The following is a 115343-nucleotide window of genomic DNA, read 5'->3' as shown; positions in this document are numbered from 1 at the left end:
CTCGTGATGTTTTCCATCAAGATCTGCTGTTCTTAGGGCATCAAACTGGAGTGAAACGAGAGCTTACCGCACTAGAAAACTTACGTTTTTACCAATCTATTCAAAATAACCGCTCTTCTGACGAAGAAATCTTCACTGCTTTAACTCAAGTTGGTTTAGCCGGTCGAGAAGATGTGCCTGTAGCACAGCTTTCCGCAGGTCAGCAACGACGAGTGGCACTAGCAAGGTTATGGCTCAGTAAGCAAATTTTATGGATTTTAGATGAACCGTTGACCGCCATCGATAAGCAAGGCGTCAAAGTGCTTGAATCTTTGTTCGCAAGTCACGCTGATAATGGCGGTATTGTCGTGTTGACGACGCATCAAGATATGTTTTCGGACAGCCCGAAACTTAGAAAAATAAAGTTGGGTGATTGATATGATTCCATCTATGACCACCATCATTCGCCGCGAGCTATTGATAGCATTTCGCCGTCAGGCAGACATTCTGAACCCGCTTTGGTTCTTTATTATTGTTATTACTCTGTTTCCTCTTAGTATCGGGCCTGAACCAAATTTGTTAGCACGTATTGCAGCAGGCATTGTTTGGGTTGCCGCATTGCTATCCGCCTTATTATCATTAGAGCGTCTATTTCGTGATGATTTTCAAGACGGTGCATTGGAACAAATGATGCTAATGCCGATTCCATTGCAACTTGTAGTGGTTTCAAAGGTCATAGCACATTGGTTGTTAACAGGGTTACCTCTGATCCTAATTAGCCCATTATTGGCGGTTTTACTTTCGCTCGATTTCAATACTTGGCTATCTGTTGTACTAACCTTGATGATCGGTACACCGACACTAAGTTTTATTGGAGCTATTGGTGTGGCTTTGACGGTTGGGTTGCAAAAGGGTGGCGTTCTTTTGAGTTTGCTTATTCTTCCGCTCTACATCCCAATTTTGATTTTCGCAACATCAGCAATTGATGCCGCCGCGCTTGGTATGGCGTATAACGGTCAACTAGCAATTTTAGGTGCGATGCTAATGGGAGCGATGACGTTAACGCCTTTTGCCATTAGTGCCGCATTGAGAGTTAGTGTTAACTAACTCAATAAAGTGCCAATGAAGCGGCGCTTGATCAAAGAATTATTATTAAAGCACTGCTACGGTCTCAACCCTTTAGACAGTGTCCCTGAAGTAAGAGTGAGAACAAAACATGTGGAAATGGCTACATCCTTATGCCAAGCCAGAAACCGCTTACCGTTTGAGTGGTAAGTTTCTGCCTTGGTTTTCTGTATTGGCCCTCGTATGCTTATCGGTTGGTACGGTTTGGGGGCTTGCATTTGCGCCTTCAGATTACCAACAAGGTGACAGTTTCCGAATCATCTACATTCACGTCCCATCAGCTATTTGGTCTATGGGCGTTTATATGTCGATGGCGATTGCGGCATTTATTGGCTTAGTATGGCAAGTACGTCTATCTGATATGGCGGCACTTGCGATGGCGCCGATTGGTGCGGTATTTACCTTTATTGCTCTACTTACTGGTGCCGTTTGGGGTAAGCCAATGTGGGGCACTTGGTGGGTATGGGACGCCCGTCTTACTTCAGAATTGATTCTTCTATTTCTCTACCTTGGTGTTATTGCGCTTTATCACGCGTTTGACGATCAGAAAACAGCCGCAAAAGCGGCGGGTATTTTAGCGATCGTAGGCGTCGTGAACCTACCTATCATTCACTTTTCCGTAGAATGGTGGAACACGCTTCACCAAGGCGCGACGATCACGAAATTTGAACAACCTTCTATTTCATCCGACATGCTTTGGCCGTTATTGCTAAACATCTTTGGCTTTGCGTTCTTCTTTGGTGCAGTGACGATGGTCCGTTTCCGTAACGAAATCATCAGTAAAGAAAGTCACCGCCCTTGGGTGCGCAAACTCGCAACAGAACAAACTCAGTGAGGTAATTTATTATGCATTTTGAATCTCTGAGCGACTTTTTTGCCATGGGTGGCTACGCATCATACGTATGGAGTGCGTTTGGTATTACTTTCTTATCCATGCTGATTCTTCTGATCACTAGCCTTCGCCGCGGTGATGCATTATTGAAAGAAGTGAAAGCAAAAATTGACCGTCAAGCTCGTATCGACGCAGCGAAGAACATGGAGAACACCTTATGAACCCGAGACGTAAAAAGAGGCTAGGTATCGTACTAGCGATCTTTATCGGTATTAGTGCCACCATTGGTTTGATACTTTATGCGCTTAACCAAAATATGGACCTTTTCTACACTCCAACGGAGTTGGTTAATGGTAAGCCAGATGGCACCAAGCCAGAAGTAGGCCAGCGTCTGCGTATTGGTGGTATGGTGGTTGTGGGCTCGGTTCGTCGAGATCCTAATTCTTTGAAAGTGAGTTTTGACCTGCACGATGTCGGTCCTAAAGTGACGATTACTTATGATGGTATTCTTCCTGACTTGTTCCGTGAAGGGCAGGGTATTGTGGCTCAAGGTGTACTGAAAGATGCCACGACAGTTGAGGCATTTGAGGTCCTAGCGAAGCACGATGAAGAATACATGCCACCAGAAATTGCGGAAGCGATGAAGAAAACGCATGAACCGCTTCAATACAGCACCGAACAGAAACAAGGAAGCGGCCAATGATTGCTGAAATCGGTCACTTTGCTCTCATTCTTTCGCTTGCAATGGCAGTGCTGCTGAGCGTATTGCCATTGTGGGGAGCATCGAATAATAACACAATGCTCATGAACACAGCGCGACCGCTATCTTGGTCTATGTTCCTGATGCTGTTGTTCTCTTTCGCCATTTTATGTTGGGGATTTTATACCAACGACTTCACGTTACAGTATGTAGCGAGCAACTCGAATAGTCAGCTTCCTTGGTACTACCGTTTAACCGCAGTATGGGGTGCACACGAAGGTTCACTGTTGCTATGGGTTTTAATCCAAGCTGCTTGGACTGTCGCTGTAGCGACGTTTAGTCGTGGTATGCCGCAAGAGTCGGTTGCACGTGTACTTGCCGTAATGGGCATGATCTCAGTGGGTTTCCTACTGTTTATCATCTTAACGTCAAACCCATTCTTACGTACGTTGCCTTTCTTCCCGGTTGACGGGCGTGACTTGAACCCTCTGCTTCAAGACCCCGGTTTGATTGTTCACCCGCCAATGCTTTACATGGGCTACGTTGGTTTCTCGGTTGCCTTCTCTTTTGCGATCGCATCCCTAATGACCGGACGCCTTGATACGGCTTGGGCTCGTTGGTCTCGTCCTTGGACAACCGCTGCATGGGTATTTTTAACACTCGGTATCGCACTAGGCTCTTGGTGGGCTTACTACGAACTTGGCTGGGGTGGCTGGTGGTTCTGGGACCCAGTAGAAAACGCATCATTCATGCCTTGGTTAGCGGGTACCGCATTAATGCACTCTCTTGCCGTGACAGAAAAACGCGGCACATTTAAAGCGTGGACGGTACTATTGGCAATCTCTGCATTTTCGTTGAGTTTGTTGGGCACATTCTTAGTCCGTTCCGGTATTTTAGTATCGGTGCACGCGTTCGCGTCTGACCCGTCGCGCGGTATGTTTATTCTAGGCTTCCTCGTTTTCGTTATCGGCGGCTCTTTATTGCTGTTTGCTGTAAAAGGGGCAGCAGTACGTGTACGTGGTAACTTCGACTTAGTCTCTCGTGAAAACGCGCTCTTAGCCAACAACGTATTACTTATCGCAGCACTTGTTGTGGTGTTAGTGGGGACACTGTTGCCGCTCGTACACAAGCAGCTTGGTTTGGGGTCGGTTTCTATCGGTGCGCCATTCTTCGACATGCTGTTTGCTTGGTTGATGATGCCATTTGCTTTCCTACTTGGTATTGGTCCACTTATCCGTTGGAAGCGAGACAATTTATCTAAACTTGTGAAACCAATGCTCATTTCAGGTGTGCTTGCTTTCGCCTTGGCTGCGGTATGCGTGTTCCTGTTTGCCGACTTCTTCTCAACCATGGCTTACATTGGCTGGGTAATGGCGATTTGGATTATTGCAATGCATGGCTTTGAACTATATGAGCGTGCAACGCACCGTCATAGCTTTAGTGAAGGCGTTCGCAAGCTGCAACGTAGCCACTGGGCAATGATGTTGGGTCATGTTGGTCTGGCGGTATCTGTTATCGGTATTGCGATGGTACAGAACTACAGCATCGAGCGTGATGTGCGTTTAGCACCTGGCGAACACTTCCAAATTCAAGGTTATGATTTCTACTTCTCAGGCCTGCGTGATAAAGATGGTCCAAACTACGATGGCTACATCGCGGATTTTGAGATCACACATGATGGCAAATACGTGAATACGCTTCACGCTGAGAAGCGCTTCTACCGTACGGCTAAGTCTATGATGACCGAAGCTGCCATTGACCGTGGAATTAGTCGTGACTTATACATTGCAATGGGTGAACGTTTAGACGACAACCGATCTTGGGCTGTTCGTATTTACTATAAACCGTTCGTTCGTTGGATTTGGGCTGGCTCTTTGATTATGGCGTTAGGCGGTGCACTAGCGATTTCAGATAAGCGTTATCGCTTCCGTAAATCTTCAAAGAAAAACGCGAAGTCAAAAGAGCAGGAGGCATAACATGAATAAGAAAGTCTTATTTATTCCGCTCGTCGCTTTCATGATTTTGGCGGGCATTTTCGCAACCCAGTTAATGCGCAACCAAGAGGGCGATGATCCAACGAAATTGGAGTCGGTTTTGGTTGGTAAGCCAGTTCCTGAGTTTCACTTAGAAGACTTAGCTGAACCTGGAAAACAATACGACCAGTCAATTTTTAAAGGTGAGCCGTTGCTCTTGAACGTTTGGGCAACGTGGTGTCCAACATGTTATGCAGAGCATAAATACCTAAACGAATTGGCGGGTAAGGGCGTTAAGATCATCGGTATGAATTACAAAGATGATCGTAACAAAGCGGTAGGCTGGTTGAATGATCTCGGCAACCCGTACTTAATTAGCCTATTTGATGGTAGTGGTATGCTTGGTCTTGACCTTGGCGTTTATGGAGCACCAGAAACATTCATTATTGATGCAAATGGTGTGATTCGCTATCGCCATGTGGGGGATGTAAACCCACGTAATTGGTCAGAAACACTGGAGCCGCTTTACAACAAATTGGTTGAGGAGGCGAAGCAATGAGAAAGCTGATCCTTGCAGTTTTTGCTGCCATGACATTATCTCTTGCTGCTCACGCTGCCATTGAAGTGTACGAGTTCGATAACTTGGAACAAGAACAGCAGTTCAAAGAGTTAAGCCATACGCTCCGTTGCCCTAAATGTCAGAACAACACGATCTCGGATTCTAACGCTGAACTTGCTCAAGACTTACGCCATAAGGTGTACGAAATGACCAAAGAAGGTAAGTCCAAAGATGAGATTGTTGATTACATGATCGCCCGTTACGGTAACTTCGTGACTTACAACCCACCATTTACGGTTGCGACTGCGATTTTGTGGCTAGGGCCACTCGCTGTAGTACTGGGTGGTTTTGGTTTGATTGTGCTGCGTAGCCGTAAATCTAAAGTTAAGGCAAAAGCGAGCAGTGACGAGCAATGGGATGAGCAAAAAGAGGCTCGTTTAAAAGCATTGCTTGAAGAAGAGAACAACGGAGATAAGAAGTAATGACACTATTTTGGATTTCCACCGTTGCTCTTACGCTTATTGCTTGTGCGCTGGTGGCTTTGCCGCTGCTTAAACAAAAAGCGAACAATGATGATGTGTTACGCGATGAGCTCAACAAGGCATTTTATAAAGACCGTCTATCTGAGCTTGCAGAAGAAACCGACGAAGGGCTGGTTGAAAGCGAAGACGAACTGATTTCTGATCTAAAGCAGTCTCTCCTTGACGATATTCCGGGTGATAAAGCGCAAAAAGAAACCAAGGTTTCACCAATCGCGGTTTTAGTTCCATCGGTAATTCTGACGGTGGCGTTGAGCTATGGCTTGTATTACAAATTTGGCGCGTCAGACGATATTGTTCAATGGCAAGAAGTGTCTGCAAATCTACCTGAGTTATCGAAAAAGCTGATGTCGGCTTCTTCTGAGCCGTTGAGTGACGATGAAATGGCGGATTTGACCCTTGCCCTCCGAACTCGCTTACATTACCAGCCGGAAGACTCGACAGGTTGGTTACTGCTAGGTCGTATTGCGTTAGCAAATCGTGATGTCACGACTGCTATCGATGCGATGGAAAAGTCATATCGCCTAGAGCCCAAAGATCCTGATGTGATGTTGGGTTATGCACAAGCTCTGATGCTGTCTCAAGAGGAAATGGATCAAGCGACGGCTCGCTCATTACTTGGCAAGCTGATGCAGCAAGACTATGTCGATCTGCGTGTGTTTTCTTTGTTAGCGTTCGATGCGTTTGAGCGTCAAGACTTTCCGGCAGCGATCAAGTACTGGGGAATCATGCAGCAAATGATTGGTCCAGAAGATAGCCGCTACGAGATGTTGTCACGCAGTATTGAGAGTGCTCGTAAGCAAATGGGCGAAGCGGTTTCACCGGATAAGAGTGTAGCTGTGACAATTAATGTGGCACCAAATGCTCAGTTGGATCCAAACGCAGTTCTGATTGTATCGGTACATCGTGCAGATGGCTCACCAATGCCTGTTGCGGCAGCTCGCTATCCGCTGGGTACTTTCCCTCGTACAGTCGTATTAGATGATGGTAATGCCATGATGCAGGGGCAAAAACTATCTTCACTCGACAAGTTAATCGTCCGTGTGCGTGTGGACTCTGACGGTAACGTAGCAACGCGTGACCAAGATTGGCACGGAGAGAGTGACGTCGTTGAATTTGGCACGCCGGTTGAAGTGACCATTGACCAGCAATATTAATCGTTAGCGTCTGTCTCTGAAATATGACAACGGGGTAGAGTCTGTTGCCTTTAGTGGTATGACTCTAAACGATCGAGTAGAATACCGAAGGCCAGCGACTGCTGGCCTTTATTTATTCCCATATCTGAGTCATCTTTACTACGTATACTGCTCAACATACGTACAACTGTTCATTGGATGACTTAGGTACATTAATAGTCGTTATGGAAAATAAAATGTATAACAAGGGTAAATCTACCTTCTTGTTACTGCTTGCAGTTGGACTGGTTGGCTGTTCAAGTGCGCCTGATGAAGCAGTAACAGGACAAGAAACAAATCAAACGACTTCTGATGTGTATGACCCGTTGGAAGGCTTTAACCGAACCATGTGGGAAATCAACTACGAATATTTAGATCCGTATTTGGTTCGTCCTGTATCACTTGCGTATGTGGAATACACGCCAGTTCCTATTCGTTCCGGTATCGCTAACTTCTTGTCGAACTTAGATGAGCCAGCCAGCATGGTTAATAACTTAGTCATGGGTAACGGCACGAAAGCCGTAGACCACTTTAACCGTTTTTGGATTAACTCGACGTTTGGTATTTTCGGTTTATTCGATATTGCAAGTGCCGCGGGTATTACGAAATACGACGAGAAAGCGTTCAGTGATGCAGTAGGCCACTATGGTGTTGGAAATGGCCCTTACTTCATGATTCCAGGTTATGGCCCGTATACCTTACGTGAAGTGACAGATACCGTAGATAGTACGTATTTACCCCTCTCTTACCTCAACTTCTGGGCGAGTTTGGGTAAGTGGGCGTTTGAAGGCATGGAGAAGCGTGCTTTATTAGTACCGCAAGAAGCACAGTTAGACTCGTCGCCGGATCCATATATTCTTACTCGCGATGTTTATATTCAGCGTCAAAACTTTAAAGCAGAAGTTGAAACCGTTGAAGAAGTGAACATCGAAGAAGAAGAGTATTTAGACGAATACCTAGAAGACTTTTAAGCGCTGTTCTTTACAATATACAAATAAAAAAGGCTTAGCTGATGCTAAGCCTTTTTTGTATTTTTGCTGTTTGGTTAGAAACGGTAGTTTGCTTGAACACCGATTAGCCAAACATTACCCGTAGTTTCGCCTACGAATTGGCCGCCGACTTGTTCTGCAGCGTCGTCTGACTTGTAACCACGAGACTCAACGATTGGTGCGTCTTTCGCGAAAATATAGGTGAAGCCAGCGTCTAGGCTGAAGTCTTTCGTCCAATCGTACGTTGCGCCAATACTTAGCCAAGTACGGTCAGTTTCTGGAATAGTGATCGTACGGTTTTTGTCGCTTACCGCTGAAGTATCGTATGCAATACCAGTACGTAGCGCTAGCTTAGGATCAAGCTGGTAAGTGGCACCAACAGCAAAGCGGTAGTTATCTTCCCAGCTTTCTACTTTAACCATATGCGTGCCAGCGGTATCTAGGCGTGCTTCCAATTTCTCGAAAGAGCTCCAATCCGTCCAGTTAAAGCTTGCGTGTAACGCAAGTTGGTCTGTTACTTGGTGGAAACTTGCCAGCTCAGCTGTTGCAGGCAGGTTTAGGTACATATAGCCGTTGTCACGTAGTTGTGGAAGCTCAGAAGTACCGAAGCCAAAACCTAGACCTTCAGCATGGCCTTCAAGCTTCAGTTCAACTTCAGATTTGTACGCGAAGCCGATACGGTTATTTTCATTGATCTGCCATGCAGTACCAACTTGCCAGCCCCAAGCGGTATCGTCACCTTCCATGTATTTTAGAGCGGTACCTTGAGGAACACTGATAGGATCGCCAGTTAAAGGGTGCTTTCCTACAACGTTATTCTTAGGAGCTGCTGCGCCAAAGCTGCCTTCGCCGATGATGTAACGGATACCACCACCAACGCTGATTGATTCATTGACTTTGTAAGCTGCGTTTAAGTTCGCTTCCATTGTCGTTACGCTTGCTTCGTTACCGAAGTGTGATGCACCAAAGCCTTTACCTAAATCGGTTTCCATACCGTAGTTGGTGCCAAATGCCAAACCAATCGCGAATTTCTCATTGTATTGGTGTGATAGGTAGAAGTTTGGAATGATTGCATCATGTGCGAAATCATCTGAAGATGCAGAAGAAGTACTACCGTGGAAGTTTACATCACCTTCAATATCAATATTTGGGTTCACATAGATTGCACCAACGGACACTTGAGTGCCTTCCAAATAAGTTAGCATTGCTGGGTTACGCCATTGTGCACTTGCGTTGTCAGCCATTGCTGCTTCACCAGCATATGCTCGACCTAGGCCTGTTGCAGAATATTCAGCAAGTTGGAAACCTGCTGCGTTAGCCATGCCCGTTGTGCCAAGTAGGCTTAATGCCACTGCTGTTGATAGAAGAGTCTTGTTGGTTTTCATTCGAATGTTCGCTGATTTGTTTATAACGTGGGACGAAAGTTTAAAGGTAGAGTTTTTACTTTAGAAATGAAAATCCAGCACAAGCAGTCATTTGGAATATTATGCTTTCAAGTGTTGTTTGGCTGGTTTAATAATCTAACTGTGAAGGGCTTGTAAATGGAATTCAGCGAACAGCTGTGCGTCCTAATTGTGAGATTTAGATACACGTGTTCACTCAAATTGAGTGGGCAATAAATCGCAGATATGAAAAAAGGCTGGAAATCCAGCCTTTTATATAAAGTATTTTTCTACTAACTAACAGCGAAGCGCTTAGAAGCTACGGCTGTATTGTAAGCCGAATAGAATTGCGTCAGCATGAGTTGTTGCTGTTACACCGGTAGAAAGACCAGGAGCTAATTGAGTATTCTCATTAACTTTTACATCTTCACCTAACAAGTATGTGAAGCCAAAATCGATGTTTGAGCTATTATCAATATGGTAAGAGAAACCTGTTGAGAACCACTGGCGATCTGAATCTGGTACCGAGATAGACGTTACTTTATCTTGAGCGCTTGTGTCGTACATGTAACCAGCACGAAGTGTCCAGTTGTTGTTTAGGTAGTAAGTACCACCAATTGCGTAGTGCCAGCCATCTTGCCATTGATAGTCTTTCGAGTAACCACCTTTAAGTAAACCCTGATTTAGGTTCTCAAAATCAATTTGGTCGAAATCTTTCCAACCGATGTATTGGATGCTGTAGTGTACAGCAAACTTAGTGTCTTGGATTTTGTGGAAACCAGAAAACTCGGCCATATCTGGTAGAGGTAGCGTGATTTCCTGACCTTTGTCGTCTTTTGCTGTAAATTCAGGGCTGTAACGATACGCTAGACCAAAACGGTTGTTTTCATCTAGTTCGTACACAGTACCAACGTTGAAACCAACAGCCCAACCATCAGCTTTATCTACGTCCAGAATTTTTTGACCGCCAACCCGTGGGACTGAAGAGCTAGTTGTACGCTTCATTGTGCCTTGGCCGTAGATTAAATCTAAACCAGCACCAAAGCTCCATTGTTCGTTTAAACGGTAAGAACCCGCAAAGCCAAAGTTGAAGCTTTTTACATCCGTAAGACCACCGTACTCGGTTGCGGTATAGTTATCTGAAAATTCAGTTTTAGTGCCGAAATTAGAGTATGCGTTTACGCCCCATGCAAACTTGTCATTTACTGGAACGATTAGGTGAATGTTTGGAGCTATTGACGTATCACCCACATCATCAGTGTCAGCAACATTTACAGTACTAGAACCCAAAGGAGTATTAACGTTATATTTCGCATCTTTCACTTCAATCATTGAAGTAATGCTTTCGAAACCTAGCGAAAGCTCCATTTTATCAAATAGAGCCATTGCTGCTGGGTTACGAGCCATTACTGCGGCGTTATCTGCGATTACTGCATCACCAGCAAATGCACGGCCGATGCCAGTTGCTGATTGAGCGTTGATTTGGAAACCCGCTGCCATCGATTGACCTGAGGCAAAAGCTACCGTTACTGCTAGGAGAGTCTTTTTAAACAGACGCGTGTTCTGAGTCATTTGTTTTTCCTTATTAGATTCGTCTCTTTGGACGATAAATTGAGCTTTTGCTCAGTGGCGCAGATAGTAGTATCAATAGTTGCTTGGACAAATCCGACCATTGGATAAAATTGAATAAAAATTGCAGAAATGATATCTAAAAGACGGGAAATTGCACTTAAAATGCATAATTTAGAGTTTAAGCTCTAAATGCTATAGCAAGGGTGAATGTTTTGTGTTCTATTTATACAAAAATGCCGCTAAATAAGATCATTTAGCGGCATTTAACCTTTTGAAGGCTGGAAATCGTCGAAGTTATTACATCGGTTTAATCATTGATGCAAGAGTCGTAGCGATAGCATCAATATTTTCACCTTCTTCTCCGACTAAAATCAAGCTTGAACTCCCGACGGGCTGAACGATTCCGGTCATGCCATCCTTATTAAAGTCGGTACTTTGTTCGCTAGGAATACCAGTAATAAATAACGTTACTTTACCTTTTGGACCTTGGAATACCATATGCACCGCATTGGATTCGCCAAAACCGCAGTGGTTTAGGTAGTAAACGTGATATGGAAAGCTTTCACTAAACTGGTAATGAAATGGCGACATTTTCGCATTAATTTGCGAGCTCGGTACATCCTCATCAAGATGACGAACAAAAGGTTCTTCATGAATAACGTGTTTCATCGCGGTATCAGCTAAACTGGCTTGTGCTGGAGAAACCAAAACATTTCCCCAGTTTACTTGACCAACTAATAATCCTGCGGTGAACGCAATAGAAGCGGCAAGTGCCATTGCTTTGCGCACAAAGTTTGGTCTGACGACCTTCTCTTCATCAAGTGCACTCGACGTCTGACTAAATAAAATCTTATCAGCGAGATCTTCAGGTACATCCACATTCATGGCTTGTTTAATTTTTACGTCGAGATCCAAAACGTCATCAACAAACTTATTGTTGGCGTCGCTACCAGCTAAAGCTTGCAGAATCTCTTCATCCTTTTGTTTTGGATCCGACAAAATACGACGACGAAATTCTAAATCATCCATTCTTTTGTCCTCTCTTAGTATCTTGAGAATCCAACATCTCTTTGAGTTGATTACGAGCGCGAAATAATCGAGTCATCACTGTATTTTTATTTAAATCAAGAATGTCGCCAATCTCTTCTCCGCTGAAACCACCGACAACTTGGAGAAATAAAGGTTCGCGGTATTCAACATCGAGTTTCATGATCTGCGCTTGCAGCCATTCTTGCTGATGATGTGGGTCATCGCTGACTTTAGCATCATTGCCGTAATCATCGATATCAACTAAATCAAATTGTTTACGTTCGAAGCGGCGCGCATTTTCTCGTCTCAATATGGTGATGAGCCAAGACTTGGCTGCTTTTTCATCCTGGAGACTATCGAGTGACTTCCAAGCTCTAAGGCAGGTTTCCTGAACTAGATCTTCCGCTATCGCTTTATCTTTGCACAACCAGTATGCGTAGCGATATAAGTCACGATGGTACCCTCGGACGAGCGCTTCGTATTTTCTTTGCTTGTCCATATCAGAGTTGACCGGACTGTTGGAATTTTTCTTTCCAAACATTTTTAATATGGCCACAGGAGCCTCCATCCTCGCTCTGTGAGTTTCTTATTTGTTCTGAGCATGACTTTACTTTTCAATAGCCTCGCGGTTTCGGTTGAGCGTGTGTCGTAGATAACTTCTGACACAATAAGCTATGTGGTTACTTAAAAGTGTATACGCAAATGCCAAATATCATCGAACATGAATTGGTAAAGATTGTTAACAATATCATCATTAGTAATCAATGGTTTGGATAAGTTCATTCGATGGGACATAAAAAGAGACTGCTAGCGGTGAATTTTTGAATCGGTTTGCATCGCTGAGCCTTTTAGATGTGCTTAAAGCTCGTAAAATCACTATAAAATTGATCTATTTCAAAATATCAAGCAGTGAAGGGGTTATAGTACATCTTGTCATCTCGTTAGTCATTGCGACTAACATGTTGAGCAAGATGACACTTCCTTTTGAAGGCTGACTTTACTTTCTCCTAATCAGGAAACTGATTAATTTTCAATTGGCGTAAGTTAATTGTTTTATAGATATTCCGACCACACAGTTATGTGTGGTTTTTTTTTGCTTCGATTTTACCTTCCATATACCTCTTACCGTTTTAACTCTCTATAGTTAATCATTATTAATCGCATAAGAATCAAAGAAGTAGAGTAATTGATCTACTTGCTTCACGTTTATTTAAACGCACGTTTGATAAATTTAACAAATTCATTACAATGCGTCAGGTCAGACCTCTTGTATTTAAGGAGAAACAATGGGCAAGCAGGAAGTAAAAACACGCAATGGTGAGCGTGTCGCTATTGTCGCGGGGCTTCGAACTCCCTTTGCTCGTCAAAGCACGGAATTTAGCCAAGTGCCAGCGGTCGATTTAGGGAAAATGGTAGTAAGCGAAATGCTTGCTCGAACAGATATTGATCCGAAGTTAATCGAACAAGTGGTATTTGGACAAGTAGTACAAATGCCTGAAGCGCCAAACATCGCACGAGAAATCGTGTTAGGCACCGGTATGAACATCCATACTGATGCTTACAGTGTGACTCGTGCGTGCGCAACGAGTTTTCAAGCGGCGGTCAATGTCGCAGAAAGCATCATGGCGGGAACCATCGATATTGGTATTGCTGGCGGTGCAGATTCTTCTTCCGTCCTGCCTATTGGCGTATCAAAGAAACTGGCTGCTAATCTGCTTGCTCTTAGTAAGACAAAAACAATGGGTCAGAAGCTTAGCATCCTCAAAAACTTGAGCTTTAAAGACCTGATGCCAGTGCCACCAGCAGTAGCCGAGTACTCTACGGGTTTATCCATGGGACAAACTGCGGAGCAAATGGCAAAGACGCATGGTATTTCTCGTGCAGAGCAGGATGCGCTAGCACATCGCTCTCATACGCTGGCTTCCCAAGCTTGGAAAGAAGGCAAGATCCAAGGTGAAGTGATGACGGCTTTTCCCGAACCATACAAAAAATGGATTTCGGAAGACAACAATGTCCGTCACGACTCAACCGTAGAAGGGTACGCGAAACTTCGACCTGCCTTTGATCGCCAGTATGGCAGTGTTACGGCAGCTAACAGTACGCCACTGACTGATGGTGGTGCGGCAGTGATGTTGATGCGCGAAGGTAAAGCGAAAGAGCTTGGCATGGAGATTCTTGGCTACATCCGCGGCTACGCATTTTCAGCGATCGGTGTGGAAAAGGACATGCTGATGGGACCGACTTATGCCACAGCGAAAGTGCTAGAAAATACAGGCTTGGAACTGTCTGATCTGACGTTGATCGACATGCACGAAGCGTTTGCTGCGCAAGCATTGGCGAATGTGAAGATGTTTGCTTCAGATAAGTTTGCTCAAGAAAATCTAGGTCGTTCGAAAGCGATCGGTGAAATCGACATGGATAAGTTTAACGTGCTTGGTGGCTCAATCGCTTACGGTCACCCATTCGCGGCGACAGGTGCACGAATGATGACGCAAACTCTACGTGAACTGAAACGCCGTGGCGGCGGTATTGCGTTGAATACCGCATGTGCAGCTGGCGGTCTTGGCGCAGCAATGATTCTGGAGGTTGAGTAATGAGCGAGCAAAAAGCATTTAGTCTAAAAGTTGATGAGCAGAATATTGCTTGGTTAGCGATTGACGTACCTAATGAAAAAATGAATACGCTACAGGCGGCTTTTGCTGATGAAATGAAAGAAATCTTTGCTCAGCTAAAAGACGCCAGTGGCATCAAAGGGATGATCATTCATTCCCTAAAACCGGACAACTTTGTCGCGGGGGCCGATGTGCGCATGCTAGAAGCGTGCACGACCGCAAGTGAAGCAGAAGCATTAGCGAGGCAAGGTCAAGAGCTATTCCAGCAGCTATCGGACTTACCATATCCTGTGGTTGCCGCTATTCACGGTCCATGTTTGGGCGGTGGCTTAGAGCTTGCTCTTGCATGTGATTATCGTGTTTGTACGGATTCAGATAAAACGCGTTTAGGCCTGCCAGAAGTACAACTTGGTTTATTGCCAGGTTCTGGTGGTACTCAGCGTCTGCCACGTTTGATTGGCCTATTACCGTCGTTGGACTTGATCCTGACGGGTAAACAGCTTCGCGCAAAGAAAGCTAAAAAGCTGGGTGTGGTTGACGCCTGTGTCCCTGACACCATTTTGCTCGACGTAGCAAAACAGTTTATCGACAAAGGTAAAAACAAGGGTACGAAAAAGCTATCGACGAAAGAAAAAGTGATGTCGGGTAGCGGGTTAGGGCGCAAGTTTGTGTTTGAACAGGCAGCGAAGAAAACCAATCAGAAAACCCGTGGTAACTATCCTGCAACGGTCGCGATTTTAGACGTTATTCAGCATGGTTTAGAGAAAGGTTTCGCCCAAGGACAAGAGCTTGAAGCGAAACGCTTCGGTGAGCTTGTGATGAGCTCAGAGTCAAAAGCGCTTCGTTCTATCTTCTTTGCGACAACGGAAATGAAGAAAGAAAATGGTACGGATGCGAAACCCGCGCCAGTTCATAAAGTTGGCGTGCTTGGCGGTGGCTTGATGGGCGCAGGAATCAGCCATGTGTCTGTTGCAAAAGCGAAGGTGCCTGTCCGCATCAAAGACGTCAGCAACGATGGCGTTCTAAACGCACTCAACTATAACTACAAGTTATTTGAGAAACAGCGTAAACGTCGCATTCTATCAAAAGCCGATCTGCAAGCGAAAATGTTGCAACTGTCTGGCGGTGTCGACTTTACCAGCTTTAATCATATTGATGTCGTAATTGAAGCCGTTTTTGAAGACTTAGATCTTAAACAAAAAATGGTGGCGGATATCGAAGCGAATGCCAAGCCGGAAACCATCTTTGCGACCAATACTTCTTCGTTACCAATCCACAAAATTGCAGAAAAAGCGGAGCGTCCAGAAAACGTAGTGGGTTTGCATTACTTCAGCCCGGTAGAAAAAATGCCGTTGGTGGAAGTGATTCCGCATGAAACGACATCAGATGAAACCATTTCAACAGTCGTTGCACTTGCTAAAAAGCAAGGTAAAACCCCGATCGTAGTGAAAGACAAAGCGGGCTTTTACGTGAACCGCATTCTTGCGCCATACATGAACGAAGCGGCGCATATTCTGCTGGCTAACGAACCGATCGAAAAGATTGATACGGCGTTGCTTGATTTTGGTTTCCCTGTCGGCCCGATTACCTTACTGGATGAAGTCGGTGTCGACATTGGCGCGAAGATCATGCCGATTCTAGTCAACGAGTTAGGTGAGCGATTCAAAGGCCCTGACGTGTTCGATATCTTATTGAATGACGGTCGCAAAGGACGTAAGAGCGGGAAAGGTTTCTACACTTACAAAGGTAAGAAGAAAGAAGTCGATAAATCTATCTACAAGCTGCTTAAGCTCGATCCTGAATCTAAGCTGAGCGATAACGATATTGCGTTGCGCTGTGTACTACCAATGCTGAATGAAGCGGTACGTTGTTTGGATGACGGCATCATTCGCTCGCCACGTGATGGTGATATTGGTGCAATATTTGGCATTGGTTTCCCTCCATTCTTGGGCGGTCCATTCCGTTATATGGATCAGTTTGGCATTAAAGAACTGGTTGAGAAAATGAATGAGTTTGCATCGAAGTATGGCGATCGTTACGCACCGTGTGATGGTTTGCTTACTCGAGCTGGAGAAGGAACCACATTCTATTAAACGTTGCTTCGGTAAAGAAAAAGGCTTGCCAGTGGCAAGCCTTTTTCATAAATAAGAAATAGTTACTTCTTCTTGTCTTTCTTATCTTTATTGTGGCCTTTACCTGGGTTGTCGTCCCCGTGAACGCTGCTGTTGCCTTTGTTGTCTTTATCTTTCCACTGTTTTGAAGAGCAATCATCTGATTTGATAGAAACATTGTCTCCGCTTAGGCGGACACAGTCGTTACTTAGCTCAAAGCCATCACCTTTCACCGAGATTTCAGCGTGTGCAGATGCCAGTGGCAGTAAAATAGCCGCAAGTAGTAGTGCTTTTTTCATGATTACCTCATTAATTTATTTTTAGTGTGGTAATTAGAGCATAAGCCGCAATGGCGTAATTTCAATTTTCTGCCAATTATGGTGTCGATTCTATTTATGAGACCCACAACCTCATTGGTTTGTAGGTATATACTTACTAATCGATAATTTTATTACTGCGCAATTAGATCATCCTAAGCCGCAATCTTTTGGCCTAAGTTGGAACTCTTCAATCGATCCAATTTCTTGCCCTAAGTGGATGCGCGGAGCGTCCGAATGCGATTGTCCTTGAGAGTGCATGACCAATCGGTTTGCCGTGCGAGGTTTCAACTCATTAACGACAAAGCGAATCATGTCTGCTCGGGTCAATTTCTTCAGTTCAGAAAGTACCTTGTCACGTTGGTTAAACTCGGTGTCTTTGTTTCCTATTGCAACCCAAAGACGCTGAGCACGACCTCGCAGTGTGGTGTCCGGCGTCGCTATTTGATTCCACAAGCCGCGCTTACTGCTATGCCACTGGTAATCGTTCAGTTCTAACAGCACCATATAAAAGGCATTTAAGAACTCATCGATTGAGGTAACCAGCTCGGCAGGTGCTGCATTGGGTGACTGCACATAAAGCACAATACCCGGATGACGATTAAGTGGCATATTGCCAGTGCCCACCATGTAACCTAATTGCTGTTTTGTGCGGATCTCGTGGAAAAATGTTGCCGACATGAGATGGTTCGCCAATGAGTATAGAGCAATGCTACGAGGCTCAATATCCTCACACTGGTGGTAAATAACGACCGCCGAATCTTGCTGGTTGCAATGTACTTCACGTTGAAAACTGCCGTTTTTTCCCAGCATGATGAGTGGGCGGAGCGCCTCTTCATAACGCTGCTCTTTTACTCTTAGGGCATCCTTTAAGGTTGTCGCCATGTCATGCGCTTGTTGACGCTGCCAATCTCCGTAAACAAACATTTCAACGTGCAGCTCTGCAAGAATTGATTCTACGAATACTGAGAGTTCATCGACTTCGATTTCTTCTAGCGCTTCGACTAAGGTTGCGAAAGGCGGGTTATTGGGTTGAAGTAGCCCTGTAAGTGCGTTAAACAGCTGCGAAATAGGACGATCTTGTGAAGCATTTCTCCAGTTACGTAACAGTTGCTGCTTGATGGTTTCAAAGCGTGCAGGGCTGAAATCTCGAGAAGCAAAACGGTGCAGGATCATTTCCAACAATTGAGGCAGTTTTTGGCTGAACCCTGAGAGGGTTAAGGTAACCCCGCCTTGGTGAGCGTACATGTTGTAACCCATCCCTGCGATTTCAGCTTGATAGGTTTCTTTTGCTAGCGAGTCGAGGAACATCTCGACACATAGGCGAGTTTTGACAATGTTCTTCGGCGATGCAACAGCATGAGAGCTGTCGATAGCGACATATACAACGCCTTTTGGCACGCGAAATTCATCATCTTGTAAATGCCAAAGTCGGAAGCCTTCGAGATCTTCAATTAACTCTGGTAGTGAACCACCATTTTCGAACGGCATGGGATCGAGATCGTAGCAAATATAAGGGTTCTTTTCTGGTAAGACGAACTGCCAGCTTGGATCGATTTGTTGATAGAAGCGGCGTTGCTCATCACTAAAAGGCGTGACGGAATACGGAGTAAAGTACCATTCGGCAGTACGATTGTATTCCAGTCCTTTTGCAATCAGGGTTACGCGGACATTATCGATGGTTAAGTATTGCAGCAACGAACGCTGCAGTTGTTCATCATAGCCCGCCATTTTGTAGTCGCCATAAATGGTATCGTCTGGCTGATAATGCTGCATATTGATAACAAGATGGCTAACCAAATCCATTGGTCGAGATGGTTCCTGGAAACGAAACGCCGACTCAAGCACCGCTTGTTTTTCGAGATAGCGCCATTCATCTAGCCCGTCTTGTTTGATCATCGAGAGGTATTGAAAAACCGCTTGGATGATGTCGTCAACGTGGTTGAGACCCAGCGGGGTGAGTGTGCAGCTAACCGTAAAATCTCGATAGTTGCTACCACTAGCGCCGCCTCCCGCAGAAAGCGACGTAATCCAGCCTTCATTTTTTAGCTGGAGCATTAAGCTGCCTTCGCCTTCATAGCCGAGTAAATGCGCGAAGTAAGAGAGTGGTTTCAAGCCGTAGTGCTTATCCATCCCTGGCATTGGGAAGGTGAGAATGAGTTTTCGAAATTCTTTGATTGGTTCAACTTGAACTAAAATCCCGGTACTTTCTTTGGTGCTAATGGGGACATCAATCGATTTTCCACGAAGGTGGTGATTTGGGATATTGGCAAACATGGCTTCTACCCACGCTTGCTGATCATCGAGCGACTGTGGCCCAAAGAGCGTCAACGTCATGAGATCGGCAGAGTATTGAGAGTGGTGAAACTCGACAATTTCGTCGCGGATGGACTTACCCTCTCGGTCACCTAATGTATCTAGGTTGCCGACTGAGAACTTAGAGAAAGGGTGCTCTGGATTGATGACTTCTTTATTGACTTGATACAGGCGGCGAGAATCGTCATTAAGTTTGAGTTTGTATTCGGAGTCGACAGCCTGGCGTTCTTTGTCTAAAGCTTCTTCGTTAAACAATGGTGCGGTAAAGAATTGGCTAAATCGATCTAAGGCATTTTCAAAGGCATTCGGAGTAACATCAAAAAAGAAACAAGTGTGTTCAGTACCCGTCCAAGCGTTATTTGTTCCTCCATGCTGGCTAATATAACTTTGAAACTCGCCCACTTTAGGGTATTTTTCCGTACCCAAAAAAAGCATATGTTCTAAATAGTGTGCCAGACCTTGGCGATCTTTTGGGTCGTCGAAGTGTCCAACGTTCACTGCTAGAGCTGCTGCTGACTGTTGAGCTGTCTCGGAATGAATCAGCAGTACACGCAGATCATTGCTCAAGGTAATGTAGCGGTATTGATTTGAATCGTTAGGACTTAGATGCACGATGCGTCTCCAGATTTCGCATTACAGTAATTATGAACCCCTAGCTAGGGGGCGCAAAGTTTGCGTTTCGACAAATACTGCTTGCCGTATTTTTGTTATTCGTAGACTTCTGCACAGGCCCATCGCGTTTGCGTATGGGGAAGAACTGTTTGAATGAATGCTCTGAACTCATAGCACAGTTAAATACTGTGATGAACTGAGTACATTCTTTTTAATAGATTGTTAAGAAAGTCGCTATCTTTAGCAAGCGAATTGGTATAATGAACAGATAATTATATCAGTATTTTTGTTTCGTCATTATTAAAGTTAGCCCCGTCTATCTAATAAAGATAGCAGTCAACCTTTTGGTAGCGTTAGCTATCCCTAGGAAATAACATGAAAATATTCATCATGCGTCACGGCGAAGCCGAGCATTTTGCAGATTCAGACGCAGCCCGACAATTGACCCCAAGAGGCCGAGTCGAATCAGAAGCGGTTGCGAGAGCCTGTAAAGAACAAGGTTTTGCGCAATTCGATAAAGTGTTGGTGAGTCCGTACATTAGAGCTCAACAAACTTGGCAAGAGGTCAGCGAGTATTTTGCTGCAAAAAGCATCGAAACTTGTGAAGATATTACACCTTACGGTCAATCTGAGCATGTATTTGATTTTGCAAGTGCATTGATTGAAGTGGAAAAACTAGACTCGCTTCTGCTTGTCTCTCACTTGCCTTTGGTTGGCTATCTCACTTCAGAGTTTGTAAAAGACATGGCACCACCGATGTTTCCTACATCAGGTCTAGTGTGTATTGAATACGATCTACAAACGCAAAACGGTGAAGTGCTGTGGCATATTACGCCATAAGCATCGAAACCAAATAAGCATTTAAACATTAGATATCCAGAGTTAAGAAAGGCAGGAAATTTCCTGCCTTTTTGTTTAATTGCTTCTACAGTGAGCTAGTTACTTTTCTGGAATCGAGAGCAAAACTAACAACGCACCATCACCGCCGAATTCTAGTGGCGCTTGGTGGAAAGCCATTACGTCTGGGTGTTGTGCTAACCAAAGTGGCGCTTTCTGTTTCAGGATGTGTTTACCAATGCCATGTTGCACACACGCACAGTGAATCTCGTTTTTGACGCAGTAGGCGATCATCGCACCAAGTTCGCGTTTAGCTTCTTGTTGTGTCATGCCGTGCATATCGAGGAATACGTCCGGTACATACACGCCGCGACGCAGACGTTTAACTTCATAAGTGGAGACGTCGTCACGTGCATAACGAGTTGGGCCATCTTCATTTAAGAGAGGGACAAACTCGTCGGAGAAGTAAAACTCAGAATCACTCGCTTCACGGTTGGAGCGCTTGATTTCTTTTTGCTTAGTATTTTTTTTTGGTTGCTGGATTATGGTATCCTGTCGCAACTTTTTTACGCCCTGTACTGCTTCCTGAAACAAGGCGAAATCGTCATCGTGTTCGGTGTCTTTTTTGCTCATTAGGTAAACAATTTCATTAATAAACTTTTATTGGCAGTATTGTAGCGCTTTTCGGAGGCAATTTTGGATAAGATTTTTGTAGAAGAAGCGGTATCGGAGCTGCATACCCTTCAAGATATGATTCGTTGGACGGTAAGCCGCTTTAACGCAGCGAACCTGTTTTACGGTCATGGTACTGATAATGCGTGGGATGAAGCGGTTCAGCTTATCCTGCCAACCTTATACTTGCCGATTGATGTGCCTCCGCACGTATTAAACTCTCGCCTAACGACCAGCGAGCGTCTGCGTATTGTTGAGCGTGTAGTAAAACGTATCAATGAACGTACACCAACTGCATACCTAACCAACAAAGCTTGGTTCTGCGGTCTTGAATTCTTCGTTGATGAGCGCGTACTTGTGCCACGTTCTCCAATCGGTGAGTTGATTCAAGCAGAATTCCAACCTTGGTTGGTGGAAGAGCCTGCGCGCATCATGGACCTATGCACAGGCAGCGGCTGTATCGCAATTGCATGTGCTCACGCGTTCCCTGAAGCTGAAGTGGATGCGATCGACATCTCTACAGATGCTCTACAAGTGGCTGAGCAAAACGTACAAGATCATGGCATGGAGCAACAAGTGTTCCCAATTCGCTCTGACTTGTTCCGCGATCTACCAAAAGAGAAGTACAACCTGATCGTGTCTAACCCCCCATATGTGGATGAAGAAGACATGAACAGCCTGCCAGACGAGTTCACACACGAACCTGAGCTTGGTTTAGCCGCCGGTACGGATGGCCTAAAACTTGTGCGTCGTATTCTTGCAAACGCACCAGACTACCTAACAGATAACGGCATTCTTATCTGTGAAGTTGGCAACTCAATGATTCATATGATGGAACAGTACCCACAGATTCCGTTCACTTGGATTGAGTTTGAGAACGGTGGTCACGGCGTATTCATGCTAACGCGTGACCAGCTGGTTGAGTGTGCCGAAGAGTTCAAACTGTACAAAGACTAATAGGGTCTTGCACTAAACGTCAAAACACCGAGCTTTATGCTCGGTGTTTTTTTATGCATAACTCGCCGATATTAACTCTTTACATCAAAACGTAATAAAGCCACTATGAATCCACGAAGAATTGGAAAGCAGTTGCGCTCTGGTTTGAGAGGGCGTAGCGATAAAAACTTGAGGAAGTAATGGCAGGAAACAGTATCGGACAACATTTCCGAGTGACGACATTCGGGGAAAGTCACGGTATCGCACTGGGATGTATCGTAGACGGATGTCCTCCGGGGTTAGAAATTACAGAAGCAGATCTGCAAATCGATCTCGACCGCCGTCGTCCAGGCACATCACGTTACACCACACAACGTCGTGAACCGGATGAAGTTAAAATTCTTTCTGGTGTTTTTGAAGGCAAAACCACAGGCACATCGATCGGTTTGCTAATTGAAAACACCGATCAGCGCTCAAAAGATTACTCGGACATCAAAGATAAATTCCGTCCGGGTCATGCTGATTATACTTACCACCAAAAGTATGGCATCCGTGACTATCGAGGTGGCGGCCGTTCGTCTGCTCGTGAAACCGCAATGCGTGTGGCGGCGGGTGCAATCGCGAAGAAATACTTGAAAGATGAGTTTGGTGTTGAGATTCGCGCGTATTTGTCACAAATGGGTGATGTCTCTATCGACAAGGTAGATTGGAACGAAATCGAAAACAATGCGTTCTTTTGCCCAGATGTGGACAAAGTAGAAGCGTTTGACCAACTTATCCGTGACCTGAAAAAAGAAGGTGACTCTATTGGCGCGAAAATTCAGGTTGTGGCAACTAACGTGCCTGTTGGTCTTGGTGAGCCTGTATTTGATCGTCTTGATGCCGACATTGCACACGCGCTAATGAGCATTAATGCGGTGAAAGGCGTTGAGATTGGTGATGGCTTTGATGTGGTAAACCAAAAAGGCAGTCAACACCGTGATACGCTTGCTCCTGAAGGTTTTGGCAGTAATCACGCGGGCGGTATTCTTGGCGGTATCTCAACTGGTCAAGACATTGTGGCTAACATTGCGCTTAAGCCAACATCAAGCATCACAGTTCCGGGTGAGACCATCACAAAAGAAGGTGAGCCAACTCAGTTGATCACCAAAGGCCGTCATGATCCTTGTGTGGGTATTCGTGCCGTACCAATAGCTGAAGCGATGCTAGCGATTGTGGTGATGGATCATTTGCTGCGTCATCGTGGTCAGAACCATGGCGTAACAACTGAAACACCGAAGATTTAAGCTTAAAAATAAGCTTGATAAAGAGACAAAAGGCTGCTCAATGGGCAGCCTTTTTAATGTGTTTTCATTACGCGTTTAGATAAGTTAATGGAGTGAGCCTTCCGTTTCCAAATTGAAAGAAGGGAGACGCCACTTAAAACGTACCGCAGCCATACGCAGCATATAACCGGTGATCAGCGTAATGATAGTGGCTGTTACATCGGGAATATTAAATTCTAATAGCGCTAAGTACATTCCTGATGCGATAAGAGCGACAGAAGCGTAAAGTTCTTCATGCAGTACCAACGGTGTTTGGCGACAGATTAAGTCGCGGAGTAGACCACCGAATACACCCGTTACTAGCGCTGAAACCATACAAATTCCAGGGTGTAAGCCCATGCCCATCGCAATCTTAGTTCCGATGATGCTGAACACGATCAAACCTAACGCATCAAGGCGGATGAATAGACCTTTTAGCTTAATCACCCATTTAGCTAAGCCTGTGGTAAGTACACCCGCAACACACGTGATTGCTAGGAACTCTGGGTTTTTTACCCAACCAAGAGGGTAGTGCCCCAGTAAAATGTCACGTACGGTGCCACCACCAATGGCCGTTGCACTGGCCACCAACATAACACCAAACCAGTCCATTTTTCTTCTACCAGCACTCAACGCACCTGTCATGGCTTCAGCCGTGATACCAATGATATACAACACACTTAGCAACATAGAGAGACACTCAACGTAAAAAGTTACTACGTTCTACATGAATCATCGTAGGCGCAGCAACAATACTTACAAAAGGTTTTATCATTCTTAAAAAGTGATTAAAACCAGCAACATGCCTGTAATCAAACCGCTTAAAAAACAGCAGTTTGAGCAGCATCAAAATAAGGCGAGAGTGTAGTAGCAAATGAGTACGCTGACGAATGAGAAATTATATGGAGAAAGCGATGTTCAGATAAATTCAACTAATAACCAAAACTGTGGGAGCATCTTTACCTTATAGATAAAAACAGCGACAATACGCAGCGCATGTCAAACTGAAGTACAAACTCGACGATGACCCACGAATACCAAGACCTTATCACCATTTTCAATGACACCTTTTTAGACCAATTTAATACGAAATTGGAGTTAGGTGGTGATGAGCCTATTTATCTTCCTGCTGATGATGAGCATCCTCATCATCGGATTATTTTTGCTCGGGGTTTTTATGCCTCCGCATTACACGAAATCTCGCATTGGTGTGTGGCAGGGCCTGAGCGTCGTTTGCTGGAAGATTTTGGCTATTGGTATGAACCCGATGGGCGCACGGAAGAAGTTCAAGCGGAGTTTGAGAAAGTTGAAGTGCGTCCGCAAGCTTATGAATGGATTCTGGCACAAAGTGCTGGCTTCCCTTTTACGGTGAGTTGTGACAATCTACACGGCGATTTTGAACCAGATAGGCTCGGCTTTATGCAGAAAGTGCATAAAGAAGTGTTGGGTATTTTGGAAGCTGGCTTGCCTTTGCGAGTGAGAATGCTTTCGGATGCTCTGCGTGCGTTTTACCAAACCAAGCCGCTGGAAGCGTCAGACTTTTGCGTTAAATAACCTCAAATAACCTCAGAGATACACCATGATTATTGAATTTGAAGAAAAACTACTGGAACTGATTGATGCTCGAATTGAAACAGCATCTGACGATGAATTGTTTGCTGGTGGTTATCTACGTGGTCACATCTCTTTGTCTGCGGCATCTTGTGAAGAAGAAGGCATTAGCGATATTACTGAACTGAAGTCACGCATTGAGAGCAGTTTGGAAGACGCTCGTACCGAATTAAGCCCAGCTGATCGCGCGATCGTCAGTGACTTGTGGCAAGAACTGCAGGCTCAGGCTTAATCTCCGAACGTCGTTCTCCGTTTATTAGTCCAAGTCATTTACTACTTCGAAAAATTCGAACCTCTCCATAAAATTTTTGTGGTTGTAGCGAAACTGTTCAACTTTTATTCTGGTTAGCATAAAACGTGAACAAAGGATTACAACCATGAAAATTGTCGCATTTGGTGCTTCTACCAGCTCTACCTCAATCAATAAACTACTTGCTACTTACGCAGCAAACCAAGTCGAAGACGCTCAAGTGAACGTTTTAGACTTAAACAATTATCAAGTACCGATGTTTAGCGAAGACAAAGAGAAAGAAATTGGTCAAGCTGAAGGTGCTGTCGCATTTTTACGTGATTTGGCTGAGGCTGACGCTATTGTTGTTTCCTTCGCAGAGCATAACGGCTCATACCCAGCAGCGTATAAAAACCTGTTTGATTGGGCGACGCGCATTGAGCGCAACGTATTTCAAAACAAGCCGGTCGTTTACTTAGCAACTTCTCCTGGCCCGGGTGGCGCACAGAGCGTTCTTGCGGCGGCAACAGGTTCCGCGCAATTTTTCGGAGCAGATGTGAAAGCATCGCTATCTGTGCCGAGCTTCTACGAGAACTTTGATGTGGAGTCTGGTGAGGCGGTAAATCCGGAAGTAGCAGAGCAAGTGAAACAGGCAATTGCACAGCTGAAGTAATTTCAACACGAGTGACTTAATGAGTTAGCGATTCCCGACACATACCTGCGTCGGGAATGTAAACGAGAGAATACTCTTACAGCTCAGTAATGGCTTTGCCTTTTTTTAGTTTACGAACCCACATTCGACTTGGATGAAGTTCGGTCAATACATCAACAGGTAATGGCAGCGGGTCTCCACAGATTTGCGAGGCCAACACTTCAGCTAACAATGGTGCAGAGCTCAGCCCACGAGATCCTAAACCTAAGAAGCAGAATAGGTTAGTGAACTGATGAACGGTTTCTACCTCTTCTGCTTTTTGATTTTGTAAGTTGGCGTATTGCGTTTTGATCGTCTCAAAGTCACCCACATTTCCGACAAATGGTAAGTGATCTCGGCTCACGCAGCGAATACCTTGACGAGATCGATTGCCACTGATATCTACCTCTTTTGGCCATTCTTGGTTCGGTACGCACTTAACTAACTTTTCTGCGTTATCCTTCTGAGCGTTTTCATCAAATTCGTAGTCTAGGTGACTGCGATCGTAGCTTGCGCCTATGCACAGGTGCTGATTGTTTGGGTTAACAGGCGTCATGTAGCCGTCGTAACACAATACCGTTTTCAATTGACTCAGCGTTTCGGTTGCTGGAGCATGACTGACTTGCCCTTTCACCTGTCCCATCGGCAGGGAAGCGGTTTGGCTCAATGTCTGGAACTCATGACCATTCGCAATCACAACGGTTGAGTGCTCAAATGTTTGACCATTGACCGTTAGTGTCCAAAGCTGATGCTCTTCATCCCAGTTTAATGCTTCAACGTGATGTTCAAACTTCGTTGAGAGTAACGATGTCTGTTCTAATTGTTTGATTAACCCACGCGTTAGCTCGGCAGGGCACAACCACCCTCCCATTGGGTAGTACACAGACGACATATCGATAGGTAATCCGATAGTATTCGCAGTTTCCTCGGCGGACAGTTTTTGAATCAATTCAGAAGGAAAATTACCCGCAAGCATCTTTTCCAGCTTATCAGCAGATTTTTCATCCCACATTAGCTGAGTTACACCACACCAATCGTGATCGAATGTAACCGACTCCGCAGCTTGTTCAATAAATTGTCTTGCAAACAAAAATGCAGGAGCAAACACACGCGAAACGCCAGTATGGGGACCGTTCAACAATGGATACACGGCCCCTTGACGATTACCCGACGCTCCTTCGGCTGGTTGAGTGTCTTTGCAGTAAAGCGTGACGTTTTGGCCACGACGAACTAACGTTTTCGCTAACGCCGCGCTGGCTATACCACCACCAATGATAGCAATCGAATCAAGATTGCTGGACGCCGTGCGATTGAACCAAGGGAGATGGTTCGACTGCTTTTCACGTTGTTCCATCGAACCTGCGATCATTTCTCGCTTGGTGCCAAAGCCTTTGACCTTTTTCATTGCAAAGCCTGCTTCGTTCAACCCTCGACGCACAAAGCCCGCTGCGGTAAAAGTGGCGACTGTACAGTCTTGCTTGGCTAACTTAGCCATGTTGTTGAACAGATTTTGGTTCCACATTTCTGGGTTTTTACTTGGCGCGAATCCATCTAAAAACCAAGCGTCAATCAAACCTTGTTCGTTGTATGGGACTTGCGGCATGCAGTCTTTGATGTCGCCAAACCAAAGGTCGAGTGTAATTGCGCCATCTTCAAGCACAATGCGGTGACACTCAGGTACGGCGACAGGGTAGTGCTTTTGTAACTTTTCCGCGTACTCAGCTAGCTCAGGCCAAGCTTCATGCGCCTTCTTTAAATCCGCTTGGCTTAGCGGGTATTTTTCAAAGCTAATAAAATGCAGCTCTTTCAATACTGCGTTTGGATGCTGACGACGAAACTCACTAAACCACTGGCATACTGCTAAGAAGTTTAATCCCGTGCCAAATCCTGTTTCACCAATGACAAAACGTCTTTGGTCAAATTCCTGCCATCTTTCTGGGAGATGATTTTGTTTTAAGAAAACGTAGCGTGTCTCTTCAAGACCGTTTACGTTAGAGAAGTAAACATCATCAAATTGGTCTGAAACCGGAGTACCAGCTTCGTTCCAACCAAGTTCTGCGTTTTTTATTGAAGTCATAATGGTGCAAATTTGTGATTTGGCGCGGTAAGAATGGGGCGATTGTACGAATTTATGGGAAAGCTGACCACTTTTGTTGACTATCTTAGTTATCATCTAGCGGATTTTTGAATTATAGGAATGTCATAATGAAACGAGTCGTAATCACCGGTATGGGTATTGTTTCAAGTATCGGTAACAACGTCGAAGAAGTTCTAGCGTCTCTTAAAGCGGGCAAATCTGGCATCACTGCATCTGAGCAGTTCAAAGAACACGGTCTTCGTTCGCAAGTATGGGGTGACCTAAAAATCAACCCGGCGGAACACATCGACCGTAAGCAGATGCGCTTTATGGGTGATGCGGCTGCTTATGCATACCTATCAATGGAGCAGGCAATCGCAGACGCTGGTCTTACAGAGGATCAGGTTTCAAACGATCGTACCGGTATCGTTGCGGGTTCTGGCGGTGCTTCTGCATATAACCAAACGGTAGCGACAGACACGATGCGCGCAAAAGGCGTAAAACGAGTTGGCCCTTACATGGTTCCTCGTACTATGTCTTCTACGGTTTCCGCTTGTCTTGCTACGCCATTTAAGATTCGTGGTGTGAACTACTCAATGAGCTCTGCATGTGCTACTTCTGCACACTGTATCGGTCACGCGATGGAGCTTATTCAACTTGGTAAACAAGACATTGTTTTTGCTGGTGGCGGTGAAGAGCTTGATTGGTCTCAAACCATGATGTTTGACGCTATGGGTGCGCTGTCAACGAAATACAACGACACTCCAGACAAAGCATCTCGTACATATGATGCGGACCGTGATGGTTTCGTTATCTCTGGCGGTGGCGGCATGCTGGTTATCGAAGAACTTGAGCACGCTCTAGCACGTGGCGCGAAAATCTACGGTGAGATCGTAGGTTACGGTGCGACTTCAGATGGCTATGACATGGTAGCACCATCAGGTGAAGGCGCGATCCGTTGTATGAAGATGGCGATGCAAGACGTTGACTGTGTGGATTACATCAACACGCACGGCACGTCGACACCAGTTGGTGACGTGAAAGAGCTTGGTGCGATCCAACAATTGTTTGGTGAGAACAGCCCAGCAATCTCTGCAACAAAAGCAATGACTGGTCACGCACTAGGCGCCGCTGGTGTGCACGAAGCGATTTACTCAACACTTATGCTAGACAAAAACTTCATTGCTCCAAGCATCAATATTGAAAACTTGGACGAAGCAGCTCAAGGTCTAGACATCGTGACAGAAGCACGTGATGCAGAGTTAACAACCGTAATGTCAAACAGCTTTGGCTTTGGCGGCACAAACGCAACTTTGGTTATTAAAAAGTACCAAGGTTAACTGAATTTGTTGGCGCGCCACGTGAGTGAGAACAGCGTCAACAATCCAGTTTCCAGAGCTTGATCAGTCATACTGATCGAACAGACGCAGACTCTATCCCATGGAGAGCGGGATAGGATCCTTTTGTTCTGGAACTTTGCCCGGCTATTTAGCCGGGCTTTTTCTTTTCTCAATTTCTGCTTTTTACGTTGCTTCCCGTTAAACGATTTCTTTGGAGCCAATCTCCTTGAGGTTTATTAGGGTTATTTCTTGAGATTTTTCGGGAAAAGGGCACAATCGTTTTAGTTTCGCATCTTGCGAATAAACGAACTCATACAAATGGATGTTAAAACGCTGGCGCTATGAAAATTATTGTTGATGAAAATATGCCGTACGCTGAAGAGCTATTCAGCCAACTCGGTGAAGTGATTCTAAAACCAGGTCGTACACTGACGGCTGATGATTTAGTGGATGTTGATGCCCTAATGATTCGCTCGGTAACCAAAGTGAATGCCGAGCTAATCAGCAAAGCAAACAAGCTAAAGTTTGTTGGTACCGCAACAGCAGGTATGGATCATGTCGACCAAGCGCTTTTAAAAGAGAAAGGTATATTCTTCACCGCTGCGCCGGGTTGTAACAAAGTGGGTGTGGCGGAGTATGCGTTCAGCGTAATGATGGTGCTCGCTCAGCAACAAGGCTTCTCGGTATTTGACAAGACGGTAGGTATTATTGGTGCAGGCCAAGTAGGTAGCTACCTAGAGAAATGTTTGAAAGGCATGGGGATTAAAGTTCTCATCAATGACCCATTCAAACAAGAGGCTGGTGATCCTCGTAGCTTTACTCCGTTGACAGAACTGATTGAAAGCTCAGACATCATTACACTACATACGCCAATCACCAAAGATGGCCCATATCCAACTCATCATTTAATTGATGAAACGGTTTTAAACTCGCTTCGTAGTGATCAGATTTTGATTAACGCCGCGCGAGGTCCAATCGTTGATAACGAGGCATTGAAGCAACGTCTTTTGAAAAACGACGGTTTTACCGCAGCGCTTGACGTATTTGAATTTGAACCAGAGGTTGATATGGAGCTTCTGCCTCTGCTAGCATTCGCAACCCCTCACGTTGCAGGCTATGGCTTGGAAGGGAAAGCTCGCGGTACGACGATGATTTTCAACAGCTACTGTGAGTTCTTAAATAACGAATTACGTGCGCATGCCAGCGATTTACTGCCAACCGCGCCTGTTCCTACTATGGTATTGGACAGAGCTTGGGATGAAGCAACACTGCATAACATCACGCAGTTAATCTATGATGTGCGTAGAGATGACGCTCTTTTCCGTCGTGAGATCAGTAAGCCAGGTGCTTTTGACCTGATGCGTAAAAACTACTGGGATCGCCGTGAATACAGCGCTGTCACGCTAGTGGGTAACAAAACATGTAACCTTGCTCCATTAGCAGAACTAGGTTTTCAGATTGAGGTAAGTCAATGAGCCAGCAATATAATGTTGCCATTTTAGGTGCGACCGGTGCGGTCGGTGAAACAATTTTAGAAGTGCTTCAAGAACGTAAATTCCCAGTGGGTGACATTCACTTATTGGCAAGTGAGCGTAGCGAAGGCAAGACTTATCGCTTTAATGGCAAAACGGTTCGTGTACAGAACGTTGAAGAGTTTGATTGGTCTCAAGCTCATATTGCGTTGTTCTCTGCTGGTGGTGAGCTATCTGAAAAATGGGCGCCAATCGCGGCAGATGAAGGTGTTATCGTTATCGACAACACTTCACACTTCCGTTACGAGTACGACATTCCTCTTGTTGTGCCAGAAGTAAACCCAGAAGCGATTGCAGAGTTTCGTAACCGTAACATTATTGCGAACCCAAACTGTTCGACCATTCAAATGCTGGTGGCACTAAAACCAATTCACGATGCAGTGGGTATTGAGCGTATTAACGTATCTACATACCAATCCGTATCTGGTGCGGGTAAAGCGGGCATTGACGAACTAGCAGGTCAAACGGCTAAGCTTCTAAACGGTCTGCCTGCGGATAAGAAGCAATTCTCTCAACAGATTGCGTTTAACTGTATTCCGCAAATCGATCAGATGATGGAAAATGGCTACACCAAAGAAGAAATGAAAATGGTGTGGGAAACACAGAAGATCTTTAACGATCCATCAATCACAGTAAACCCAACGTGTGTGCGTGTGCCGGTATTCTATGGTCATGCTGAAGCGCTTCACATTGAGACTCGCTCTCCAATCGATGCACAAGAAGTTGTTAACTTGCTTGAGCAAACAGAAGGCATTGAAGTCTTCCACGGTGATGACTTCCCGACACAAGTGCGTGATGCGGGCGGTAAAGATCATGTTATGGTTGGTCGAATCCGCAACGATATCAGCCACCACAGTGGTGTAAACTTGTGGGTTGTGGCGGATAACGTGCGTAAAGGCGCAGCAACTAACGCGGTACAAATCGCTGAAGTTCTGATCCGCGATTACTACTAAGTCACTTACCAGTTCATTTCAAAGCCTCGCACTGTGCGAGGCTTTTTTGTACGAACGGAACAAAATAGTGTGAGATTAGTACGAATATGGCGAGAGCCACACATTTTTTATTCTCAACGCTATAGTTTTGCATGTGATATCCGATATATTTAACCGATCACCATTTCAAATTGTATTTAGCACAAAACTGAGCCTTCTATGCGTCAAAATTATAAGCGTTTGTTAGCAGCCCTTGTGTTGATGAGCGCGACTCAGACATTATCAGTGGTTCAAGCCGAAGGAATTCGTCTTGTTGGACCGTCTGGTGAAGTGCAATCATCTCCGAGCTATGCTGAAGATATTGAGCGAGCATTACCTGCTCCTCCTGCAAATACTCAGCCGTCACGTTTCTTTGGTCCGACTGGTGAAAATCAAACACTATGGTCGATCGCTTCAGAGTTACGACCTTCACGCGGTGTTACCGTTCAACAAACGCTTCTTGCCATTTATCGAATTAACCCTCAAGCGTTTGAGAACCAAAACATTCATGAGTTGATCCCAGGGAGTCGACTACGAGTACCGTCTCTAGAGCAAGTGCAAAGCGCGACTACAGAGCAAGCTGTTGCGATTATGAAGGCGCACGAGGCTAAGTTAAAACAGCCGAAGCCGACAAATAGAGCCACGCCAGCGCAACGCGTCACCGAGCAACCAAAGCCACAAATAAAAGTAGAACCCAAGCCTGTTGCTCCTAAACCAGAAACCACTGTAGCTGCGGAACCAAAACCGGTTCAAAAAACAATACCAGTTATTCCTGCGCCACCTGTGAACACCTCTCCGCAGGGTGAAAAGCAGGTCAGTGCGTTAAAAGACAAACTTCAAGGCTCACAAAGTGAATTAGAGTCATTGGAAGAGAAGAACCATCGTCTTCGCTTAATGTTGTCAGAAGTGCAAAGCGAAGTTGAAACCTTGAAAAATGAGCTGAATGACGAAGAACGCATTCGCTCGGAAGTCGAGAAACTGCTTGCTGAAGAGCGCCAGCGCCTTGCTGAGCAACAACGCATGCAGCCAAGTACGATTGACAAGATTTTGTCTAATGGTTGGCTTGTCGGCTTAGCGGCGCTTATTCCAGGTGCATTGCTGGCACTGTTGGTTGTGATGTTGCTTGGTCGCCGTTCTAAAAACAAAGAGGAAGAGCCTGCTGCGCAATCGCCGCAGGAAACCGATCCATTAGCTGCGCCAATTGGTTTAGCGGCGACGGACGAGCTGGATGAAGAACTCACGCTTGATGATGAGTTGTTCGCAGATGAAGATATAAATACTCAGGCTACACAAGAAGAGAAGCCAGATTTAGAAGAAGACGTCTTTGCCAACCTTGACGATGAAGAACTTGATTTCAACCTAGAAGGGGACGATGACCCATTTGCGGGTATCGGTGATGACGGCGACCTGGATGTTGGTCTGGATGAGTTTGAGTCATCGAACAATGGTATCCAAGTTAACGGCGAAGAAAAAGCGCTTGGTTTAGAAGAGATGGAGCGAGCCTTAGATGAGGTTGCTCCAGAACTAGAAGTGCTCGATGACGATGAGGCTGGCTTCGATCTTTCAGATGATACGAACGAGAAAGCAGACTCGCTTTCAGACGACGCGTTTGCGGAACTACTTGCAGCAGATGAGCCGTCAGAAGAGTTACCAAGTGACACTGTCGATCAGGATATGCTTGATGACTTGTTTGCGGAACTTGGCAATGACGACTTCGACCTAGATACCGATGAACCTGAACTAAAACAGCCCGTATCGGATGATGATTTCAGCGCAGGAGAGGCATCTGATGACGATATCGATAAGCTATTAGCTCAATACGAGCAGCCTGTTACTGAGCCGACAGAAGTTGAAGGTGACGCCAGCGAAGACGCCGTTCTAGATGAAAACAGTACGGACTTACTCGATGAACTGATCGATTTTGACGAAGATGAAACAGACGACGAGTTTGACCCACTGAATGAGCTAGAAGCACTCTCTGGTTTTGAAGGTGATGACTCGATTGAAGAGTTAGATGCAGATAGCACAGATTTACTGGATGAACTCATTGATGACGTCACATCCGAACTTGATGAAGAGACAGAAACTGAGACTGAGTTAGATCCGTTTGATGATCTGATTCGAGAGGACGAAAGCCCTGCACAGAATAAATCGGAGGAGGAAGAGTTACTCGCTTCACTTGGTTTTGGCGAACCAGACGGCGACGAAAAACCATCTTCAATAGCCGAGTCAGAGCCCGCTCATGAAGAGCCGGAAATTGAGTCTGGTTTGGACATCGACGCTTTATTAAGTGACAGTCAACCAGACCCACAACAAACAGCGCCAGAGCAACCATTAACCGAGCCAGAAACTGCTTCAGAGCCATTTAGCAGCGATGAGTTTCTTGGTGATTTAGAGGACCTCTCACCAGAGAACGATCCTTTAATGAGCGAGCTAGACGACTTGTTTGAGTCAGACAGTGAAGAGCTTCAGCCTACAGAGCAAGAAAAAGCGGACTTTTCTGCTGAACTGGATGCGCTATTTGATACTGAAGATGATTTAGCGCAACAACAAGTTGAAGAGTCGCAAGCTGAGATAGAGGAACCTTCGCCACAACAAGAAGAGGATGCCAATTCTAAGTCAACGCAAGATGCATCCGTAGAGCCTGATGCTAAAGTGCCGCCTCAAGTTGAGACAGAAGAAGACGCTCCAGCGTTCACTCCGACACCAAATACAGTAGAAAATGAATTTGGTGTTCCACAAGAAGAAGATTGGCTACTGGATGAGCCTGAACTAGAAAGTGAAACTCAACCAGAACAAGAACAAAACTCGGGTAACAAAAGTGAGCCAGAAAGTTCAGAACTAGCATCAGAAACTGATTCGGCCACCAATGCAGAAGAAGAGTTCAATTTTGATGAACTCGAACTACCAGAGTTCAGTGAAGAAGATGCACTGGCATCCATGGCCGACGAACCTGCGTTTGATGAACCAGAGCCTGTCGAGCCTGAGCGCTCTGAAGTTGAGTTGGCGACTGAAGCAGAAGATGAATTCAATTTTGATGAACTCGAACTACCAGAGTTCAGCGAAGAAGACGCACTGGCGTCCATGGCAGGCGAACCTACGTTAGATGAATCAGAATCTATCGAGCCTGAGCGCTCTGAAGCTGAGTCTGCTACTGAAGCAGAAGAGTTCGATTTCGATGAACTCGAACTGCCAGAGTTTAGTGAAGAGGATGCATTGGCGTCCATGGCGGGCAAACCTGCGTTTGATGACCCAGAGTCTATCGAGCCTGAGCGCTCTGAAGCTGAGTCGGCTACTGAAGCAGAAGAAGAGTTCGATTTCGATGAACTCGAACTGCCAGAGTTCAGTGAAGAGGATGCATTGGCTTCCATGGCCGGCGAACCTACGTTAGATGAACCAGAATCTATCGAGCCTGAGCGCTCTGAAGTTGAGTCGGCGACTGAAGCAGAAGAAGAGTTCGATTTCGATGAACTCGATCTACCAGAGTTCAGCGAAGAGGACGCATTGGCGTCTATGGCGGGCGAACCTACGTTAGATGAACCAGAATTTATCGAGCCTGAGCGCTCTGAAGCTGAGTCTGCTACTGAAGCAGAAGAGTTCGATTTTGATGAACTCGAACTGCCAGAATTCAGTGAAGAAGACGCATTGGCGTCTATGGAAGAAGAGCCAGAATTACCGAGTTCTGAAACCGTAGATATAGAACCAATCTCCGGTGAGGGTGAAGAGCTAAGTTTTGACGACCAAGATCTTCCTGAGTTCAATGAGGAAGATGTTCTCGCATCAATGAATGAGAGTGCGCCAGAGACTCCTAATGTTGAAGCTGAGACATCGAGACCAAGTCTTCAAGCCGATAACGATCATGATGCTTTGTTTGAAGTCTTTGCGCAGCAAAACGGTTTTGATACTGAACCAGAAGTGCAGCCAACGGCGACAGAGGGTGAGCCGCTAAGTGACTTAGATGATGAATCTTCAATGGCTAACCTTCTTGCTGAAGACGCAAGTTCAGAGGTATTTGAAGGTCAGTTAGACAGTGACACCATCGCAAGCGCAGGTATGGATTTTGAAACCATGCTTGATGTTGGAGATGATTGGGATGGCTTTAAACCAGTTGCCGATAGCGTAAGTTCTGCGGACGAAGTGCCCGAGGACCAGCGTGATGTCTGGAATTCAAGTGATGCACTAAGTCAGCCAGAGATCGCGCAAGAAAACTGGGCAGAGCAAAGCGACTTGGATGACTTCGACCCGAAGAAAAATCAATTTATGACGATTGATGAATTGATGGCTCAGGTCGATAAAGAAGGTGGTGAGTTCGAAGAGGAAGATCTGAAGCTTGATGTCGGATTGAACGAGTTTCCAGATGTTATCGGTGAGATCGGCGATGTTGACGTAGATAGCAACGCTGAAGCTGCTGGAAAACTGGACCTTGCTAAAATCTATCTCGAGATGAACGATTCTCAAGGGGCGATAAAATTACTAGAAGAGGCGATTGTTTACGGTGAAGATGATATTCGCCGCGAAGCAAAGAGCCTGATTGATGCCATTAATGGCCGATAAATCGAAAAGGGTAGCGTTGGCTACCCTTTTTGTGTCTCGCTAGTATGATGCTACCTCTACGTCATCCTTGTTGAAACTGGCAACTTGAGGTGACTTGAGTATATACTTCCCGCCCCATTTTAGAGTTCGAAGGTTAAGATGAGAATCGCATTAGGTATCGAGTACAACGGTACAAACTACTTTGGTTGGCAGCGCCAAAGAGAAGTGAAAAGTGTCCAAGAAGAGCTAGAGAAAGCATTGTCCGTTGTTGCTAATCACCCAGTTGAAGTGCAGTGTGCTGGTCGGACAGACGCTGGCGTGCATGGCACAGGACAAGTTGTGCACTTTGATACCAACGTTACTCGAAAAATGGTAGCTTGGACTATGGGCGCAAACGCGAACATGCCGAGTGATATAGCGGTTCGTTGGGCTAAGGAAGTCCCAGATGATTTCCATGCACGATTCTCAGCGACAGCGCGCCGTTATCGCTACATTATTTTCAATCATGCTTTACGACCTGGTATCTTAAACTCTGGTGTGAGCCACTATCATGGTGAGCTCGACGAGAAAAAAATGCATGAGGCAGGGCAGTATCTGCTTGGTGAAAATGATTTTACGTCGTTTCGTGCGGCGCATTGTCAGTCTCGTAGCCCATTTCGAAACTTGATGCATCTGAACGTTACGCGCCATGGGAACTATGTGGTTATTGATATTAAAGCTAATGCGTTCGTGCATCATATGGTTCGTAACATCACGGGTAGCTTGATAAAGGTTGGACGTGGTGAAGAGAGCCCTGAATGGATCAAATGGTTGCTAGAGGCTAAAGATCGCAAACTAGCGGGTGCGACAGCGAAAGCGGAAGGTCTGTACCTGGTAGATGTAGACTATCCAGAAGAATTTGGGTTACCTGAAGTGCCGATCGGTCCACTGTTTTTGCCAGATAATTTGAACTAATTTTACAAACTTATTTCAAAATATCGGTAGTGTTTACATTGAACGTGAGCGGAAAACATACGCTATTTATGATATCAAAAATAGGTACAACCAGTTTTTTATCTACAGTAGCTGCAAGATATGGTTTAATCCGTCGGTATTATGTCGAATTTATATCTTTCGCAATGAAGCGGAAGAGTTGAGAGAAAAGGTCTTCCATGAGTTGGCTTGAAAAGATTTTAGAGAAAAGCAACCTAGTAAGTTCACGCAAAGCTTCTATCCCAGAAGGTGTGTGGACTAAATGTACCTCTTGTGAACAGGTTTTATACCATGCTGAACTAGAGCGTAACCTAGAAGTTTGTCCAAAGTGTAACCATCACATGCGCATGAAAGCGCGTCGTCGTTTGGAAACGTTTTTAGATGAAGGCAATCGAGTTGAATTAGGTACCGAACTTGAGCCACAGGATAAACTGAAATTTAAAGATTCTAAGCGATACAAAGAGCGTATCTCTGCAGCACAAAAAAATAGCGGAGAGAAAGATGCGCTAGTTGTGATGCAGGGTGAACTGCTTGGTCTACCGCTTGTGGCGTGTGCGTTTGAATTCTCCTTTATGGGCGGTTCAATGGGTTCAGTTGTTGGTGCTCGCTTTGTAAAAGCGGTGGATGCAGCAATTGAAAACAACTGTGCACTTGTTTGTTTCTCAGCAAGTGGTGGCGCTCGTATGCAAGAGGCATTGATGTCTCTTATGCAAATGGCAAAAACCAGTGCTGCGCTTGAGCGTCTATCAGAAAAAGGTCTGCCGTTTATTTCAGTTCTAACTGACCCTACAATGGGTGGTGTATCAGCAAGTTTGGCTATGTTGGGTGATATCAACATCGGTGAACCTAAGGCGCTGATTGGCTTTGCTGGTCGTCGTGTTATCGAGCAAACAGTGCGTGAAGATCTTCCTGAAGGTTTCCAGCGTAGTGAGTTCCTGCTTGATCACGGTGCGATTGATATGATCGTTGACCGTCGTGAAATGCGTCAGCGTGTGGGTGGTCTAATCGCTAAGATGACTAACCACAAGTCTCCTTTGGTGGTTTCGGTTAACGAATCTCCAAATGAAGAACCATATTCTGTACCAGAAGTGGACGAAAAAGGGTAAAGTATCAACTAACATAAAAACCAAAGAATTTAATGGTTAAAGTTAGATGACCCAAAACCCAATTCCTCAAGCCACATCTTCATTAGAGATGTGGCTTGATTATTTAGCAAATATTCATTCCTCAGCAATTGATCTAGGCTTAGACCGTGTCCAAGCGGTAGCAAACAAAGCCAATCTTACCAAACCAGCTCCAACCGTAATCACCGTTGCCGGCACCAATGGCAAAGGCTCAACGTGTGCGTTAATGGAAGCCATTTTACTCGATGCTGGCTATTCAGTCGGTGTTTACAGCTCTCCGCACCTGATTCGTTACAACGAGCGTGTACGCATTAATGGCGTCGACGTTGTAGATGCAAAGCACTGTGAAGCATTCGACTATGTAGAAAAGCAGCGTGGTGATATCAGCCTTAGCCTCTTTGAATTCGGTACGCTTGCTGCGCTACGTATTTTCCAAGCAGAGAAAGTCGACGTTGTGTTGCTTGAAGTAGGACTTGGCGGCCGTCTAGACGCCACCAACGTTGTTGACCATGATGTTTCTGTTATTACGAGCTTAGCGATCGATCATGTGGATTGGCTTGGTGATGACATCAATGTCATTGGTTTTGAAAAGGCAGGCATTTACCGTCCAGGGAAGCCAGCAATTTGTGGTCAACCAACGCCACCGGCGACCGTGGCAGCTCATGCTGACGATATTGGCTCTGAGTTCTTCCAAGTTGGTATTCAGTATGATTACCAACTAACTAATAATGGTTGGAAGTGGAGCAGTGGCGCATTTGCGTTAGAGGATTTACCTGTCCCATCGTTACCGCTACAAAACGCGGCAACAGCATTGATGGCGTTGGGAGCATCGGAATTGCAAATCACTGACATAAACATTGTCAATGGCTTGAATAATGCTCGCCTGGCAGGGCGTATGCAGGTACTGCATCACGAACCTGAAATAGTCCTTGATGTCGCTCATAACCCGCACTCTGCTGAGTATTTGGTAGAGAGAGTGAAGCAACAATATCTGGGTAAGAATATCCATATTGTGGTTGCAATGCTGCATGACAAAGACATTAAAGCAACCATTGAAGCGCTAACTCCAGTTGCAACACAATGGTATCCAGCGTCGCTTACTGGACCGAGAGCGGCGACAGCTGATGAATTGTGCCAATACTTACCTGATGGGCAAGTTCATTTTGAAAACCCTGTTGACGCCTTCGAGAGTGCGAGAAGCCACGCAAAGACAGGAGACGTTATTCTGGTGGTTGGCTCATTCCATACCGTCGGAGAGGTATTGGAACATTGGCAATCAAATAATAAATAAGTAAAGGTATTTTGATGGCAAGTAAATTCCAAAGTCGTTTAGTCGGCACCATCATTCTAGTCGCAGTCGGAGTGATTGTTCTTCCCGATGTGCTAGATGGTAAGAAACTGCACTACAAAGAAGAATTTGCCAGTATTCCTATCAAACCTGAACTTGATAGTGATGTGGAAAACTTCGAAATATTAGAGCCAGTGGAAGACGACATAGCGTTACCGGACTCTCCAGTTGAAGCGGTGGTGCAGGAGCAAGAGGGCGCCCAAGTGCCTGCTTCTGAGCCTGACCCAACGCCTAAACCAGAGGTCATCAAACAGCCAGAGCAAGTTGAGGTGGCCGCTCGTCCTGTGCAAGAAAAAAATCAATATGAAGATTCTGCTTGGATCATTCAGTTGATGGCGCTTAAGAATCACGAAAATGCGGTCGCGCTTGTCGCTGATTTGCAAAAGCGTGGCTATCAAGCTCATACAAAGAAAGAAAACGAGTTTACGAGAGTGATTGTTGGTCCTGATGTGTCAAAAAGTAAACTTGAACGACAAGTCAAGGAATTACAAAAAATTACAGGCTCAAAAGGTCAATTGCTTAAATTTAAGCCATTAAATCCATAAGAAAACGTTTGCGTCAGCATTTTTTCTGTTAAAATGCGCGCCAACTTAAGATGAAGAAAACATGAATTGGATAGATTTTATCATTTTAGGTGTGATCGGATTTTCAGCTCTGATCAGTTTAGTTCGCGGTTTTGCTAAAGAAGCTTTGTCTTTGGTGATTTGGTTTGGAGCGTTTTTTATCTCCAGCAACTACTACGCCAAATTGGCGGTGTACTTCACCAACATCGAAGATGACATGTTTCGTAACGGAGCGGCGATTGCGGCTTTATTTGTCGCGACCTTGGTAGTTGGTGCAGTGGTGAATTACGTCATTGGTCAACTGGTACAAAAAACAGGGCTATCAGGTACGGATCGAATTCTTGGGATTGTATTTGGTGGTCTACGCGGAGTCTTAATTGTTTCTGCGGTGCTGTTTTTTATGGATGCGTTTACTGCATTCCCAAGCTCGGATTGGTGGAAAGATTCACAGTTGATCCCTGAGTTCAGCCGTATCATCGCCCCATTCTTCGAGCATTTACAAGCAACATCAAGTTTTCTGTCTGGCACTATCTAGTAGTGCCAGCTACTGTCGCAAATCGAGGATTAGGACATGTGTGGTATTGTTGGAATCGTGGGCACAACGCCTGTAAACCAGTCTATTTATGACGCGTTAACGGTGTTACAGCATCGTGGCCAAGATGCCGCTGGTATTTGTACCATAGAAAGCAATCGTTTTCGTCTGCGCAAGGCGAACGGTTTAGTCAAGGATGTATTTGAAGCAAGACATATGCAGCGCCTGCAAGGCGAGGTCGGAATTGGTCATGTTCGTTACCCAACAGCAGGCAGCTCAAGCGCTTCAGAAGCTCAACCTTTCTACGTAAACTCTCCTTTCGGTATTACACTTGCCCACAATGGCAACTTGACCAACGCTAACGAAGTTCGTCAAAAGCTGTTTGAAAAAGATCGCCGTCATATCAATACCACTTCAGACTCCGAAGTATTACTAAATGTACTGGCACACGAAATTGACTCAGTAAAAGGAAATGTCACGACAGAAGACGTATTCCGCGCAGTCACCAATGTGCATCGCACAATTCGTGGTGCTTACGCTGTGACTGCCATGATTATCGGTCATGGTATGATTGCGTTTCGTGACCCACACGGTATTCGCCCCCTATGTTTAGGTAAGCGTGAAGTTAATGGCAGAGCGGAGTACATGGTTGCGTCTGAATCGGTAGCATTGGATGCCGTCGGTTTTGATTTTGTTCGTGATGTTGCACCTGGTGAGGCGATCTACGCAACGTTTGACGGTGAACTGTACACGAAACAGTGTGCAGACAATCCTAAGCTGAACCCTTGTATTTTTGAGTTCGTGTATTTTGCTCGTCCAGACTCGTTCATCGATAAAATTTCGGTATACAGTGCTCGCGTTGAAATGGGTAAAAAGCTAGGCGAACGTATTCGTGAAGACTACGCAAATCTTGATATTGATGTCGTTATTCCTATCCCTGAAACGTCGTGCGATATCGCACTTCAAATCGCTCAAGCGATCGATATCCCTTACCGCCAAGGCTTCGTGAAAAACCGTTACGTGGGACGTACGTTTATCATGCCTGGTCAGCAACAACGTAAGAAATCTGTACGTCGCAAGTTGAATGCAATTCGTTCGGAGTTCAAAGATAAGAATGTGTTGCTGGTGGACGACTCTATCGTTCGCGGTACTACGTCAGAACAAATCATCGAAATGGCACGTGATTCTGGTGCGAAGAAAGTGTACATGGTATCAGCAGCACCAGAAGTTCGATTCCCGAACGTGTACGGCATTGATATGCCAAGTGCTACCGAGCTTATTGCTCATGGCCGCGACAACGATACAATTTGTAAGCAGATTGGTGCTGATGCATTGATTTATCAACGTCTAGAAGACTTGGTTGAGGCTGTCGGCCTTGGAAACCAAGATATTACTCAGTTCGATACATCCGTGTTTAACGGCGAATACGTAACGGGTGATATTGACCAACAATACCTAGACTTCTTAGATGGTCTTCGTAACGATGATGCGAAAACACAACTTGAAATCCAACAGGATTTAGCAAACCTAGAGCTGCATAACGAAGGCGCATAATAGGCGTTTCTTGAGGCGTAAAAAAACCAGAGCTCCGGCTCTGGTTTTTTGTATTCGCTATCGAATTAGTGAATGTTGTAAGCGATCACAAAGTCGATAAAGAGACGAACTTTCTCTGGCAGGTGATCTTTGTGGTTGTAAAGCATATAAATGTCGCGCGGGTTTGCACTCCAATCTGGCAGTATGCGTACCAAATCGCCGCTTTCGATGTATTCTTTGATCATGACATCTGGCATTAGCGTGATGCCTAAACCTTCGGAACAAGCACTGCGTACTACATTTAGTGCATTCGCCTGAAAGCGACCACGATCAACGTTTACTACAGACTCGCCTTTGCTATTAATTAAGGTCCACTTGATAAGAGGGTAGCCTTTTAGCAATGAATGGTTAGAGAGCTCTTCTGCGTGGTTTGGTGCCGGATTCGAGGCAAGGTAGTCAGGACTTGCGACAAGAATATCCTTCACTTCGCCAATCTTACGTGCGATCAGGCTAGAATCACGTTGGGGCCCCACTCGAAAAATGACATCCCATTCAGTTGGGTCAAGCTTGTCTGCATTATTTTCTGTCGTTAGTTCGATATTGATGTCCGGATACTGCTTCATAAAGCTGTTGAACATCGGCATCATCATGCGCTTAGTTAAGTTATAAGGCGCCGATATCTTAATCTTGCCTGATGCTCCTCGGCAGTCGTCAGTGATTTCCTCTGCTGCCGTGGTTAGCCTTTGTAGCAAAGGAGAGCACTCATGGTAAAAACGTTCCCCGGCTTCTGTAAGCGAGAGTTTGCGAGCGTGACGGTTCAACAGTCGAAGATTGACAGAGTCTTCTAGCGCTTGAATGCGTCGGGTGATGGTCGCAACCGGGATCATGGTTTTTCGCGAAGTTGCGGTGTAGCTCCCATTTTCGACAACCAGTCGAAACAGGTTTAAGTCATCTAATTTCATATTTCCAGACACATTAAATTACCGATTACGGCTAATTTATAATTAACTTTGTGATCAAAGCTTGCTTTAAGTCAACATGTTGCATCATTTGAACACAGCAACCCTGTTTGAGTAAATACTGTTATACCCCGTAATATTTGTATAAACGCCGTTTTCAAGCTACGTTTTATAACAAGGTGGAACGGCCTCAAGTCTTGCTGCGCAACGTTTCGCCGGATGTAAACACAACAAAAATAATGACTTAATAATAAATCTGTTTTTTGACTTAGCTTTGTGAGGTGTAAAGGTATGTTTAAGACTCACAGTCAAACGGCAATGGTCTCGGCACAGGAAGTGGTTAATCAAAAACTAATTATGTTGGTGGATGATGATCCAATATTTCGTAAAGTAACCAATGCTTATTTAGAAAGTCAGGGTTTTAAAGTAGTAGAAGCTGAAAACGGCCTAGAGGCGCTTCAACAACTCAGGGAATGCCAACCCGATCTTATCTTGTGTGATTTATCGATGCCGGTGTTAGATGGCATTGAATTCGTCGAAGAAGTCAGTCTTGAATATCCATACTTGCCGCTTATCGTGGTATCCGGCACGGATGAAATGTCCGATGTCGCGAAAGCGTTGCGATTTGGTATTAAAGATTTTCTTCCTAAACCGATAGGTAATTATGAGCACCTATCTCAGGCGATAGACAATACGCTCGAAGATACCGATAGCCATTTCTCCGAACAGCGAGACTTTTCAAGTCAGTGGTTCCGAGTCGATGACGGTGGCGAAATCCCAGATGAGCAAGAGCTTCACTGGCATCTAGAGTATTTGCAGCAGAACCCGAGTGCTGCAAGAGATTTACTGCATGCTTTATTGCCAGAGAAAGATGCTTCTCAAGGTGATTGGCGCTGCTCATACCGTTTATTGCAATCGACGGACGTTATGCCACTGGTGTTCGATTATCGTTGGTTAATGAACGGGCAATTTGCGTTCTATCTCGTTGACTCTGCTTCCCAGAGTAATGATGGTGTCGCGACGACATTGCTTGTTAGGGCTTTGTTTGACGATTACCTGCGTAATTTGAAGAGTTTCAGTGCTGATCTGAAGGATATGGTAGGGATCATTGAAAAAGGAATCGAGTGTTCAGAGTGCGCTGGTGCGGTTAATGCTGTATTTGGTGTCGCTGATCTGGCTTCGTCCTCCGTTTCTATCCTGCCTGCGGGTTTAGATAGCCATTGGTCTGACGGAAATACTAATCAACATATCGCGGCAGGTAATTGTTTAGGGGCAGGAAGTATGAAAAACTTCATAACCCGAGATTTACCGCTAGGTGTTGCTGGTCAGTTATCCATCGGTTGTTTAGGCTCTTCAAGTTTTAGCTTAAATATTGCCCGGAAATCAAGACTGGTATAATTCTGACTTCATAACACAATAAGCAGCGTCTCGGCGCTGCTTATTGTCTTTTTAGAACCACAAAAAACAACAAATGCCCGAACAATAACCTTACTTTTTGCTGGTATTTAGATTTGGCTGTTTAAGGTATAGTCAACGCCTAAAACAATAATGACCCATTTGTGCAACGATAATTTAACGCTGTGCCTTGGGAGAAGCAAAGTCAACTAGTGAGAAGATACATCATGGCAGACAAAGATTTTAAAGAGCCTTATAATATTTTTTACTTTTTAGGTTTCATTGCAGTACTTTTAATTCCAACACTACCTGCAACGCTAACCTGGCTTCGTGTAATGAATGGTTACGCAGGCTTTTAATCTAGCTATTTTGTACCGGAGTTCACCATTCGTATTAAGCGTTACTTTTTCAATACCGTTGGTGGACTCTGTATTGTGCTCGGCATTGCCGGCATAGCCCTTCCGCTTTTACCCACCACTCCTTTCATTCTACTTGCTAGTGCATGTTTTATGCGTGGTAGCCCCGCATTTCATCATTGGCTACATAACCACAAAACGTTTGGGCCGATTCTCGATAATTGGCATAAGCACCGGGCTGTTACTTCAAAAGTAAAACAGCGCGGCGTCATTTTTATTGCACTTAGTTTCATGGTTTCAATCGTTGTTGTTCCCCTTGTTTGGGTGAAAACTGGTCTTTTAGTGATGCTAATCGTTTTACTCGGCTGGTTTATGCGTCTGCCTGTGATTGAGTTGGTTGCTGACAGAGAAGAAAATCACTAAGATTGTAGAGAATAGTGTGCCCGCTCTTCGAGTGGGCGTTTGTATTTTCAGCGCCTGTGACTCTTACGAAAATAAGCACATAGTGGTGAAAACCTATTGTTCGTTGCCCTCGTGATACTGCGATTAGAGAGGGCGATGAGCCAATCTAAGTAAATCGGTATTATGACTACAGAAACAATTTCACTGATCAAATCTAGCATCAAAAGCATCCAAGACTACCCAAAGCCAGGCATTCTATTTCGTGATGTGACGAGCCTTCTTGAAGACGCAAAAGCATACCAAGCAACGATCAACTTACTTGTTGAACGTTACAAAGATATGGGCTTTACCAAGGTTGTGGGTACGGAAGCTCGTGGCTTTTTATTTGGTGCGCCTTTAGCGCTTGAGCTAGGTGTTGGTTTTGTACCAGTGCGTAAACCAGGCAAGCTACCACGTCCTACTGTTGCTCAATCTTATGAGCTTGAATACGGCGTTGATACACTAGAAATCCATACAGATGCCATCGTTGAAGGTGACAAAGTACTGGTTGTCGACGATTTATTGGCAACGGGCGGTACTATTGAAGCGACGACTAAGCTGATTCGCCAACTGGGCGGTGAAGTTGAGCACGCTGCGTTCGTTATCAACCTACCAGAAATCGGTGGTGATAAACGTTTAGAAGCACTAGGTCTAAACGTATACAGCATTTGCGATTTTGAAGGACATTAATACATTCAATGAGTTATTTAGCTTTAGCGCGAAAATGGCGTCCTAATCAGTTTGACCAAGTTGTCGGACAAAAACATGTCCTGACGGCGTTGGAAAACGCACTGGCGCAAAACCGTTTACACCATGCTTATCTGTTCAGCGGGACTCGTGGTGTGGGTAAAACGAGTATCGGTAGGTTGTTTGCCAAAGGCTTGAACTGCGAAACCGGTATTACCGCGACACCTTGTGGTAAGTGCGATACTTGTCGTGAAATTGATGAAGGTCGCTTTGTCGATCTTCTTGAAATCGATGCGGCATCACGTACTAAAGTTGAAGACACTCGCGAACTGTTAGACAACGTTCAATACAAACCTGCTCGTGGACGTTTTAAAGTGTACCTCATCGATGAGGTACACATGCTATCGCGTCACTCTTTCAATGCGTTGTTGAAAACCCTGGAAGAGCCGCCAGAGTATGTGAAGTTCTTACTCGCGACAACCGATCCACAAAAGCTGCCAGTTACTATATTGTCGCGTTGTCTACAGTTCCATCTCAAACCGATCAGCGTTGATGATGTTCATCAGCAACTTGACTACATTTTGGGTCAAGAGCAAGTATCGGCAGAACCAAAAGCACTGGGTATGATTTCACATGCTGCAGATGGCAGTATGCGTGATGCTCTCAGCTTGACCGATCAAGCAATTGCGTTAGGTAACGGTGCGGTGCAAACCGATATTGTCAGCCACATGTTGGGGACGATTGATACCGACCAAGCGATTCACTTACTGGAGTCAATCAGCAGCAAGCAACCTCAACAAGCCATGGATAAAATCCAGCAATTAGCAGCAAATGGTGTTGAGTGGGATGGTTTGTTGCAGCAAGTCGCAACACAGCTTCATCGAATTGCGATGTATCAAGCGCTGCCAGCGTCGCTAGACCGAGCGCAGCCAGATGCAGAAAAAATAGAGTTGTTGAGTAAAGCACTAAGTCCGCAAGACGTTCAGCTTTACTACCAAATTGCATTGAAAGGTCGTGAAGATTTGACTCTCTCGCCAAATGGGCGAGTCGGTCTGGAAATGATTGTGCTGCGTATGATGGCGTTCCGCCCATCAAATAACAGTGGGGCAAATGTTGTTTCTAGTAACTGCGAACCAGCTTCAGCCCCAGCTCAAAGTGCCAGTCAGCCAAAGACTGCACCAGCTCAGACAGTAGCTGCTCCTCGAACTCAGCAGCCGAGTCCAGCGCAAAGCACACCACAAGTGGCGCCTCAACCTTCATCCAATTCACAACCTGAGTATCACGCGAGTGGATATGAGACGGTTCCGCCACAGTATGATATGGCGCCGCCGATGAGCGAAAACCCAGCGCCGCAGCATGAAACGCCACCTCAACAAGTGCAAGAGAGCGTTTCAACACCGGCGCGCGGTGGTCTAAGCGGTTTACGTCACCAATTACGTTCTCAGCGTCAAGGCCTACAACAGAACACTCCTCAAAATGGTGGCTCAAAAAAGCCTAAAGCGGCATCTGCACAACCAGAATCGGTTATCGACCGAGTAGCGCAATTGCATGGCAATTCCGCGCAGGTGTCGCCAAACTCAGCTCCGAAGTCGACGGAGCCACAAGTTGAGGAAGCGTATCGCTGGCGTCCAAGCAAGCCTGTTGAGACAAAAGTGAATACAAAACTGACACCTACGCAGCTCAAGCAGGCACTTGAGCATGAGAAAACGCCTGAAATGGCACAAAAGCTCATCGATGAATCGTTAGAACATAATGAATGGGCGAAGCTAATCAGCTTAATGGAGATCCCTAAGCTGGTAGAGCAACTTGCGCTAAACTCTCATTATAGTAAGGAAGGAACAACCGTTTCGTTACTATTGAGAAGCAGCCAAGCTCATTTGAATACTGATAGAGCTCAAGCCGAATTGCTTAAAGCACTTAATACCGTGTTAGGTGAAGAGTGCCACATGAGCATCGAAATAGGGGAGAGTGGAGAAACACCACTTGAACTTAGAGATAGGCTCTATCAAGAGAAATTACAGCAAGCTCTGAATAGTTTAGAAAACGATCCAAATGTTCAATTTATTGAACGTCGTTTTGCTGCAGAGCTTGATAAAGATAGTGTGCGCCCTATCTAATAATCGAATGGAATGGGGTTGAAAACCCAAAGGTATAACCCCATTAATTGATGCAACACCTCATTAAACCAGAGAGATAAACATGTTTGGTAAAGGCGGTATGGGCAACCTAATGAAGCAAGCCCAGCAAATGCAAGATCGCATGCAAAAGCTTCAAGAAGAAATCGCGAATATGGAAGTAACTGGCGAGTCTGGTGCTGGCCTAGTTAAAGTTACTATCACTGGTAGTCACAGCGTACGTCGTGTTGACATCGATGAAAGTTTGATGGAAGACGACAAAGAAATGCTTGAAGATTTGATCGCTGCGGCGTTCAACGATGCGGCTCGTCGTGTTGAAGAAACTCAAAAAGAGAAAATGGCTTCTGTAACTGGCGGTATGCAACTACCACCAGGTATGAAAATGCCATTCTAATCTGCTGATATTTAATTAAGCGGACTTTTAATGCGTACCAGTCATATGCTGGAGCAATTGATGGAGGCCTTACGTTGTCTACCTGGGGTTGGCCCCAAGTCGGCGCAGCGTATGGCCTTTCATTTGTTACAGCGCGATAGAAAAGGCGGTTTGCAACTTGCAGATGCGCTTAGCCAGGCAATGACAGAAATCGGTCATTGTACTGAGTGTCGAACCTTCACCGAAGAAGAAGTCTGTCATATTTGTACTAACCCAAAACGCCAAGAAAATGGTCAAATTTGTGTGGTAGAAAGCCCGGCAGACATTGCTGCAGTCGAAGCAACGGGCCAGTATTCTGGTCGATACTTTGTTCTTATGGGACATTTGTCACCACTAGACGGTATTGGTCCAAGTGATATTGGACTGGATGTGCTTGATTACCGCTTACGTCGCGGTGATATAGCCGAAGTGATTTTAGCAACAAACCCGACGGTTGAAGGCGAAGCCACTGCACATTACATCGCAGAGCTATGTAAAGAACACCAAGTTGATGCCAGCCGCATCGCGCATGGTGTGCCTGTCGGTGGAGAACTTGAGCTTGTCGATGGCACGACGTTGTCACACTCGCTGTTAGGTCGACACAGAATTTAATAAATAGCCGCTGAATTCAGCGGCTTTTTTGATTTTGGGAGTTTGGGGTAAGTTAGTTGCTTAGTATTTCTACACCATGAACGTTCAGTCCCAAAACATTATGACAACTTTTATCAATAAGAAGCATAACCTTTTTGTTTTGAGCTTGAGCAGTTGCTACAGCTGAGAATAAGTCCATAGAGGTCGGTTGGCTATCTGGTAGATAAGTAAACTTCTTCTCGCTATTCGACACTTCACAGGGAGTCTCTGGTGTTTCATTAACATGAACTGACATCTTGTGTCCACCATCCCAGTAACGAGCTACCTTATCAATCGTGAATGGTCCATACCACTTCTGCCCTGAGCCAGCATTAGTTTCAGCAAGTGAGCTAAACGATAATAGAATAGTGAGTATGCCAATTAGTTTTTTTTTCATCTTTCTAGCCATGTTGATATTAGATTTTAGCTATAATATTCACTGAATATTATTAATAAACTTAAATATTAAGATATTAATTTGTTTGTGATGTCTATCACGCATTTTTGTTTTTGATATATGAAGTTTGGTTTTTTTTATTATATTGCCTGGTTTTGTCAATTTAGTGTCATATACATGCCTGTTAAAACCAAGTTATCCTTGTGTGCATTTTTGTTGGTCATAATTATTGCGACTGTTGGCTACGTTTTTAGGCTCAACTTCTCATATAAGAATAATGATGAAAATCTAAAGGAAAATAAGAAGATGGATACTTTGAATGTAACTAGCTTTTCAAAGTATGATAACTCTATAAAAATGCTGAGAACTGAACTGTTAAAGAGTCGGATTTTGGAAGGTGATTCAGAAGAACAGTCCGAAAATATAAATAAAAGAATTACTAATTTAGAAAATCAAATATCAGAACTATCTAATTGAAAGGCAGTTAAATGAAAAATTGGCTAGGTGTAATCTTTGCGGGGTTGTCTATTCCTGCAATAGCACAAACGATCGGTACTTTGCCCGGAGAGCTATCGATCGACAAGGGTGTCGCATATTATCAAATACCGATAACACTACCAGCTGGGAAAGGGGGTATAGCTCCTAATCTAGCGCTAAGCTACTCAAGCTCTGGGCCCGTAAGGTCTGAACTAGGGGGCGGCTTCTCGCTTAGCGGCCTGTCTGCCATAAAAAGGTGTGGTGACCATCAAGCGATTGAAGGGCAAGTAAGCTCAGTGACTTATAGTTTTACTGATAATTTTTGCTTAAATGGCACGCGTTTAATTGGTGAAAAAGGTGTAACTGGCAAAGATGGCTCTGAATACCGTTTACACGTAGATAACCAGTCAAAAATTATTCTGAATGGTGATTCAAATGCAGCATCAAGTTACTTCATTAAGCATGATAAAAGCGGTGCTGTTGAAGAATATCATTATAATAACCTTTCGAAGAGTTGGTTGTTGAGCTCCTATAAAAGCAACCCAAGTTCAGAGAGTATCTCTTATAACTATGATAATTTAGGCCAGATATCATCGATACATTACGATTCTTTCAGTGTTGTCTTTAATTATCTTCCTATCAATAGTGGTATTCCTACAAAACATTATAAGATAGACGGAAATGTTCATAGGTATGAATCAAAGCTGACAAGAATTGATATAAGTATAAACAATAAAATAAAAAATTATTACCGACTGGGTTATAAGGAGGTAATCGAAGGTCTTGGTGCCTCCTTTATTGATAGTATTACATATTGCGATGCGAAGGATGATTGTTTACCTGCCACTCAATTTGATTGGAAGGAACATAAAAGCCCAATGAAAGGCCAGATATTCTTTGATGAGAAAATCGCTAATATTGACTTAGGTCATTGGGGGAAAAACACTATCCCTAGTGATTGGGGAAATGCTAATAGAAGTTGGTGGGTTGATATTGATGGGAATAGCGTAGGTGACTTCTGTAAGACTGATGCCCATGGATTTACTTGCCACATGGATGTGTCTCAATCTAGTGTCGCTCGCACCTACAATATAAGTCAGTGGGGAGACGCTCATAGCCATTGGTGGTTAGATATAAATGGTGATAGTAAAACAGAGTTTTGTCGTATAGATGATGGCAAATTACTTTGTGATGCTTTTCATTCAAATAATACAACGACACAACTTTCTTGGATTGTGTTGAACTCCGGGATGAAGGACTTCCGTTGGTGGAGGGACATGGATGGTAATGGCGTACCAGAGTACTGTCGTCGTATAGGTGATGAACTTTTATGCAGTGAACCCAAAGAAGATGGCGAGTGGTCTGATTCAGTACACGTTCGTGGCATAGAATGGGGGCAAATTAAAGACACTTATTGGACCGATATAAATGGCGATGGTGGTAGTGAACTTTGTTCTGTCGAAGGGCAAACGATTAAGTGCACGTCTTTTTCGGGTAAATATCTAGTTCAAAAAAATATTAGTTTTCCAATTAGTTCTGTAGGTCAGCCAGATTCCCGTTGGTGGGTGGATTTGAATGGCGATAATGCCATCGACTTTTGTCGCATGACGGATAACGATGCTAGCAAAACAGTTAATCTAACTTGTTCTCTTGGCTCTCTTGGTTCGTTGCATAAATTCGAAGACGATATAGAGTTTGTTAAAAGTGATGATTGGACAGGCGAGCTCGGGAGCGTAGATAAACGTTGGTGGCTCGATTTGGATCAGGATGGTGTTATAGATTTCTGCCGTGGCGTCGGTAACAAGGTCCAATGTGTCAACGCTTATAAGTACCAATATGAATTTGATGTTGATAATTGGGGGACTGGTTTTAACTCATTCATTGATTTGAACCAAGATGGTAAGTTTGAGCTCTGTAAGAAGAGATCTAACCGTCTAGAATGTCAAACCACTGCTCAGAGCAACCATTCTCCATTATTGCTTGAAAAAGTGACAAATGGTCTAGGACATATTTCTTCAGTATGGTTTGGCCCATACGGTAATCACACGCCTTCTGACTCTTTTAAGTCTGATGATTCTGGTCTTTTTAACTTACCAGGCTCTTTCCCTGTAGCTTATCGTCTTGAGACCGACAACGGACATGGAAAAAATAACTACTTATTCCAATATGGTCCTGCAAAGCGCTCTAAAGATGGTCTAAAACACAATGGTTTCGAATGGATTCGACAGCGAAGCTTTGTTAATGAAAAAAACACTCTCAACCAAGAGTTTCAATTTAATACAGAATTTCCTTACTCAGGCACATTGAAAAAGCAAACCGACTATTTTGCGAATGGACAAAAGTGGTTAAATGGTTGCGGTGATTGTAGATCGAATGACTTTTGGAACTTTAGAGAGCTTAGTAAAAGTTCCGAATCTGAATTTGAATTTAAGACGCTAAAAAAAGAGTTCAGTGCTACGCAAATCGTTAAAAGTTTCCAACAGCTGTCTTCTGCAGCAGATAAGCATTTAAAGGGTTATAAGCTTATCGAATACAAAGATCAAAAATACGCAGCAAGCGCTGACAAATTTGTTCCTGTTGGCGGTTCAACACTGATGCCAATCATGATTCCTGCCACAGAGTTTTCTTTGGTTGAGGAGCGAACAACGGTACTAGAAGATCAAATACCAGTGTGGCTCATGACGCCAGTATCGGATGATTTGAATCGCGAGCTATCTGCATTATCTGGTCAAGCTCGATTCGTGAAGGCGATCACAGCTACAGAATACGATGAAATCGTCGAATGGGTTGAAACTCCAACAGTCGGTAACACCTTTGCATTTTATACCTCAGAACGAAAGGACTACCAATACTCTGAAAGTGGTGAACTTCTTAGTACAGTTACCGTAGAGCAGAGTGATGTCGATACATTTCTGAATGTTGGTAAAATTACAACGACAACAACCGGACTTAATCCGGTCACCGGTTATAGTGACACGTTTGTTGAAATTACCCAAAACGCGTATGTAAATAAGGTAGATTCTTGGTTAATCGGGTTGCTCGATTCGACTAAAACAACTTACATTCACAGCGATGGTAGCAGGATCTCTCAAGAGGCTACTTTTAAATATGACAATGAAACCGGTTTGTTGCGTGAGCACACGACGCTACCAAATACGCCATATTCCATGGTTACCATCAAAGAGCGAGATGGAAACGGTATTGTTACTAAAGAAAGCGTTACTGCGACTAACGGGGGGAGATTAGAAACTCGCTCTACTTCCTTTAAACATTCCTACGTAGGGAATAGTGTTGTAACCGAGGTGACAAACCCTGCAGGACACGTCTCGTCTCAAACTGTTGATCTATTGTCAGGGCTAATTGTAAAAGTTGATGAAAACGGTCTTTCTACTTCGACAAAACTCGATGGTTTTGGTAGAGAAGCCGAGGTGTCTGTTGTAAACACTTCTGTAAAATCTGAGATCAGTCGCTTTCCTGCGGGAGACAGTCGTTGCTTATTCAATGTTAACAATGCGAGTTACTGTGTTATCAATCAATCGAAAAACTCAGGCAAGAAGATCAGCTTTTTTGACTTTTTAGAAAGAGAAGTGAGAAGAGCCTCTTTATCGGTAAACGGTAAGTGGGTTTTCGTTGATTCTGGCTATGATGCATTTGGCAATTTAGTCTCTGCTTCAAAACCTTATTACCAAGGTGATATTCCTCAGTATATTGTCACTCAGTACGACAAATTAGGAAGAGTCATTTCGATAAAAGAACCTGGTCCTGCAGGTAAAGAAGACAGCTGGATTTCTTATTCTTACGGTCCTTTCACAGTAACCAAAACGGACGCCAAAGGTCGAGTTTCTAAAACTTTTACCAACGTATTAGGTTGGGAGATTGAGAAACAGGAGCCGAATGGTGGCAAAGTTATCTACGACTTCTATGCCAATGGAATGTTGAAATCTGCTATTGCGTCAGAAGGAGAAACAGTTCGTACCGAGTACAATATTCAAGGCAATAAATCTTTAGTAGATGATCCAGATCTAGGTTTGTGGACTTATGAATATGACGGTTTTGGTCAACTCGTTAATCAAACTGATGCTAAAGGTCAAAGTACTCATTTCGCTTACGACAACTTAGGTCGCAAAGTCGCTGAGAAAGTAGAATCCAAAGTTAAGCAAAGTGAGAAAGAAGTAACACACATCACCACAAAGGCATGGTTTTACGACAAAGTGGATGGACGCGTCTGGTTAGGAGGGCTACTAAAAGCAACTGTAGATGGAGAACTGGTTAAGAACTACTTCTACAACGGTCTGGGTTTACTGAGACGCGAAGAGACGATTACTCCAGAGCACACATTCGCACGAGATTTAGAGTATGACTCTAACGGGCAACTAATTCGAGAACATAGACCTAACAAGTTTACTCTAAACTACACCCGAGATGCTTTAACGGGTATTAATACGGAAGTCTGGGGAGATATTTCTCAAGCTCAAGTTAATTACACTGCAGCTGAATATCGCAACGTGATTGAGCCTCTAATCAATGAAGCCCTAAATAAAGCGAAAGATTATTTAGTTAAAGTAAAAGATTTACAAGAGCAGCAATTCTTCTACAAGCGACGCAAGGAAGAGTATCAGAAGCTTAAAGATCAGCTTATCTCATTTGACGGAGTGGCTGAAAATGAGGCATTTGCGCGCCAAATGAGGGCGGAGCTACATACTAGACCATTACATATGTACACAAATGAATATGGCGAGCGTTATTTCAAAGTTTCCCCAAGGACAGTGGTGGTCTCTGGAAATGGTTTGATACCTGTAGTTCAGCAACCTAACTTCCATCTTAAGATTGAAGGTAACTTACTAAGAGAGGTAAGCCTTGATGAATGGGCTGCTTTTGAAGCAGGTTTGATCAATCAAAACCAAACTGCGTACTACGGCAACTATTCTGATGGCGGAAGTATAAGTTTAGCGACATTTGATTTGGAAAGGGACGATCCGCTATATGATCAAAGAATGCGTCAAATGTTTGATGAACTCAATTCACTCTCAAAAGAAGTAGATAGGCTTGAATATGTGCAAGATACAACGGAATTACGTGTAAATAGCTATCTTTTAGCTGCAGAACAACTAGTAAAATTAGTTAAGCAAGTCAAGCTTGTTTCACAGAAGTACAATAACCTAGCTGTGGAATCTGAAAATGAGTCAGATGCACTACGTTCCCTCAAAGATGATAACCCAGCTGATGGACGGATTTCGTACTGGAAGCTCAACGATATGGACGCCGAAGGTCGAATTACATCAGAGGTTTTAGGAAATGGCTTAGTTAATAGTTTCGATTATCATGAGAGTAATGGTCAACTACTCAATATATACACTAGGCAAGGTTCCAAGCTGCTGCGTGGCGTTCATTACACCTACGACAGAATGGATAATGTGCAGAGTCGCCGAGATCTTGTTAATGATATACAAGAAAATTTCTACTACGACGATCAAGACCGACTAACAGACTACCATTTGTCTGGTATTGGTGCAGCACATGCTGAGAATCCGTTATTTAACAAAAAGTATTCCATGTCTTATGCTGCGAATGGCAATATCAAATATAAGTCTGACGTTGGTCATTATATCTACGCAGATCCGTTACACAAGCATGCGGTAACTCAAGCTGGGGATAATACATATCGCTACGATGAAAACGGAAATATGCTATCTGGCGGAGGGAGAACAATTGAATGGACAGGCTTCAACAAGCCTTCACGTATTCAGCAAGAACAAGGCTGGGTTGACTTTAAATATGATGAGTCGAATCAGCGAGTCAGCAAGCGTAGTAGCGATGGAAGCAGAACTTGGTACCTCGGTAAGTCCTACGAGTTAAAAGAGCTAGCATCCGGGGACATTCAACAAACTCAGTACATTTATGCTGGGAATGGTCTGGTCGCTATAAATGTGAACTCATTGAAGACTGATGGACAAGGAAGCTATGCATCTGTAGATCGCCAAATTCGTTATAGCCATACAGATGCGCTTAAATCGGTTGATATGGTAAGTGATATGTGGGGGAATATTGTTGACCGTAAGCTATATGACCCTTGGGGCAAAGAGAGAGCGTTTACTTGGAAAGCTGACAATGTGTTGTTGCCTCAACCTGTATTGTTGAATCGTGCATTTACAGGGCATGAGATGCTTAATGAAGTTGACTTAATCCATATGAACGGTCGTTTATATGATGCAACATTAGCACGATTTATCAGCGCTGACGTTTACATACAAGCTCCTGATAATAGTCAATCATTCAATCGATACAGCTACGTTCTCAATAATCCTCTTAAATACAACGATCCTTCTGGCCATTTCTTTAAGAGAATTAAAAAAGAACTTAAACGTCAATGGAACGACGTACGAGAGTTCACCTCTCGTTACTCGAGAGAAATCGTCGGTATCGTTGTGGGGATCGTCGTCACTGTCGCCAGTGGTGGTACGTACAGTGTGTTGCTAGCCGATGCTGGTGCAAGTTTCTTCTCTGCAGGGTCTCTTACTAATGCCATTGCTGCCGGTGCACTTGGTGGCGCCACTGGTGGGGCTGTAACCGGTGGGATCATTAGTGAAAGCTGGAACGGAGTTGGCAAAGGGGCTGCGATTGGTGCAATTACAGGCGCTATCGGAGGTTACAATAGCTTTAAGCCAACGAGAGGATTTGCACATGCAGCCACGAAAGTAAGTGTCGCAGCAGCTGGTGGTTGTGCTACAGGTGAGATCGCGGGTGGTTCATGTGAAAAAGGTGCAAAATTTGCCGCATTATCACAAGTTGTTGTGCTTAGCTTTGAGTACATGAAAAATGTTACAGATCGCTATAAGATTAGGTCTTGTGAAGTTGCTAACTCAGGCTCAGTCTGTAAGAACAATGTTGATGGTGAGCTATTGACTGACGGTACTCGTGGTAGCAAGCCTATGTGGAACGAGAAACCGACGCAAACTTTGTTCACGGAAGGAGGTATGGCGCGAGAGGCTTCTGGCGCACATCTTTACAATGAGAATGGGCTCATAGGACGTTTCGTTAACAAAGTATCTAAAGTTCATGATTACTTTAACTCTGATGTTTCGAGATTGTTTGGCTTCCATGGATATGACCAGATAACTGGATTTTGGTTAGAAGGAGGGACAATGTATAACCACTTGTTTCAAGCTTATAGTTTCTCTGGGATGCTGCCTGCTGCAATATATACAGGTGGTGCACTAGTCGCACCATATCCTATTTATCCTTATTCGCAGTTAGGGGATTAGGTAAAAGACAAAAGCCGCTGAATTCAGCGGCTTTTTTGATTTTGGGAGTTGAGAACGATTAATCGTTCGATTCTTTACCAAGAAGGTTTTTGTAGATGACTGCACCAAGTACACCACCCAAAATAGGTGCAACCCAGAACAGCCATAATTGAGAAACTGCCCAGTCACCCACATACATTGCGACTGCTGTACTACGAGCCGGGTTTACTGAGGTATTTGTGACAGGAATGCTTATCAGGTGAATAAGAGTCAGACACAAACCAATCGCTATAGGTGCAAAACCTTGAGGTGCACGTTTGTCTGTCGCCCCCATGATTACGATAAGGAACATCATCGTCATTATAACTTCAGAAACTAGCGCAGCGAGCATGGAGTACTGACCCGGCGAGTGTTCACCATAACCATTGGCGGCAAAACCAGAACCCACAACATCGAATCCAGCTTGTCCTGTCGCGATGACATAAAGAATGCCACCAGCGATCAGCCCGCCGAGCACTTGTGCGATGATGTAAGGCGCAACGTCTTTTGTCTCAAAACGACCGCCAGCCCAAAGACCAACCGTCACTGCCGGGTTCAAGTGACAACCTGAAATATGACCGATTGCAAATGCCATGGTTAAAACGGTTAAACCAAAGGCCAGAGCAACGCCCAGCAGACCAATACCCACATCTGGGAAACCTGCGGCCAACACTGCGCTACCGCAACCGCCTAATACTAGCCAGAACGTACCAAAAGCCTCTGCTAAATACTTGTTCATGTTATTTCCTAATTTCTACTTAAATGACCCGCTGAACATAGTTGAGAATTGTCAATTAAGTGTGAGGGAGATCGCGTAAAGACTGCAAATGGGACGGTATGTGGCAAGAGTTCTCAAGGATGAGAGAAAAGCAGGGAGAGGAGAGGTTGAATCTTAAGGTTGCCTTGGCCATCACTACCTGAGTAACAGCCAAGGCAAAGTAGGTTTTAGCTAAATGCGACGAAAGGTGATACGCACAACAAAATACCAGTCGCAATAATCAAGTAAAGCGACGCGCCTTTGTATTTGTGTAAAGAAGGCACTTGGTAGACAAGGTAAGCTGGAATCAAACAGCCAATCAAACCAAAGATAGGGCTACATACTGATGTGAAGCTCAGAACTGGTAGATTCAATACAATTGCACCCCACGCCATGAGAATCGCAAAGAGAATGATTCCCTTGGTGACTAAGTCTTTATTGATCTTATCTTCAGGCATGACCTTTTTTAGAGCCAGCATCGCTAGACCTTGGCAAGAATCGCGGAAACCTAAGTACACGCCAAAAAACGCAGTCATTACTGAGAAAATATTCAGCATCAAACTCATTAGTTTTAGCGTCGTGCCGTCCATGCCTTGCGCAACCATCGCAAGAGCAGAGATGTTCTCTTCTGCTGCTTTAACCGCTTGTTCATGTGACATCGCAAGCGTAAAGGAAATCGCGTAGAAGAAGACGGTCACAAACAAGATACCGAAAGCAATTTTCATTGCGCGCATGGCTTTAAAGCGAGCAACCTCAATCGATTTTTCTTTTGATCGGTACGAGATCACCATTGGGCTCAAGCTTTGAATGAAGAGAATAGACGTTAGAGTAAACGGCAGTAGCTCAATTGCATCTTTCAAACCAGCGCCTGTTTCTGGAATTGCACCGACATTCGCTACATCCCATTTTTCGATCATCATGACGCCAAGTAATGCAACGGTACAAAGTTTAATCAGTACAAGACCAGTACTGACCTTAAACAAAATCTTTTCACCACGAGATGCAATAGCGACCAGCGCGCACACTAAAGCCAGACCATATAGCGGGTTTTCAGACAATAAACCTTCCGTGATGCCAAAACTATGTAGGAAAGATGCCGAGTCATTGTTGATAGCTGTTGAGTAAACAAAGACCCAAATCACCAACATGATGAAGTAGAGCACACCTAATAACGCCCCCCATTTGTTACCAAGGTAGCCGGAAATGACGCCAGCGTAATCTTGGCACTTTGGTGAACTTGAGAGAGTGTTGATGAAAAGGCGTTGGAACAAGTACATCGCTGGGTAGCCGATTACGGCAGAGGCCAAGAATACCCAAAGGCCCAATACGCCAACTTTTACTGGTAAAAAAACAATACCGGCGCCGATTGCCATGCCGATACTCATGATCACCCATCCCCAGTCTGTGCTATCAAACTTGATCGCGGCTTTCCACTCATCTAGGGCCATGCCTGCTTTTACGTGCGGTGGCTCTTTACCGATGGGTAAGGTTTGTGTAGGTGCTGTCACGCTCATTTTATTGTTTCTCTTGTTAGTATGAATTTTTCTCAAATTTAATTGAGAAAATGTATATCACCAATTTTTTTGTGGAAAATTCAGATAAATTTGAGATCTTGGCGAGGAAGTTCAAATAAATTGGAGTTTTTAACGAGTTTTGTGATCTAATCTAGTTGTTTGATTCATATTTAATTGAAAAAATAACGCTAATACGGAAGTTGAATTAGAAACTTCTTAATAAAAAAATAAAATTTATGTGAGGATTTAAAAATGAAAAAATTGATTTCATCTGAACACGCGCCTGCTGCTATCGGACCTTATTCACATGGCACTAGCTATGGTGATTTGATTTTTACTTCTGGCCAATTACCCGTTGATAAGGCAACAGGAAAAGTCGTTGAAGGCGGCATCAGTGCACAAAGTCATCAATCTCTTACTAACTTGAAGCACGTTTTAGAGGCTGGTGGTGGCAGTATCGATACTGTTTTAAAAACAACGTGTTACCTATCGAATATTAATGACTTTGCCGAGTTTAACAAGGTCTACGCAGAGTTTTTCCAACAAGATTGTCCAGCACGCAGTTGCTTCGCAGTGAAAGATTTACCTCTTGGCGTGTTAATTGAAGTCGAAGCGATTGCTCATAAAAAGTAATACGGAGAACAGAGCATGAACCAGCAATGGACACAATATATCCAAATCATTAAGCAAGTCGTGAAACCTGCATTAGGATGTACAGAACCCATTGCTGCTGCGTACGCGGCAGCAGTTGCTAGAAAAGAGTTGGGCGCATCCGATATTGATGCGATAGAGGTGCGTGTTTCAGACAACCTATTTAAAAACTCGATGGGTGTTTTCGTACCCGGAACGGGCAAGATAGGCCTCAAAATTGCCGCCTCAGTTGGTGCATTAGCCGGTGACCCAACAGCAGAACTGGAAGTGTTGGCTCGGATTAATAAGCAGGATGTTGCTGCTGCGCAACAATTGATAGATGAAGAGCGGGTAACTGTAGCGCGCATGGATACGCAAGAATTCATTTATTGCAGCGTAACGCTCACCTCTGGTGACGATGTTGTTTCGGTCACGATCAGTGGCGGTCACACCAACATTATCCAGATCATGCGCAATGGCGACGTGATTTTTGATGCTCCACCGCAGCAACGCGTTGCAACCGCTTCTGTTTGTGAAGGTGTGGATATTTCGATCAAACAAATCTATGAGTTTGCCACTCAGGCGCCTTTTGAAGAGATCAAATTTATTCTCCAAGCTGCAGAGCTTAATACCTTGCTGGCTCAAGAGGGTATCGACCGAGGTTACGGCCTAGAAATTGGACGCACGCTAAAAGGCAACATCGAGCAAGGCTTATTGGGCAATGACTTAATGAGTCGTATACAGATGATGACATCCGCGGCGTCTGATGCTCGCATGGGAGGGGCGACGTTGCCAGCCATGAGCAATTTCGGCAGTGGGAACCAAGGTATTGCCGCTACAATGCCAGTTGTAGTTGCCGCAGAAGCATTTCAAAACGACGAAGAACAGCTGGCTCGCGCGTTGATCATGAGTCATTTAGGGGCTATTTACATCAAATCTTATTACCCACCGTTATCCGCATTTTGTGGCAACACTGTTACCAGTGCGGCGGCATCTATGGCGCTGGTGTATTTAGCTGGTGGTACATTCGAGCAATCATGCTACGCCATTCAAAACGTCATCAGCGATAGTTCAGGCATGGTGTGCGATGGTGCGAAGTCCTCTTGTGCGATGAAAGTGTGTACTTCGTCGACAACGGCGGTGCGCTCATATTTGATGGCGATGGGTAACCACAGTGTTAAGAATCAAGGTATAGTAGGCGAAGAAGTTGAGCAAACGATAAGAAATGTTGGCTCAATGGTTCGTTTCGGTATGCCGTATACTGACAAATCTATTATCGATATTATGTCGGCCTAACCTCCAGTTTTTGCTAAGGGAAGTAACATTGCTACTAAAGAAAATCACCAAGAGTGATCTCGATATTTTGAACTCTATGAAAAACGTCGTGGATGGCATTGCACGTATGTATGGTGAACACACTGAAGTGGTTCTCCACAGCTTAGATGCCGAAGCGCCGGAAATCATCAAAATCGCAAATGGGCACGTGACGGAACGCAGTGAAGGTGCCCCAATTACCAACTTAGCGAGAATGAAGTTAAGAGAGGGCAAGGACGTTTCTGATTCGTACCTGACGAAAACGTCGAACGGAAAGACCTTGCACTCCATTACGACAATTGTCAGAAATCCAAAAAACAAACCGATTGGTTTGCTGTGTATCAACGTGGATATGGATGCACCGATGCAGGCGTTTTTAAAGGCAATGCTGCCTCAGCAACACACCGAGTGTTGTGTTGGTGGCGCTCGATCACCAGAAACGTTTGCGCGTAATATCGATGAAACCATCATCAGTACGATAGAAACCGTGCAAACAGAAGTGTGGGAAAATGAAGCCATTGCGCCTTCTAAACGTAACCGTGAACTGGTGACGCGACTGCACGGCTTAGGCATTTTTAAATACAAAGATGCTGTTTTAATGGTTGCAAACCATCTCGGCATTTCGCGCGATACCATCTACTTGTATTTGCGAGAGCTTGGTAACGACTAAACGGGGGCTCTGAATAGATTAAGTAAGTTGCTCTAGCTCAGTGATGTTGTCGAGCGCTTCTTGGTTGGTTTTGCCACACACAACCGGACACGGTTTAAAATCGTGACAAACGTTAGGGCGCTCAGGCTTACCAAACAGCTTACACAAATTATCATCGTTGAGTTGTACGCAACGAACACCTGCTGGTTTGCCCTTGGGCATTCCAGGTATCGGTGAAGAGATACTTGGCGCAATACAGCAAGCTCCGCATCCTAGTCGACAATCCATAATGTAAACCTCTTAAAAATTGAGGGGCAATTATGGTCATTTTGACGTGGATTGGAAGAGTCGCCTAAGAAAAAATAAAAAGGAGCACTCAATAGAGTGCTCCTTTTGGCTTCTAAACCGTTGTGATCATCTCAAGAAGCGGTTGTAAACAAACAGCAGAATAAATGCGCCTAGCGTTGCGGTGATGATGCTACCGATATTTACGCCAGTTGCCCCGCCGAAACCCAGAATACCGCCAAGAAAGCCGCCGACAAACGCCCCAGCAATACCGAGTAGCATTGTCGCAATCCAGCCACCCCCATCTTTTCCTGGCATGAGCCATTTTGCGAGTGCACCGGCGATTAAGCCCAAAATAATCCAAGAAATAATACCCATGAAAACTCCTTAATGCCTTCTTGATCAATTGAGTAATGGAAACTCGTTTAAGGATAGAACAGTAAAGCGAAAGTAGTTGAATATCTCTACTGTTATGTGTGAATGATTCGAGATCTTCTCAAAACTTGAACTTTTGCGTCGAGAGGGGTATAAATCGCCCCCTAAATTCCCTTGGTGAGACCTGAAGTATGAGCACTCCATTTTGGCAAAGTAAATCGTTAGAGCAGATGACAGAAGAGGAATGGGAATCTCTCTGTGATGGTTGTGGTAAATGTTGCCTGCATAAGCTAATGGACGAAGATACCGATGAAATCTATTACACCAATGTGGCCTGTAGCTGGCTAAATAGCAAAACGTGTTCTTGTAAGGATTACCCAAATCGTTTTACTTCGGGTGAAGAGTGCACCAAGCTGACGCGCGAAGACATCGACGATTTTACTTGGCTGCCGCATACGTGCGCTTACCGCCTGTTGGCTGAAAAGCAGCCTTTACCAGAATGGCATCCGTTGATTACGGGCTCGAAATCTGCGATGCACGCGGCGGGCGAAAGTGTCCGCAATAAAGTGGTATACGAGATTGATGTGGTGGATTGGGAAGACCATATTCTGAATCACCCCAATCGCCCGTAGTTAAATTTACACAAGCCTTTCATCTAATAATGAAAGGCTTGTTTGTTATTGGGTTTCTCAACTTTGACGCCCAACTAACGAAATGCTGCTCAGTTTATTATTTAGTGTTGTAAACTTAGGTATATAATTTCAAGGCTTTACACTTCTATTCTTGGTCGTTTTGATCAGAACTGTTCCCTAAGAGGTAAACATGACGTTTCATTTCCCCCAGAAAATACGCCTGACATCTTGGGTGGCATTATTCACGCTCATCCTCGGTATGATGGCCCCTATGGTCATCAATGCGAAAGATATTCAGGATACGCCAGAGCCCTCTGCTGCCGAAACTTCTATTGATAACTTGAATCGAGAAATTGTGGATTTATCCCAAGGTCTCTCGCAAGCGAGTGGTGATGAGCGCGACGCGCTTCAACTACAGCTGTTCCAAAAAAATGAAGAGTTAAGAAGTCAGTTAGCATCAGCGATTGAACGTGAAACTATCCCTCGTGACAAATTGATCTCCTTGGTTAAAAAGCAGGAAAAATACTCTGAGGACGCCACAAACTATCTGTCGGAAAAAATAAAGAAAGTCGTTGAAGATTTAAATAAAGCCAAGGATGAAGAGAAACTTGCTCTTGTTAATGATTACCGAGAGTTACAGCATTACCTCGATGTCAGCTTCGATTCAAGCTGGCAAAACCTTGCTTGGCTGAAAGAGTTAGGGGCTCAAAATGAGCGCGCAGAAGCGGAACTAAAGGATAAAGTTGATAAACGCATGCGTTTGCTGTCTGCCTCAATTGAGTACTTGAGTCAGCAAAGTGAGATCATCGGCTCTCAACTTTCGTCAAGCCCTGAATCGGAAAAAGCGTCACTGCAGTTAAGTCAGCTTATTACTAAGCAAAGACTGAATATTGCGACAGAAAGCCTACGCAATTTAATTTCGATTGGCGATAAAGTCGGTTTAGAAACGTCCGAATACAAACGCCAAATTTTCGAAGTGACAGGAAATATCACCCACGATTTACTGAATACTAAAGTAGTGTGGTCAATACTGAGCCATTGGTCCAACTCGGCACTAGACTGGTTTGCCGAAAATGCGCCACAGCACATTTTCCAGTTGTTTGTATTTGCGCTGATTTTATTGATAGCTCGTGGGCTTGCGAAGTTAACGCGCAAAGTGGTCAGCAAGGCGGTTTCATCGAAAAACTTAAAACTCTCACACTTGATGCAGGATTTCTTTATCTCAATGTCCGGCAAGTTCGTGTGGGTGATTGGTATCATGGTGGGCCTATCTCAGATCGGATTGAACCTAGCACCGATCCTAACCGGTTTTGGTATTGCTGGTGTGATTATCGGCTTCGCTTTGCAAGACACCTTGTCCAACTTCGCGGCGGGTATGATGTTGCTTATTTACCGCCCATTTGATGTTGGTGACTTTGTGTATGCTGGTGGCGTGGATGGTAAGGTAAGCCATATGAGTTTGGTGAACACCACAATCCGTACGTTTGATAACCAAATTATTATTGTACCTAACAGTAAAATTTGGGGAGATGTCATTAAGAACGTCACACACGAGCGCATTCGCCGTGTGGATATGGTGTTTGGCATTGGCTATGCGGATGACTTGCTGAAAGCCGAGTCAGTGCTGTCTGATATCATTACTTCTCACCCTGCAGTACTTCGTACACCCGAGCCGATGATCAAAGTGCATACGTTAAACACATCATCTGTAGACTTTATTGTTCGTCCTTGGGTAAAAACTGATGATTATTGGGACGTGTATTGGGATGTGACAAAAGAAGTGAAACTGCGCTTTGACCGAGAAGGCATTTCGATTCCTTTCCCACAACAAGATGTGCATTTGCACATGGTAGAGAAGCAAGACGCGTAATCACAGCCACAACAGTACGAAAAGGCACTCTAGTAAAGAGTGCCTTTTTATTTGCATTAAGCGGTGTTTTTACAGTTCGTTAAAGAACGCCAATTTCGGTTCGCATTCTAACAAGTTGTCGATTTGGCTAATCAAAAGAGAAAAGTGTTCTGTTTTACCATGAAGATCGAACGCTTGTTGGTCTTTAAATTGCTCTTGAAAAACGAAGTGGCACGCATTGTCTTTATCTTGGAATAACTGATAACGAACACAACCTTCTTCATTGCGAGTGGGTTCAAGTGCTCGGGTGAGCACTGCTTTCAGTTCTTGTTCTTTTCCCGGTTGTGCGTGAAAGGTAGCAGTCAAGTGAATCATGATGTTTACTCTTTTTGTTATAGGTAACGCCCTTGGCGTTGTAAGAACTCAATTTTGTAACCATCAGGATCAGTCACAAAAAAGAACGTTGCCAAATGCTTTTGTTGGTGATCAAAAGCTTTGATGTCACCCGCTTCAATACCGAGAGATTTAATGCGTTTGTGAGTTTGTTCGATGTCCTCTACGCTGACAGCAAGGTGACCGTAGCCTGAGCCGTGAGTGTAAGGCTCAGTTTGAGCGTGATTGTGTGTTAGCTCTAATTCAAAGCCAGTTTCTTCGTTGGCTAGATAGGTCAGAGAAAAACCATCAAAGATGTATTGGTCTTTGATTTCTAGCTCAAGTACGTCGCGGTAAAATTGTAGAGAACGGTCCAGATCGCAGACTCGGATCATGGTGTGAATCATTTTTGTCATGGGTACTCCTTGATAGTCCGCATAGGTTAGCGAGTTCAAAAGGAGTCTGGGTAGTACTCTAGTACGACAAATTAGAACATGCTCAATGGCTTACAACTCTGTTGCATAGCCTATGAGGGTTATTGGTAGGTTGGTCAGAGGTTGGTTGTTATTAAGTGTTTAGTTGTGTCAGTGCTTGACGAATCGTCTCTTTAGGCTGGCGAGCGTAAGTGAGACAGGCGCAGCGGAGTAGGGAGGCAAAGTTGTTTACTTCACCATTGTATTCGAGCGCTTCTTGATAGACCGTACTAATAAACTTAGGAACAGTCATGTTTTGAGCGTTAGCAATTTCCTCAAGAATCGTCCAAAAGCTCGCTTCAAGTTTTACACTTGTGGCGTGACCATCAATACGGATAGAGCGGGTGATGAACTGATAGTTGTCTTGGGGCTGCTTAGCAAATATTTCGCACATTTTCTTCATTCATATAATCAAAGACCTATAATTATTGAGGTTTATTGTTTAAAACGTCAACTATTTTCATGCATAAAAAAACGCTCCCTTACGAGAGCGTTTGAACATCACGAGTCGTGAAGTAAGTGCAAGCCGATTATTTGATTTGTTGCTTTAAGTACTCACCTAACTGAGAGTGGTGCATGATTTTTGATACCGGAAGGATAGTTTCTGCCGGCCCCCAAGCAAATACGTTGACTGGGGTATGCGTATGAGTACCCGTTCCCCATACTGTGTTTTGCTTTGTTGCATGCTCACGCGCTAGCAAGTTGCCACGGTCGTTGTAAGGAAAGAACGCATCAAAGTCATTGATTGTAGGAACGTTCTCTTCGCTTAAGTATTTGTGTCCAGCGAGTCGGTATGGATTTGGTTTACTTGCTAATACGCGTTCTGCTTGCTCAGGCGTAATCGAAAAAGCGCTATTTGCATTCACAATTTCTGCAAACTTCTCTGGTGTTTGAGCTTTCTTATCAAGCGCTTGGAATTCGCTGATCATACCGTAGTAGCTTTTCTTCTGGTTGTATAAACCATCGAGGATTTCGAACTGACCAAAGTTGAAGTTTGGCGCGTAATCTTGATTTTTGAATGCTTCGCCGTCGCGTTTTTGCGGTTTAGGCAAGTTTGCTGATGAGTAACTAAAGCCGAAAGAACCGGTCTCGTGGTCAGCGGTAACAATGATCAGTGTGTCATCACGGCCTTTTGCCCACTCATAAACCGAGTCTACCGCTTCGTCGAACTTGATCATTTCATGCAGCATCGTACCCGCATCGTTACTGTGGCCAGCCCAGTCAATTTGACCGCCTTCAACCATTAAGAAAAAGCCGTCTTTGTCTTTTGAAAGAATGTCGATTGCTTTGGTGGTCATTTCTTCCAGTGATGGCTGCGTACGTTTTGGATCGTTTTTGCTTTGACTGTAGGCAATACCATCGTTCATGCCAGAGTAAGCAAAAAGTCCAAGTAATTTGTCACCTTTAGCTTGTGTGAGCATATCGCGGCTGAAAGCCAGGTTGTAACCTTGGTCTTGCGCCTCAGTAAGCAAGTTGCGCTCATCTTTACGTTTCGACTTTAGGTAGACATTACCTTCAGTGAGCTTTTCAAGTTGCTCGTATGTCTCTCCCTTGTCGTTTGTCGACTTTGGAATCCAATGACGAAGTCCGCCAGACATCATCACGTCAACGCCAGTTTCTAGCATGTCCGCCGCAATACTGTTTTCTAGAGAACGGTGTGGTTGATGAGCGGCAAATGCGGCTGGCGTTGCATGAGTCATACGTGTATCAGAGACGAGACCCGTAGCCTTACCTTTGCTTTTGGCTTTTTCCAAAATGGTTTCAACGTGGTTGCCTTGGCTATCAATGCCAATGACTTCAGAAGCGGTAGGTATTCCTGTTGCTAGCATCGTTGCGGAGCACGCAGAGTCGACGACAATCGCGTCTTCTGGATTAGTCAGTGATGATCCAATCACACCTTCTTGAGCGAGTTTATACAAAGCGGTAGTTTCGCCTTTGTAAATCGAGTTAGGTGCGTGTTTGGCGTAGGTCTCTAGTAGACCAACTTGTTGAGGCCCCATGCCATCGCCGATCATCAAAATAACGTTTTTGATTTCGGCCGAGAGTGCATTAAAAGAGAGGGTTGATGCTGCCACTGCGGTAACGATTGGAGATACTAAGCGCTTCATTATATTTTCCTTGTTTATTGAAAGCGCTGGCATTAAAACAATGATTTATGACGATTTTGTGTCGGTAATAAAAGTTTAACTAAATTGTCGTCTTTGCTTGGGTTTGTAGAAAAAGTGAATCAACCTTTAACGTTTGTGAATTTAGAAAGAAGAAAGCCCACAAACGTGGGCTTGGATTACGCTTAGGAGTTGAAAGCATGGACTAAAGTTATCCATTCAGTGCCTTCACAAGAAACCTAGTTTAGGGAGCAATAAACGAGTATGCGTTCTAAGGTCATAAGAGCGGTCGAATTGAGGAGTATATAACCTACGTTTACGACATATCGTTCTTTGACGTATCAAATTATGGGCTGCAGTTAGTGATTTATTCAAATAGGATTTATTGTCGTAACGATTATTAGACCAACGCTAATATGATGCCACCGACAGTGAGGGCCGCAGAAAGGTATTGACCCGCAGAGTATGAGCCGTCTTCTTCTTCCTCGATTTTGTCAGGGTGATCCATGCCAAGTGCGCCATGTGTAAAGGACTCCACTTTTTCACCAACAGATTTATCTTCTGCTTCTACTCTCTTACTGTCGTGTTCGATTTGCTGCAGAGCGGCGAGGAGTGCTTTGCCCTCCGTAGACAGTGTCACCTTATTGTGTTCGACTTTTAGCGGCGAAGCGTTGCCTTCCTCTTGTGCAATACTTGTTTGCTTAGAGGCGACAGATTGTTTGGCATAGCTATTAACAGAAGTGCTTCCTACTGGATTCATCGAATACTCCTTGGAACATCGACACTCGGTCACTGAGTGCGGGTAAAAAGCAGTTATATTACTATCGGCGGCAAAGTCTATTTCTGAAGCTATTTGGATAAAAACAGGTCTGCTTTTGCCGCTTCTGGTTTCTATTCGTGATCATTAGCAAAAAATAGACCAGCAGGAAGCAGACCGTTGTCACTCTATGAACTCGGAGCAGTGTGATGATGCAACGCAACGACAAGGTAGTAACTTAAATTGGAGACCAGCTACTTACATTGAAGATCGCTATTGCGCTTAGTGAGGTGTTGATATGCCGCCATGCGGTGAGCATCTTGTACATACCGTACTGGTGGTGCAAGAACCTCTAACTGATAGTCAGTATTATCAGCAAGCACATTATCTGTTGGGCTAATTACAACCACTCTTAAGCTCGGGTTGCGGCTTAAGATGGATGCAGCTGTACCTAGTCCTTGTTCGATATGAAACTTGCCTGCAACATGAACAACCTGGGCACCTGGTGTGGCGGTTAGGTAGTTAACGATAGACTCTGCCATGGTTTCATCCCAAGTTACTTGAGCTGCAAACTGTTTCTCGGTTTGTTCTGGCTTCCCATGATGCATGGATGCCATAAACTTCTCTTTGTATGGACTACTGGCCGTGTTGATGGATTCTGCAATAAACGTTCGCTGCTCATCATCGAGCTTGTTAACGTAGTCTATCCCCTGACGACCAATACATCGGACAATGCCCTTTGGTGCATTCGCAGCAATCACCGGGAGATTTTTCTGCTTAGCAAACTCAACGAGAGGGCGATAGTCGCTCTCATAATTGGGCCAAGCATTGGCTTGTTTCATCAAGTACTGTTCACCGATTTCCCCACGCAGGTAAGCGTCAACAACAGGTTGTTTGTCGCGGGTAAATTGTTCCATTGATAACGCGAGTGGGCGGTCATAAGATGAAAGTTGTTTGAGCATATCGGTTTGAAAGCGATGAACGCCGGCATGTGTGTGCCATTCGCCAATAAGAATAACATCTGCTTGTCGCAGCTCTTTTGGTAGTTCGCTTAGAGCGATGTGCTCACCAGAAGGAGTGTAAAGTTGGTAGTCGTAAAAAGTAGTGACTTCCGCAGAGGTAGGGTGAGAGTTGATTGATGGAACAGAAGAACAACCAGTAAGTAAGCCAGCAAAGAGCAAGCTTAAAATAGAAAAGCGCATTGAAAAGCCTCCAAAAATGTCCGGATGATATTAATGGAGGCTGAGCAATGAATCAATATAAATGATAACTATTTGCGTTTGTTGGTTGCCACTATTATTACTGAGTGGACTTTTTGCGATATACGCGCAGCATAAAATCAGCCTCACACTGATAGAGTGTAGCGGACTTCAACTCTTCACGAAGTGCATCGGTTGCTTTCCATGCGAATGGCGTCATTTGCAATAAATCGAATGCGGCCCCGTCCTTCAAATTCATAACATAGTTAAGATGTTGTTGATGCTCTAATTCATATCCTTCAATATGTTCTGGCTCTTCACTGTGAAGACGAACATCTTGATAAATGCGTTCACGTAGTTGGTATAAGTGACGGCTTGCAGGTGTCACCGTGATGACCACACCGTTCTCTTTTACAACGCGCTGAAGCTCTTCTGCCTTGCAAGGGGCATAAATGCGCAAAATAGTATCTAAGGATTCATTCGCGAAAGGAAGCCGATGGCTAGAAGCGACGCTAAAGTGACACTGTGTGTAGCGCTTCGCCGCATAACGAATCGCAACTTTTGAAATGTCCAATCCATATATCGTCGCATCGTCCGTTTGCGTTTGTATCGTCTTCTGCACTTGATCCGTGTAGTAACCCTCGCCGCAACCAATATCTAATAATTGATGATCGGTTCCCTCTGTGTATTTCGCACACAGCTGCGCAACCTCTTGGCGCATTGGGTTGTAGTAATTCCCCTCAAGGAATCGACGACGAGCTTGCATCATCTCTTTATTGTCACCAGGATCTTTAGAGCGTTTGTGGTGCGCTGGCATCAAGTTAACGTAGCCTTCTTTTGCTAAGTCAAACTGATGATTGTTTTCGCACTTAAACGTTTTTTCATTTAATGCTAGAGCTTGATGGCATAAAGGGCATTGATAGTTCATGACGATCTCGAACAGAAAGTAGGGCGGCAAATTCTATCAAAAAGCGTGGTCTCAAGTGAAACAAAAAGAGCCGATGGAATCGGCTCTTATTAAGTATTAGTGAAAGAAGTCGACTTGCTCTTTCAAGTTCCGCGCTTGTTGTTGCAGTTCAATGGCACTTTGCGAGGTTTTCGCGCTGGTGTCGCGGCTTTCTCGGTTTAGCTCACTGATAGAATGGGCATTTGCAGCAATTTCTTGGGATACTTGCGCTTGCTCTTCTGAGGTCGCAGCAATGGCGTCGGCTTGAGATGCTATCGACTGGACTTGTACTGCGATGGCTTCTAATGCTGTACCCGCGTCTTGTGCTTTGTCTAAGACCTGATTGGCACTGCGTTGGCTGTCGGTCATCATATTAACTGCATTATGAGTAGAGCCTTTTAGCTTCTCAATAATTTCAACTACATCCTGAACTGAGCTTTGTGTACGGTGCGCAAGTGTACGCACTTCATCTGCTACAACTGCGAAGCCACGACCTTGCTCACCTGCTCGTGCGGCTTCAATGGCTGCATTCAACGCAAGTAGGTTGGTTTGCTCTGCAATCTCATCAATCATCTTCGTGACGGTTTGAATACTCTCACTATCGCGATTGACTTGCTCGATAGCCGCTGCTGATTGATCCAATTGATCGTTAAGTTGAGCAACATCGATACATACGCCTTCAACAATCGCGAGACCAGATTGACTATCGGTATTCGCTGAGCGTACGTTTTCCGCAATACTCTCGACTTGTTGGGCAACCGATTGAGCAGAAGAGGCCATCTCTTCGATTGCTGTTACCACTTGTTCTACTTCTTCTTGTTGGCGGTCAGCTTGGGTTAAATTGCTATGGGCATCATTGGCAACGCTGGTGGAGTTGCTCTCTACTAAGTCGCTTGTGGAACGGATCTTACCAACAAGTTCATTGAGTTGACTTGCCATACTGGCGACACCCGTATTCAGGTTCGTAATTTCATTTTTTGATGCCTTACGAGACGATGGGACGTTCAAGCTGACCTCGCCGCCCGCCAAGCGAGTCATATAGGAGTTTAGAACGGTCAGAGGTTGTAAGCTGCGATTCAAGAAAAGTGTCAGTACAACAAAAGTAATGATTGCCGCTACCGAAGAAATGATGGCGATAAGTTTGAGTAGTGTATCACTGCCTTTGGTCACTTCTTTGATGAACGTACCACCCAGTAGTTTCCAGTTCCAGCCTGGTACTTCGGTAAACACTAAGTACTTTTCGCCGACTGTTGAGCCGAATTGGTAAGGGTAGAGAATTAATCCGCTCTTTTGTTCAAAAATTTTATGGAAAGGCTTATTACCCTCGTAGTCACGAACTTCCGTGATTGAAGGGTCGGTTGCACTTTTGGTCGGATGGAGTAGGTACTTACCAAGATTGTTGTCGTCGTTGTCGACAATGATGGTATAGCCAGTATCGCCCCATTTAATCTCTTCTAGCGCATCGAATAGCGTTTGTGTTGCTTGATCTACGGGTAAACCAATAAACGATAACCCTGCAACTTTTCCTGTTGCATCTTTAATTGGAGAGTAATAGGTAATGTAGCGTTCGCCGTACAACTTTATTTGAGCGTAATATGGCTGACCAGCTTTTAGTTGCTGATAACCTGGGTGGTCGAGACCTAGTGTGGTTCCCACTGCTCGTTGACCTTGAGGATCTTTTAGTGAGGTAGATACACGGATAAAGTCATCTCCCAAAGGCGCGAATAAAGTCGCGATAGCACCGGTATCACGTGTGAAGCTATCGACCAGCTTTGTGTCGTTAATTAAGCTTTCACTGTATTGAGTGATGTTTGGTATTTCATGACCCATGAAATCAACGGTATAGTTTTCGACATAAACACCGGCAAGGTAACCATTACGAAAAGTGGACTCGAGCACTTTAGCGGTATGCAGATAAGCATCGAATTGGCCAGCAATGGTTTTAGCCATCGACTCTACTTTAGATTGGTGCTCTTTAAGGGTGCTTTCCAATAGAACATCGGAAGCGTTACGGTAAACAAGCGCAGCAATACTGCTGAAAGCAATGAATAGACACAAAGTGATAACCAGCTTTAACTGGAATCCGACACTTTGATTTCGGTATCTCTCTAACATAGATTAGTTCCTGATATTTTTATTATTTATGAGTTTTGTATCGGCATGCTATCGGTTTATATGATCGAATTTTTTGATATTTATTAATGAAATAGTCAAAAGTGACTAATAACCAATAAGTTAGTTGAGAGAGGACCATCTAAGTGGGGCTTTGATTACAAAAAAGGCCGGGTATTCCCGACCTTTGAGCTGGTTACAACTACTGCACTGAAATTACAGTGACAAGTTCATGAGTCTCACCTGGCTGGAGCGTTTTACCTTGCTCGATACTTGGAGCGTGAACAGTAGACTCAACACACAGCATGGTTTGGTAACCATCGTCAGCCATATCTGCCATACCTTGTGCACCTTCTGCCCAAGGGTTCCAAAGTACCGCGGAGTTATGACCATGGTTTTCCACGCTTAATGTACGATTCAGTTCCGGATCTTTTACCAAAATTTTCGCTTCTGGTTGCGTGTAAACGCGATCAATGGTGTCAGTGAGTTGCAGAACATCACCACCTTGGCATACCGCATCAGCTTTCAAGCTATCAATGTACTCGGCACCCATGCCTGTCGTTTGTGTTTGCTTAATGTCTCCAACGTTTAGGTAAGTATGTAACGCGCCAGAGAAGGTCCAAGCTTCGTCATCGATGTTCATGACTTTGAGTGTCACTTTTAGCTCATCGCCAACTTCAACCACCAAACGAACGTCAAACATATGTGGCCAAATATCGTGGATTTCTTCTGTCGGGAACAGAGCAAGTTCAACAATCACGCCGTTATCGTTCTCGCGATGTTCAACCAGCTCCCATTCAGCAGTACGTGCGAAACCATGAGCCGGTGCTGCAATACGGCCAAACCATGGCCAGCAAACGGGAATGCCGCCTCGCAGGGCTTTTTTCCCGTCGAAAATCGCCTTCTCGCTCATCCAAATCAAATCTTCATGACCAGCAGGAGTGAACGAAACAACGTGACCACCATGTAAGGAGATGCCTGCTGTCGCTTTCTCATGAATAACACGTACTACTTTGACCTGATCAATTTCAACGACAGTAACGTTATCAGATAACACGGTTAGAGCTGGGAGAGTTTTTAAATCCATGTGCTGTTTCCTATCATTGGGGAAAGTAGGGTTTCGACATCCGTCGCAAATACAATGCAACAGCGCCGAGGTATTCTCTCAAATTCCAGATACAAAAAAGGCGACTCTAGAGCCGCCTTTTCTTTAACGAAGTTATTCGCTAATTGCTAACTATCTAATTACTTAGAGATGTGAGCGATTAGGTCTAGAACTTTGTTTGAGTAACCGATTTCGTTGTCGTACCAAGATACAACTTTAACGAAGTTATCAGTTAGAGCGATACCAGCTTTAGCATCGAATACAGAAGTTTGAACTTCACCGATGAAGTCTTGAGATACTACTGCATCTTCAGTGTAACCTAGAACACCTTTTAGCTCGCCTTCAGAAGCTTCTTTCATTGCTGCACAGATAGCTTCGTAAGATGCGCCTTCTTTTAGGTTAACTGTTAGGTCAACTACAGAAACGTTAGCTGTTGGAACGCGGAAAGCCATACCAGTTAGTTTGCCGTTTAGTTCTGGAAGAACAACGCCTACAGCTTTAGCAGCACCAGTTGAAGATGGGATGATGTTTTGAGAAGCACCACGACCACCGCGCCAGTCTTTAGCAGAAGGACCGTCTACAGTTTTTTGAGTTGCTGTAGTAGCGTGAACTGTAGTCATAAGACCAGATTCGATACCGAACTTGTCGTTAAGAACTTTAGCGATAGGCGCTAGACAGTTAGTAGTACAAGAAGCGTTAGAAACGATGTCTTGACCAGTGTAAGTCGCGTGGTTAACGCCCATTACGAACATTGGAGTAGCGTCTTTTGAAGGACCAGTTAGAACAACTTTCTTCGCGCCAGCTTCGATGTGCTTACGTGCAGTCTCGTCAGTTAGGAAAAGACCAGTTGCTTCTGCAACAACGTCAACACCGATTTCGTCCCACTTAAGGTCCGCTGGGTTGCGCTCTGCAGTAACACGTACAGTTTTACCGTTAACGATTAGGTTACCGCCTTCAACTTCAACAGTACCGTTGAAACGGCCGTGAGTTGAGTCGTACTTAAGCATGTATGCCATGTAATCTACGTCGATAAGGTCGTTGATACCTACAACTTCGATGTCAGCACGCTCTTGCGCTGCACGGAATACGAAACGACCGATACGGCCAAAACCGTTAATACCTACTTTGATAGTCATTATAGTTGCTCCACAACTTAATTTCTGATTAAAGATAACTGGTAGTAAAATTACAGAATCCAGTAAACATCTGCAAGTGATAATCGGACTTAACTTGTTTAAAGTCAAAAAAAAGCGACGCTTTTTTTAACAATTCTTCGCAAATGTTCGTTTTTTAAACTTTTAACTGATTCTTCTGTAGTCCAGTTGGCGTAATATAACTGGTGAGATAAGTGCTCTTATCAAATTAATTACGCATGGTGTCCTGGTGAGAAAGTATGTGCTACAACTGTTAAGAGAAGCAAGTTTTTTGCTAAAAAAGTCAATACCAAAAACAGTAAAGAAGGAGCAGAAAGTCGTGGAACAAAACGGGAAAAAAGTGGCGAAGTCAGATGAGCAGTGGCGTGAGCAACTTTCTGAAGAAGAGTTTCGTGTCTGCCGAGAGCAAGGTACAGAACCGCCTTTCAGCGGTAAACTACTGCATAATAAAGAGACGGGTGTTTATGCTTGTACCTGTTGCAATACCCCTCTCTTTGTCTCTGATAACAAGTATGACTCTGGCTGTGGTTGGCCAAGTTTTGATGCGCCCATCAATGATCAAGCGGTGCGCTATTTAGAAGATCTGAGTCACGGAATGGTACGTACAGAGATTCGTTGTGCCACATGTGATAGCCATCTAGGGCACGTTTTTGAAGATGGCCCACAGACCACGGGTGAGCGTTTTTGTGTTAATTCAGTGTCGTTAATTTTCAACAAATCAGAACAATAACGACAAAATTGTGCTCGATAGTGTTTTATCCTTTCAACACGATTTGTTGTAAGTAGAAAACAGAGTGTAGTTTGACCCAAAGAAAAACTCCCGCCAATTGCGGGAGTTCTTTCGTTTATATCTCTTTGGGTATCATTGCTGGAGAGTAGTTCCCTCTCTCTATGGCTTTTGCCACCGATTTAGCTAATTCATCTAGCTGCTGATATTGCTCTACATGACTAAAATTAAACATACGCTTGAGCTGCTTTTCATCAGCAAGCGGGACGTCGAATCTTTTTGCAACCATTGCCCACAGATATGCGCGCTCTTTTTCTCCAAGCCCTTGATGAATGCTTGCCATTGATTTGAGAATGATCGGATTAAGGTTGTCTTCATCCGATAAAGACAACGCTTTATTCAGCAGTATTAACGTTTTCTTGGCATCTCGATTAGTATAGAAAGTAGCTAATGCATATTGCATCTCAGCAGTATTTAACTTGGGTGAGCCTTCCATTTGTAAAAATGCGCGACGAGCTTGGATGTCACCCGTTTGAGACCACAAAAAATACAAAGTAGCGGGGTCTTCTGAGCCTTTTAACTCGTTTACGATGCGTTCTAGCTCATCAATACTGTGTACCAAAGCGTTAAAACGCTGTCTCTTGAGAGCACTTTGATCAATAGGTGTGATCTGAGAGGCGAGTTCTAAGCATTTCCTATATTCAGCGACCAGACCGTATTCGATAATTTGACTGGCTTCTGATGGATGTTTCAGTTGCTCAAACCGATGCCATACTAAGTTTGTTCTGGGAACTCGACATTGCCCGTCATCCATATTGAGCTGTTCGCAGCGCAGCTCTGGTGTTTTTTGGCACAACTCTTCGGTTGTCACGTTACCTTCGAAACAGCCCGTTAGTGCGAGACTTGTGAGGCCGAGAAGTAACCAGTGTGTTCTTTTCATGGCTTTGCTTGTGATCCGTTACACCAATTCATTTTCGTATTCTTGACTCAGTTTCTTAACCCGTTATGTTCTGTAAATAGAATGTAATAAGAAGGTACATTATGGACGCAGAACAACTATTACAAGCGATGACTCCAGAAGTTTATGATCGCTTAGTCTATGCAGTAGAAACGGGAAGATGGCCTGAGGGTACAACACTTTCTAAAGAGCAGCGAGATTCGTGTATGCAAGCTGTGATGTTGTATCAATCAAAACATAATACTGATGCGCAGCATATGACGGTTGCAGCCGGCGGTGAAATCAGCTTTAAATCGAAGCAAGAACTTAAAAAACAATTTAGCGGAGAAGAGAGCGACATTGTTCGTGTCAATCCAAACATTGATTAAGTGAACCTTTGATTTTTACAGGGTGTCGTTTACCGCTACTACTTTGACTTTAAAAGAAAAAAGCCCAATCTCTATTGGGCTTTTTAGATCGTAGTAAGCTTGAATTTACAGGCTCATCTCACCACGCAGTACTTGCTGCATTCTCTCTTTCACTTCTTCGTAAGAAAGGTTTTGGCTTAGAAGGTAATGCAGTTTTGCTAGTGCCGCTTCTGGCGTCATGTCAAAGCCGCTGATAACTCCAGAGTCTGCCAGTGCACAACCCGTGGCGTAGCCGCCCATATTCACCTTACCTGCCAAACATTGAGTTAGGTTCACGACAATAACGCCGCGCTCAGAGGCTTCTTTTAGGTGGCCCAGTAGCTCAGGGTTTTGAGGCGCGTTGCCCACACCAAAAGTCAGAAGAATCATCGCATTCACGGGCTGACGAAGCGTGTTTCGGATAACTTCGTGTGAAATGCCTGGGTACATGGTGATCACACCGATTGGTTGTGGTGTGATGTTGTGAACCTTAAATTCACCTTCTGGTTGTGCACCAACGGTTACGCTGTTGCTTACTTGAATATTGATCCCGGCTTCCAGTAGTGGAGGAAGGTTTGGTGAAGTAAAGGCATTAAAACCGTCCGCATGAGATTTTGTGCTGCGGTTACCACGCATCAACTGATTATTGAAGAACAAAGTAACTTCGTTGATCGGGTAGTTTGCGGCAATATGCAGAGCATTCAATAGGTTTGCTTGACCGTCAGAACGCAGCTCTGCGAGAGGGATCTGTGAACCCGTAACAATCACTGGCTTGCCAAGGTTTTCAAGCATGAAAGACAATGCAGATGCTGTGTATGCCATGGTGTCAGTACCATGTAGGATGACGAAACCATCGTATTTGTCATAGTTGTCACGAATATCATCCGCAATCTGCTGCCAGTCGGCAGGCGTCATATCTGATGAGTCAATCAGAGGATCGTATTCGTGGATAGTGTAATCCGGCATTTCAGGACGGTGAAACTCTGGCATGCTTGCTAGTTGCTTTTCCATAAAGCCAGCAACAGGCACATAGCCGTGATCCGATTTTTGCATTCCGATGGTGCCACCGGTGTAAGCGATGTAGATGTGTTTTCTAGTCATCGTTTTTTCTTTCATGTAGGGGAACAGAGGCGGGGATTATATACCTAAATAACCTTGAGATGCGAGGCTATGCGCACAGCATCAGAAAGTCATCTGAGGAGATGTTGAGCGTAATAAAAAGGGCACCTCAAGTAGAGATACCCTTTGTAATATTAATGAAAAAGCTACTGCACTTGGCAGTTCAAACAAAATGCGTATTGACCTTTAGGATCGTTAAAGCTTTGTAGCAAGCTTGCGTCTTGTTCGAACTGTTGAGCTACGGGTTGAAGACTTTTTGGTAGCAAGCTGGTTGCATCGATACCTAGAGAGACTTTCACCTGTTTCATGAACTCTTGTAAAAATAGTTCAGTAGGAGAAAGAGGTTCTTCTACCCAGTAAATGCCGTAATCGGTCACGTTCGCAAGTTTCGCCGCTAGCTCTACAGCATCATCAAAGTCACCCATCTGGTCGACAAGACCAAAGGATAGTGCATCTTGACCAGTCCAAACTCGACCTTGAGCGACGTTGTCAACTTCCTCTAGAGACATATCTCGATTCTCGCCAACCAAAGAAATAAAGCGCTTATAACCGTGCTCGATACCTAATTGGAATACTTGAGACGCGCCGTCAGAAAGGCCAGTGGTAATACCGTCACCAGAGAACGGCGATGTGCCAACGCCATCAGTATTAATGCCTAACTTACTAAAGCCTTTTTCAAACGTGGTGATGACGCTAAAGATACCAATGGAACCCGTCAGGGTTGTTGGCTGAGCAACGATCTTGTCTGCGCTCATTGAAATCCAATAACCACCAGAGGCAGCCAAACTCGACATGGATACAACAACTGGCTTGCCTGCTTGTTTTAGTGCTTCTACTTCGTTGCGAATCACCTCAGAGGCAAAGGCACTACCCCCAGGGCTATCTACTCGCAACACGACCGCTTTCACCTTTTCATCATTGCGTGCTTGACGCAACAAGCTTGCGACGGTATCACCACCGACAGTACCACGAGGTTGTTGACCATCCATAATCGCGCCACTTGCTAGAACAACGGCGATATCGTGCTGAGGTAGTGTGTAATCAGGGCGAATCGTGGCGAGGTAGTCGTAGTAACCAATCGCGTTGTAGCTGTCTTTGCCGTCACTACCAAACTGCTTTGCAAATAGAGTGCGAATGTCTTGGCGTGTCGCGAGTTCATCAACCAAGCCCAGTTTAACCGCTAGCTGAGCAAGATCACCGTCCACTGACTTCATTTCGTCAATCAGCTCATCCATGGTTGGGTTAAGCACTTTCGCATCAATATTTCGGTTTGTCGTTACGTCATCAACAAAAGCACTCCACAATTGAGTAACCCAGCGTGTTGCAGACTCTTTCGCCGCATCGGACATGTCATCACGAATAAACGGTTCGATAGCGGATTTATAAGTACCTACGCGAAAAACATGAGTAGAAACGTCAAGCTTTTCAAGTAACGTTTTGTAGTACATTGAATAGGCACTATAACCTTTAATCAATACACCACCATCAGGTGCCAGGTAAACTTTATCAGCGTAACTTGCCAAGTAATATTGGCTTTGGTTGTAGAAATCACCTACGGCGTAAACGGGTTTACCTGACGCTTTAAATTCGTTCAACGCTTTCGCGATGTAACGTAATTTCGTGAGATTTGTTTCTGGCATGTCTCGCAGTGCTAGCACTAATCCAGACACTTTAGGATCGTCTTTCGCGTAGCGAATAGTATCAACGATATCGAAAAGAACGTTTTCTTTCGGTAACTCATTGCCCAAAAGGGAACCAGCAAAAGAGTCCATTGGATTTACATAGCGTCTTTGTTCGACAATCGGACCTGAAAGGTTCATCACCAATGCCGACTCTTTTTCGACGACGGGTTGACCGTCTCCGGTATAAGTAAAAGCAAAGTAGAAAACGGCAATCATCAGCAAGAAGATCAGGTTTGCCAGTGCGAGTCTGATAAAGGTGATGCTCTTCCATATCCCTTTAAATATCAAACCAATAAATTTGAAGAGTTTTTTCATCTTGTCTCCATAACGAGATAGTTACGCCGAGTCTAACAAAGTATGGGTTCTTATCTCTAAGATCTCAAAAGATAACATTTTTTTAGCTTATCACGACCACTCAACAATTGGCATATTTTCACGCGAGATTGATCGGTGTTACAAAAATGTAAACGCTTGTTTGATTTTTTGGTTGAGCGGGCTTAATCTGGTCAGACCATGATAATAACAATGGATGTTAAGTGATGTCTGCCATGTACCCAAACCTATTAAAGCCACTGGATCTCGGTTTTACACAATTACGAAACCGAGTCCTGATGGGATCAATGCACACGGGCTTAGAAGAGCACAAAGAAGGATTACAGAAGCTCGCCGCTTTCTATGAAGAACGCGTGAAAGGCGGTGTTGGACTGATTGTAACCGGAGGTTTTTCTCCTAACTTACGCGGTCGTTTGCACCCGTTGAGTGCTGAGTTCAGCAAGCCAAAGCATGCCAAGGCCCACAAAGTTGTGACAGAAGCGGTGCACAAGCACGGTGGCAAAATTGCCCTACAAATTCTCCATGCTGGGCGTTATGCCATGCATCCATTCTCGCAAAGTGCGTCTGGCATTAAAGCGCCAATTGCAAAGTTTGCTCCGAGTGAAATGAGCGACCGCCAGATTAAGAAAACCATTGATGCCTTTGCGAACAGCGCTGAGTTAGCCCAGCTTGCTGGTTATGATGGCGTCGAGTTAATGGGCTCGGAAGGTTACCTGATAAACCAATTCTTATGTAAGCGCACGAACATGCGTTACGACGAATGGGGTGGCAGTTACAAAAAACGTATGCGTTTTCCGCTAGAAATTGTCAAAGCGGTTCGTAAGGCGGTGGGTGACAAGTTCATCATCATTTTCCGTCTCTCTATGCTGGATCTTGTCGAGCAGGGCAGCACATTTGAAGACGTTATCGAATTGGCGAAAGCGCTTGAAGAGGCTGGCGTCACGATTATCAATACGGGTATCGGTTGGCACGAGGCTCGAATTCCTACCATTGCGACTCAAGTACCACGCGGTGCGTTTACGTGGGTTACGGAAAAAGTTAAGCCTCACGTTTCGGTTCCTATCATCACTTGTAACCGAATAAATACGCCAGACGAAGCAGAACGTATTCTATCTTCAGGTCATGCTGACATGGTTTCGATGGCGCGCCCATTCTTGGCCGATCCTTACTTTGTTGCTAAAGCCGAACAGGAAAAAGCGCAGTTTATCAATACGTGTATTGGTTGTAATCAGGCGTGTCTAGATAACGTGTTTAAAGGTAAGCGCGCCAGTTGCTTAGTGAACCCACTTGCGTGCTATGAAACCGAAATTGTTGTTGAACCAGCCTTTAAGAAGAAAAACATTGCCGTTGTCGGAGCTGGTCCTGCGGGCTTGGCTTGTGCGACTACACTGGCTGAACGTGGCCATAAGGTTGATTTGTTCGAAAAGAACGACCGCATCGGCGGTCAGTTCCGTCTTGCGATGCAGATCCCTGGTAAGGAGGAGTTTCGAGAGACGATACGATATTTCGCTAACCGTATTGATGAAACAGGCGTGAATCTGCACTTATCGACGGAAGCGAACTATGACTTACTCACAGAATACGATGAGATAGTGATGGCATCGGGTGTCGAGCCACGTAAAGTCAATATTGATGGAATTGAGAACCCAGAAAAAGTCGTCGACTATCAAACACTCATTCGAGACAAAACGCCAGTCGGTGAGAAAGTGGCTATCGTTGGTGCTGGTGGTATTGGCGTAGATGTCGCGACCATGCTCACAGAGCCAGTTGGACAAACGTTGGATGACTGGTTGCATGAATGGGGAATCGACAAAGAGATGTCCCAACCGGGTGGTTTATACCCTTACCCTGATGCGGTCAGCGATAAAGAAGTCTGGGTGCTTCAGCGTCGTAAAGGTCGTGTAGGTAAAGGTCCGGGTAAAACAACAGGTTGGATCCATAAACGTACCCTTGAAAAACGGGGCGTACATTTAGTCGGTGGCGTGTCTTACGATAAAATTGATGATCAAGGTTTGCACATTCATGTAGATGGAAAAGAACAATTATTGAACGCGGACAAAGTCGTCATTTGTGCGGGGCAAGAGTCTGTTCGTCCATTTGAAGATAAATGGTCTGAACTTGGAGAGAAGATTCATATCATTGGCGGAGCTGACCATGCGGGTGAACTTGATGCTGTGCGTGCGATTCGTCAAGGCGTTAAATTGGCGGTAAAACTCTAGTCTTTCAAGGTGTGTTTACTATGAAAGCTGCGCTTTGAGCGCAGCTTTTTTGTATAGAACTAGTCACTGATTTCTGGCAGTTGTTTGGCCATTACCACGCCAGAAAGAGTAATAAAAGAGAACACTAACACCACAGCTGAAAGGCTCAAAAAGTTCGACATGACACCAAGAGAACTCATTAGAAGCAGCATTATCCCAACCACCGTGTTACTCACGGCTACATAGCTTGTCCGTTTGTCACCTTCTGCGATATCAACTAAGTAGGTTTTTCGTCCGACTCGTATTCCGTCGTGGGCAATGCACACACAAAAGTAGAGCAGAGGAATCACGAATAGGAAGCTTTGGCTAGCGGTGACCCACGTATCGTAAACAAATAAAACAACGCCAAGTAGCGCGCTCATCGTTGCGCCGATGACCATAACACTGCGGCTAGAGCGATCGGACATTCTTCCCCAGAAAGGACCTGACACAAAGGAGGCCAAGCCACTTGCAAACATAAAGAGAGCTAGAACCCAGAGCTGTCCACCGAGAGATTGCTGTGCCAGCACAACGTAGTACGGTGCACTCAGCGCAGAACATAAAAATAGTGTCCGCGTGATAACGAATCGACGAAAGGTCACGTCGGTTTTAAGTAACGCGAGTTGTTTAAATGCCTCAAGGACGCCATTTCGACCACCGTCTACCTCACCGGCATACTCATTAATTCGTGCATAAACTAATGCCGCAATAAGCCATATGGCGCCCGCTAACCCTAAACTCAGACTGTAAAAGCGCTCTGTCGGCTCTACATCCCATAACCAGGCTAGTGCCAGAAGGCTAGCGAAAAGTAGTGTAACAAGGCCAGCAGCGCTTGAAGACCAGCCGTTGACTTGACCTCGTTGGTTTTTAGGGATGGTTTTGCCCAATACATCTTTTGATGCGACGGAATTTAAACCGCGTGAGAGGCTGAAGATCACAAGACATGCAATTACACCATAACCCGCAGCAGCTCCTGTCAGAGTTAATGCGACCACTCCGATTGCAAATATGGAAAGAGCCTGCAAGATGCTGCCAATTACCCAGACCCATTTTCTTACTGGAATGCGTCGGATGTAGTGCGCGATGCTAAGTTGTGGGATAAGGGAACCTGATTCACGAATAGGAACGAGCCAACCAATTAAGTAAACCGGTGCCCCGAGACTTTGTAGTATCCACGGCAACGTGACTTTGGGGTTGATTAACGCATCGCCGACTTTCGTTAAAAACTGAGCAAGAATGATTTTAAGAAAGTTGCCGGGAACTTGATGACAAGCTGATTCAGGAATCGCCTTACAGGCACGGGCATCTTCGTCATTAACGATCTTTTCGTAAATGCTGTTTTGTTTATCCTTGTTCATCAACCTGCCTATGTTCAACTTATTCATTTCGCGAATAAATTAACATTAAATCCAGTTTGATGTTAAGTGAAGCACGTTATCAAGCCCACAGAAAACCGGTTGTTATTCGTAGGAACAGATTGTGCTAAAGTGGCGTAAACAAAATAACAACGATATTCGATAAGGATTCTTTCATGGACGCTCTCGATCTTTTGCTCAATCGCCGATCTATCGCGAAGTTATCTGCGCCTGCACCAGAAGGTAAAGCGCTTGAGAACATCATTCGTGCAGGCCTTCGTGCGCCTGACCATGCGGGATTAACCCCTTGGCGTTTCGTTATCGCACAGGGCGATGGTTTGAAAAAACTGTCAGATATCTTGGTAAAAGCCGCAGAAGCTGAAAATAGTGATGAAGCGGTGGTCGAAAAGGTGAAAAATGCGCCATTTCGTGCGCCAATGGTGATCACGGTGATTGCTAAAGTAACGGAACATGAGAAAGTGCCTGCACTAGAGCAACACTTATCTGCGGGATGTGCCGTACAATCCATGCAGATGGCAGCGGTAGCGCAAGGCTTTCAAGGATTTTGGCGCTCAGGTAAGTGGATGTTCCATCCAGAAGTTCATCAAGCGTTTGGTTTAGAAGGCGACGATGAGATTGTTGGTTTCTTGTACCTAGGTACGCCTGGTTGCACACCGATGAAAGTTCCTGAGCGTGACCTTTCTCAGTTTGTTGAGTTTCTATAACTGAGCATCTAGGTAAATTGACTGTTTATTTATACAGTTTTTCTTGATTTATTAGGGCTACATTCGTTAATGTGGCCCTAATTATATTTATTTCCAAAACGTTATGTCTCGTCTGTTTATTGCTGAAAAACCAAGCTTAGGCCGTGCGATTGCCGCTGCACTGCCAAACCCTCAAAAGAAAGATCAAGGATTTATCCGCTGTGGGAACGGGGATATCGTTACTTGGTGTATCGGCCATTTGCTCGAACAAGTCGAACCTGACGCTTACGATGAGCGTTATAAAAAGTGGAATATGGCAGATTTACCAATTGTTCCGCAGCAATGGCAGCTCAGACCGAGGAAAAGCGCAAGTAAGCAATTAAAAGTGATTCGTAAATTGCTCAAAGAAGCTAACGAAGTCATTCATGCAGGAGACCCAGACCGAGAGGGTCAGCTGTTAGTTGATGAAGTTCTCGACTATTGCAAGTTATCTAAAACCAAGAAGGAATCCACACAGCGTTTGCTGATTTCCGACTTGAACTTACCTGCGGTTAAACGCGCACTCAGTTCTATGCGCAGTAATCGCGAGTTTATCCCACTTTCAGTTTCTGCATTGGCCCGCTCTCGGGCTGATTGGCTGTATGGTATGAACATGTCTCGTGCTTATACCTTGCTTGGTCAAAAAGCAGGGTATCAAGGTGTTCTCTCGGTAGGGCGAGTGCAAACGCCAGTTCTTGGCTTAGTGGTGCGTCGTGATGAAGAAATCGAAAACTTTGTCCCGAAAGACTATTTTACCCTACATGCTCTGATCCCATATCAAGATGCCAATGGTACTTTTGATATTCGTGCTCGTTGGAAGCCAAGTGAGGCATGCAAGCCTTGGCAGGATGAAGAAGGGCGAGTGTTAAACCGTAAGTTAGTGGAAAACGTTGCAAACCGTATTGCAAATCAACCCGCTAAAGTGACGGAGTCGGAACAAAAGCAAACCAAGCAATCAGCACCATTACCTTATTCATTATCTGCTTTACAGATCGATGCAGCGAAGCGCTATGGTATGAGTGCGCAACAAGTACTAGATACTTGTCAGGCATTGTATGAAAAGCACAAGCTGATCACTTACCCGCGTTCAGATTGTCGCTATTTACCGATGGAACACTACTCGCAAGCAGGGACAGTGACAACTGCTATTGCGAATAACGCAAAAGAGCTGCAAGGTGCCGTTCAGGGAGCAGACTTAACATTAAAGTCCAAAGCTTGGAATGATAAAAAAGTGGATGCGCACCATGCGATTATCCCTACACCAAAACAAGCTAATGTGAATGCGCTTTCGGGTAATGAGATGAAAGTGTATCAATTGATTGCGCGCCAGTATCTCATGCAGTTTTATCCGGCGGCGGTTTACGCAGAAGCGAAATTGGTTTTCGATATCGCTGGTGGTACGTTTATCGCGAAAGGTCGTCAGTTAGTTTCGCCGGGTTGGAAAGCGCTAATGGGCAAAACTGACAAGGAAGATGAAGGTATTGATGCCGTTCCACCGTTACCCGAAGGCACCGTGTTAACTTGTCGTGAAGGGGAAATAAAAGACCGAAAAACCGAGCCACCAAAGCACTTTACCGAAGCATCGCTGTTGCAAGCGATGACCGGGATCGCCCGTTACGTTGCGGATAAAGAACTGAAAAAAATCCTTCGTGATACTGATGGGCTAGGTACGGAAGCGACTCGCGCTGGTATTTTGGACACGCTGTTCAAACGCCAACTGCTCACGCGTCAAGGTAAATCAATTCTCAGCTCTCCTGCGGGAAGAGGTCTCATTCATGCCTTGCCACAGGATTCAACGTACCCAGATATGACGGCTCATTGGGAGCACCAGTTACAAGGTATGGCAGAGAGAAATCAGGCATATCAGCCGTTTATGCAAGCACTAGAGCAACGCATTGATGGTTTGATGGCACAAGTAAAAGCAGGGCCGATCCCTGATTCATTACGTCATCTACCCAAGGTGGAACGTCCAGCGTTTAAACGTAAAAAGCGTAGTTATTCAAAGAGTGGTGGCGCGGCTAAATCTCGTGCAACCAAAGGTAAGCGGGCATAGGACAAGCGCGGCGTAATTAAACACCGCGCATGCTTGAAAATAGATTACTCGAACAGGTCACCGTGGTTTTGGATCGCGCCTCTTACTTCTCCTTGAGTTAACACGCGTTTGTCCAGTACCTCTTTCACCTGCTTGCCCAAGTCAACTAATGTATCTCGATTCGCTTGAGTTTGGCGTTTACCAGCACTTCTCAAGCAGTAGTTTAGCTCGTGCTCTTCGCTAAAATTAACCAAATCCCTATCTGCTGCCATCGTGCCTTCTCCTTAATTGTTCTACTTTTTCATAAGTCTGGATTGGATATAGATAAATTCAAGTTAGATTGCGCGAATTATGCTGGTGGATCACCGGTGAACATTATGTTTGCCAACCAAGTCATGATTATGAAGCCTAGCTTAGATGTTATTTGATTTTATTGATGGTTGTTTCTTAACGCCGCTACCAAGGTAGCTCAGTACCATCGTAGTTAATAAATCGACCTGAAAGTTGCGGTGTACTCAGCTCTATCACGTTCGCTAGGCCCTGTGCGGAGGTTTGCGTATCTATCAATGCATTTGGTCCGCCCATTGCCGTTTTTACCCAACCAGGATGAAGCGCTAAAACGGTAAATCCTTCAGGTGTTAAATCATTGCTCAAGCTTTTAACAACCGAGTTTAGCGCCGCTTTCGATGAACGATAAATATAACCGCCACCGGACGTATTTTCGGTCATGCTCCCCACTTTTGATGAGATACAAGCAATCTTTTTCATCTTGCCTTGTTGTAAGCGAGGGTAACAGTGCTCAACCAGTTTTAACGGTGCAATGGTGTTTACTTCGAAGACTTTACGCCATTCTTCTACGTCAGTGTTTCCAAAGCCATATCCCTTGGGGCCGTAATATCCTGCATTATTGATGAGTAAGTCGATGGCAGGGAGTTTATCGGCAAGCTTAGCGACTTGTTCGTAGTGAGTGACATCCAGTTCGTGCAAAACCAGATTGCTGAATTGTGAGGCTAGAGTTTGTAGTTCTGAACTGTTCTCCAAGGAACGACTGGTAGCATGTACTTGGTGGCCTTGCTTCAGGTACAGCTCAGTTAAGCTAAGGCCAATGCCGCGATTTGCTCCGGTAATAAAGACGGTTTGACTCATACAAACACCTATATTTTTTGATTTCAGTTGGAAGTCATTGTGTTAGCTAAGCGCAATAAAATCAACCAGCCACCACGTACCAACAACGAGAGATGAAAATAGGGACAGAGCACAAAGAGAGCCAAACAGTGCGCCGAGAATAGCAAAGAAAGTAGAATTCATATGTATATTAAATTTAATTGATATTGAAAATCATTATCAATTAAATTGCGTTTTATTCAACCCTTGAAGTTGATACTATTTCGTTACCATTGTTATTAAGAATTTCTCATGCTGCCATTTATCTACCACCCGATTTATTCTCAACTTGAGTTGCCAGAGGGGCATCGTTACCCAATTATGAAATACCAGTACCTCTATGAATCGGTATTGGTGCATATGGAGAAAGATGACTGGAAAGAGCATGTGCAGTTTTTCCAGCCAGAAGCACTGACTGTTGAGGAGGTAAAACGTGTTCATGACCAGGAATACGTCGACTTGCTAGTGAATGGAAACATGCAAGCTGCGAAAATGCGCCGAATAGGTTTTCCTTGGAGTGAGTCTCTCATTACCAGAACGTTAACTTCAGCAGCGGGCACGGCTTTGACCGCAAATAAAGCACTTGAGTATGGTGTTGCCATTCATTTGAGTGGCGGGTATCACCACGCACACAAAGAGTTTGGCAGTGGTTTTTGTTTATTTAATGACTTAGTGATCGCGGCCAGGCAAGCGCTCGAAGTCGAGCATGTCGATAAAGTATTGATCATTGATAGTGATGTTCACCATGGGGATGGAACAGCAACTTTGTGTCACGATGAGCCAGATATCATCACGCTTTCTTTCCACTGTGACAAAAACTTCCCGGCTAGAAAGCCTCAGTCTGATCTAGATGTGCCTTTGGTACGAGGGACCGGTGATGAGGATTTTTTAATGGCGTTTAAGGAAGTGGTCGATATGGCGCTTAATCTTCATCGTCCTGATTTGGTTATCTACGATGCTGGTGTTGATATACATCAAGACGATGAGTTGGGATATTTTGATGTTTCGACGCAAGGGATTTTAGAACGTGATAGATTTTTAATGCAAACAATGAAATCGCGAGGTATCCCTGTCGCAGCTGTCGTCGGAGGTGGATATCGAACGAATCATGCAGACCTTGTCCCAATTCATTTGCAGCTCATTAATGCCGCTAAAGAAGTCTTTGTTGGTAAGTAAATACAACTAGACGTGAGTATCAACCTGATTCAAAACGGGACACTGAAACGAAAAGGTCGTTAATTTCTAAGCGTGCTCTTTTTGAATGTGGCGATTGCTGGGCTTGTATTCAAGGAGGGATTTGTACAAATCTTTTCAAATCTGGATATACGAAAAAGCCCGCTAATTTCTTAGCGGGCTTTTTCTAAATGTGGCGGAGAGATAGGGATTTGAACCCTAGATACGCTATTAACGTATGCCGGTTTTCAAGACCGGTGCTTTCAACCACTCAGCCATCTCTCCGTTGTTGAGGCGCATAATATAAGGCTTTGAAAATGTTGTAAACCCCTAGTTGAACTGATTGGATGTTTACTGCGCAAATTTGTGGTTTGTGTTGTTTAAATAAACAAAAACTCCCCAAAAAGGGGAGTTTGAATAGTATATGGATTGCTAGGTATTAATCGTTTTTAGAATAAAAACGCTGTAACTCAGTTAAACCTTGCATCAAAACTGGCAACTTCGGTGCATCATCTCGAAGTCGTTTGTAATTTTTGTCATACAACTTGTAGTTGCCAAACTTATCGATCACTGTGGTTTGTGAGCTAGTAATTAAGGCAAGCTCACGAGTGTCACCCGCTAGGATCCAACGGCGACGACTTTCGTCAAATAGGTTACGACCACTACTGTAATCATATGGGTTGGAAGATACACCGAGCATATCCTGCAACAACGTGACCGAAAGGTCCAAGTGGCTTGTGCTGTGATTAAATTCACCAGCCAACATTCCTGGCCATTGGATTACCATAGGAACTTGTAACTGATAACGGCTGTAGTTGCTGTTTGCGCCCCAGCTGTTCGTGTTTGTTTCATTAAACTCACTACCGTGATTAGAAGTGATAATCACGATGGTATTTGTTAATAGTCCATTTTTGTCAAGCTCAGCAATAATGCTAGCGATGGTTTTATCCGCTGATTTTACCGCATATTCATAAGCTTTTTTGAAGCGATCACTTGCGGACATTTCTTCGTCATTATTGGAAGGGATCGATTCAAAATTATCAACGGTGGTGACTTCGATGTAACTAAACCATGGTTGACTCGCTTTCTCTGTTAACCATGTATTCCAGTTCGCGATAGATTGCTTATCGGTATGAGCTTGTGTGCCATCGAGGTCTTCCGCTAGTTTTAAGTCGCGGAAAATAATCTCTGAGTAGAGATCATCTTCAAACCCGCTGCCACTGAATAAGCCGAAGTTGTAACCCTGATCTTTCAGTACATCGAGTAACACCGGCGAAGCACCTTGCGCCTTGATGCTTGAGGCGTAACTGGTTGGTAAGCCGTAGAACAAACCGAAAGCCCCGTAAGTATCATTACTTGAACTGTAATGATTACGGAAGTTCTGATTGTTTTCGGCAAACTCATAGAGGTTAGGCATCTCTTCTGGATTCAGCGCGTCTGCACGCAGGTTATTTACGCTGATCATCAACACGTTGAGCTTATTGACTCGACGGTTAAACTCTAGCTTTTCTAGAGGGTAATTGACTAACTCTACGTTGCCTTCATTTTCCGCTAAGCGTTTTAGGTATTCCTCACGGTCAAGTAGACCATGTTTTTCCATAAAACTCTTTGCCGTCATCGGGTAAGACAATGGGAAGTTTGAACGCTGACTGGTAATTGGGTTGTAGAAGTATGCATCTGCCCAAATATAAACCAAATGGCTGGTCATAAAACTGAGGAAAAATACAGCTGCTAGAGGACGTCCTACGTGCTTATGAGAAAGTTTGCGCTGTTTTCGCCATACCCATTCGGATAGAGCGAGCTGAATAAGGAAGATCAGCGGCATTACAACAAACAGATGTTGAAGATCAGTGCTGAGTGCACTTTTATCTTCGCTGAATAGTAACTCCCAAACGACAGGAGTTAAGTGCAAATTGATCGACTGATACGCTTGGGTATCAATCAATAATATGGTTTGCCCAACGGTCGCGAAAATCACTGCCACCAAACGGAACAATTTCCGCGATGGCAGGATAAACGTTAACGGGAATAGAACGAGCAAGTAAAGCGCGAAAACTAGAAAGCCAAAGTGACCAACCCAAGAAACCGCCAGATAAAACTGACCAAGTAACGTCTCGGGCCAAGGAGACTGAACAATGTAGCGTGTGCCTATCAACATCGATGCAACGATATTGAAGAATGCAAACCAGTGACCCCAACCAACCAGTCGAGATACACGTTCGCCGTATGAGTTTCCGCTGTCTACCATGTATGTGTTCTATTGTCCGTTATTAGTGTGTTTTTGGTGTTTCTAAAGAAGACATCAGCGCCTGAGCAAATTTTTCAGCAATCGCTTTGCGTTGTGAAGCAGCAACACGTTGATTTAAGACATTGGTTGCGATATTTCCGGCAATCATTAGCGTCAACTCAGGAGAAGCAGCGTGTTTTTCAAGAACTGTTGCTACTTCAGCAAGAATTTTCTCTACTTGCTCGTCAGTATATTTAGATGTAATCGGCATAAAGACTCTAATAATGATAGTAAAAGCGGCTTATGATAACCTACAATGCCCATCAACTAAAACCTTGTAGCAAGATAAAATCACTATGAGCCTTCATCTTTCAAACGTTATTCTGCATCAACTGTGCAAAAACGATCAGGACGAGCTAGTTGTAAACTTACGTCCAGCATCATTAGAGAACGATGCATCTACTGAAAACTTAGTCGCTGAGCTTCACCGAGTATTCCATTCTAAAGCTGGTAAAGGTTTTGGCTCTTTCCAGTCAGACAGCGAATTTCAATTTTGGCTTCAAGAAATGCGCAAAGGAGAGCGAGATTTTTACGACTTCTCACAAATTAGTGCAAATCGCTTGAAAGAAGAGTTGATTAAGTACCCATTTGCGGATGAAGGTATTTTGGTTTTCGCTGAGTATCAGAGTTTAGCAACGGACTATTTGTTCATCGGTATCTTACCAATGAACCAAAGTTTAAAAGTGACCGAAGGTTTGGACATCAGTGCGACGGATTACCTAGATATCACCAAAATGGATATTGCGGCCCGCATTGACTTGTCGAGCTACGACACTGACAAGGAATCTAATCGTTACTTGCAATACATCAAGGGACGCGTCGGCCGTAAAGTGGCGGATTTCTTCCTAGATTTCCTGCAAGCGGACATCGGCTTAGATACTAAACAACAAAACTTAGTGTTGATGCAGGCAGTGGATGATTTTTGTGCTGACTCGAAGCTAGAAAAGCAAGAAGTGAACGAGTACAAGAAACAAGTTTACGATTACTGCAATGAGCAAATTAAATCCGGTGATGAGGTTCAAATCTCAGAGCTTTCTGGAGAGCTTCCTCCAAGCCAAGATGGCACAAGCTTTATGGATTTCACCAAAGAGCAAGGGTACGAACTTGAAGAATCTTTCCCAGGTGACCGTGCGACGGTTCGCAAGCTGACTAAATTTGTTGGCGCTGGCGGTGGCTTGAATATTAGCTTTGATAGCCTATTGCTTGGCGAGCGTATTTTTTATGACCCAGAGACGGATACCTTAACGATTAAAGGTACGCCACCAAATCTAAAAGATCAGTTGAGTCGCAACTAAAACCATATCGTCAAATTAAGAGAGCCAATGGCTCTCTTTTTTTATGTGAATAAGAAACATCCATAGTATATGCTTGTAATTAATGGAGATATGCGAGGGGCGAGTGTTGCTGAAGCTAAAAGAAGGAATGAGGCGGTTTGTTTGGTTCTGGTTCGTTTTATGGTGTGTTTTAGCGCTAGGGATTTGGTTGCAAGCCAAACAAACGATTCAAACCATTTCAACAGTGAATGAGCTAGGAAGCAAAGTCGAAGAAGTCAGACATTTTTTTAACTTCGATCTGCCTTATCGTGTTAAGCACGTCGACCAAGTTTCACTAAAACTTCAGTTAGCCTATGCAGTTCGCTTACAGCTTGAAAGTGAGTTTTCTGAAGGAAAAATCACACCAGATATTACTCAATTGCTTTATGCGACCGATCGATTTTTAGAAAGTGCTCGAGCCTTTGTAGGAAGTGACAGTGAGCTAGTCTCATTAGCCGAGCAGTTGCGAAGAAGCCGCGCCCGAGATGAAAACTCTGAGCAAATTCAATCAATGTACTATCGCTTAGGCGCACTTGTTTTGGAGTCTATTTTTAGTGACTCAGCAACGAATAGCGATACTTATCGTGATTTAGACCGACTCTTTATCGAGTCGGACACGCTTTCTCCTCAAGAGCGAAGTGCTTTTCAGCGTCAACTAGCCCAGACTTCAAGCGCGCTATCTGCCAAGGCGCAAGGCAGCTATCTAGTTAATCAACTGCTTAATCCTGATTTCCCGAACCAGTTAACTTCGATAAATGACCAGTTGGAACAAAAGTTGATGACCTTTGTTACTTGGTCGTCAGTAATCAGTGGTTTATTTCTTTCTCTTATTTCATGGGGGCTTTTCTCCCAAAGAACCGTTCAGCCGCTAATACCATCAAGAGCAGAGGATAAAGAGTCTGAGCAAGTTGGTGGGTCTTACGTTGTTTTTTCTGCTCAGTCCGAAATCTCTCAAAGCAGCCAAGTTAACGAACAGAGCCCTAATGAGCCGAACACATCGCAAGTGGAAGTCGTGGAACGTGAGCCGTATATAGATATCAATAAGATGCTGGACTCGCTATCGGGAGATGAAAGCGCGGTGCGAATGTTACTTGAAGTCTTTATTCAGGATCACTCTGGCGATGGTTCAAAAATGCATCGGCTATTAGAAGAGGATAAAGAGCAAGCGCAAAGAGCGGCTCATAGTCTTAAAGGGGTCTCGGGAAGTTTAGGGGCAATGCCATTGCACTGCATTTCGGGTGATATTGAACTGTTGATTAAACAAGGGCAAAAAGTGCCGGAAGAGAAACTGACACGTTTAGATGATGTCCTAAAGCAAACCATACTTTTCGCTAACCACGTTCTCAATAGTGAAAAGATACAAGAAGCGCTAACAGATTGATATTGCTCTGACTTACAATCATCAGAGTTGGGGTATTAAAGGCCCGAACTATATGACTTAGTTCGCTTTATTCCTGTTCCATACAATTTGTTAAGGGTACTTTCATGTCCGTTCGTCGATTGTCTTCAATGATGTTGATAGGGTTGGTGGTGATGCTTTCAGGGTGCTCCCTGTTAGAAGTGAAAATCGAGAGTCAAACCGTCCCTCTTACCAAACAAGAGCTTAATATGCGTCTCCTGACTCGTGAGTATGCGCAACAGTTTTTTGCTCAGGTAGAGCAAGCTGCTGATGCATTGCACGATCAATATGAGCCGCATGATAAAGTCCATCAATCTTATATTTTGCTTTGGAAGATAAATGCTGAAGAAGGTCTTCAAGCCGCAGCATACCAAGTCTCGCCAATGGCAGCACTGATTGATACTTGGACTTTTACGCTACAGATGGATCAATTCTTTACGACTGGCCCTGGTAATGAACTATTTGCGACAGATGAGGCAAAGTTAGTTTCTGCTCACTTAGCGAAAGAGGTGGATAAACTGGCTCAATCTCTGTTGAAACAAGAAGCGTACATCAAGACACAAGCGTTTGTTGCAGAGTTCGTTAAGCAACATCCATTCGCTGACTTAAGTATGATCAGGACGCCAGCTTACCGTGGGTGGTTAGATGCGAATCAAATTAGCGAGGAAGAGGCAGTGACTACGCTAGGTACAATGCCAGAAGCATTAGGGGATGTCTCGGATCGTCTAAGCCTTGTATCAGAACAGACCCCCAAAATTATGACTTGGAAGGCGCAGTTATTAGCATTAAATAGCTCTGCCAGCATCGAAAAAGTTAATGCTGCGCTAAATAGCCTACAAGTTACGGCTGATTCGATGAAGGACTTTATTGATAACAATCCAGAGTACATGCGCTATTTGGCAGAGCAAATGGCGGTAGAGTTACAACCTTTGGTTGACGATATTGACCAAAAAACGCAAGCGCGTTTATCTCAATTGGGTGAGGAGCGCCAAGCTTTAGAGCTGATGGTAGCCAGAGAGCGTCAAGAAATTGCGCAGATCATTACCCATGAGCGTGAGAAGTTTGCTCAAGATATGGACCGAGTCTCGCAGGAAGTGGTCAGTTTAGCGATGACCAAGCTGATTGATCTCGTTAAAAGTACCATTATCTACTTCATCTTGTTCATTGCCGTTATATTCTTTGCACCACTTGGCTTGGGCTATTGGTTTGGTAAGCGTGCAGCAGTGAAAACGCAAGCCAAACAAAGTTAACGTTTGGTTGAGATATAAAAAAGAGCGCTAATGCGCTCTTTTTCTTTGTCTTTCACTCGGAAGAGAGATTCTTCCTATCTATGCGAACTCAAGCGGTTTGCTGCTTCAGTTCACCTTCTGCTTGTTCAACTGCTTCCGCCGTTGGTTCGCATTTATCAACAAACCAACCCATGTAGGAACTGATGATGGTCACAATGATACATACAAAACTTAGCCACATGAACGGTGCATAAGACAGTGTCGCAACACCCAGAATACTTGCCATGTAGATACCGTTGTCACTCCATGGAACCATACCAGATGTTAATGTGCCGCCGAACTCTGCGTTACGAGACAAGTTCTTACGTTTGTAGCCTAGGCGATCGTAGTTCTTCGCACAGATTTTTGGTGTCAGGATAAGTGAAACGTACATCGCTGAACCAAATACGTTCCCCATAAAGGCTGTACCGATTGTACTTGTTGCCAGTGAACCTGCACTTTGAACGCGTTTTTCAAACAGCTTAGCGATAGTTTCTAACACACCCACTTTATCTAGTAGACCACCAAAGCCAAGGCCGAATACGATGACAGCAACCGAGCCAAGCATTGAAGACATGCCGCCACGGTTAAGAATTGAGTCAATGAAATCTACGCCTGAAGAAATCGCAAACGGAGCCCAAGCGGTGTTGAACGCGGTTAGGAAGTCCACATCTTGAATCATTACTGCCCAAATAATACCGAGCAGAGAACCAAAACTGATCACTGGGAATGAAGGCATACGCATTGCTAGAAGTGACAATACGATGATCACAGGAACAAATGAGTAAGGGGTGATGTAGAATTGCTGCTCCATCGCTTTAATTACAGAGTCTACCTGGCTCATGTCAACTTGACCTGCGTAGTGGAAACCAAATGCAGTAAACATAATGCCTGTAATAATGTAGCTAATGAGTGCGATCGGCAGCATGCCTTTAATATGTTCCATTACTTCAACGTTAGACATAGATGAAGCAAGGATGACGGAATCCGATAGAGGCGACATTTTGTCACCAAAGTAACAACCTGAAAGCACCGCACCAGCTGTAATTGGTGCAGGAACGCCAAGGCCTTGGCCAATACCCATCATCGCAATACCAGCAGTACCAGCAGCGCCCCAAGAGGTGCCAGTCGCTAGCGCAGTCAATGAACAGATGATCATGGTTGCGAGCAAAAAGATAGAAGGGTGAATTGCTTTAAGGCCGTAGTAAATGATGGTTGGAACAATACCACCAGAGATCCACGTACCAACAAGCGCGCCAACGGCAAGAAGAATTAAGACGGCTCCAAGTCCATTGGAAATGCCATTTAGTGCAGCTTTTTCCAGATCTTTGTACTGATGACCAAGCTTAATGCCTAATATCATGATAATGAACCAACCGATGTACAGCGCTAGCTGGATCGGTAGGTCTAGCTTGGCAGTGAACGAAAATGCCAGCAGTAGAAATAAACCGAGCGAGATAAATACCTGTATCAAGCTTGGTAGGCGTGGTGTAACTTGCTTCATATGTGCCTCTGTCAATCTTGGAGCAATAGAGGAAGGCGCTCCTTGTTGTAATCGCGCATAACATACATTAACAAAAATTATATTTCGAATATTTGGTGTTTTATCTTGATGTTCGTCGGCAAAAACGTTTGCTTGTGAAATTAACTGTTAGTTTGTTTTAACTTTTTTGGTTTTAAATGTTGTGCAATGTGAAATTATTGTGCTTCATGTGTTATTTTATCACTGAGTGGTAAGACCAATTTGGAGTAACAGGGCTTTCCCTACTTGAAAAATGGCCGAAATCGCAAACCAAACACTAAAAAATCTCGTTTAACACGAATTTTCATAGGAAAAGGTTAAAAAATAGGCTTATTTACAAAATAGGGGTTGAGATTTTGATGCGAAAAATTAACTATGGGGTAGGTTTTTTAATACATGGAGAGTTAATACGATGAGAGTTGGTTTAGTTGGTTGGCGCGGTATGGTTGGTTCAGTCCTTATGCAGCGTATGGTTGAAGAGAAAGACTTCGACCTAATCGAACCAGTATTCTACAGTACTTCTCAAGTTGGTATTCCTGCTCCTAACTTAGGAAAAGACGCAGGCTTACTGCAAGACGCGTATGATATTGAAAGCTTAAAACAGCTTGATGCGGTAATTACATGTCAAGGTGGTAGCTACACAGAAAAAGTTTACCCAGCACTTCGACAAGCCGGTTGGAAAGGCTACTGGATTGACGCCGCATCTACGTTACGTATGGCGGAAGATTCCATCATCACGCTTGATCCTGTGAACTTAAAGCAAATCCAACAAGGCATCCACGGTGGCACGAACACATTTGTTGGTGGTAACTGTACGGTTAGTTTAATGCTAATGGGTCTAGGTGGCTTATTCGAGAAAGGCCTTGTTGAGTGGACAAGCGCAATGACGTACCAAGCCGCTTCTGGTGCTGGCGCGCAAAACATGCGTGAACTGATCTCGCAAATGGGCGTTATCAATGACTCTGTAAGTTCCGAACTTGCAAACCCATCAAGCTCTATCCTAGATATTGATAAAAAAGTTGCAGACACAATGCGCAGCGGTTCTTTCCCTACCGATAAATTCGGTGTACCACTAGCTGGCTCGCTTATTCCGTGGATCGATGTGAAACGTGATAACGGTCAGAGTAAAGAAGAGTGGAAAGCGGGCGCAGAGGCAAACAAAATCTTGGGCTCACAAAGCTCGCCTGTGCCAATTGATGGTACTTGTGTCCGTATTGGTGCGATGCGCTGTCACTCTCAAGCTCTCACTATCAAGCTTAAGCAAAATGTCCCAATGGATGAAATCGAAGAAATCATCGCCACTCATAACGACTGGGTTAAAGTGATTCCTAACGATCGTGACATTACTGCGCAAGAACTTACACCTGCAAAAGTAACAGGCACTATGTCCGTACCAGTAGGTCGTCTACGTAAGATGGCAATGGGTGATGACTTCCTAAATGCTTTCACTGTTGGTGACCAACTACTTTGGGGCGCAGCAGAACCATTGCGTCGTACGTTACGCATTATTCTTTCTGAGAAAGCATAATCACATCAATCTTTGTTTGATGACAAAATAAAAGAGCTCCCTAGGGAGCTCTTTTTTATGCTTCGTCTTCTCCACGAACAACGCGTTTGTCAGGATCGGCCAGTTCACTACCACAGTGTTTACAGTAAGTCGCATCAGAGTCGTGCCCGGCGTGAGAACAGTTCGGACACTTCACTAATACTTTGTGCGATTGCATTTCTTGGTGAAGCTCTGCTGTGAAAATACCAGTAGGGACCGCCAAAATTGAATAACCCAACAACATAGTGAGTGAGGCAAGCCCTTTTCCGAGATCTGTTTGAGGTACCAAGTCACCATATCCAACCGTTGTGATGGTCACAATAGCCCAATAAATACTTTTCGGAATGCTAGTAAATCCGTTTTCAGGCCCCTCAATGACAAAAATCAGTGACCCAAAGATCGTGACCATAATGGCGACAGAGCTAAAGAAGATAAAAATCTTTCTACGCGCCATCAGTAGAGAGCGTAAGAGGATGTTGGACTCTTGAAGATAGCGGACCAACTTGAGTATGCGGAATATTCGCATGACTCGCAGTGCTCTTATTACGCCCATAAAGGAGGCAGAAGGGAAAAACAGTGCTAAGTAAGTAGGTAAAATCGCGAGTAAATCAACGACGCCATAAAAGCTCTTCGCATAGGCCGCTGGTTTTGGAGAGCAGTAAAGTCGGAGAAAATACTCAATAGTGAATAAACCGGTAAAAGTGTACTCCAAGTATTTTAGCTCTTTTGCCCATTCGGCGCGCACGGATGGTATTGAGTCTAAGACCAGTACGATTAGAGAACTGATAATCGCGATAATGAGTGCAATATCGAAGGTTCGACCAGCTTTGGTATGAGTACCAAAAATGGTGACATATAGAGTATGTTTGAGAGAGTCAGTCGTCATGACAAAGCGATCCATTGTTGAATCGCTCTATCATACAATTTTATAGAAACTCAGGCTAATCCTGGAAATAAGTTGCGTAAACCATTGGCGATAAACTCAATACCCAATGCGCCTAATATCAAACCCATGATACGGGTAATCACGTTGATACCAGTTTGGCCCAAAAATCGCACGATCAGTGGGGCAGAGCGGAACAACAGCCACGAGCATAGACAGAACAAGCCAATTGTAATGCTGATGCCTACCGTATCAAACATGCTTGGGTAGCGTGCACCGTAAACAATAGTCGAACTGATTGCGCCTGGTCCTGCCATTAGCGGCATCGCAAGAGGAACAACACCGATCTGCTCGCGACTCACGTATTCTGATTTTTCCTGTTTGTTTTGTTTATCTTCCCCCAGTTTACCGCTCATCATCGAGAACGCGATGCTAAGCAGCAGTAGCCCACCTGCAACACGAAACGAATCCAGAGAAATGCTGAACATATCTAATAGTAACTGGCCAGCAAAGAGCGAAATGATCAGGATGATCGCAACAGCCACGTTCGCTGTGGTTGCCGTATTGCGCTTTTCGTCTGGTGTCATATGTCCGGTTAGTGACACAAACACAGGCATGATACCAACAGGGTTTACTGCGGCGACCAAACCAAGAAAAAACTGCAAGAAGATAGCAAGTTCAAAAGTTTGCATGTTGCGTACTCATTAAAGTTCACATTAGTGAAAAGGAGAAGGGGTAATTTGGGCGTAATGTAAGGCAAAAGTTGGGTTGGAAGAAATGAAAAAAACTAACGCATTTCCTACTGTTTTAGTGAGAAAAACTAATTCTTTAATAAACTGTATCTAATCTGGAAAAGAATTGTTGCGTATAAAGTTGCTGTCAAAGCGTGCTGTTTTACATAAACGTTAACATTCGCACACTTTTGATAAAAAATAAGGTGGTTTGTAGAGAGATGTATTCGGTTCGATATACTCTCAGTAGCACAAGGAATTGGGCCTACATGTAATTTTGTTGGCTAAAAATGAAACTTTTTTACAGGTTGTTGTAGTTTCTTTTATTTATTTGTCTATTTGCTTCTTTTTTGTTCAATAAAAAGTGAAGATTAATTTATTTGTTTATCAGTGAGTTATGTCGTTTTGGTGTGATGGGGCACCACTTTGGTGGTATTTAGGTCGTGAGAACTGATCCAAGTCAATTTTTTTCACACTCTGAAATATTATACTCAGTCCTGAAAGCAATTTACTAAGACGTTTGTTTTCTAAGTGACTGATAAACAGTAAAAACGATAAGTAATAGCCTTAGTAAAAAGTTTTTAATATTTGTTAATTTTAGGAGATTCCCTATGCCTGTAACTAATATGGCTGAACTAGATGCAATGATTGCTCGCGTTAAGAAAGCGCAAGAAGAGTTCGCTACTTACTCTCAAGAGCAAGTAGACAAAATCTTCCGTGCAGCATCGCTTGCAGCTAACCAAGCCCGTATCCCGCTAGCTCAACAAGCGGTTGAAGAATCTGGTATGGGTATTGTTGAAGATAAAGTAATCAAGAACCACTTCGCTTCTGAGTTTATCTACAACAAATACAAAGACGAACAAACGTGTGGCATCCTAGAAGAGGATGACAACCTAGGTACTATGACTATCGCTGAACCTGTAGGTATCATCTGCGGTATCGTACCAACGACTAACCCTACATCTACAGCGATCTTCAAATCTCTAATCTCTCTGAAGACTCGTAACGGTATCATCTTCTCACCACACCCACGTGCGAAAAACTCGACTAACGACGCAGCGAAACTGGTTCTAGACGCAGCAGTAGCAGCGGGTGCACCAAAAGACATCATCGGTTGGATCGACCAACCTTCTGTTGAGCTTTCTAACGCTCTTATGAAACACGATGACATTGCTCTTATCCTTGCAACTGGTGGCCCAGGCATGGTTAAAGCAGCTTACTCTTCTGGTAAACCAGCAATCGGTGTAGGTGCAGGTAACGTTCCTGTTGTTATCGACGAAACTGCTGACATCAAACGTGCAGTGGCTTCTATCCTGATGTCTAAGACTTTCGACAACGGCGTAGTATGTGCTTCTGAGCAGGCTGCAATCGTCGTTGATGAAGTTTACGATGAAGTGAAAGAGCGTTTTGCTTCTCACAAAGCTTACGTACTAAGCAAAGCAGAAGCTGAAAAAGTTCGTAAAGTTCTTCTTATCGATGGCGCGCTAAACGCGAAAATCGTAGGTCAGCCAGCAGCGGCAATCGCTGAAATGGCAGGCGTTAAAGTTCCAGCAGACACGAAAGTCCTTGTTGGTGAAGGTCTAGGTAAAGTGTCTCACGATGACGCATTCGCTCACGAGAAACTATCTCCAACTCTAGGTCTATTCCGTGCTGACAACTTCGAAGACGCGGTTGCTCAAGCGGTAACTATGGTTGAGATTGGTGGTATCGGCCACACATCTGGTCTTTACACTAACCAAGATACTAACGCTGACCGTATCCGTTACTTCGGTGACAAGATGAAGACAGCTCGTATCCTAATCAACATCCCGACTACTCACGGTGGTATCGGTGACTTGTACAACTTCAACGTTGCGCCTTCTCTAACTCTAGGTTGTGGTTCATGGGGTGGTAACTCTATCTCTGAGAACGTAGGTCCTAAACACCTAATCAACAAGAAAACTGTAGCGAAGCGAGCTGAAAACATGTTGTGGCATAAACTACCTAAGTCAATCTACTTCCGTCGTGGTAGCCTTCCAATTGCTCTAGGCGACCTAGAAGGTAAGAAACGCGCATTCTTAGTAACTGACCGTTTCCTATTCAACAACGGTTACGCAGATGACGTAGTAAGCCTACTGAAAGCTCAAGGCATGGAAGTTCAAACATTCTTCGATGTTGAAGCTGACCCAACGCTTTCTGTAGTAGAGAAAGGTGCGGCTCAAATGGCTAGCTACCAACCAGACGTTATCTTAGCGCTAGGTGGTGGTTCACCAATGGATGCTGCGAAGATCATGTGGGTAATGTACGAGCACCCAGAAACTCACTTCGAAGAACTAGCAATGCGCTTTATGGACATCCGTAAACGTATTTACAAGTTCCCTAAAATGGGTCAAAAAGCTGAGCTTGTATGTATCACTACAACTTCAGGTACTGGTTCAGAAGTTACGCCATTTGCGGTTGTTACTGACGACAAGACTGGCGCTAAATACCCACTAGCTGACTACGAAATCACGCCAAACATGGCTATCGTTGATGCGAACCTAGTGATGAACATGCCTAAGTCTCTAACAGCATTTGGTGGTTACGATGCAGTAACTCACGCTCTAGAAGCTTACGTATCTGTTCTTGCGAATGAATACTCTGACGGTCAGGCTCTACAAGCACTTAAGATGCTAAAAGAATACCTACCTTCAAGCTACGCGAACGGCGCTAACGACCCAATCGCTCGTGAGAAAGTACACAACGCAGCAACTATCGCTGGTGTGGCATTTGCTAACGCATTCCTAGGTGTTTGTCACTCAATGGCGCACAAACTAGGTGCTGAGTTCCACATTCCACATGGCCTAGCAAACGCACTACTTATCTCTAACGTTGTACGTTACAACGCGAACGATAACCCAACTAAACAAACAGCGTTCTCTCAATACGACCGCCCACAAGCACGTCGTCGTTACGCTGAAGTTGCTGACCACTTAGGTCTAAGCCAAGCTGGTGACCGTACTGCTCAGAAAATTGAACGTCTACTAGCATGGTTGGATGAGCTAAAAGTGAACCTAGACATCCCAATGTCTATCCAAGCGGCAGGCGTAGCTGAAGCAGACTTTATCGCGAAACTTGATGAGCTAGCAGTTGAAGCGTTCGATGACCAATGTACTGGTGCGAACCCTCGCTACCCACTAATTAGCGAACTTAAAGATGTGTTAATGGCTTCTTACTACGGTAAAGCATTCGTTGAAGGTGAAACTTTCGAAGGTACAACAGTTATCAAGAAGAAAGCAGACCAAGAAGCAGCGAAAGCGGCGCCTAAAGCAAAGAAAGAAAAAGCTGACGCGTAATCAAGAGTCGTGTGAGTAAGGTTTTCGCTAGCACGAAACCTTAACCGGGAAAAAGTAAAAACCCCAGTCATTTGACTGGGGCTTTTTTGTTGAGAAAGTTGAGTAATAGCGATCCATTGACGCAACAAACACGTTGTCCATTCATACTTCTGTAGCAACCACTCTGCCACTAAAATACTCATTTGATACGATATATGCAGTATTGCGAACCAATTCATCTTGGATCTCGGCCCAGTGTCTTTCGTTAAGTTCTTCTCTTGTATGGTTTACCGAAGGAATGACGCCACCCACCCGAATATTAAATGGAGTGAGCTCTTTTGCCCAACTGTGAGTAAAACCTGACACCAAAGCAGCCATGCTTTCGACTCCCGTTAAATCTTCATGGCTGTCATGGGAAATGACGTTAACTATTACCCCTTTCTTATTTCTAGCGCGAAATCGTTCGGCTCCCACCTGGCCATAGGTGTAGAGGAAGCGTGCAGCAGAAGACAAGTGATCAATGTAAGTACTCATAGGTTCGGGAGCCATCAAGCCTGGCATGGGAGAGCTCGTCCAGCAATTGACTATCACGTCTGGTGTCGCACGCAGCTGCGATTCTATTTGATCAAACAGTAAGTTAATGGACGTTGTGTTATCACTGCACACATTCATCGCATAGACTTTATCTGTGAAGGCACTAATCTGCTCATAGCTCGCTTTTAGAGCGCTAGAGTTTTGGTCACAAAGAATCAACGTCGCTCCAAGGTGAGCAAAGTGACTAGCACAAGTCCTTCCTATAACAGAACCTGCAGACGTGACGAGAATAATTGATTCTTTAATATCCATAACACCTTCACTGTATCCCTGTGTGAAAAAAATACACCAGTGGTTTGTGCTATTAGCATGGTTGAAATTAGAAAGGCTCAGTGTGAAAGACTTCAAACTAACGCTTTTGGATGAGGACTATTGTGCGGTAATTTGTAAGGCGTCACATTTCTGACTGTGGATACTGCAAGCTGTTGGTTGAACAATGATCTCTATACTTGCAGTTGAATTTGATACTGACGTTGAGCCGTCACTAGTTGATTGTATAGCCCTGCATCTGGGATGAGGTTTTTGTTGCGCTCGCCCAATTTGCGTCGCTCATGACCGGATAGGTTGTGATAAACGTCTTCAGGAAGATTAAACGTATCTTCCGGCAAGTAGGTCAGGGCGTCTGGTTTCAAGTAGTGACTCAGTTTCGCTGAGGGTAGACCTGCACCGTGGAATTGTTTTGCTTGCTGTGCTGCTAGCTCATAGCTGCTGCTATCAGAACGAAGAGCTTGAGGCGTTGACAATTCAAGTTGTTGACGGAGTATATCTTCGCTGGTGGCTACTTCTTTGATTTCCTCTACAGGTACAACGTCGCGTACATCGTTAGAAAACATCGACAAAATCAGTGCAAAATCGGCACGACGTCCTTCGTGGACAGCATGGTTTATACCATTGCCGAACTGAAGTTCGTTAATAATTGCCGCTTTGTCTAAAGTATGAATTTGCATGATGTTCCTCGCTCGATGCCATTTTAACGGCGTGTCTGAGAAGAACTTTAGGAAAAAGAAGAGATTAAATTGGAGTTTTTAAGCGAAAAATAAAAAGCTCGCTGGTTCAGCGAGCTTTTAAAATAAGACTAAATTGAACTTAGGGGGAAGTAAAATTACTTCGCTAGGTTCTCAGCTACGAAGTCCCAGTTTACAAGTGCCCAGAAGCCGTTCATGTAATCAGGACGTACGTTGCGGTAATCGATGTAGTATGCGTGTTCCCACAGGTCAACAGTTAGAAGTGGTGTTGTGCCTTCTTCTGTTAGAGGAGTAGCAGCGTTAGAAGTGTTAACGATCTCTAGAGAGCCGTCAGCTTTCTTAACAAGCCAAGTCCATGAAGAACCGAAGTTGTTGATTGCTGAATCAGTAAACTTCGCTTTGAATTCTTCGAAAGAACCGAATGCTGCGTTGATTGCGTCAGCAACTGCGCCTGTTGGTTCGCCGCCCGCGTTTGGAGCAAGACAGTGCCAGTAGAACGTGTGGTTCCAGATTTGCGCTGCGTTGTTGAATACGCCACCAGTAGAAGTCTTGATGATCTCTTCTAGAGTTTTGCCTTCGAACTCAGTGCCAGGGATAAGACCATTTAGCTTAACAACGTAAGTGTTGTGGTGCTTACCGTGGTGGTAGTCTAGAGTCTCTGCTGAGATGTGTGGTTCTAGTGCGTCTTTCGCGTAAGGAAGAGCTGGTAGTTCAAATGCCATTACTCGATTCTCCATTGATTTGAAAGGATGACCTTTCGATTGCTTCCAGTGTTTTTTATAGCTATGTAGCCTTTAAGGCTGACTTGCTAAGTATTTTAGCAAGTTTTTACTTTATTAAAACCCCGATATGAAAATATTTTAAGGGGTTAGCGGCTGTGAAGTGCTCAATTGTTCGCCATCAAGCAACCTGAATTTAAGCCTTATTAATTATATGGTTTTTATTCTGTCGTTATTGAGTAGAATGTGGCAAATAAACAAAGTTCAAACCCATGAATGAGGAAGCGATGGAAACTATCGACAAAATCAAACAGCAGATCTCTGAAAACTCAATCCTGCTGTACATGAAAGGATCACCGAAACTGCCAAGCTGTGGTTTCTCTTCTCAAGCGTCACAGGCTCTAATGGCATGTGGTGAGAAGTTCGCTTACGTAGACATTCTGCAAAACCCAGATATCCGTGCTGAGCTACCAAAGTACGCACAATGGCCAACATTCCCTCAACTATGGGTTGAAGGCGAGCTTATCGGCGGTTGCGATATCATTCTAGAAATGTTCCAAAAAGGTGAACTTCAGCCTCTAATCAAAGAAGCTGCAGCGCGCGCTGAAGATCAAGCTGAGTAATTCGTAAATACTCACATTTAGCGATAGAATACGAAGGAGCCGTACTGGCTCCTTTTTCTTTTTAGGTTAGTGGAATGAACATAAAGCTTTACTACGTGCATGACCCAATGTGCAGTTGGTGTTGGGGTTACAAACCGACGCTTGATAAATTGAAACAGCAACTGCCAGGCGTTATTCAGTTTGAGTATGTGGTGGGTGGTCTTGCGCCAGATACTAGTTTGCCGATGCCACCAGAGATGCAACAAAAACTCGAAGGTATTTGGAAGCAGATTGAGCGTCAGTTGGGCACCAAGTTTAACTACGATTTTTGGAAGCTTTGTACGCCAGTAAGAAGCACTTACCAATCTTGTCGCGCAGTTATCGCAGCGGGCTTTCAAGATTCTTATGAGCAGATGCTAGAAGCGATTCAACATGCGTATTACTTACGTGCGATGCCTCCTCATGAAGAAGCGACTCACTTGCAGCTAGCTAAAGAAATTGGTTTGAATGTTCAGCAGTTCAAGAACGATATGGACGGCTCTTTCTTAGAAGGTGTGTTCCAAGATCAACTGAGTCTTGCAAAGAGCCTAGGCGTGGATTCTTACCCTAGCTTGGTTCTTCAAATTAACGACGCTTATTTCCCGATTGCCGTGGATTATCTGTCAACAGAGCCTACCTTGAAACTGATACGTGAGCGTATTATTGACAATATGTCAGCGCAATAATCGCGATTTCAAATAACAAAAAGCCGCTCAATGAGCGGCTTTTTCGTAACTAAGTATATCCATCAAACAAAGGTACTAAAGCACCATTGCAGCAATCCAACCAAAGATGATCAGTGGAATGTTGTAGTGGATAAAGGTTGGAACAACCGTTTCCCAAATGTGCTCATGCTGACCGTCGGCATTTAGACCAGATGTAGGGCCTAATGTCGAGTCGGACGCTGGAGAACCAGCATCACCCAAAGCGGCAGCAGTACCAACAAGTGCGATGGTTGCCATTGGCGAAAAACCAAATGCCAACGCGAGTGGAACGTAGATTGTCGCCAAGATTGGAATGGTTGAAAACGATGAACCAATGCCCATTGTTACTAGCAGGCCAACGATCAGCATCAGTAGTGCTGCAAGCGGCTTATTATCACCAATGCTCGTAGAGAGAGACTGTACTAATGTCTCAACGCCACCTGTTTGCTTCATTACCGCAGCAAAACCTGCGGCAGCGATCATGATGAAACCAATCATAGCCATCATATGCACGCCTTTTGTGAAGACATCGTGCGTTTCTTTCCAAGCTATCACACCGCCAAAAGTAAACACCATAAAGCCAGCTAGAGCACCAATAATCATTGAGCCAGTGTAAAGCTGAACACCCAATGCGGCGACAATACCAAGAGCAGCCACCAAAATGTGCTTTTTATTGATAGCATGATCTGTCTCGTGAACGACAGTCAACTCCGTTTCTTCGTAGATGCGCGGTTTACGGTAGCTAACAAAGATCGCCAGCAATAGACCAAACAACATACCAGCACCTGGCAGTAACATTGCAGTTGGAACTTGGCTTGCAACCACGTTCTCCAAACCGTTGTCATGTAGGTTCTTTAATAGAATGTTGTTTAAGAAAATGCCGCCGAAACCAACAGGTAAGATCATGTAAGGTGTGATCAAACCAAAGGTAAGAACACACGCGACCAAACGTCGATCGAGCTTAAGTTTCGCAAATACGCCCAAAAGAGGTGGAATCAAAATTGGAATAAAGGCGATATGGACCGGAATTACGTTCTGAGATGACATAGTGACAAGAACGAGCGCGACTAACACCGCGTACTTTAACCCGGTAGTTGACGCCGAGTTTTCTTTACCGTTTAAGCGCTTGATAACACTTTTTGCCAGTAGGTCCGTGATGCCAGATTTAGAGATGGCAACGGCGAAAGTACCTAACATTGCGTAGCTCAGAGCGATAGTCGCACCGCCACCTAAACCACTTTCGAACGCGGCAACTGTGTCTCCAAGGCTCATGCCTGCGACAAGGCCACCAACGATGGCACTAAACGTGAGGGCAACCACCACGTTTACGCGCATCAATGCTAACACGAGCATGACGCACACTGATATAACGACAGGATTCATACTTTTCCTAATATGTTGTGTTTACTTATTATTCTTCGTCAGCAAGCGGCCAACCGCCGAGGGCCTTCCATTTGTTGACAATACCGCAGAATAATTCTGCTGTTTTTTGTGTATCGTAAAGCGCTGAGTGTGCTTCACGATTATCGAATTCCATCCCGGCCGTTTTGCATGCTTTCGCGAGAACCGTTTGACCATAAGCAAGGCCACTCAATGTTGCCGTGTCAAAAGTAGCAAAGGGATGAAAAGGGACTCTTTTTAGTTTACAGCGCTCATTGGCTGCATTTACAAAACCTAAGTCGAATGCTGCGTTATGGGCAACCATAATTGCGCGCGAGCAATCTGCGGCTTTTTGTTCTTTGCGAATAAGTTTATAAATCTCTTTTAACGCTTCTTGCTCAGAAACTGCACCACGAAGAGGGCTATATGGGTCACGAATACCATTGAATTCTAGCGCTTCTTTTTCTAAGTTAGCGCCCTCAAATGGCTCAACATGAAAATGAATGGTGGAGGCCGGATGCAACACGCCATCTTCGTCCATTTTTAACGTAACGGCGCAAATTTCTAAAAGTGCATCAGTTTGAGCATTGAAACCTGCGGTCTCAACGTCTACTACCACAGGGAAATAACCACGAAAGCGTTTTTTCAAGGTCAGAGCTTCATTTTCTATTGTCATGTCGGCTTATTTTTGTGTGACGAAGGCTGCATTATTGCAGATTATACCGACGAGAAAAACCGCAATTTAGGAGAAAAACGGAATTCTATTTTGCATCTCATCAATACGCTCGATCGCATTTCGTGTGATTGAGTTACCATGATTAACGTTAATCGTAATGTTACGATATTTCGCACGTTGGCGAGGTTCTTGCATGCCGGGTGAAGTGGTTTTATTGATTCAAATTGACGGCAACAGACTGCCGTTTAAGAGACAGTACTTAGATGAAGAAATGGCTGATTACTAGTGGCGTTATATTTTCGTTGTTTAGCACAAGCAGTTTTGCTGTGATGGGTAAACGTTATGTTGCCACTCCACAGCAATCTCAATGGGAAATGGTGGTCAACACACCGTTAGAATGCCAACTTGTTCACCCTATTCCAAGTTTTGGAGATGCGGTATTTTCATCTCGTGCGAATAAAAAAATCAATTTAGACTTTGAGTTAAAAATGCGTCGTCCGATGGGAGAAACACGTAACGTCAGTCTCATCTCTATGCCGCCACCTTGGCGGCCAGGTGAACACGCCGATCGAATTACAAACCTAAAGTTTTTTAAACAGTTTGATGGTTATGTCGGAGGGCAAACAGCATGGGGCATTTTGTCTGAGCTGGAAAAAGGGCGTTATCCGACCTTTAGTTATCAGGATTGGCAGAGCCGAGATCAGAGAATTGAAGTCGCATTGTCATCCGTGCTGTTTCAAAATAAGTACAACGCGTTTAGCGACTGTATTTCCAATTTATTGAAATACAGTTTTGAAGACATTGCCTTTACGATTTTGCACTACGAAAGACAAGGCGATCAGTTAACCAAGGCTTCCAAAAAGCGTTTATCACAAATTGCAGATTATATCCGACATAATCAAGATATCGATCTCGTGCTGGTGGCGACGTACACCGATTCAACCGATGGCAAAAGTGCGAGCCAAAGTTTATCTGAGCGACGTGCAGAGTCACTTCGTGATTATTTTCAGTCTCTAGGGCTACCGGAAGATCGAATTCAAGTGCAAGGGTACGGCAAGCGTCGTCCTATTGCAGATAATGGCTCGCCAATAGGAAAAGACAAAAACCGCCGAGTCGTAATATCACTCGGGCGAACCCAAGTGTAACGAATATAAAAACGCCGAAGCTGAAAGCTTCGGCGTTTTTAATTTACTGACGTTGTTAATAATATTTTAATAGGATTTTGCTAAGTACCTTTCGGTGATTCCGGCTGTATAATTTGAATGTTAGTTTAAGCGGAATTTGGCAATGACTTCGCAATTTGTTGCGGTATCGATTTTTTCAACCTGTTTGGCAATAGCCGGATTAGGGTGACGTTTCATGAAGTCTATTAATGCTTTAGTGCAACATCCTATTGAGTCGATAAAGCTTGCACATTCTTTATTTGGGCATTGTGGGATGAGTGTTAAGACTTTCTCTGAAGCCAGCTGAAGGTATTTGAGTTCATAGTCAGTGTCTCCGGCCCAACGCCAGAACTGAGCTAAGTTATGACAAGAAATCACAGAAATTAATAATCGCTCGTCTGCTTCAATTTCCACACATTCGCTAATATCTTCACTCAGGCTTAGGGCTTGCTGGTAATGAAGAATGCTGCGAACAGGGTCATCTAGTTGAAGTGCCGTATCGGCTAGAAGTGTGTGTTTTTCCCATTCACTGATCATTATCGTAATCCCGCATATCGAAGTTGCGAATAAATCTAAACGATAATTATTATCAAGTAAAGTGTTTTGTTTATAAAAGAACAGGCAGATCGCAGACCTGCCTGTAATCGATGTTCAACTTGCAGTACAAGTGATTATTAGAAGTGCCGCTTAGCCTTCAAGACCTGCTGAAGCTTGCTTGTTTTGGATAAGCTCAATCATATAACCATCTGGGTCTTTTACGAATGCAATGTGCGTGCTTCCGCCTTTTACTGGACCTGGTTCACGCGTCACATTACCGCCCGCCGCTTTGATAGCGTCGCAAGTTGTGTAGATATCATCAACACCAATGGCGATATGACCAAAAGCAGTACCTAGGTCATATTCAGTTTTACCCCAGTTGTAAGTTAGCTCGATCACAGCACCTTGGGATTCGTCACCGTAGCCAAGAAACGCCAGTGTGTATTCGTACTCTTTATTCTCGTTCGTACGAAGCAACTGCATGCCCATAACTTCAGTGTAAAACTTGATGGATTTGTCTAGATCACCTACGCGAAGCATAGTGTGGAGAATTCGACCATTTGACATTTTTTGCTCCTAGCTTTGATTTTCAAATAGCGTTAGCTATCTGGATATACTTTCTCTTTATATTCGCACAAATCTTCAATAATGCAGCTACCGCAGCGAGGCTTTCTCGCCAAGCACGTGTAGCGGCCATGAAGAATGAGCCAGTGGTGCACATCGAGTTTGAACTCTTTTGGCACAACTTTTAATAGCTTTTGCTCGACATCATCAACCGTTTTGCCGATTGCAAACTTAGTACGATTCGACACGCGATAAATGTGCGTATCGACGGCAATGGTTGGCCAACCAAAAGCGGTGTTGAGCACGACGTTTGCGGTCTTGCGACCTACGCCTGGTAGCGCTTCTAACGCTGCACGATCTTCAGGAACTTCACCATTGTGTTTTTCCAACAAGATCTTACAAGTCTTGATAGTGTTTTCTGCTTTTGAGTTAAATAAACCGATGGTCTTTATGTATTCTTTTAAGCCATCAACTCCCAAATCGAGAATACTTTTCGGTGTATTAGCGACAGGGAAAAGCTTGTCGGTGGCTTTATTGACACTTACATCGGTTGCTTGCGCTGATAGTAATACCGCGATTAGCAGTTCAAAAGGGGAGCTCCAGTTAAGCTCAGTTTGAGGATTCGGATTGTTTTCTCGTAATCGCTCAAGAATTTCGATTCTTTTTATTTTGTTCATTGCTGACTTCCAATACCGTCTCTGCGGTTTATGAAAAAGGCTCCTATGACAGAGCCTTATTTTGTTATGCGTTGGTGACGCGAGCACGTTCTATGGTTGGTTTTTCTTCTTTTGGTTGACGTGCCTGGACTGAATTATCGATGACATTTTTAAGCGCTATCAACAGACCAACACCGATAAATGCACCGGGTGGAAGAAGCGCTAGCAGAAAGCTGTTGTCAAATTGGAAAACTTGAATGCGGAGAGCGGATGCCCAGTCTCCTAATAGCAGATCTGCCCCGTCGAATAGCGTGCCATTACCAATTAACTCACGCATGGCACCTAGCACGACCAAAACGCTTGTCATACCAAGACCCATCCATAAACCGTCTAATGCTGCAGGCGCAACATCATTTTTTGAAGCGTATGCTTCAGCTCGACCAATAATGATGCAGTTCGTTACAATCAGAGGAATAAAGATACCAAGAGACAGGTATAAACCATACGCATAGGCATTCATCAATAACTGAACGCAGGTAACAAGTGAGGCAATAATCATCACGAATACAGGAATGCGGATCTCTTTTGGTACGTAATTACGAATAAGAGAAACCGTGACGTTGGAGCCGACCAGCACTAATAAGGTTGCAATACCAAGACCTAAGGCATTGGTTATTGTGGAAGAAACCGCTAGTAGTGGACACAGACCCAGCAGCTGTACGAGAGCAGGGTTATTACTCCACATACCGTTTTTCATCAGCAATTTATTCTCATTCATTACTGCTCTCCTTCACAGCCCAAAGGCTGGCTAAGAATGTCTTCACGAGATTGGTTTACGTAGTTAACGGTATTTCGCACCACTTTTACGACGGCTCTAGGCGTGATCGTTGCACCAGTAAATTGATCGAAATCACCACCATCTTTACGAACTTTCCATGAGTTCCAGTTACTTTCCGTGACTTGTTTGTCCGTAAAGCTCAGGATCCAGTCGGTGACACGAAGATCAATTTTGTCGCCCAGGCCAGGGGTTTCTTGATGGCTTAAGACGCGTGTCCCCAAAATATTGCCCTGATTGTCAATCCCAGTAATAACTTTTATCTCACCATTGTAGCCATCTGGCGCGATGGATTCTATTGCGATTGCTGTCGGTTCACCATTCTTTGTGGCGAGGTAGGCTGGCATCGCACGCAATGTCCCCAGTTCTGGTGACGTGACCATAGTGCAGGCTTGCGTGAGTGCGTTGTCATGCATATTTTCTGGAATGACTTGATTCAAAACAGAAAGCAATTGTTGTTGTTCTTGTATCTTGATTTGGTCTTTTGTTAGGTACTGAGTAAAGGCGACTAATCCGGTTGTTGCACAGGCAAAGATCGCAAGTGTCAGACCATTTTTTCTAATAGCGGTTAACATGTTTACCTCAGTGACCGTAAGTTCTAGGTTTGGTGTAGTAATCGATCAGTGGCACACACATATTTGCAAGTAACACTGCGAATGCAACACCATCAGGGAAGCCGCCCCAACTGCGAATGATAAAGACCAAAGCACCAATAAGCGCGCCAAAGATCAAACGTCCTTTAACGGTGGTAGACGCCGACACGGGATCGGTTGCAATAAAGAATGCGCCAAGCATGGTTGCACCTGATAACAAGTGGAAGATTGGCGACGCAGTTTCCCCTGGGGTCAGCAAGCTGAACACGAGGCTAAATAGCGTCAGGCTCGCTAGGAAGCCTACGGGGATATACCATTGGATGATGCGTTTTTTGATCATCACTAAACCACCAAGTAAGTAGGCAAGATTTACCCATTGCCAACCAATGCCAGCTAATCCATCGAATATTGGCTGCGACAGTACTTCGCTTGGGGTTGCACCTGTATGAATGCCGGTCTTAAATGCATCAAGTGGCGTCGCCATTGTCACACCGTCAACCCCCGTTCGAACTTGCTGAAGCGATAAGCCGTCGTAATCATAGCCCGTAAAAATTAAAGAGAGTGTATCTGCAAAATTTACGTGATCAGGTATGAGTGACGTCGGGGCACTCCAACTCGTCATTTGCACTGGGAATGAGATCAACAAGACCACATAAGCGACCATGGCAGGATTGAATAAGTTTTGACCAAGGCCACCATATAGGTGTTTAGCGATTACAATCGCGAAAATAAGTCCGATCACCATAATCCACCACGGAGACCATGGTGGGATAGCAACGGCTAATAACCAAGCGGTAACGATCGCACTGTTATCACGTAGTGCTCGCATCGGCGAACGTTTACGGAATACCATAACTAAGGCTTCAAGTGATACAGCGACTGCGATGGCAAAAATCAGTTGAATAAGCGTTCCCCACCCAAAGAAGTAGGTCTGAGCCGCTAAACCTGGGAGAGCACAAAGTGCCACCCATTTCATTAAGTCAGGTGTGCTACGACGGCTGTGGGTATGCGGTGAACTGGCAATAAAAAACGACACTACTCGTTCTCCTCAGTATTATTTTTATTAGCTTTTTGCTGCGCTTTGCGAGCCTTCGCGCGCGCAATAGCAGCAGCGACAGCCGCTTTTTTCGGATCTTCAGTT

At 44.5% G+C, this 115343-nt stretch carries 103 protein-coding genes, 1 tRNA gene and 1 pseudogene (1 of these 105 running past the window's edge); 56 read left to right on the top strand and 49 right to left on the bottom strand.

The genetic code is table 11. The annotated features are described in order from the left end of the window. The 10 genes from ccmA to ACWPOD_RS15960 form a co-directional block, all read left to right on the top strand. A protein-coding gene (gene ccmA / locus ACWPOD_RS16005; protein ID WP_012841536.1) for a cytochrome c biogenesis heme-transporting ATPase CcmA crosses the window boundary here: on the top strand, positions 1-416 show its 3' portion. The gene continues 202 nt to the left of window position 1, outside the view; 416 of the gene's 618 nt are visible here — the last part of the coding sequence; its start codon lies beyond the left edge, outside the window; the stop codon is at positions 414-416. A gap of 1 nt (position 417) precedes the next feature. Then, complete coding sequence (ccmB, locus tag ACWPOD_RS16000) at positions 418-1086, top strand: heme exporter protein CcmB (RefSeq protein WP_006741714.1); 669 nt, start codon at positions 418-420, stop codon at positions 1084-1086. 109 nt (positions 1087-1195) lie between these two features. Continuing rightward, on the top strand, positions 1196-1939 hold the full coding sequence (locus ACWPOD_RS15995) for a heme ABC transporter permease (RefSeq protein ID WP_005394301.1): 744 nt from the start codon (positions 1196-1198) through the stop codon (positions 1937-1939). Positions 1940-1950: 11 nt separating this feature from the next. Beyond that, entirely contained in the window at positions 1951-2157 is a 207-nt protein-coding gene (ccmD, locus tag ACWPOD_RS15990) for a heme exporter protein CcmD (protein ID WP_005380515.1), read from the top strand. After that, the gene (ccmE, locus tag ACWPOD_RS15985; protein WP_005380516.1) at positions 2154-2639 is read left to right on the top strand and encodes a cytochrome c maturation protein CcmE; all 486 of its coding nucleotides are present in this window, start codon (positions 2154-2156) and stop codon (positions 2637-2639) included. The genes ccmD and ccmE overlap by 4 nt, the downstream gene beginning before the upstream one ends. Then, positions 2636-4612: a heme lyase CcmF/NrfE family subunit gene (locus tag ACWPOD_RS15980; RefSeq protein WP_139060712.1), complete on the top strand. Its 1977-nt coding sequence runs from the start codon at positions 2636-2638 to the stop codon at positions 4610-4612. The genes ccmE and ACWPOD_RS15980 overlap by 4 nt, the downstream gene beginning before the upstream one ends. A gap of 1 nt (position 4613) precedes the next feature. Then, positions 4614-5168, top strand: coding sequence for a DsbE family thiol:disulfide interchange protein (locus ACWPOD_RS15975; protein ID WP_164666393.1), 555 nt, complete (start codon positions 4614-4616; stop codon positions 5166-5168). Further along, positions 5165-5650: a cytochrome c-type biogenesis protein gene (locus ACWPOD_RS15970; RefSeq protein ID WP_005380519.1), complete on the top strand. Its 486-nt coding sequence runs from the start codon at positions 5165-5167 to the stop codon at positions 5648-5650. The genes ACWPOD_RS15975 and ACWPOD_RS15970 overlap by 4 nt, the downstream gene beginning before the upstream one ends. After that, positions 5650-6864: a c-type cytochrome biogenesis protein CcmI gene (ccmI, locus tag ACWPOD_RS15965; RefSeq protein ID WP_053808772.1), complete on the top strand. Its 1215-nt coding sequence runs from the start codon at positions 5650-5652 to the stop codon at positions 6862-6864. Before ACWPOD_RS15970 ends, ccmI begins: the two co-directional genes overlap by 1 nt. Positions 6865-7079: 215 nt before the next feature. Continuing rightward, a complete protein-coding gene (locus ACWPOD_RS15960) occupies positions 7080-7853 on the top strand; it encodes an MlaA family lipoprotein (RefSeq protein ID WP_005394290.1) in 774 nt (257 codons plus the stop codon). Between the two features lie 74 nt (positions 7854-7927). On the opposite strand, the gene ACWPOD_RS15955 is transcribed toward ACWPOD_RS15960, so the two are convergent. From ACWPOD_RS15955 to ACWPOD_RS15940, 4 genes are all read right to left on the bottom strand, one after another. After that, complete coding sequence (locus ACWPOD_RS15955) at positions 7928-9256, bottom strand: outer membrane protein transport protein (protein ID WP_456232055.1); 1329 nt, start codon at positions 9254-9256, stop codon at positions 7928-7930. A 309-nt stretch (positions 9257-9565) separates the two neighbouring features. After that, entirely contained in the window at positions 9566-10825 is a 1260-nt protein-coding gene (locus ACWPOD_RS15950) for an outer membrane protein transport protein (RefSeq protein ID WP_006741718.1), read from the bottom strand. A 297-nt stretch (positions 10826-11122) separates the two neighbouring features. After that, entirely contained in the window at positions 11123-11854 is a 732-nt protein-coding gene (locus ACWPOD_RS15945) for a DUF3379 domain-containing protein (RefSeq protein WP_170902881.1), read from the bottom strand. Next, the gene (locus tag ACWPOD_RS15940) at positions 11847-12422 is read right to left on the bottom strand and encodes a sigma-70 family RNA polymerase sigma factor (protein ID WP_029836529.1); all 576 of its coding nucleotides are present in this window, start codon (positions 12420-12422) and stop codon (positions 11847-11849) included. The genes ACWPOD_RS15945 and ACWPOD_RS15940 overlap by 8 nt, the downstream gene beginning before the upstream one ends. 718 nt (positions 12423-13140) lie before the next feature. Here ACWPOD_RS15940 and fadI point away from each other — a divergent pair. Both fadI and fadJ read left to right on the top strand, forming a co-directional pair. Then, entirely contained in the window at positions 13141-14448 is a 1308-nt protein-coding gene (gene fadI / locus ACWPOD_RS15935; protein WP_005394284.1) for an acetyl-CoA C-acyltransferase FadI, read from the top strand. After that, the gene (gene fadJ, locus ACWPOD_RS15930; protein WP_005394283.1) at positions 14448-16559 is read left to right on the top strand and encodes a fatty acid oxidation complex subunit alpha FadJ; all 2112 of its coding nucleotides are present in this window, start codon (positions 14448-14450) and stop codon (positions 16557-16559) included. The genes fadI and fadJ overlap by 1 nt, the downstream gene beginning before the upstream one ends. 62 nt (positions 16560-16621) lie before the next feature. Here the strand turns inward: fadJ and ACWPOD_RS15925 are convergent, their stop codons facing one another. Continuing rightward, positions 16622-16876, bottom strand: coding sequence for a hypothetical protein (locus tag ACWPOD_RS15925; RefSeq protein ID WP_005397900.1), 255 nt, complete (start codon positions 16874-16876; stop codon positions 16622-16624). Positions 16877-17044: 168 nt separating this feature from the next. Beyond that, on the bottom strand, positions 17045-19822 hold the full coding sequence (locus tag ACWPOD_RS15920; protein WP_109169788.1) for an insulinase family protein: 2778 nt from the start codon (positions 19820-19822) through the stop codon (positions 17045-17047). Positions 19823-20197: 375 nt separating this feature from the next. On the opposite strand from ACWPOD_RS15920, the gene sixA reads away from it, so the two are divergent. Then, a complete protein-coding gene (gene sixA, locus ACWPOD_RS15915) occupies positions 20198-20662 on the top strand; it encodes a phosphohistidine phosphatase SixA (protein ID WP_109169787.1) in 465 nt (154 codons plus the stop codon). 99 nt (positions 20663-20761) lie between these two features. Here the strand turns inward: sixA and smrB are convergent, their stop codons facing one another. Next, positions 20762-21292: an endonuclease SmrB gene (gene smrB / locus ACWPOD_RS15910; protein ID WP_046875553.1), complete on the bottom strand. Its 531-nt coding sequence runs from the start codon at positions 21290-21292 to the stop codon at positions 20762-20764. A gap of 63 nt (positions 21293-21355) precedes the next feature. Here smrB and prmB point away from each other — a divergent pair, with 63 nt between their 5' ends. Both prmB and aroC read left to right on the top strand, forming a co-directional pair. Further along, positions 21356-22288 (top strand): 50S ribosomal protein L3 N(5)-glutamine methyltransferase, encoded by a 933-nt coding sequence (gene prmB, locus ACWPOD_RS15905; protein WP_005397909.1) that lies wholly within the window; start codon positions 21356-21358, stop codon positions 22286-22288. Positions 22289-22467: 179 nt separating this feature from the next. Then, positions 22468-23553: a chorismate synthase gene (gene aroC / locus ACWPOD_RS15900; protein ID WP_005397911.1), complete on the top strand. Its 1086-nt coding sequence runs from the start codon at positions 22468-22470 to the stop codon at positions 23551-23553. 84 nt (positions 23554-23637) lie between these two features. Here the strand turns inward: aroC and ACWPOD_RS15895 are convergent, their stop codons facing one another. Further along, positions 23638-24261, bottom strand: a complete 624-nt coding sequence (locus tag ACWPOD_RS15895; protein ID WP_005397913.1) for a trimeric intracellular cation channel family protein — start codon at positions 24259-24261, stop codon at positions 23638-23640. 333 nt (positions 24262-24594) lie between these two features. Here ACWPOD_RS15895 and ACWPOD_RS15890 point away from each other — a divergent pair, with 333 nt between their 5' ends. The 3 genes from ACWPOD_RS15890 (at position 24595) to ACWPOD_RS15880 (ending at position 26084) form a co-directional block, all read left to right on the top strand. Then, entirely contained in the window at positions 24595-25125 is a 531-nt protein-coding gene (locus tag ACWPOD_RS15890; RefSeq protein WP_109169786.1) for an elongation factor P hydroxylase, read from the top strand. Positions 25126-25150: 25 nt separating this feature from the next. Further along, positions 25151-25414: a YfcL family protein gene (locus ACWPOD_RS15885; RefSeq protein WP_005397926.1), complete on the top strand. Its 264-nt coding sequence runs from the start codon at positions 25151-25153 to the stop codon at positions 25412-25414. Positions 25415-25559: 145 nt separating this feature from the next. Beyond that, positions 25560-26084, top strand: coding sequence for an NADPH-dependent FMN reductase (locus ACWPOD_RS15880; protein ID WP_053808780.1), 525 nt, complete (start codon positions 25560-25562; stop codon positions 26082-26084). A gap of 76 nt (positions 26085-26160) precedes the next feature. Here the strand turns inward: ACWPOD_RS15880 and mnmC are convergent, their stop codons facing one another. Next, positions 26161-28179, bottom strand: a complete 2019-nt coding sequence (gene mnmC, locus ACWPOD_RS15875; protein WP_109169785.1) for a bifunctional tRNA (5-methylaminomethyl-2-thiouridine)(34)-methyltransferase MnmD/FAD-dependent 5-carboxymethylaminomethyl-2-thiouridine(34) oxidoreductase MnmC — start codon at positions 28177-28179, stop codon at positions 26161-26163. A 128-nt stretch (positions 28180-28307) separates the two neighbouring features. On the opposite strand from mnmC, the gene fabB reads away from it, so the two are divergent. From fabB to purF, 10 genes are all read left to right on the top strand, one after another. After that, entirely contained in the window at positions 28308-29519 is a 1212-nt protein-coding gene (fabB, locus tag ACWPOD_RS15870) for a beta-ketoacyl-ACP synthase I (protein WP_456232054.1), read from the top strand. A 341-nt stretch (positions 29520-29860) separates the two neighbouring features. Next, complete coding sequence (locus ACWPOD_RS15865; RefSeq protein WP_456232053.1) at positions 29861-30994, top strand: 4-phosphoerythronate dehydrogenase; 1134 nt, start codon at positions 29861-29863, stop codon at positions 30992-30994. Continuing rightward, complete coding sequence (locus tag ACWPOD_RS15860) at positions 30991-32004, top strand: aspartate-semialdehyde dehydrogenase (RefSeq protein ID WP_006741728.1); 1014 nt, start codon at positions 30991-30993, stop codon at positions 32002-32004. The genes ACWPOD_RS15865 and ACWPOD_RS15860 overlap by 4 nt, the downstream gene beginning before the upstream one ends. Before the next feature lie 198 nt (positions 32005-32202). Beyond that, complete coding sequence (locus ACWPOD_RS15855; protein ID WP_456232052.1) at positions 32203-36576, top strand: FimV/HubP family polar landmark protein; 4374 nt, start codon at positions 32203-32205, stop codon at positions 36574-36576. Positions 36577-36714: 138 nt separating this feature from the next. Next, entirely contained in the window at positions 36715-37509 is a 795-nt protein-coding gene (truA, locus tag ACWPOD_RS15850) for a tRNA pseudouridine(38-40) synthase TruA (protein WP_047010110.1), read from the top strand. Positions 37510-37706: 197 nt separating this feature from the next. Then, positions 37707-38633: an acetyl-CoA carboxylase, carboxyltransferase subunit beta gene (gene accD / locus ACWPOD_RS15845; RefSeq protein ID WP_375223634.1), complete on the top strand. Its 927-nt coding sequence runs from the start codon at positions 37707-37709 to the stop codon at positions 38631-38633. Positions 38634-38679: 46 nt separating this feature from the next. Continuing rightward, a complete protein-coding gene (folC, locus tag ACWPOD_RS15840) occupies positions 38680-39942 on the top strand; it encodes a bifunctional tetrahydrofolate synthase/dihydrofolate synthase (RefSeq protein ID WP_005397205.1) in 1263 nt (420 codons plus the stop codon). A 14-nt stretch (positions 39943-39956) separates the two neighbouring features. Then, complete coding sequence (locus tag ACWPOD_RS15835) at positions 39957-40544, top strand: SPOR domain-containing protein (RefSeq protein ID WP_176319619.1); 588 nt, start codon at positions 39957-39959, stop codon at positions 40542-40544. A 61-nt stretch (positions 40545-40605) separates the two neighbouring features. Next, positions 40606-41097 carry a CvpA family protein gene (locus ACWPOD_RS15830; protein WP_005380590.1) on the top strand — a complete coding sequence of 164 codons (492 nt, stop codon included), beginning with the start codon at positions 40606-40608 and terminating at the stop codon, positions 41095-41097. Between the two features lie 36 nt (positions 41098-41133). Further along, complete coding sequence (purF, locus tag ACWPOD_RS15825; RefSeq protein WP_005397209.1) at positions 41134-42648, top strand: amidophosphoribosyltransferase; 1515 nt, start codon at positions 41134-41136, stop codon at positions 42646-42648. A gap of 65 nt (positions 42649-42713) precedes the next feature. On the opposite strand, the gene ACWPOD_RS15820 is transcribed toward purF, so the two are convergent. Continuing rightward, complete coding sequence (locus ACWPOD_RS15820) at positions 42714-43589, bottom strand: LysR family transcriptional regulator (protein WP_005397211.1); 876 nt, start codon at positions 43587-43589, stop codon at positions 42714-42716. A gap of 288 nt (positions 43590-43877) precedes the next feature. Between ACWPOD_RS15820 and ACWPOD_RS15815 the strand changes: the two genes are divergently transcribed. The 7 genes from ACWPOD_RS15815 to recR all read left to right on the top strand — a co-directional run bounded on the left by ACWPOD_RS15815 (position 43878) and on the right by recR (position 49624). Then, positions 43878-44984 (top strand): response regulator, encoded by a 1107-nt coding sequence (locus ACWPOD_RS15815; protein WP_005397213.1) that lies wholly within the window; start codon positions 43878-43880, stop codon positions 44982-44984. A gap of 224 nt (positions 44985-45208) precedes the next feature. Further along, complete coding sequence (locus ACWPOD_RS15810; RefSeq protein WP_005380608.1) at positions 45209-45340, top strand: hypothetical protein; 132 nt, start codon at positions 45209-45211, stop codon at positions 45338-45340. 33 nt (positions 45341-45373) lie between these two features. Beyond that, positions 45374-45760: a YbaN family protein gene (locus ACWPOD_RS15805; protein WP_456232059.1), complete on the top strand. Its 387-nt coding sequence runs from the start codon at positions 45374-45376 to the stop codon at positions 45758-45760. Positions 45761-45922: 162 nt separating this feature from the next. Beyond that, positions 45923-46468, top strand: a complete 546-nt coding sequence (gene apt, locus ACWPOD_RS15800; RefSeq protein ID WP_005380615.1) for an adenine phosphoribosyltransferase — start codon at positions 45923-45925, stop codon at positions 46466-46468. An 8-nt stretch (positions 46469-46476) separates the two neighbouring features. Next, positions 46477-48582, top strand: a complete 2106-nt coding sequence (gene dnaX, locus ACWPOD_RS15795) for a DNA polymerase III subunit gamma/tau (RefSeq protein WP_456232051.1) — start codon at positions 46477-46479, stop codon at positions 48580-48582. 82 nt (positions 48583-48664) lie between these two features. Beyond that, on the top strand, positions 48665-48994 hold the full coding sequence (locus ACWPOD_RS15790) for a YbaB/EbfC family nucleoid-associated protein (RefSeq protein WP_005380618.1): 330 nt from the start codon (positions 48665-48667) through the stop codon (positions 48992-48994). 30 nt (positions 48995-49024) lie between these two features. Then, positions 49025-49624: a recombination mediator RecR gene (recR, locus tag ACWPOD_RS15785; protein WP_031780610.1), complete on the top strand. Its 600-nt coding sequence runs from the start codon at positions 49025-49027 to the stop codon at positions 49622-49624. 52 nt (positions 49625-49676) lie between these two features. Here the strand turns inward: recR and ACWPOD_RS15780 are convergent, their stop codons facing one another. Further along, positions 49677-50039, bottom strand: a complete 363-nt coding sequence (locus ACWPOD_RS15780; protein WP_041852910.1) for a hypothetical protein — start codon at positions 50037-50039, stop codon at positions 49677-49679. Between the two features lie 488 nt (positions 50040-50527). Between ACWPOD_RS15780 and ACWPOD_RS15775 the strand changes: the two genes are divergently transcribed. Continuing rightward, the gene (locus ACWPOD_RS15775) at positions 50528-57778 is read left to right on the top strand and encodes an RHS repeat-associated core domain-containing protein (RefSeq protein ID WP_456232050.1); all 7251 of its coding nucleotides are present in this window, start codon (positions 50528-50530) and stop codon (positions 57776-57778) included. Between the two features lie 58 nt (positions 57779-57836). Here the strand turns inward: ACWPOD_RS15775 and aqpZ are convergent, their stop codons facing one another. After that, positions 57837-58535, bottom strand: a complete 699-nt coding sequence (gene aqpZ, locus ACWPOD_RS15770) for an aquaporin Z (RefSeq protein WP_048625836.1) — start codon at positions 58533-58535, stop codon at positions 57837-57839. A 206-nt stretch (positions 58536-58741) separates the two neighbouring features. Beyond that, the gene (locus ACWPOD_RS15765) at positions 58742-60001 is read right to left on the bottom strand and encodes an SLC5/6 family protein (protein WP_031780611.1); all 1260 of its coding nucleotides are present in this window, start codon (positions 59999-60001) and stop codon (positions 58742-58744) included. Between the two features lie 318 nt (positions 60002-60319). Between ACWPOD_RS15765 and ACWPOD_RS15760 the strand changes: the two genes are divergently transcribed. Genes ACWPOD_RS15760 through ACWPOD_RS15750 form a run of 3 tightly spaced genes read left to right on the top strand, consistent with a single transcriptional unit; the run spans position 60320 to position 62681 of the window. Further along, entirely contained in the window at positions 60320-60700 is a 381-nt protein-coding gene (locus ACWPOD_RS15760) for a RidA family protein (RefSeq protein WP_005397224.1), read from the top strand. 15 nt (positions 60701-60715) lie between these two features. Further along, positions 60716-61993: an L-cysteine desulfidase family protein gene (locus ACWPOD_RS15755; RefSeq protein ID WP_258647596.1), complete on the top strand. Its 1278-nt coding sequence runs from the start codon at positions 60716-60718 to the stop codon at positions 61991-61993. A gap of 28 nt (positions 61994-62021) precedes the next feature. Further along, positions 62022-62681, top strand: coding sequence for a helix-turn-helix transcriptional regulator (locus tag ACWPOD_RS15750; RefSeq protein ID WP_395203840.1), 660 nt, complete (start codon positions 62022-62024; stop codon positions 62679-62681). 18 nt (positions 62682-62699) lie between these two features. Here ACWPOD_RS15750 and ACWPOD_RS15745 read toward each other — a convergent pair whose 3' ends face one another. Beyond that, on the bottom strand, positions 62700-62948 hold the full coding sequence (locus ACWPOD_RS15745) for a YkgJ family cysteine cluster protein (protein ID WP_025574470.1): 249 nt from the start codon (positions 62946-62948) through the stop codon (positions 62700-62702). Between the two features lie 126 nt (positions 62949-63074). Next, entirely contained in the window at positions 63075-63323 is a 249-nt protein-coding gene (locus tag ACWPOD_RS15740; RefSeq protein WP_005397239.1) for a GlsB/YeaQ/YmgE family stress response membrane protein, read from the bottom strand. A 188-nt stretch (positions 63324-63511) separates the two neighbouring features. Here ACWPOD_RS15740 and ACWPOD_RS15735 point away from each other — a divergent pair, with 188 nt between their 5' ends. Then, positions 63512-63952: a YcgN family cysteine cluster protein gene (locus tag ACWPOD_RS15735; protein WP_005384948.1), complete on the top strand. Its 441-nt coding sequence runs from the start codon at positions 63512-63514 to the stop codon at positions 63950-63952. A gap of 271 nt (positions 63953-64223) precedes the next feature. Beyond that, positions 64224-65822 (top strand): mechanosensitive ion channel domain-containing protein, encoded by a 1599-nt coding sequence (locus ACWPOD_RS15730; protein ID WP_456232058.1) that lies wholly within the window; start codon positions 64224-64226, stop codon positions 65820-65822. 69 nt (positions 65823-65891) lie between these two features. Here the strand turns inward: ACWPOD_RS15730 and ACWPOD_RS15725 are convergent, their stop codons facing one another. From ACWPOD_RS15725 to gap, 10 genes are all read right to left on the bottom strand, one after another. Continuing rightward, positions 65892-66176 carry a putative quinol monooxygenase gene (locus ACWPOD_RS15725; RefSeq protein ID WP_065645039.1) on the bottom strand — a complete coding sequence of 95 codons (285 nt, stop codon included), beginning with the start codon at positions 66174-66176 and terminating at the stop codon, positions 65892-65894. 17 nt (positions 66177-66193) lie between these two features. Further along, a complete protein-coding gene (locus ACWPOD_RS15720) occupies positions 66194-66589 on the bottom strand; it encodes a VOC family protein (RefSeq protein ID WP_456232049.1) in 396 nt (131 codons plus the stop codon). Positions 66590-66740: 151 nt separating this feature from the next. Further along, positions 66741-67040 (bottom strand): ribbon-helix-helix domain-containing protein, encoded by a 300-nt coding sequence (locus tag ACWPOD_RS15715; RefSeq protein WP_031780613.1) that lies wholly within the window; start codon positions 67038-67040, stop codon positions 66741-66743. A gap of 136 nt (positions 67041-67176) precedes the next feature. Continuing rightward, entirely contained in the window at positions 67177-68754 is a 1578-nt protein-coding gene (locus tag ACWPOD_RS15710) for an alkaline phosphatase (RefSeq protein WP_167426352.1), read from the bottom strand. 397 nt (positions 68755-69151) lie between these two features. Next, a complete protein-coding gene (locus ACWPOD_RS15705; RefSeq protein ID WP_047010122.1) occupies positions 69152-69511 on the bottom strand; it encodes a hypothetical protein in 360 nt (119 codons plus the stop codon). A gap of 251 nt (positions 69512-69762) precedes the next feature. Next, positions 69763-70710: a ChaN family lipoprotein gene (locus ACWPOD_RS15700; protein ID WP_456232048.1), complete on the bottom strand. Its 948-nt coding sequence runs from the start codon at positions 70708-70710 to the stop codon at positions 69763-69765. Between the two features lie 97 nt (positions 70711-70807). Beyond that, on the bottom strand, positions 70808-71635 hold the full coding sequence (rlmA, locus tag ACWPOD_RS15695; protein ID WP_104974934.1) for a 23S rRNA (guanine(745)-N(1))-methyltransferase: 828 nt from the start codon (positions 71633-71635) through the stop codon (positions 70808-70810). A 96-nt stretch (positions 71636-71731) separates the two neighbouring features. Continuing rightward, positions 71732-73768 (bottom strand): methyl-accepting chemotaxis protein, encoded by a 2037-nt coding sequence (locus ACWPOD_RS15690; RefSeq protein ID WP_182019786.1) that lies wholly within the window; start codon positions 73766-73768, stop codon positions 71732-71734. 199 nt (positions 73769-73967) lie between these two features. Further along, a complete protein-coding gene (locus tag ACWPOD_RS15685) occupies positions 73968-74852 on the bottom strand; it encodes a D-hexose-6-phosphate mutarotase (RefSeq protein ID WP_046874511.1) in 885 nt (294 codons plus the stop codon). A gap of 158 nt (positions 74853-75010) precedes the next feature. Beyond that, a complete protein-coding gene (gene gap / locus ACWPOD_RS15680; RefSeq protein ID WP_456232047.1) occupies positions 75011-76006 on the bottom strand; it encodes a type I glyceraldehyde-3-phosphate dehydrogenase in 996 nt (331 codons plus the stop codon). Positions 76007-76343: 337 nt separating this feature from the next. Here gap and msrB point away from each other — a divergent pair, with 337 nt between their 5' ends. Further along, positions 76344-76754 (top strand): peptide-methionine (R)-S-oxide reductase MsrB, encoded by a 411-nt coding sequence (gene msrB, locus ACWPOD_RS15675; protein WP_456232046.1) that lies wholly within the window; start codon positions 76344-76346, stop codon positions 76752-76754. Positions 76755-76869: 115 nt separating this feature from the next. Here the strand turns inward: msrB and ACWPOD_RS15670 are convergent, their stop codons facing one another. Next, the gene (locus tag ACWPOD_RS15670; RefSeq protein WP_456232045.1) at positions 76870-77691 is read right to left on the bottom strand and encodes a DUF2989 domain-containing protein; all 822 of its coding nucleotides are present in this window, start codon (positions 77689-77691) and stop codon (positions 76870-76872) included. 101 nt (positions 77692-77792) lie between these two features. On the opposite strand from ACWPOD_RS15670, the gene ACWPOD_RS15665 reads away from it, so the two are divergent. Further along, the gene (locus tag ACWPOD_RS15665) at positions 77793-78077 is read left to right on the top strand and encodes a YeaC family protein (RefSeq protein WP_005380700.1); all 285 of its coding nucleotides are present in this window, start codon (positions 77793-77795) and stop codon (positions 78075-78077) included. 105 nt (positions 78078-78182) lie between these two features. On the opposite strand, the gene ansA is transcribed toward ACWPOD_RS15665, so the two are convergent. Beyond that, positions 78183-79196 carry an asparaginase gene (gene ansA, locus ACWPOD_RS15660; protein WP_046874512.1) on the bottom strand — a complete coding sequence of 338 codons (1014 nt, stop codon included), beginning with the start codon at positions 79194-79196 and terminating at the stop codon, positions 78183-78185. A gap of 164 nt (positions 79197-79360) precedes the next feature. Continuing rightward, positions 79361-81211, bottom strand: coding sequence for a signal peptide peptidase SppA (gene sppA, locus ACWPOD_RS15655; RefSeq protein WP_012841560.1), 1851 nt, complete (start codon positions 81209-81211; stop codon positions 79361-79363). A 224-nt stretch (positions 81212-81435) separates the two neighbouring features. Between sppA and ACWPOD_RS15650 the strand changes: the two genes are divergently transcribed. Next, positions 81436-83448 carry an NADPH-dependent 2,4-dienoyl-CoA reductase gene (locus ACWPOD_RS15650; RefSeq protein WP_237308159.1) on the top strand — a complete coding sequence of 671 codons (2013 nt, stop codon included), beginning with the start codon at positions 81436-81438 and terminating at the stop codon, positions 83446-83448. A 59-nt stretch (positions 83449-83507) separates the two neighbouring features. On the opposite strand, the gene ACWPOD_RS15645 is transcribed toward ACWPOD_RS15650, so the two are convergent. Further along, the gene (locus tag ACWPOD_RS15645) at positions 83508-84824 is read right to left on the bottom strand and encodes an MFS transporter (RefSeq protein ID WP_167426357.1); all 1317 of its coding nucleotides are present in this window, start codon (positions 84822-84824) and stop codon (positions 83508-83510) included. Positions 84825-84997: 173 nt separating this feature from the next. On the opposite strand from ACWPOD_RS15645, the gene ACWPOD_RS15640 reads away from it, so the two are divergent. Both ACWPOD_RS15640 and ACWPOD_RS15635 read left to right on the top strand, forming a co-directional pair. Further along, positions 84998-85546 carry an NAD(P)H nitroreductase gene (locus ACWPOD_RS15640; protein WP_005396515.1) on the top strand — a complete coding sequence of 183 codons (549 nt, stop codon included), beginning with the start codon at positions 84998-85000 and terminating at the stop codon, positions 85544-85546. A 103-nt stretch (positions 85547-85649) separates the two neighbouring features. Then, positions 85650-87617: a DNA topoisomerase III gene (locus ACWPOD_RS15635; protein ID WP_456232044.1), complete on the top strand. Its 1968-nt coding sequence runs from the start codon at positions 85650-85652 to the stop codon at positions 87615-87617. Positions 87618-87661: 44 nt separating this feature from the next. On the opposite strand, the gene ACWPOD_RS15630 is transcribed toward ACWPOD_RS15635, so the two are convergent. Together ACWPOD_RS15630 and ACWPOD_RS15625 are read right to left on the bottom strand one after the other, a co-directional pair. Continuing rightward, a complete protein-coding gene (locus tag ACWPOD_RS15630; RefSeq protein ID WP_114323304.1) occupies positions 87662-87868 on the bottom strand; it encodes a hypothetical protein in 207 nt (68 codons plus the stop codon). Between the two features lie 184 nt (positions 87869-88052). Then, entirely contained in the window at positions 88053-88742 is a 690-nt protein-coding gene (locus ACWPOD_RS15625; protein ID WP_046874517.1) for an SDR family oxidoreductase, read from the bottom strand. Between the two features lie 270 nt (positions 88743-89012). On the opposite strand from ACWPOD_RS15625, the gene ACWPOD_RS15620 reads away from it, so the two are divergent. Continuing rightward, entirely contained in the window at positions 89013-89936 is a 924-nt protein-coding gene (locus ACWPOD_RS15620) for a histone deacetylase family protein (protein WP_456232043.1), read from the top strand. A 191-nt stretch (positions 89937-90127) separates the two neighbouring features. On the opposite strand, the gene ACWPOD_RS15615 is transcribed toward ACWPOD_RS15620, so the two are convergent. From ACWPOD_RS15615 to ACWPOD_RS15605, 3 genes are all read right to left on the bottom strand, one after another. Beyond that, positions 90128-90218: transfer RNA gene (locus ACWPOD_RS15615), tRNA-Ser, on the bottom strand. A 154-nt stretch (positions 90219-90372) separates the two neighbouring features. Continuing rightward, entirely contained in the window at positions 90373-92181 is a 1809-nt protein-coding gene (locus ACWPOD_RS15610; protein ID WP_456232042.1) for a DUF3413 domain-containing protein, read from the bottom strand. Positions 92182-92203: 22 nt separating this feature from the next. Further along, a complete protein-coding gene (locus tag ACWPOD_RS15605; protein ID WP_005380722.1) occupies positions 92204-92431 on the bottom strand; it encodes a YejL family protein in 228 nt (75 codons plus the stop codon). An 85-nt stretch (positions 92432-92516) separates the two neighbouring features. On the opposite strand from ACWPOD_RS15605, the gene yejK reads away from it, so the two are divergent. From yejK to ACWPOD_RS15590, 3 genes are all read left to right on the top strand, one after another. Then, positions 92517-93515 carry a nucleoid-associated protein YejK gene (yejK, locus tag ACWPOD_RS15600; RefSeq protein ID WP_456232041.1) on the top strand — a complete coding sequence of 333 codons (999 nt, stop codon included), beginning with the start codon at positions 92517-92519 and terminating at the stop codon, positions 93513-93515. An 82-nt stretch (positions 93516-93597) separates the two neighbouring features. Beyond that, positions 93598-94914, top strand: a complete 1317-nt coding sequence (locus ACWPOD_RS15595) for an Hpt domain-containing protein (RefSeq protein ID WP_456232040.1) — start codon at positions 93598-93600, stop codon at positions 94912-94914. Positions 94915-95018: 104 nt separating this feature from the next. Then, positions 95019-96182, top strand: coding sequence for a chemotaxis protein (locus ACWPOD_RS15590; RefSeq protein WP_104972004.1), 1164 nt, complete (start codon positions 95019-95021; stop codon positions 96180-96182). An 88-nt stretch (positions 96183-96270) separates the two neighbouring features. Here the strand turns inward: ACWPOD_RS15590 and nhaC are convergent, their stop codons facing one another. Then, positions 96271-97704, bottom strand: coding sequence for a Na+/H+ antiporter NhaC (gene nhaC, locus ACWPOD_RS15585; RefSeq protein WP_005396525.1), 1434 nt, complete (start codon positions 97702-97704; stop codon positions 96271-96273). Between the two features lie 430 nt (positions 97705-98134). Here nhaC and asd point away from each other — a divergent pair, with 430 nt between their 5' ends. Continuing rightward, complete coding sequence (asd, locus tag ACWPOD_RS15580; RefSeq protein WP_005396526.1) at positions 98135-99250, top strand: aspartate-semialdehyde dehydrogenase; 1116 nt, start codon at positions 98135-98137, stop codon at positions 99248-99250. Between the two features lie 55 nt (positions 99251-99305). Here the strand turns inward: asd and ACWPOD_RS15575 are convergent, their stop codons facing one another. Both ACWPOD_RS15575 and ACWPOD_RS15570 read right to left on the bottom strand, forming a co-directional pair. Continuing rightward, positions 99306-100169: an ion transporter gene (locus ACWPOD_RS15575; protein WP_005396527.1), complete on the bottom strand. Its 864-nt coding sequence runs from the start codon at positions 100167-100169 to the stop codon at positions 99306-99308. A gap of 35 nt (positions 100170-100204) precedes the next feature. Next, a complete protein-coding gene (locus ACWPOD_RS15570) occupies positions 100205-100843 on the bottom strand; it encodes a YchE family NAAT transporter (protein WP_005396528.1) in 639 nt (212 codons plus the stop codon). A 650-nt stretch (positions 100844-101493) separates the two neighbouring features. Here ACWPOD_RS15570 and adhE point away from each other — a divergent pair. After that, the gene (adhE, locus tag ACWPOD_RS15565) at positions 101494-104196 is read left to right on the top strand and encodes a bifunctional acetaldehyde-CoA/alcohol dehydrogenase (RefSeq protein WP_012841564.1); all 2703 of its coding nucleotides are present in this window, start codon (positions 101494-101496) and stop codon (positions 104194-104196) included. Between the two features lie 141 nt (positions 104197-104337). On the opposite strand, the gene ACWPOD_RS15560 is transcribed toward adhE, so the two are convergent. From ACWPOD_RS15560 to sodB, 3 genes are all read right to left on the bottom strand, one after another. Then, complete coding sequence (locus ACWPOD_RS15560; RefSeq protein ID WP_046874522.1) at positions 104338-105021, bottom strand: SDR family oxidoreductase; 684 nt, start codon at positions 105019-105021, stop codon at positions 104338-104340. A 191-nt stretch (positions 105022-105212) separates the two neighbouring features. After that, on the bottom strand, positions 105213-105716 hold the full coding sequence (locus ACWPOD_RS15555; RefSeq protein WP_012841566.1) for a VC2046/SO_2500 family protein: 504 nt from the start codon (positions 105714-105716) through the stop codon (positions 105213-105215). Between the two features lie 155 nt (positions 105717-105871). Beyond that, positions 105872-106456, bottom strand: a complete 585-nt coding sequence (gene sodB / locus ACWPOD_RS15550) for a superoxide dismutase [Fe] (protein ID WP_005396533.1) — start codon at positions 106454-106456, stop codon at positions 105872-105874. A gap of 284 nt (positions 106457-106740) precedes the next feature. On the opposite strand from sodB, the gene ACWPOD_RS15545 reads away from it, so the two are divergent. Further along, on the top strand, positions 106741-107076 hold the full coding sequence (locus tag ACWPOD_RS15545; protein WP_017635833.1) for a Grx4 family monothiol glutaredoxin: 336 nt from the start codon (positions 106741-106743) through the stop codon (positions 107074-107076). A 74-nt stretch (positions 107077-107150) separates the two neighbouring features. Further along, on the top strand, positions 107151-107780 hold the full coding sequence (locus ACWPOD_RS15540) for a DsbA family protein (protein WP_167426364.1): 630 nt from the start codon (positions 107151-107153) through the stop codon (positions 107778-107780). Positions 107781-107855: 75 nt separating this feature from the next. Here ACWPOD_RS15540 and ACWPOD_RS15535 read toward each other — a convergent pair whose 3' ends face one another. Continuing rightward, positions 107856-109181 (bottom strand): Na+/H+ antiporter family protein, encoded by a 1326-nt coding sequence (locus ACWPOD_RS15535; RefSeq protein WP_005396535.1) that lies wholly within the window; start codon positions 109179-109181, stop codon positions 107856-107858. A 28-nt stretch (positions 109182-109209) separates the two neighbouring features. Continuing rightward, positions 109210-109854: a ribonuclease T gene (gene rnt / locus ACWPOD_RS15530; protein WP_005396536.1), complete on the bottom strand. Its 645-nt coding sequence runs from the start codon at positions 109852-109854 to the stop codon at positions 109210-109212. A gap of 157 nt (positions 109855-110011) precedes the next feature. Here rnt and ACWPOD_RS15525 point away from each other — a divergent pair, with 157 nt between their 5' ends. Both ACWPOD_RS15525 and motY read left to right on the top strand, forming a co-directional pair. Next, entirely contained in the window at positions 110012-110140 is a 129-nt protein-coding gene (locus tag ACWPOD_RS15525; protein ID WP_456232039.1) for a hypothetical protein, read from the top strand. Continuing rightward, positions 110118-110999, top strand: a complete 882-nt coding sequence (motY, locus tag ACWPOD_RS15520) for a flagellar protein MotY (RefSeq protein ID WP_053808838.1) — start codon at positions 110118-110120, stop codon at positions 110997-110999. The genes ACWPOD_RS15525 and motY overlap by 23 nt, the downstream gene beginning before the upstream one ends. Before the next feature lie 120 nt (positions 111000-111119). On the opposite strand, the gene ACWPOD_RS15515 is transcribed toward motY, so the two are convergent. From ACWPOD_RS15515 to ACWPOD_RS15485, 7 genes and pseudogenes are all read right to left on the bottom strand, one after another. Beyond that, positions 111120-111554, bottom strand: a complete 435-nt coding sequence (locus ACWPOD_RS15515) for a DUF2753 domain-containing protein (RefSeq protein ID WP_005384886.1) — start codon at positions 111552-111554, stop codon at positions 111120-111122. A gap of 150 nt (positions 111555-111704) precedes the next feature. Then, positions 111705-112121 (bottom strand): lactoylglutathione lyase, encoded by a 417-nt coding sequence (gene gloA / locus ACWPOD_RS15510; protein ID WP_005380739.1) that lies wholly within the window; start codon positions 112119-112121, stop codon positions 111705-111707. A gap of 32 nt (positions 112122-112153) precedes the next feature. Then, entirely contained in the window at positions 112154-112795 is a 642-nt protein-coding gene (gene nth / locus ACWPOD_RS15505) for an endonuclease III (RefSeq protein ID WP_167426365.1), read from the bottom strand. A gap of 64 nt (positions 112796-112859) precedes the next feature. After that, complete coding sequence (locus tag ACWPOD_RS15500; protein WP_054867993.1) at positions 112860-113552, bottom strand: electron transport complex subunit E; 693 nt, start codon at positions 113550-113552, stop codon at positions 112860-112862. Then, entirely contained in the window at positions 113552-114184 is a 633-nt protein-coding gene (gene rsxG, locus ACWPOD_RS15495; protein ID WP_456232038.1) for an electron transport complex subunit RsxG, read from the bottom strand. The genes ACWPOD_RS15500 and rsxG overlap by 1 nt, the downstream gene beginning before the upstream one ends. 7 nt (positions 114185-114191) lie before the next feature. Continuing rightward, positions 114192-115238 (bottom strand): electron transport complex subunit RsxD, encoded by a 1047-nt coding sequence (gene rsxD, locus ACWPOD_RS15490; protein WP_012841573.1) that lies wholly within the window; start codon positions 115236-115238, stop codon positions 114192-114194. Further along, positions 115238-115343, bottom strand: a pseudogene (locus ACWPOD_RS15485) (electron transporter RnfC); the annotation flags it as partial. The pseudogene ACWPOD_RS15485 and the gene rsxD, both read right to left, overlap by 1 nt.

It is taken from the genome of Vibrio sp. JZG120 (assembly GCF_053890955.1).
This window is presented reverse-complemented; position numbering and strand designations above follow the sequence as displayed.

What these genes read in the sequence shown, in the direction of transcription:
- ACWPOD_RS15760 (WP_005397224.1), top strand. Translation starts at nt 60,320, where the DNA reads ATGAAAAAATTGATTTCATCTGAACACGCGCCTGCTGCTATCGGACCT.
- ACWPOD_RS15570 (WP_005396528.1), bottom strand. Translation starts at nt 100,843, where the DNA reads ATGCAAACTTTTGAACTTGCTATCTTCTTGCAGTTTTTTCTTGGTTTG.
- ACWPOD_RS15945 (WP_170902881.1), bottom strand. Translation starts at nt 11,854, where the DNA reads ATGGATGATTTAGAATTTCGTCGTCGTATTTTGTCGGATCCAAAACAA.
- ACWPOD_RS15925 (WP_005397900.1), bottom strand. Translation starts at nt 16,876, where the DNA reads ATGAAAAAAGCACTACTACTTGCGGCTATTTTACTGCCACTGGCATCT.
- ACWPOD_RS15880 (WP_053808780.1), top strand. Translation starts at nt 25,560, where the DNA reads ATGAAAATTGTCGCATTTGGTGCTTCTACCAGCTCTACCTCAATCAAT.
- ACWPOD_RS15780 (WP_041852910.1), bottom strand. Translation starts at nt 50,039, where the DNA reads ATGAAAAAAAAACTAATTGGCATACTCACTATTCTATTATCGTTTAGC.
- ACWPOD_RS15940 (WP_029836529.1), bottom strand. Translation starts at nt 12,422, where the DNA reads ATGGAGGCTCCTGTGGCCATATTAAAAATGTTTGGAAAGAAAAATTCC.
- ACWPOD_RS15515 (WP_005384886.1), bottom strand. Translation starts at nt 111,554, where the DNA reads ATGATCAGTGAATGGGAAAAACACACACTTCTAGCCGATACGGCACTT.
- ACWPOD_RS15950 (WP_006741718.1), bottom strand. Translation starts at nt 10,825, where the DNA reads ATGACTCAGAACACGCGTCTGTTTAAAAAGACTCTCCTAGCAGTAACG.
- ACWPOD_RS15810 (WP_005380608.1), top strand. Translation starts at nt 45,209, where the DNA reads ATGGCAGACAAAGATTTTAAAGAGCCTTATAATATTTTTTACTTTTTA.
- gloA (WP_005380739.1), bottom strand. Translation starts at nt 112,121, where the DNA reads ATGTCAAATGGTCGAATTCTCCACACTATGCTTCGCGTAGGTGATCTA.
- sodB (WP_005396533.1), bottom strand. Translation starts at nt 106,456, where the DNA reads ATGGCATTTGAACTACCAGCTCTTCCTTACGCGAAAGACGCACTAGAA.
- ACWPOD_RS15835 (WP_176319619.1), top strand. Translation starts at nt 39,957, where the DNA reads ATGGCAAGTAAATTCCAAAGTCGTTTAGTCGGCACCATCATTCTAGTC.
- ACWPOD_RS15740 (WP_005397239.1), bottom strand. Translation starts at nt 63,323, where the DNA reads ATGGGTATTATTTCTTGGATTATTTTGGGCTTAATCGCCGGTGCACTC.
- ACWPOD_RS15970 (WP_005380519.1), top strand. Translation starts at nt 5,165, where the DNA reads ATGAGAAAGCTGATCCTTGCAGTTTTTGCTGCCATGACATTATCTCTT.
- ACWPOD_RS15775 (WP_456232050.1), top strand. Translation starts at nt 50,528, where the DNA reads ATGAAAAATTGGCTAGGTGTAATCTTTGCGGGGTTGTCTATTCCTGCA.
- sppA (WP_012841560.1), bottom strand. Translation starts at nt 81,211, where the DNA reads ATGAAAAAACTCTTCAAATTTATTGGTTTGATATTTAAAGGGATATGG.
- ACWPOD_RS15885 (WP_005397926.1), top strand. Translation starts at nt 25,151, where the DNA reads ATGATTATTGAATTTGAAGAAAAACTACTGGAACTGATTGATGCTCGA.
- ACWPOD_RS15690 (WP_182019786.1), bottom strand. Translation starts at nt 73,768, where the DNA reads ATGTTAGAGAGATACCGAAATCAAAGTGTCGGATTCCAGTTAAAGCTG.
- ACWPOD_RS15605 (WP_005380722.1), bottom strand. Translation starts at nt 92,431, where the DNA reads ATGCCGATTACATCTAAATATACTGACGAGCAAGTAGAGAAAATTCTT.
- ACWPOD_RS15725 (WP_065645039.1), bottom strand. Translation starts at nt 66,176, where the DNA reads ATGATTCACTTGACTGCTACCTTTCACGCACAACCGGGAAAAGAACAA.
- aroC (WP_005397911.1), top strand. Translation starts at nt 22,468, where the DNA reads ATGGCAGGAAACAGTATCGGACAACATTTCCGAGTGACGACATTCGGG.
- sixA (WP_109169787.1), top strand. Translation starts at nt 20,198, where the DNA reads ATGAAAATATTCATCATGCGTCACGGCGAAGCCGAGCATTTTGCAGAT.
- ACWPOD_RS15575 (WP_005396527.1), bottom strand. Translation starts at nt 100,169, where the DNA reads ATGGATCGCTTTGTCATGACGACTGACTCTCTCAAACATACTCTATAT.
- ACWPOD_RS15735 (WP_005384948.1), top strand. Translation starts at nt 63,512, where the DNA reads ATGAGCACTCCATTTTGGCAAAGTAAATCGTTAGAGCAGATGACAGAA.
- recR (WP_031780610.1), top strand. Translation starts at nt 49,025, where the DNA reads ATGCGTACCAGTCATATGCTGGAGCAATTGATGGAGGCCTTACGTTGT.
- ACWPOD_RS15955 (WP_456232055.1), bottom strand. Translation starts at nt 9,256, where the DNA reads ATGAAAACCAACAAGACTCTTCTATCAACAGCAGTGGCATTAAGCCTA.
- ACWPOD_RS15610 (WP_456232042.1), bottom strand. Translation starts at nt 92,181, where the DNA reads ATGGTAGACAGCGGAAACTCATACGGCGAACGTGTATCTCGACTGGTT.
- ACWPOD_RS15745 (WP_025574470.1), bottom strand. Translation starts at nt 62,948, where the DNA reads ATGGATTGTCGACTAGGATGCGGAGCTTGCTGTATTGCGCCAAGTATC.
- ACWPOD_RS15700 (WP_456232048.1), bottom strand. Translation starts at nt 70,710, where the DNA reads ATGCGCTTTTCTATTTTAAGCTTGCTCTTTGCTGGCTTACTTACTGGT.
- ccmB (WP_006741714.1), top strand. Translation starts at nt 418, where the DNA reads ATGATTCCATCTATGACCACCATCATTCGCCGCGAGCTATTGATAGCA.
- mnmC (WP_109169785.1), bottom strand. Translation starts at nt 28,179, where the DNA reads ATGACTTCAATAAAAAACGCAGAACTTGGTTGGAACGAAGCTGGTACT.
- ACWPOD_RS15995 (WP_005394301.1), top strand. Translation starts at nt 1,196, where the DNA reads ATGTGGAAATGGCTACATCCTTATGCCAAGCCAGAAACCGCTTACCGT.
- aqpZ (WP_048625836.1), bottom strand. Translation starts at nt 58,535, where the DNA reads ATGAACAAGTATTTAGCAGAGGCTTTTGGTACGTTCTGGCTAGTATTA.
- ACWPOD_RS15765 (WP_031780611.1), bottom strand. Translation starts at nt 60,001, where the DNA reads ATGGCCCTAGATGAGTGGAAAGCCGCGATCAAGTTTGATAGCACAGAC.
- accD (WP_375223634.1), top strand. Translation starts at nt 37,707, where the DNA reads ATGAGTTGGCTTGAAAAGATTTTAGAGAAAAGCAACCTAGTAAGTTCA.
- yejK (WP_456232041.1), top strand. Translation starts at nt 92,517, where the DNA reads ATGAGCCTTCATCTTTCAAACGTTATTCTGCATCAACTGTGCAAAAAC.
- ACWPOD_RS15595 (WP_456232040.1), top strand. Translation starts at nt 93,598, where the DNA reads ATGGAGATATGCGAGGGGCGAGTGTTGCTGAAGCTAAAAGAAGGAATG.
- truA (WP_047010110.1), top strand. Translation starts at nt 36,715, where the DNA reads ATGAGAATCGCATTAGGTATCGAGTACAACGGTACAAACTACTTTGGT.
- rlmA (WP_104974934.1), bottom strand. Translation starts at nt 71,635, where the DNA reads ATGAACTATCAATGCCCTTTATGCCATCAAGCTCTAGCATTAAATGAA.
- ACWPOD_RS15855 (WP_456232052.1), top strand. Translation starts at nt 32,203, where the DNA reads ATGCGTCAAAATTATAAGCGTTTGTTAGCAGCCCTTGTGTTGATGAGC.
- smrB (WP_046875553.1), bottom strand. Translation starts at nt 21,292, where the DNA reads ATGAGCAAAAAAGACACCGAACACGATGACGATTTCGCCTTGTTTCAG.
- ACWPOD_RS15720 (WP_456232049.1), bottom strand. Translation starts at nt 66,589, where the DNA reads ATGACAAAAATGATTCACACCATGATCCGAGTCTGCGATCTGGACCGT.
- ACWPOD_RS15540 (WP_167426364.1), top strand. Translation starts at nt 107,151, where the DNA reads ATGAACATAAAGCTTTACTACGTGCATGACCCAATGTGCAGTTGGTGT.
- ccmI (WP_053808772.1), top strand. Translation starts at nt 5,650, where the DNA reads ATGACACTATTTTGGATTTCCACCGTTGCTCTTACGCTTATTGCTTGT.
- ACWPOD_RS15640 (WP_005396515.1), top strand. Translation starts at nt 84,998, where the DNA reads ATGGACGCTCTCGATCTTTTGCTCAATCGCCGATCTATCGCGAAGTTA.
- ACWPOD_RS15670 (WP_456232045.1), bottom strand. Translation starts at nt 77,691, where the DNA reads ATGAAAAGAACACACTGGTTACTTCTCGGCCTCACAAGTCTCGCACTA.
- ACWPOD_RS15555 (WP_012841566.1), bottom strand. Translation starts at nt 105,716, where the DNA reads ATGCAAATTCATACTTTAGACAAAGCGGCAATTATTAACGAACTTCAG.
- ACWPOD_RS15890 (WP_109169786.1), top strand. Translation starts at nt 24,595, where the DNA reads ATGACCCACGAATACCAAGACCTTATCACCATTTTCAATGACACCTTT.
- ACWPOD_RS15865 (WP_456232053.1), top strand. Translation starts at nt 29,861, where the DNA reads ATGAAAATTATTGTTGATGAAAATATGCCGTACGCTGAAGAGCTATTC.
- ACWPOD_RS15645 (WP_167426357.1), bottom strand. Translation starts at nt 84,824, where the DNA reads ATGAACAAGGATAAACAAAACAGCATTTACGAAAAGATCGTTAATGAC.
- ACWPOD_RS15710 (WP_167426352.1), bottom strand. Translation starts at nt 68,754, where the DNA reads ATGAAGCGCTTAGTATCTCCAATCGTTACCGCAGTGGCAGCATCAACC.
- ACWPOD_RS15815 (WP_005397213.1), top strand. Translation starts at nt 43,878, where the DNA reads ATGTTTAAGACTCACAGTCAAACGGCAATGGTCTCGGCACAGGAAGTG.
- ACWPOD_RS15665 (WP_005380700.1), top strand. Translation starts at nt 77,793, where the DNA reads ATGGACGCAGAACAACTATTACAAGCGATGACTCCAGAAGTTTATGAT.
- fadI (WP_005394284.1), top strand. Translation starts at nt 13,141, where the DNA reads ATGGGCAAGCAGGAAGTAAAAACACGCAATGGTGAGCGTGTCGCTATT.
- ACWPOD_RS15650 (WP_237308159.1), top strand. Translation starts at nt 81,436, where the DNA reads ATGTCTGCCATGTACCCAAACCTATTAAAGCCACTGGATCTCGGTTTT.
- ACWPOD_RS15790 (WP_005380618.1), top strand. Translation starts at nt 48,665, where the DNA reads ATGTTTGGTAAAGGCGGTATGGGCAACCTAATGAAGCAAGCCCAGCAA.
- motY (WP_053808838.1), top strand. Translation starts at nt 110,118, where the DNA reads ATGAAGAAATGGCTGATTACTAGTGGCGTTATATTTTCGTTGTTTAGC.
- fabB (WP_456232054.1), top strand. Translation starts at nt 28,308, where the DNA reads ATGAAACGAGTCGTAATCACCGGTATGGGTATTGTTTCAAGTATCGGT.
- ACWPOD_RS15960 (WP_005394290.1), top strand. Translation starts at nt 7,080, where the DNA reads ATGTATAACAAGGGTAAATCTACCTTCTTGTTACTGCTTGCAGTTGGA.
- dnaX (WP_456232051.1), top strand. Translation starts at nt 46,477, where the DNA reads ATGAGTTATTTAGCTTTAGCGCGAAAATGGCGTCCTAATCAGTTTGAC.
- nhaC (WP_005396525.1), bottom strand. Translation starts at nt 97,704, where the DNA reads ATGAAGCAAGTTACACCACGCCTACCAAGCTTGATACAGGTATTTATC.
- purF (WP_005397209.1), top strand. Translation starts at nt 41,134, where the DNA reads ATGTGTGGTATTGTTGGAATCGTGGGCACAACGCCTGTAAACCAGTCT.
- ccmD (WP_005380515.1), top strand. Translation starts at nt 1,951, where the DNA reads ATGCATTTTGAATCTCTGAGCGACTTTTTTGCCATGGGTGGCTACGCA.
- ccmE (WP_005380516.1), top strand. Translation starts at nt 2,154, where the DNA reads ATGAACCCGAGACGTAAAAAGAGGCTAGGTATCGTACTAGCGATCTTT.
- apt (WP_005380615.1), top strand. Translation starts at nt 45,923, where the DNA reads ATGACTACAGAAACAATTTCACTGATCAAATCTAGCATCAAAAGCATC.
- ACWPOD_RS15590 (WP_104972004.1), top strand. Translation starts at nt 95,019, where the DNA reads ATGTCCGTTCGTCGATTGTCTTCAATGATGTTGATAGGGTTGGTGGTG.
- adhE (WP_012841564.1), top strand. Translation starts at nt 101,494, where the DNA reads ATGCCTGTAACTAATATGGCTGAACTAGATGCAATGATTGCTCGCGTT.
- ACWPOD_RS15715 (WP_031780613.1), bottom strand. Translation starts at nt 67,040, where the DNA reads ATGTGCGAAATATTTGCTAAGCAGCCCCAAGACAACTATCAGTTCATC.
- ACWPOD_RS15895 (WP_005397913.1), bottom strand. Translation starts at nt 24,261, where the DNA reads ATGTTGCTAAGTGTGTTGTATATCATTGGTATCACGGCTGAAGCCATG.
- ACWPOD_RS15730 (WP_456232058.1), top strand. Translation starts at nt 64,224, where the DNA reads ATGGTCATCAATGCGAAAGATATTCAGGATACGCCAGAGCCCTCTGCT.
- ACWPOD_RS15860 (WP_006741728.1), top strand. Translation starts at nt 30,991, where the DNA reads ATGAGCCAGCAATATAATGTTGCCATTTTAGGTGCGACCGGTGCGGTC.
- nth (WP_167426365.1), bottom strand. Translation starts at nt 112,795, where the DNA reads ATGAACAAAATAAAAAGAATCGAAATTCTTGAGCGATTACGAGAAAAC.
- ACWPOD_RS15685 (WP_046874511.1), bottom strand. Translation starts at nt 74,852, where the DNA reads ATGGATTTAAAAACTCTCCCAGCTCTAACCGTGTTATCTGATAACGTT.
- ACWPOD_RS15535 (WP_005396535.1), bottom strand. Translation starts at nt 109,181, where the DNA reads ATGAATCCTGTCGTTATATCAGTGTGCGTCATGCTCGTGTTAGCATTG.
- gap (WP_456232047.1), bottom strand. Translation starts at nt 76,006, where the DNA reads ATGACTATCAAAGTAGGTATTAACGGTTTTGGCCGTATCGGTCGTTTC.
- ansA (WP_046874512.1), bottom strand. Translation starts at nt 79,196, where the DNA reads ATGACTAGAAAACACATCTACATCGCTTACACCGGTGGCACCATCGGA.
- ACWPOD_RS15500 (WP_054867993.1), bottom strand. Translation starts at nt 113,552, where the DNA reads ATGAATGAGAATAAATTGCTGATGAAAAACGGTATGTGGAGTAATAAC.
- ACWPOD_RS15630 (WP_114323304.1), bottom strand. Translation starts at nt 87,868, where the DNA reads ATGGCAGCAGATAGGGATTTGGTTAATTTTAGCGAAGAGCACGAGCTA.
- ACWPOD_RS15980 (WP_139060712.1), top strand. Translation starts at nt 2,636, where the DNA reads ATGATTGCTGAAATCGGTCACTTTGCTCTCATTCTTTCGCTTGCAATG.
- fadJ (WP_005394283.1), top strand. Translation starts at nt 14,448, where the DNA reads ATGAGCGAGCAAAAAGCATTTAGTCTAAAAGTTGATGAGCAGAATATT.
- ACWPOD_RS15620 (WP_456232043.1), top strand. Translation starts at nt 89,013, where the DNA reads ATGCTGCCATTTATCTACCACCCGATTTATTCTCAACTTGAGTTGCCA.
- asd (WP_005396526.1), top strand. Translation starts at nt 98,135, where the DNA reads ATGAGAGTTGGTTTAGTTGGTTGGCGCGGTATGGTTGGTTCAGTCCTT.
- ACWPOD_RS15545 (WP_017635833.1), top strand. Translation starts at nt 106,741, where the DNA reads ATGGAAACTATCGACAAAATCAAACAGCAGATCTCTGAAAACTCAATC.
- ACWPOD_RS15625 (WP_046874517.1), bottom strand. Translation starts at nt 88,742, where the DNA reads ATGAGTCAAACCGTCTTTATTACCGGAGCAAATCGCGGCATTGGCCTT.
- folC (WP_005397205.1), top strand. Translation starts at nt 38,680, where the DNA reads ATGACCCAAAACCCAATTCCTCAAGCCACATCTTCATTAGAGATGTGG.
- ACWPOD_RS15975 (WP_164666393.1), top strand. Translation starts at nt 4,614, where the DNA reads ATGAATAAGAAAGTCTTATTTATTCCGCTCGTCGCTTTCATGATTTTG.
- ACWPOD_RS15755 (WP_258647596.1), top strand. Translation starts at nt 60,716, where the DNA reads ATGAACCAGCAATGGACACAATATATCCAAATCATTAAGCAAGTCGTG.
- ACWPOD_RS15705 (WP_047010122.1), bottom strand. Translation starts at nt 69,511, where the DNA reads ATGAATCCAGTAGGAAGCACTTCTGTTAATAGCTATGCCAAACAATCT.
- rsxG (WP_456232038.1), bottom strand. Translation starts at nt 114,184, where the DNA reads ATGTTAACCGCTATTAGAAAAAATGGTCTGACACTTGCGATCTTTGCC.
- ACWPOD_RS15820 (WP_005397211.1), bottom strand. Translation starts at nt 43,589, where the DNA reads ATGAAATTAGATGACTTAAACCTGTTTCGACTGGTTGTCGAAAATGGG.
- ACWPOD_RS15830 (WP_005380590.1), top strand. Translation starts at nt 40,606, where the DNA reads ATGAATTGGATAGATTTTATCATTTTAGGTGTGATCGGATTTTCAGCT.
- ACWPOD_RS15525 (WP_456232039.1), top strand. Translation starts at nt 110,012, where the DNA reads ATGTTACGATATTTCGCACGTTGGCGAGGTTCTTGCATGCCGGGTGAA.
- rnt (WP_005396536.1), bottom strand. Translation starts at nt 109,854, where the DNA reads ATGACAATAGAAAATGAAGCTCTGACCTTGAAAAAACGCTTTCGTGGT.
- ACWPOD_RS15635 (WP_456232044.1), top strand. Translation starts at nt 85,650, where the DNA reads ATGTCTCGTCTGTTTATTGCTGAAAAACCAAGCTTAGGCCGTGCGATT.
- ACWPOD_RS15560 (WP_046874522.1), bottom strand. Translation starts at nt 105,021, where the DNA reads ATGGATATTAAAGAATCAATTATTCTCGTCACGTCTGCAGGTTCTGTT.